General features: G+C 58.0%; 97 protein-coding genes and 14 pseudogenes (1 of these 111 running past the window's edge). 56 read left to right on the top strand and 55 right to left on the bottom strand.

What is annotated here, in order from left to right; genetic code table 11:
• The 3 genes from proX to AC13QE_RS26705 form a co-directional block, all read right to left on the bottom strand.
• Positions 1-693 carry the 5' portion of a glycine betaine/L-proline ABC transporter substrate-binding protein ProX gene (proX, locus tag AC13QE_RS26715; protein WP_488485980.1) on the bottom strand. It extends 345 nt beyond the left edge of the window, so only the first 693 of its 1,038 coding nucleotides appear in the window; it begins with the start codon at positions 691-693; the stop codon falls past the left edge of the window.
• 142 nt (positions 694-835) lie between these two features.
• Positions 836-1,759, bottom strand: a complete 924-nt coding sequence (locus AC13QE_RS26710; protein WP_488485979.1) for an ABC transporter permease — start codon at positions 1,757-1,759, stop codon at positions 836-838.
• Entirely contained in the window at positions 1,752-2,957 is a 1,206-nt protein-coding gene (locus tag AC13QE_RS26705) for a quaternary amine ABC transporter ATP-binding protein (protein ID WP_488485978.1), read from the bottom strand. The genes AC13QE_RS26710 and AC13QE_RS26705 overlap by 8 nt, the downstream gene beginning before the upstream one ends.
• A 360-nt stretch (positions 2,958-3,317) precedes the next feature.
• Between AC13QE_RS26705 and AC13QE_RS26700 the strand changes: the two are divergent.
• Positions 3,318-4,458: pseudogene (locus AC13QE_RS26700) on the top strand (IS3 family transposase).
• Positions 4,459-4,516: 58 nt separating this feature from the next.
• Positions 4,517-4,654, top strand: a pseudogene (locus AC13QE_RS26695) (IS6 family transposase); the annotation flags it as partial.
• A 101-nt stretch (positions 4,655-4,755) separates the two neighbouring features.
• Here the strand turns inward: AC13QE_RS26695 and AC13QE_RS26690 are convergent.
• Positions 4,756-5,418, bottom strand: a complete 663-nt coding sequence (locus AC13QE_RS26690) for a helix-turn-helix transcriptional regulator (protein ID WP_488485977.1) — start codon at positions 5,416-5,418, stop codon at positions 4,756-4,758.
• A gap of 310 nt (positions 5,419-5,728) precedes the next feature.
• Between AC13QE_RS26690 and AC13QE_RS26685 the strand changes: the two are divergent.
• Positions 5,729-6,497 (top strand): annotated as a pseudogene (locus AC13QE_RS26685) (IS6 family transposase).
• Between the two features lie 170 nt (positions 6,498-6,667).
• Here AC13QE_RS26685 and AC13QE_RS26680 read toward each other — a convergent pair.
• The 13 genes from AC13QE_RS26680 to tssH form a co-directional block, all read right to left on the bottom strand.
• Complete coding sequence (locus AC13QE_RS26680; protein ID WP_488485976.1) at positions 6,668-7,156, bottom strand: hypothetical protein; 489 nt, start codon at positions 7,154-7,156, stop codon at positions 6,668-6,670.
• A 14-nt stretch (positions 7,157-7,170) separates the two neighbouring features.
• Entirely contained in the window at positions 7,171-7,686 is a 516-nt protein-coding gene (locus tag AC13QE_RS26675; RefSeq protein ID WP_488485975.1) for a hypothetical protein, read from the bottom strand.
• 168 nt (positions 7,687-7,854) lie between these two features.
• Positions 7,855-8,079, bottom strand: a complete 225-nt coding sequence (locus AC13QE_RS26670; RefSeq protein WP_488486016.1) for a hypothetical protein — start codon at positions 8,077-8,079, stop codon at positions 7,855-7,857.
• Positions 8,080-8,231: 152 nt separating this feature from the next.
• Positions 8,232-9,389, bottom strand: a complete 1,158-nt coding sequence (locus AC13QE_RS26665) for a GAD-like domain-containing protein (protein WP_488485974.1) — start codon at positions 9,387-9,389, stop codon at positions 8,232-8,234.
• A gap of 204 nt (positions 9,390-9,593) precedes the next feature.
• Entirely contained in the window at positions 9,594-10,280 is a 687-nt protein-coding gene (locus AC13QE_RS26660) for a GAD-like domain-containing protein (protein ID WP_488485973.1), read from the bottom strand.
• 395 nt (positions 10,281-10,675) lie between these two features.
• Positions 10,676-11,134, bottom strand: a complete 459-nt coding sequence (locus tag AC13QE_RS26655) for a hypothetical protein (protein WP_488485972.1) — start codon at positions 11,132-11,134, stop codon at positions 10,676-10,678.
• 467 nt (positions 11,135-11,601) lie between these two features.
• On the bottom strand, positions 11,602-12,471 hold the full coding sequence (locus AC13QE_RS26650) for a pentapeptide repeat-containing protein (protein WP_488485971.1): 870 nt from the start codon (positions 12,469-12,471) through the stop codon (positions 11,602-11,604).
• A gap of 14 nt (positions 12,472-12,485) precedes the next feature.
• Positions 12,486-13,901, bottom strand: a complete 1,416-nt coding sequence (locus tag AC13QE_RS26645; protein ID WP_488485970.1) for a DUF4150 domain-containing protein — start codon at positions 13,899-13,901, stop codon at positions 12,486-12,488.
• A complete protein-coding gene (locus AC13QE_RS26640) occupies positions 13,901-14,962 on the bottom strand; it encodes a DUF2169 family type VI secretion system accessory protein (protein WP_488485969.1) in 1,062 nt (353 codons plus the stop codon). The genes AC13QE_RS26645 and AC13QE_RS26640 overlap by 1 nt, the downstream gene beginning before the upstream one ends.
• A gap of 6 nt (positions 14,963-14,968) precedes the next feature.
• A complete protein-coding gene (gene tssI / locus AC13QE_RS26635; protein WP_488485968.1) occupies positions 14,969-17,293 on the bottom strand; it encodes a type VI secretion system tip protein TssI/VgrG in 2,325 nt (774 codons plus the stop codon).
• Between the two features lie 56 nt (positions 17,294-17,349).
• Entirely contained in the window at positions 17,350-17,856 is a 507-nt protein-coding gene (locus AC13QE_RS26630) for a hypothetical protein (protein ID WP_488485967.1), read from the bottom strand.
• A gap of 244 nt (positions 17,857-18,100) precedes the next feature.
• On the bottom strand, positions 18,101-18,577 hold the full coding sequence (locus AC13QE_RS26625; protein WP_069613675.1) for an Hcp family type VI secretion system effector: 477 nt from the start codon (positions 18,575-18,577) through the stop codon (positions 18,101-18,103).
• 66 nt (positions 18,578-18,643) lie between these two features.
• On the bottom strand, positions 18,644-21,391 hold the full coding sequence (tssH, locus tag AC13QE_RS26620) for a type VI secretion system ATPase TssH (RefSeq protein ID WP_488485966.1): 2,748 nt from the start codon (positions 21,389-21,391) through the stop codon (positions 18,644-18,646).
• Between the two features lie 287 nt (positions 21,392-21,678).
• Here tssH and tssA point away from each other — a divergent pair, with 287 nt between their 5' ends.
• From tssA to AC13QE_RS26550, 14 genes are all read left to right on the top strand, one after another.
• Entirely contained in the window at positions 21,679-22,662 is a 984-nt protein-coding gene (gene tssA / locus AC13QE_RS26615; RefSeq protein WP_488486015.1) for a type VI secretion system protein TssA, read from the top strand.
• A 104-nt stretch (positions 22,663-22,766) separates the two neighbouring features.
• Positions 22,767-23,279 (top strand): type VI secretion system contractile sheath small subunit, encoded by a 513-nt coding sequence (gene tssB / locus AC13QE_RS26610; protein WP_488485965.1) that lies wholly within the window; start codon positions 22,767-22,769, stop codon positions 23,277-23,279.
• 110 nt (positions 23,280-23,389) lie between these two features.
• Positions 23,390-24,868, top strand: coding sequence for a type VI secretion system contractile sheath large subunit (tssC, locus tag AC13QE_RS26605; RefSeq protein ID WP_488485964.1), 1,479 nt, complete (start codon positions 23,390-23,392; stop codon positions 24,866-24,868).
• A 47-nt stretch (positions 24,869-24,915) separates the two neighbouring features.
• Positions 24,916-26,319 carry a type VI secretion system contractile sheath large subunit gene (gene tssC, locus AC13QE_RS26600; RefSeq protein ID WP_488485963.1) on the top strand — a complete coding sequence of 468 codons (1,404 nt, stop codon included), beginning with the start codon at positions 24,916-24,918 and terminating at the stop codon, positions 26,317-26,319.
• Positions 26,316-27,140, top strand: coding sequence for a type VI secretion system accessory protein TagJ (locus AC13QE_RS26595; RefSeq protein ID WP_488485962.1), 825 nt, complete (start codon positions 26,316-26,318; stop codon positions 27,138-27,140). The genes tssC (AC13QE_RS26600) and AC13QE_RS26595 overlap by 4 nt, the downstream gene beginning before the upstream one ends.
• Entirely contained in the window at positions 27,133-27,642 is a 510-nt protein-coding gene (gene tssE / locus AC13QE_RS26590) for a type VI secretion system baseplate subunit TssE (protein ID WP_488485961.1), read from the top strand. The genes AC13QE_RS26595 and tssE overlap by 8 nt, the downstream gene beginning before the upstream one ends.
• On the top strand, positions 27,635-29,416 hold the full coding sequence (tssF, locus tag AC13QE_RS26585; protein ID WP_488485960.1) for a type VI secretion system baseplate subunit TssF: 1,782 nt from the start codon (positions 27,635-27,637) through the stop codon (positions 29,414-29,416). Before tssE ends, tssF begins: the two co-directional genes overlap by 8 nt.
• A 20-nt stretch (positions 29,417-29,436) precedes the next feature.
• Complete coding sequence (gene tssG, locus AC13QE_RS26580) at positions 29,437-30,462, top strand: type VI secretion system baseplate subunit TssG (RefSeq protein ID WP_488485959.1); 1,026 nt, start codon at positions 29,437-29,439, stop codon at positions 30,460-30,462.
• Positions 30,452-31,645, top strand: coding sequence for an FHA domain-containing protein (locus AC13QE_RS26575; RefSeq protein WP_488485958.1), 1,194 nt, complete (start codon positions 30,452-30,454; stop codon positions 31,643-31,645). The genes tssG and AC13QE_RS26575 overlap by 11 nt, the downstream gene beginning before the upstream one ends.
• The gene (gene tssK, locus AC13QE_RS26570) at positions 31,642-32,982 is read left to right on the top strand and encodes a type VI secretion system baseplate subunit TssK (protein ID WP_488485957.1); all 1,341 of its coding nucleotides are present in this window, start codon (positions 31,642-31,644) and stop codon (positions 32,980-32,982) included. Before AC13QE_RS26575 ends, tssK begins: the two co-directional genes overlap by 4 nt.
• Complete coding sequence (tssL, locus tag AC13QE_RS26565) at positions 32,979-34,502, top strand: type VI secretion system protein TssL, long form (RefSeq protein ID WP_488485956.1); 1,524 nt, start codon at positions 32,979-32,981, stop codon at positions 34,500-34,502. Before tssK ends, tssL begins: the two co-directional genes overlap by 4 nt.
• Positions 34,499-37,981 (top strand): type VI secretion system membrane subunit TssM, encoded by a 3,483-nt coding sequence (gene tssM / locus AC13QE_RS26560; protein WP_488485955.1) that lies wholly within the window; start codon positions 34,499-34,501, stop codon positions 37,979-37,981. Before tssL ends, tssM begins: the two co-directional genes overlap by 4 nt.
• 10 nt (positions 37,982-37,991) lie before the next feature.
• Entirely contained in the window at positions 37,992-39,377 is a 1,386-nt protein-coding gene (gene tagF, locus AC13QE_RS26555; RefSeq protein ID WP_488485954.1) for a type VI secretion system-associated protein TagF, read from the top strand.
• Positions 39,374-40,285 (top strand): protein kinase domain-containing protein, encoded by a 912-nt coding sequence (locus AC13QE_RS26550; RefSeq protein WP_488485953.1) that lies wholly within the window; start codon positions 39,374-39,376, stop codon positions 40,283-40,285. Before tagF ends, AC13QE_RS26550 begins: the two co-directional genes overlap by 4 nt.
• Positions 40,286-40,296: 11 nt before the next feature.
• Here AC13QE_RS26550 and AC13QE_RS26545 read toward each other — a convergent pair whose 3' ends face one another.
• Positions 40,297-41,439 (bottom strand): polysaccharide biosynthesis/export family protein, encoded by a 1,143-nt coding sequence (locus AC13QE_RS26545; RefSeq protein ID WP_488485952.1) that lies wholly within the window; start codon positions 41,437-41,439, stop codon positions 40,297-40,299.
• 794 nt (positions 41,440-42,233) lie between these two features.
• Positions 42,234-42,716: a hypothetical protein gene (locus AC13QE_RS26540; protein ID WP_488485951.1), complete on the bottom strand. Its 483-nt coding sequence runs from the start codon at positions 42,714-42,716 to the stop codon at positions 42,234-42,236.
• A gap of 349 nt (positions 42,717-43,065) precedes the next feature.
• Between AC13QE_RS26540 and AC13QE_RS26535 the strand changes: the two genes are divergently transcribed.
• Positions 43,066-51,558, top strand: a complete 8,493-nt coding sequence (locus AC13QE_RS26535) for a glycoside hydrolase family 94 protein (RefSeq protein ID WP_488485950.1) — start codon at positions 43,066-43,068, stop codon at positions 51,556-51,558.
• Between the two features lie 43 nt (positions 51,559-51,601).
• Positions 51,602-51,817 (top strand): hypothetical protein, encoded by a 216-nt coding sequence (locus tag AC13QE_RS26530; protein WP_488485949.1) that lies wholly within the window; start codon positions 51,602-51,604, stop codon positions 51,815-51,817.
• Positions 51,818-52,332: 515 nt separating this feature from the next.
• Here the strand turns inward: AC13QE_RS26530 and AC13QE_RS26525 are convergent.
• From AC13QE_RS26525 to AC13QE_RS26515, 3 genes are all read right to left on the bottom strand, one after another.
• Positions 52,333-52,632, bottom strand: coding sequence for a hypothetical protein (locus AC13QE_RS26525; protein WP_488485948.1), 300 nt, complete (start codon positions 52,630-52,632; stop codon positions 52,333-52,335).
• A 116-nt stretch (positions 52,633-52,748) separates the two neighbouring features.
• Positions 52,749-53,306 carry an endonuclease/exonuclease/phosphatase family protein gene (locus tag AC13QE_RS26520; RefSeq protein ID WP_488485947.1) on the bottom strand — a complete coding sequence of 186 codons (558 nt, stop codon included), beginning with the start codon at positions 53,304-53,306 and terminating at the stop codon, positions 52,749-52,751.
• Positions 53,249-53,515: an endonuclease/exonuclease/phosphatase family protein gene (locus AC13QE_RS26515; RefSeq protein WP_488486014.1), complete on the bottom strand. Its 267-nt coding sequence runs from the start codon at positions 53,513-53,515 to the stop codon at positions 53,249-53,251. Before AC13QE_RS26515 ends, AC13QE_RS26520 begins: the two co-directional genes overlap by 58 nt.
• Between AC13QE_RS26515 and AC13QE_RS26510 the strand changes: the two genes are divergently transcribed.
• Both AC13QE_RS26510 and AC13QE_RS26505 read left to right on the top strand, forming a co-directional pair.
• The gene (locus AC13QE_RS26510) at positions 53,396-53,704 is read left to right on the top strand and encodes a hypothetical protein (RefSeq protein WP_488486018.1); all 309 of its coding nucleotides are present in this window, start codon (positions 53,396-53,398) and stop codon (positions 53,702-53,704) included. The genes AC13QE_RS26515 and AC13QE_RS26510 overlap by 120 nt on opposite strands.
• A gap of 276 nt (positions 53,705-53,980) precedes the next feature.
• Entirely contained in the window at positions 53,981-54,862 is an 882-nt protein-coding gene (locus AC13QE_RS26505) for an NmrA family NAD(P)-binding protein (protein WP_488485946.1), read from the top strand.
• A 54-nt stretch (positions 54,863-54,916) separates the two neighbouring features.
• On the opposite strand, the pseudogene AC13QE_RS26500 reads toward AC13QE_RS26505, so the two are convergent.
• A pseudogene (locus tag AC13QE_RS26500) lies at positions 54,917-55,044 on the bottom strand (VOC family protein); the annotation flags it as partial.
• A 496-nt stretch (positions 55,045-55,540) separates the two neighbouring features.
• On the opposite strand from AC13QE_RS26500, the gene AC13QE_RS26495 reads away from it, so the two are divergent.
• A complete protein-coding gene (locus tag AC13QE_RS26495) occupies positions 55,541-56,245 on the top strand; it encodes a DUF899 family protein (protein WP_488485945.1) in 705 nt (234 codons plus the stop codon).
• Between the two features lie 24 nt (positions 56,246-56,269).
• Here AC13QE_RS26495 and AC13QE_RS26490 read toward each other — a convergent pair whose 3' ends face one another.
• Complete coding sequence (locus AC13QE_RS26490) at positions 56,270-56,683, bottom strand: YybH family protein (RefSeq protein ID WP_488485944.1); 414 nt, start codon at positions 56,681-56,683, stop codon at positions 56,270-56,272.
• 158 nt (positions 56,684-56,841) lie between these two features.
• Between AC13QE_RS26490 and AC13QE_RS26485 the strand changes: the two are divergent.
• The 5 genes and pseudogenes from AC13QE_RS26485 to ligD (AC13QE_RS26465) form a co-directional block, all read left to right on the top strand.
• Positions 56,842-57,039: pseudogene (locus tag AC13QE_RS26485) on the top strand (exonuclease domain-containing protein); the annotation flags it as partial.
• 401 nt (positions 57,040-57,440) lie between these two features.
• Positions 57,441-57,971 (top strand): 2Fe-2S iron-sulfur cluster-binding protein, encoded by a 531-nt coding sequence (locus tag AC13QE_RS26480; protein ID WP_488485943.1) that lies wholly within the window; start codon positions 57,441-57,443, stop codon positions 57,969-57,971.
• Positions 57,968-58,957, top strand: a complete 990-nt coding sequence (locus tag AC13QE_RS26475) for an FAD binding domain-containing protein (protein ID WP_488485942.1) — start codon at positions 57,968-57,970, stop codon at positions 58,955-58,957. Before AC13QE_RS26480 ends, AC13QE_RS26475 begins: the two co-directional genes overlap by 4 nt.
• Positions 58,954-61,257, top strand: coding sequence for a xanthine dehydrogenase family protein molybdopterin-binding subunit (locus tag AC13QE_RS26470; protein WP_488485941.1), 2,304 nt, complete (start codon positions 58,954-58,956; stop codon positions 61,255-61,257). Before AC13QE_RS26475 ends, AC13QE_RS26470 begins: the two co-directional genes overlap by 4 nt.
• A 319-nt stretch (positions 61,258-61,576) precedes the next feature.
• Positions 61,577-61,684 (top strand): annotated as a pseudogene (gene ligD / locus AC13QE_RS26465) (non-homologous end-joining DNA ligase LigD); the annotation flags it as partial.
• 148 nt (positions 61,685-61,832) lie between these two features.
• On the opposite strand, the gene AC13QE_RS26460 reads toward ligD (AC13QE_RS26465), so the two are convergent.
• The 4 genes and pseudogenes from AC13QE_RS26460 to AC13QE_RS26445 form a co-directional block, all read right to left on the bottom strand.
• The gene (locus tag AC13QE_RS26460; RefSeq protein WP_488485940.1) at positions 61,833-62,108 is read right to left on the bottom strand and encodes a hypothetical protein; all 276 of its coding nucleotides are present in this window, start codon (positions 62,106-62,108) and stop codon (positions 61,833-61,835) included.
• A gap of 10 nt (positions 62,109-62,118) precedes the next feature.
• A complete protein-coding gene (locus AC13QE_RS26455) occupies positions 62,119-62,418 on the bottom strand; it encodes a DUF982 domain-containing protein (RefSeq protein ID WP_488485939.1) in 300 nt (99 codons plus the stop codon).
• Between the two features lie 68 nt (positions 62,419-62,486).
• Positions 62,487-62,960: an Hsp20 family protein gene (locus tag AC13QE_RS26450; RefSeq protein WP_488485938.1), complete on the bottom strand. Its 474-nt coding sequence runs from the start codon at positions 62,958-62,960 to the stop codon at positions 62,487-62,489.
• 290 nt (positions 62,961-63,250) lie between these two features.
• Positions 63,251-63,541: pseudogene (locus AC13QE_RS26445) on the bottom strand (DDE-type integrase/transposase/recombinase); the annotation flags it as partial.
• A gap of 229 nt (positions 63,542-63,770) precedes the next feature.
• Here AC13QE_RS26445 and AC13QE_RS26440 point away from each other — a divergent pair.
• Positions 63,771-64,271 carry a hypothetical protein gene (locus AC13QE_RS26440; protein ID WP_488485937.1) on the top strand — a complete coding sequence of 167 codons (501 nt, stop codon included), beginning with the start codon at positions 63,771-63,773 and terminating at the stop codon, positions 64,269-64,271.
• Positions 64,264-65,904 (top strand): hypothetical protein, encoded by a 1,641-nt coding sequence (locus AC13QE_RS26435; RefSeq protein ID WP_488485936.1) that lies wholly within the window; start codon positions 64,264-64,266, stop codon positions 65,902-65,904. The genes AC13QE_RS26440 and AC13QE_RS26435 overlap by 8 nt, the downstream gene beginning before the upstream one ends.
• 88 nt (positions 65,905-65,992) lie before the next feature.
• Here the strand turns inward: AC13QE_RS26435 and AC13QE_RS26430 are convergent, their stop codons facing one another.
• Entirely contained in the window at positions 65,993-66,568 is a 576-nt protein-coding gene (locus AC13QE_RS26430) for a hypothetical protein (protein ID WP_488485935.1), read from the bottom strand.
• A 123-nt stretch (positions 66,569-66,691) separates the two neighbouring features.
• On the opposite strand from AC13QE_RS26430, the gene AC13QE_RS26425 reads away from it, so the two are divergent.
• On the top strand, positions 66,692-67,159 hold the full coding sequence (locus AC13QE_RS26425; RefSeq protein ID WP_488485934.1) for a LysR substrate-binding domain-containing protein: 468 nt from the start codon (positions 66,692-66,694) through the stop codon (positions 67,157-67,159).
• A gap of 14 nt (positions 67,160-67,173) precedes the next feature.
• Here the strand turns inward: AC13QE_RS26425 and AC13QE_RS26420 are convergent, their stop codons facing one another.
• The 4 genes from AC13QE_RS26420 to AC13QE_RS26405 all read right to left on the bottom strand — a co-directional run bounded on the left by AC13QE_RS26420 (position 67,174) and on the right by AC13QE_RS26405 (position 70,560).
• Positions 67,174-68,067, bottom strand: coding sequence for a LysR family transcriptional regulator (locus AC13QE_RS26420; protein ID WP_488485933.1), 894 nt, complete (start codon positions 68,065-68,067; stop codon positions 67,174-67,176).
• 130 nt (positions 68,068-68,197) lie between these two features.
• Positions 68,198-68,992 carry a carboxymuconolactone decarboxylase family protein gene (locus tag AC13QE_RS26415; RefSeq protein WP_488486013.1) on the bottom strand — a complete coding sequence of 265 codons (795 nt, stop codon included), beginning with the start codon at positions 68,990-68,992 and terminating at the stop codon, positions 68,198-68,200.
• A gap of 146 nt (positions 68,993-69,138) precedes the next feature.
• On the bottom strand, positions 69,139-70,122 hold the full coding sequence (locus tag AC13QE_RS26410) for an aldo/keto reductase (protein WP_488485932.1): 984 nt from the start codon (positions 70,120-70,122) through the stop codon (positions 69,139-69,141).
• Positions 70,123-70,182: 60 nt separating this feature from the next.
• Positions 70,183-70,560: a DUF2255 family protein gene (locus AC13QE_RS26405; RefSeq protein WP_488485931.1), complete on the bottom strand. Its 378-nt coding sequence runs from the start codon at positions 70,558-70,560 to the stop codon at positions 70,183-70,185.
• Between the two features lie 373 nt (positions 70,561-70,933).
• On the opposite strand from AC13QE_RS26405, the pseudogene AC13QE_RS26400 reads away from it, so the two are divergent.
• A pseudogene (locus AC13QE_RS26400) lies at positions 70,934-71,152 on the top strand (SOS response-associated peptidase); the annotation flags it as partial.
• Between the two features lie 34 nt (positions 71,153-71,186).
• On the opposite strand, the gene xth reads toward AC13QE_RS26400, so the two are convergent.
• The 3 genes from xth to AC13QE_RS26385 all read right to left on the bottom strand — a co-directional run bounded on the left by xth (position 71,187) and on the right by AC13QE_RS26385 (position 73,417).
• Entirely contained in the window at positions 71,187-71,987 is an 801-nt protein-coding gene (gene xth / locus AC13QE_RS26395; protein ID WP_488485930.1) for an exodeoxyribonuclease III, read from the bottom strand.
• Positions 71,984-72,166, bottom strand: coding sequence for a DUF3606 domain-containing protein (locus tag AC13QE_RS26390; RefSeq protein WP_488485929.1), 183 nt, complete (start codon positions 72,164-72,166; stop codon positions 71,984-71,986). Before AC13QE_RS26390 ends, xth begins: the two co-directional genes overlap by 4 nt.
• A gap of 411 nt (positions 72,167-72,577) precedes the next feature.
• Positions 72,578-73,417, bottom strand: coding sequence for an SDR family NAD(P)-dependent oxidoreductase (locus AC13QE_RS26385; RefSeq protein WP_488485928.1), 840 nt, complete (start codon positions 73,415-73,417; stop codon positions 72,578-72,580).
• A 273-nt stretch (positions 73,418-73,690) separates the two neighbouring features.
• On the opposite strand from AC13QE_RS26385, the gene AC13QE_RS26380 reads away from it, so the two are divergent.
• Together AC13QE_RS26380 and AC13QE_RS26375 are read left to right on the top strand one after the other, a co-directional pair.
• Positions 73,691-74,317, top strand: a complete 627-nt coding sequence (locus tag AC13QE_RS26380; RefSeq protein ID WP_488485927.1) for a glutathione S-transferase family protein — start codon at positions 73,691-73,693, stop codon at positions 74,315-74,317.
• Positions 74,318-74,716: 399 nt separating this feature from the next.
• The gene (locus AC13QE_RS26375; protein WP_488485926.1) at positions 74,717-75,013 is read left to right on the top strand and encodes a PRC-barrel domain-containing protein; all 297 of its coding nucleotides are present in this window, start codon (positions 74,717-74,719) and stop codon (positions 75,011-75,013) included.
• 222 nt (positions 75,014-75,235) lie between these two features.
• Here AC13QE_RS26375 and AC13QE_RS26370 read toward each other — a convergent pair whose 3' ends face one another.
• The 3 genes and pseudogenes from AC13QE_RS26370 to ligD (AC13QE_RS26360) all read right to left on the bottom strand — a co-directional run.
• Positions 75,236-75,745, bottom strand: a complete 510-nt coding sequence (locus AC13QE_RS26370; RefSeq protein WP_488485925.1) for a DUF4334 domain-containing protein — start codon at positions 75,743-75,745, stop codon at positions 75,236-75,238.
• Positions 75,720-76,632 (bottom strand): annotated as a pseudogene (locus AC13QE_RS26365) (hypothetical protein). Before AC13QE_RS26365 ends, AC13QE_RS26370 begins: the two are co-directional and overlap by 26 nt.
• A 60-nt stretch (positions 76,633-76,692) precedes the next feature.
• Positions 76,693-76,983, bottom strand: a pseudogene (gene ligD, locus AC13QE_RS26360) (non-homologous end-joining DNA ligase LigD); the annotation flags it as partial.
• A 263-nt stretch (positions 76,984-77,246) separates the two neighbouring features.
• Between ligD (AC13QE_RS26360) and AC13QE_RS26355 the strand changes: the two are divergent.
• From AC13QE_RS26355 to AC13QE_RS26325, 7 genes and pseudogenes are all read left to right on the top strand, one after another.
• Positions 77,247-77,510: a hypothetical protein gene (locus AC13QE_RS26355; RefSeq protein WP_488485924.1), complete on the top strand. Its 264-nt coding sequence runs from the start codon at positions 77,247-77,249 to the stop codon at positions 77,508-77,510.
• Between the two features lie 190 nt (positions 77,511-77,700).
• Positions 77,701-78,354 (top strand): alpha/beta family hydrolase, encoded by a 654-nt coding sequence (locus AC13QE_RS26350; RefSeq protein WP_488485923.1) that lies wholly within the window; start codon positions 77,701-77,703, stop codon positions 78,352-78,354.
• Positions 78,355-78,751: 397 nt separating this feature from the next.
• Positions 78,752-79,339: a DUF6088 family protein gene (locus AC13QE_RS26345; protein ID WP_488485922.1), complete on the top strand. Its 588-nt coding sequence runs from the start codon at positions 78,752-78,754 to the stop codon at positions 79,337-79,339.
• A 173-nt stretch (positions 79,340-79,512) separates the two neighbouring features.
• Positions 79,513-79,713: a type II toxin-antitoxin system VapB family antitoxin gene (locus AC13QE_RS26340; protein ID WP_113354669.1), complete on the top strand. Its 201-nt coding sequence runs from the start codon at positions 79,513-79,515 to the stop codon at positions 79,711-79,713.
• Positions 79,710-80,090, top strand: a complete 381-nt coding sequence (locus AC13QE_RS26335) for a type II toxin-antitoxin system VapC family toxin (RefSeq protein WP_488485921.1) — start codon at positions 79,710-79,712, stop codon at positions 80,088-80,090. Before AC13QE_RS26340 ends, AC13QE_RS26335 begins: the two co-directional genes overlap by 4 nt.
• Before the next feature lie 499 nt (positions 80,091-80,589).
• On the top strand, positions 80,590-81,498 hold the full coding sequence (locus AC13QE_RS26330; RefSeq protein WP_488485920.1) for a glyoxalase: 909 nt from the start codon (positions 80,590-80,592) through the stop codon (positions 81,496-81,498).
• 305 nt (positions 81,499-81,803) lie between these two features.
• Positions 81,804-82,105 (top strand): annotated as a pseudogene (locus tag AC13QE_RS26325) (LysR family transcriptional regulator); the annotation flags it as partial.
• A gap of 250 nt (positions 82,106-82,355) precedes the next feature.
• On the opposite strand, the gene AC13QE_RS26320 reads toward AC13QE_RS26325, so the two are convergent.
• Positions 82,356-84,500, bottom strand: coding sequence for a methyl-accepting chemotaxis protein (locus AC13QE_RS26320; protein ID WP_488485919.1), 2,145 nt, complete (start codon positions 84,498-84,500; stop codon positions 82,356-82,358).
• 14 nt (positions 84,501-84,514) lie between these two features.
• Positions 84,515-85,444, bottom strand: coding sequence for a substrate-binding domain-containing protein (locus AC13QE_RS26315; protein WP_488485918.1), 930 nt, complete (start codon positions 85,442-85,444; stop codon positions 84,515-84,517).
• 853 nt (positions 85,445-86,297) lie between these two features.
• Here AC13QE_RS26315 and AC13QE_RS26310 point away from each other — a divergent pair.
• The 5 genes from AC13QE_RS26310 (at position 86,298) to AC13QE_RS26290 (ending at position 91,741) form a co-directional block, all read left to right on the top strand.
• The gene (locus AC13QE_RS26310) at positions 86,298-86,603 is read left to right on the top strand and encodes a hypothetical protein (RefSeq protein WP_488485917.1); all 306 of its coding nucleotides are present in this window, start codon (positions 86,298-86,300) and stop codon (positions 86,601-86,603) included.
• A gap of 219 nt (positions 86,604-86,822) precedes the next feature.
• Positions 86,823-87,806 (top strand): L,D-transpeptidase, encoded by a 984-nt coding sequence (locus AC13QE_RS26305; protein WP_488486012.1) that lies wholly within the window; start codon positions 86,823-86,825, stop codon positions 87,804-87,806.
• A gap of 202 nt (positions 87,807-88,008) precedes the next feature.
• On the top strand, positions 88,009-89,181 hold the full coding sequence (locus AC13QE_RS26300) for a DUF2252 family protein (protein ID WP_488485916.1): 1,173 nt from the start codon (positions 88,009-88,011) through the stop codon (positions 89,179-89,181).
• Between the two features lie 260 nt (positions 89,182-89,441).
• Positions 89,442-90,350 (top strand): hypothetical protein, encoded by a 909-nt coding sequence (locus AC13QE_RS26295; protein ID WP_488485915.1) that lies wholly within the window; start codon positions 89,442-89,444, stop codon positions 90,348-90,350.
• A gap of 215 nt (positions 90,351-90,565) precedes the next feature.
• Positions 90,566-91,741: an MFS transporter gene (locus tag AC13QE_RS26290; RefSeq protein WP_488485914.1), complete on the top strand. Its 1,176-nt coding sequence runs from the start codon at positions 90,566-90,568 to the stop codon at positions 91,739-91,741.
• Between the two features lie 235 nt (positions 91,742-91,976).
• Here the strand turns inward: AC13QE_RS26290 and AC13QE_RS26285 are convergent.
• From AC13QE_RS26285 to AC13QE_RS26270, 4 genes and pseudogenes are all read right to left on the bottom strand, one after another.
• A pseudogene (locus AC13QE_RS26285) lies at positions 91,977-92,368 on the bottom strand (ISL3 family transposase); the annotation flags it as partial.
• Between the two features lie 108 nt (positions 92,369-92,476).
• The gene (locus tag AC13QE_RS26280; RefSeq protein WP_488485913.1) at positions 92,477-93,145 is read right to left on the bottom strand and encodes a glutathione S-transferase family protein; all 669 of its coding nucleotides are present in this window, start codon (positions 93,143-93,145) and stop codon (positions 92,477-92,479) included.
• Between the two features lie 105 nt (positions 93,146-93,250).
• Positions 93,251-94,162, bottom strand: coding sequence for a LysR family transcriptional regulator (locus tag AC13QE_RS26275; protein WP_488485912.1), 912 nt, complete (start codon positions 94,160-94,162; stop codon positions 93,251-93,253).
• 291 nt (positions 94,163-94,453) lie between these two features.
• On the bottom strand, positions 94,454-95,227 hold the full coding sequence (locus AC13QE_RS26270; protein WP_488485911.1) for an SDR family NAD(P)-dependent oxidoreductase: 774 nt from the start codon (positions 95,225-95,227) through the stop codon (positions 94,454-94,456).
• Between the two features lie 88 nt (positions 95,228-95,315).
• Here AC13QE_RS26270 and AC13QE_RS26265 point away from each other — a divergent pair, with 88 nt between their 5' ends.
• The 5 genes from AC13QE_RS26265 (at position 95,316) to AC13QE_RS26245 (ending at position 98,807) form a co-directional block, all read left to right on the top strand.
• Positions 95,316-95,936 carry a TetR/AcrR family transcriptional regulator gene (locus AC13QE_RS26265; RefSeq protein WP_488485910.1) on the top strand — a complete coding sequence of 207 codons (621 nt, stop codon included), beginning with the start codon at positions 95,316-95,318 and terminating at the stop codon, positions 95,934-95,936.
• 275 nt (positions 95,937-96,211) lie between these two features.
• Positions 96,212-96,661: a MarR family winged helix-turn-helix transcriptional regulator gene (locus tag AC13QE_RS26260; RefSeq protein ID WP_488485909.1), complete on the top strand. Its 450-nt coding sequence runs from the start codon at positions 96,212-96,214 to the stop codon at positions 96,659-96,661.
• Positions 96,662-96,695: 34 nt separating this feature from the next.
• Positions 96,696-97,262: an isochorismatase family protein gene (locus tag AC13QE_RS26255; protein WP_488485908.1), complete on the top strand. Its 567-nt coding sequence runs from the start codon at positions 96,696-96,698 to the stop codon at positions 97,260-97,262.
• Between the two features lies 1 nt (position 97,263).
• The gene (locus AC13QE_RS26250) at positions 97,264-97,593 is read left to right on the top strand and encodes a hypothetical protein (protein ID WP_488485907.1); all 330 of its coding nucleotides are present in this window, start codon (positions 97,264-97,266) and stop codon (positions 97,591-97,593) included.
• Positions 97,590-98,807, top strand: a complete 1,218-nt coding sequence (locus AC13QE_RS26245) for an MFS transporter (RefSeq protein WP_488485906.1) — start codon at positions 97,590-97,592, stop codon at positions 98,805-98,807. Before AC13QE_RS26250 ends, AC13QE_RS26245 begins: the two co-directional genes overlap by 4 nt.
• A gap of 288 nt (positions 98,808-99,095) precedes the next feature.
• Here the strand turns inward: AC13QE_RS26245 and AC13QE_RS26240 are convergent, their stop codons facing one another.
• The 3 genes from AC13QE_RS26240 to AC13QE_RS26230 all read right to left on the bottom strand — a co-directional run bounded on the left by AC13QE_RS26240 (position 99,096) and on the right by AC13QE_RS26230 (position 100,663).
• Positions 99,096-99,821 (bottom strand): DUF72 domain-containing protein, encoded by a 726-nt coding sequence (locus AC13QE_RS26240; protein WP_488485905.1) that lies wholly within the window; start codon positions 99,819-99,821, stop codon positions 99,096-99,098.
• A gap of 171 nt (positions 99,822-99,992) precedes the next feature.
• Positions 99,993-100,412, bottom strand: coding sequence for a PIN domain-containing protein (locus tag AC13QE_RS26235; RefSeq protein ID WP_488485904.1), 420 nt, complete (start codon positions 100,410-100,412; stop codon positions 99,993-99,995).
• Positions 100,409-100,663, bottom strand: a complete 255-nt coding sequence (locus AC13QE_RS26230; RefSeq protein ID WP_037149590.1) for a FitA-like ribbon-helix-helix domain-containing protein — start codon at positions 100,661-100,663, stop codon at positions 100,409-100,411. Before AC13QE_RS26230 ends, AC13QE_RS26235 begins: the two co-directional genes overlap by 4 nt.
• A 430-nt stretch (positions 100,664-101,093) precedes the next feature.
• On the opposite strand from AC13QE_RS26230, the gene AC13QE_RS26225 reads away from it, so the two are divergent.
• The 4 genes from AC13QE_RS26225 to AC13QE_RS26210 all read left to right on the top strand — a co-directional run bounded on the left by AC13QE_RS26225 (position 101,094) and on the right by AC13QE_RS26210 (position 105,277).
• Positions 101,094-102,326: an ABC transporter substrate-binding protein gene (locus AC13QE_RS26225; protein ID WP_488485903.1), complete on the top strand. Its 1,233-nt coding sequence runs from the start codon at positions 101,094-101,096 to the stop codon at positions 102,324-102,326.
• An 86-nt stretch (positions 102,327-102,412) separates the two neighbouring features.
• Positions 102,413-103,279, top strand: coding sequence for a carbohydrate ABC transporter permease (locus tag AC13QE_RS26220; protein ID WP_488485902.1), 867 nt, complete (start codon positions 102,413-102,415; stop codon positions 103,277-103,279).
• Positions 103,276-104,187 (top strand): carbohydrate ABC transporter permease, encoded by a 912-nt coding sequence (locus AC13QE_RS26215; RefSeq protein WP_488485901.1) that lies wholly within the window; start codon positions 103,276-103,278, stop codon positions 104,185-104,187. The genes AC13QE_RS26220 and AC13QE_RS26215 overlap by 4 nt, the downstream gene beginning before the upstream one ends.
• Before the next feature lie 4 nt (positions 104,188-104,191).
• Positions 104,192-105,277, top strand: a complete 1,086-nt coding sequence (locus tag AC13QE_RS26210; RefSeq protein ID WP_488485900.1) for an ABC transporter ATP-binding protein — start codon at positions 104,192-104,194, stop codon at positions 105,275-105,277.
• Positions 105,278-105,320: 43 nt separating this feature from the next.
• Here AC13QE_RS26210 and argE read toward each other — a convergent pair whose 3' ends face one another.
• The 6 genes from argE to AC13QE_RS26180 all read right to left on the bottom strand — a co-directional run bounded on the left by argE (position 105,321) and on the right by AC13QE_RS26180 (position 112,470).
• A complete protein-coding gene (gene argE, locus AC13QE_RS26205; protein WP_488485899.1) occupies positions 105,321-106,430 on the bottom strand; it encodes an acetylornithine deacetylase in 1,110 nt (369 codons plus the stop codon).
• A 73-nt stretch (positions 106,431-106,503) separates the two neighbouring features.
• On the bottom strand, positions 106,504-108,861 hold the full coding sequence (locus tag AC13QE_RS26200) for a beta-glucosidase family protein (RefSeq protein ID WP_488486011.1): 2,358 nt from the start codon (positions 108,859-108,861) through the stop codon (positions 106,504-106,506).
• A gap of 191 nt (positions 108,862-109,052) precedes the next feature.
• Positions 109,053-110,003: a LysR family transcriptional regulator gene (locus AC13QE_RS26195; protein ID WP_488485898.1), complete on the bottom strand. Its 951-nt coding sequence runs from the start codon at positions 110,001-110,003 to the stop codon at positions 109,053-109,055.
• 50 nt (positions 110,004-110,053) lie between these two features.
• Positions 110,054-110,725, bottom strand: coding sequence for a DUF1028 domain-containing protein (locus AC13QE_RS26190; protein WP_488485897.1), 672 nt, complete (start codon positions 110,723-110,725; stop codon positions 110,054-110,056).
• Between the two features lie 14 nt (positions 110,726-110,739).
• Positions 110,740-111,153, bottom strand: coding sequence for a RidA family protein (locus AC13QE_RS26185; RefSeq protein ID WP_488485896.1), 414 nt, complete (start codon positions 111,151-111,153; stop codon positions 110,740-110,742).
• A gap of 51 nt (positions 111,154-111,204) precedes the next feature.
• Positions 111,205-112,470 (bottom strand): flavin-containing monooxygenase, encoded by a 1,266-nt coding sequence (locus AC13QE_RS26180; protein WP_488485895.1) that lies wholly within the window; start codon positions 112,468-112,470, stop codon positions 111,205-111,207.
• 665 nt (positions 112,471-113,135) lie between these two features.
• Between AC13QE_RS26180 and AC13QE_RS26175 the strand changes: the two are divergent.
• Positions 113,136-113,237 (top strand): annotated as a pseudogene (locus AC13QE_RS26175) (IS30 family transposase); the annotation flags it as partial.
• Between the two features lie 857 nt (positions 113,238-114,094).
• On the opposite strand, the gene AC13QE_RS26170 reads toward AC13QE_RS26175, so the two are convergent.
• Entirely contained in the window at positions 114,095-114,982 is an 888-nt protein-coding gene (locus tag AC13QE_RS26170; RefSeq protein WP_488485894.1) for a LysR family transcriptional regulator, read from the bottom strand.
• A gap of 265 nt (positions 114,983-115,247) precedes the next feature.
• Between AC13QE_RS26170 and AC13QE_RS26165 the strand changes: the two are divergent.
• Positions 115,248-115,343: pseudogene (locus tag AC13QE_RS26165) on the top strand (oxidoreductase); the annotation flags it as partial.

Here is a 115,343-nt window from a genome sequence, read left to right as displayed (position 1 = left end):
CCAGACTACTTCCTTGCCCGGCTGCAAAGCCTTGTTCATCCAGGACGGGCTCCAGGCATAGAAGAATACCGGCTCGCCACGCTTCACGCGGGCAACGGCTTCCACCATCAATGCCTCGTACTTGCCGCGAACAGACTTGACGTTGTCCTTCAGGCCGAACTTGTCCAGCTGGTATTCGACGACGTCGCCGCAGCTCCACCCCGGGTCGCAGTTGATGAGATCAGCCTTGCCGTCAGTACCAAAAAGCGCCGCGATCTTCGGATCCTTCATCTGGTCGAGCGTCTTGATGTTGTAGGCGTCGGCCGTCTTCTTGTCGATCAGATAGCCGTTGATGCCGCCGCCCTCGATCATGCCCTTGCCGATCATGTCCGCCTTGTCGGCCACCTTACGGAAGCCCGGCTCGCGCTGCGGAAAGTTGATGTCGGTCGCAAGATCAAGGTCGCCTTGGGCCGCCGCCTGGAAGAACAGCGTCGTGTTGACCGTGCTGAGCTTGACTTTGTAGCCGAGTGCTTCGAAGCCCTTCGTCATGATCTTGGCGACCACATAGTTAGCGCCGAGACTGTCGGATTGGGCATAGCGGATGGTCTTGCCGTTGCCGGGAAGTTCGTCGGCCGAAGCGGACGACAGAACCGGCACATATGCCGCCGCCAGCGTCGATGCCAGCAGAGCGATTGATCTGATGTTAAGTCTCATGGTTCCCTCTATTTGTTTTGGATTGATGTCTCGGGGGCGCTTTTCGCCTTGTCCTCCGGATTTCAGGCAGACAGTTGGGATGCGAGGTTCTCGCAGGCACCTGGATTTCATGAATGGCGCCTCCCTTTCCGTGCGGCGAGGCTCAAGCGGGCTCGCCAACAGGCTTCGACCGGGATCTTACAAGCGCCGCGCAAACGGCAGTCCAAAGCGAACGCTTAGCCTTCGACGTTGCCGGCAGTGCGAGCTTCTGGGTTATCCGGTCGAGGATCATCGCAAGAAGAATGATCGCGATACCGCCAACTGCCGCACGGCCAACATCAAGACGGCCGAGCCCCTGCAGAACTACAAGGCCTAGCCCTTCCGCACCGATCATCGCCACCACGACCGACATGACCATGGCTGTCAGAACCGTCTGGTTGAGGCCGCCGAGGATCGTCGGGATCGCGAGCGGAAACTGGATCTCCCAGAGCAGTTGACGGCGATCCGCGCCGAAGGCAAGGCCGGCCTCGACCATTTCGGTCTCGACCATGCGGATGCCAAGATTGGTGAAGCGGATAAGCGGCGGGGCCGCGGCAATCACCACCGCGACTTCGCCGGGCACCGTGCCTACGCCAAAGAGCATGACCACCGGCACGAGATAGACGAAGGTCGGCGTGGTCTGCATGATATCAAGAACCGGTCGCACCACCTGCCAGACACTGTTGTTGAGCGCGCACCAGACGCCGATCGGAAGGCCGATGACCGTCGATATCACGATTGCTGTGCTGATCAGCGACAGCGTCGTCATGGACTCGTCCCAGACGCCAAGCGAGGCGATGATGACGAAGGCGATTGCGGTGAAGAGCGCGATGCCCAAAGAAGCAAGGCGGTAGGCTGTCAGGAAGGCCAGAATTAGGAAGACCGGAAATGGGACGGCATGCAGGACATGGTCATTGAACGTCAGCAGGTTTTCGATCGGCCATTTGATGGCGAGAAACAACGGACGCAGGTTGAGTGCAAGCCACTGGACGCCATCGGCAATCCACACATCGACCGGGAATACGGCAAGATCGTTGGCATCAAACATTGGGAACACCATGCGCCGAAGCGACCGTAGAGGAAGATGAGGCGATGCAGGCGAGGATATGTCCGGTCTGAAGGAGGCCAACGAACCGGTCGTCCTCGTCCACAACGGCCATGGGCTGTTGAGGCCGGTTTATCCGTGCCGCGTCGATCAGTTTGGTATTCTCCCGGACCTTAACGAAATCGCTCGACATTAAGCCTTCGAAGGCTGAACCTGCATCGAACTTCGAAAGTGCCACCTCGTCCAGCAGGCCAACGACCCGACCGGAAGGATCGAGTGCAAAGCCGGTCCTTTTGGTTTCGCTCGTTGTCTGCCCGACAATCTGGATTTCGCCAGACCTGCCGATGGCCTCGCATCGCTGCATGACGGCGCGGACCTCGAAAACCCGCGACCGGTCGACGTCCCGGGTGAAGGCGCTCACATATTCATTGCCAGGATCAGCGACGATTGCCTGCGGCGTACCTTCGCGGACCACGGCGCCGTCCTTCATGATCGCGATTCGGGTACCGAGTTTCAGAGCCTCCTGGAAATCGTGGGTGATGAAGACGATGGTCTTGTTGAGAGTCCGCTGCAGACGCAGCAGCTCGTCCTGCATTTCGGAGCGGATCAGCGGATCGAGCGCGCTGAACGCTTCGTCCATAATCAGCAAGTCGGCATCCGTTGCCAACGCACGAGCGAGGCCGACACGCTGGCGCATGCCGCCGGAAAGCTCGTGCGGATAATGTTTTCCCCACTTGGCAAGGCCGACGATCGAAAGGATCTCTTCTGCCCGCTTGCGGCGCTGCTGCAGCGGCACGCCACGCATCTTCAGGCCGAATTCGGCATTTTCGACCACGGTCTTGTTCGGCAACAAGGCGAAATGCTGGAATACCATGGAGACGCGGCGGCGGCGAATTTCGCGCAGCTCGGCCGGCTTCAGCGGTACGATATCACGACCGTCAAGCAGGATCTTGCCCGCAGTCGGCTCGTTAAGGCGATTGATGCAGCGCGCCAGCGTGGACTTTCCGGAGCCGGACAGGCCCATGATCATGTACATCGCCCCGGCCGGCACCGTCAGGGATACGTCGTTCAGCCCAACAACGGCCATCGTCTCGGCCAGAACCTGCTCTTTTCCGGCACCGGCCTTCAGGAGATCCATGGCCTTTTCGGGCCGGTCAGAGAAAACCTTGTAGAGGTTTTCTATCCTTAATCGTTCGTTCAATGGTGGCTCCCACTTTGTTCCCGATCGTTAGGATGATCCTCACCCCCGAATTTTTGTTCATTATGGTTTAACATTAAGGCATCGCAGCAGCCGATCCGTCTTCCAACGGTCAGGAGGAAATTCCCTCCCCACCTCCCTATGAAAGATGGTATGCCACGCCACCCGAATGCCGGCTGTTTTGATGGCGTCGTGAGCTCTTCGCCTTACAGGACGCGTTCGATCGCCCCCACCTCGTGCGTACGATCTTGTCCACCCCTCCCCCGTCAGGCACAGCGGCGGTGACGTGCCACCGTTAAAATAGGCCACTTAGAACTGGAATTTTCCACTTATGATCCCCGCGGGGAAGAAGAGGAGAATTCGATGAAGGCCTCGAAGTTTTCGGAAGCACAGATCGCGTTGGTATTGAAGCAGGCAGAGGACGGTACGCCGATCGGTGAGATCTGCCGCAAGGCCGGAATTTCGGACGCGACCTTCTACAATTGGCGCAAGAGGATTGGCGCAAGAAGTATGTCGGCCTGATGCCGTCATAGATGAAGCGGCTGCGGCAGCTCGAGAAGGAGAACGCGAAGCTGAAGCGGATTGGTGCCGACTTGTCGCTGGACAAGGCGATGCTTCAGGACGTGCTGTCAAAAAAGCTCTGAAGCCTGCCCGCAAGCGCAAGCTTGTCGACACGGTCAAGGCAGACTGGAAGGTCTCGATCCGGCGTGCATGTTCGGTGTTGAAGGTCGAGCGGGCGCTTTATGTCTACAAGTCCAGGCGCGGCGAGCAGGCCGAACTGAAGTTGAAGATCAAAGACATCTGCCAGACACGGGTGGCTACGGCTATAGGCGCGTGCATGTCCTGATCAAGCGTGAGGGCTGGCTCGTCAACCCGAAGCGAATCTATCGCCTTTACAAGGAGATGGACCTGCAACTCCGCAACAAGGTTCCCAAGCGTCGGATCAAGGCGAAGCTGCGAGCCGACCGGACGGAGCCGACCCATTCCAATCACGTCTGGGCGATAGATTTCGTTCATGACCAGTTGGCCACCGGGCGAAAGATCCGGGTGCTGACGGTGGTCGATACCTTCTCGCGCTTCTCGCCAGCAGTCGATGCACGCTTCAGCCATCGAGGCGAAGACGTGGTGCAGACCCTTGAGCGGGTGTGCCGGCAAGTCGGTTATCCGGCGTCCATTCGTGTCGATAATGGCAGCGAATTCATCTCCCGAGACCTTGATCTATGGGCTTATCACAAGGGTGTCGTTTCATAAGGGTGTCGTTCTCGACTTCTCACGGCTAGGAAAGCCGACAGACAACCGCTACAATGGCAAGTTTCGCGCCGAGTGCCTGAACGCTCATTGGTTCATGTCCCCACGCTATTGCGTCGCAATGGCGGATGACGACGCGCGCTCGAAGATGGAGGATTGGCGTAGATACTACAATGAGGAAAGACCTCATGGTGTGATCGGCAACAAGGTGCCGATTTCGCTCATGAACGGCTCATCGGCACCCCCGCCGAGCTGAGCCTTAACCCCGAAAAATTCCAGCTCCCGCTGGCCCAAAATCGGGGTGCACTTCAAGTCAGGCATCCATCTTCAATCTGAGCGGCGACATCTGTGGAGAAGCTCGCATCGTTGAACGCGCTTTCGGTATCGGACCGAGCGCCTTGACGGAAGCCGTCGCCCTGCTCGCATCAAATCTCGAAGGTCAGGCCGCGTAACGGCAAAGAAAATAGGACCTCTCCGACCAACCGGAATTCTTGCAACAGAGCCGGTCGCTCGCGTTTTCATTGATGGAAGGGAGCCGCGTTCAGCCGCGCTGCTACGTCATCTGCAGATTTTTCAGGACTGCGACAAGCTGGCTCTGTTGTCTCGCGCCCGTCTTGCGGAATATCCGCTCAAGATGGGTCCGCGCCGTGCTGAATTGAATCCCCGCGTCGTTCGCTATGTCTTTGAGCGACCGGCCCGCCATGAGAGCGACGGCTATGCCCGCCTCCCTTAGGGTCAGATCGAATATCCTCTGCAGGTCGCCGACAAAGCCTTCCGGTAGGTCCGGCGTGATTTTGCGCAGGATCACCATAGCGCAGGGGGTTATAGAGAACGCCGCAAAATGTCCGATGCCGGCCGGGGCAATCGAAACCGAGAGCATAGGCGCGCCATTGACGCCCGTTGTACCGAAAATGATGTTGCCACCCACGGTCAAGCGATCCCGCGCGGCGCAAGCCGCCGCAATCAATTGCTGCAATCGTGCGTTTTTCAAAGAGTTGGACGCGACAAGGCGACCTCTTCTCAGCGCTAACCCGCTTTCTGAGCTGGTCAGGATTTGCTCGGCCGTCCCGTTCGGGCTGATGACCCGCTGTGACCTGTCGATTGCGAGGACTCCGACCGACATATATTGCAGGATCGAGGAGAGCAGGTTGGCCTGCCCGATAGATAGGCTGAGCTCTATGGCACGGCGCAGATGCGGCGTGATTACCTTGAGCATTTCCGCGTCAGAAGCTGTAAATTCCTCCTTGTTGCGACCACGCTCGACACCGAGGAACCACGACGATGTCTACCAGTCACTACCAACCTCTATTCTAATTATACTAATTTCTTAAATCTAGTATAGCAAACGCTGTCGAGATGCCTGCTCCAAAACCGGTGGGTGGCTCATTTTTCGCCATTGCTGCTTGAACGGTTCAACCATCGAAAACGGCTGGTCAGCGGCAAGTGGCATATGGATGAAACCAGCTCTGTTGCAAAAGCCTCGCTAATGGTGGATTGAGCGCAGACAATTTGCAGCGAGATTTTTGATGAGCGATTTCAAGTGGCGCCATTTTCAGGGTGAGATTATCCTTTGGGCAGTCCGCTGGTACTGCCGCTACGGTGTCAGTTACCGCGATCTTGAACAGATGATGGGCGAGCGGGGCGTGCCCCGTGGATCATTCCACGATTTACCGCTGGGTTCAGAAATATGCACCGGAGATGGAAAAGCGGCTGCGCTGGCACTGGCGTCGACCGCAGTCAACAAGCTGGCGCGTCGACGAAACCTATGTGAAGGTTCGCGGGCAATGGACGTACTTATAGCGAGCCGTCGACAAATTCGGCAACACGATCGATTTCTATCTGTCGCCAACCCCGAACGCCAAAGCAGCGAAGCGCTTTCTTGGCAAAGCCGTAAATGGTTTGAAGGATTGGGAAATGCCGGCTGTCATCAACACCGACAAGGCCCCGACCTACGGCATCGCGATTTCAGCACTGAAGGCCGAAGGCAAATGCGCGGAAGAGCTGGTGCATCGGCAGATCAAATACCTGAACAATGTCGCAGAGGCCGATCACGGCAAACTGAAACAGTTGATCAAACCGGTGAGAGGATACAAAACGCTGAAAACGGCCTATGCGACAATCAAAGGTTTTGAGGTCATGCGCGCCTTGCGCAAGGGTCAGGCATCCATCTTCAATCTGAGCGGCGACATCTGTGGAGAAGCTCGCATCGTTGAACGCGCTTTCGGTATCGGACCGAGCGCCTTGACGGAAGCCGTCGCCCTACTCGCTTCAAATCTCGAAGGTCAGGCCGCGTAACGGCAGAGAAAACAGGACCTCTCCAACCAACCGGAATTCTTGCAACAGAGCCCCCGTGGAACGCCTCAAGAAGATCGCTGACCCCGTGAGCGATGGCCTATCTTCTCGTTAAATCGCAAGCCTGCCGAATTCGTCTCAGATTTACAGTGGAAATTTATAGCTCGGCAGACCTAATATATAACAAACTTTCCCTGAGGAAAGGCGCCAGAGAAGCCACACGGAAAGTGTCCATGAAAATAATAGAACGAAACAGAGGAAAAAAATGCGGGGTCCACAAGATCGGAATATTCAGCTTCCATGCACAAGTGAAATATATCCCACCTGATACATTTCAAAAATGTCTCAGGGAGCTTATTTGATATTGAAATATTTTCCGCCTTATCCCTGACAAGAGCATCCGAAAGAGGCTTTACCACTTTTAAAATACTATTCCATTGATTTAGTCTCTCTTTACTCTTCTCTCTAATCCGTTCCCGCATTTGATTAGCGGCCTCTAAAGTAAGATTTTCCCACTCAGTTGCTGAGCAGGATTTTATAGCGTCGGCCCATGAATTCACATACTCTGCGTGATTCTGGTCTTTCTTTCCTACATTTGCAAACCAGTCGACAGAATCCAGCTTATCCAACGTCGCAATCGTACGAGAATTGGGCTCAGTCAAAGTTTTCTCCCAAATTACTTAGATTGGTTTATGCGCCCTGGTATCCTAGGCACTAGGTCATCCGCGTTCAAGCCGTAAGCTGCTCGGTTCCGCGCTGCTAAGCCAGCTAGGTTATCAACTTCGGCGGGCGAGTATCCGCCGGCTTTCAAAGCTTGGCGCAAAGCGTTATCATATTCGCCCACCGTCGGAATTGCTCCTTCCAGCGTTCCGCCTGCACGATATTGATCCCAAAAGCCTTCCAAAGATTTATGGAATTCATAATGTGGTGAGCCTATGTCTTTAAACGCATTTCCTTTCATTGCATTTGCAATGCCCTCATCGCTCGGAATCACATCGCGAAAAGCCGTGTCTTGATTCATATGATTTGCTTGCTCACCTGTCCCTTTCAATTTCTTACGCATTTCTTTATATGAGCCGGCTTGCGTGCTTCTAGCTCCCTGCTCGCCACTGACCTTAGCCGTACTCTCGGCAGCTTCCTCCGCTTCCTTAGCTATGGTTCCCGCTTCTGTCCTCGCCACATCATCGGACATGGCTCCGGCAGTTCGGACCGCGGTTTGGCTCGTCTGCTTTGTATTCTACCTGCCCTGCAACGCCCCCAAGGACCATCTGACTACCACCGGCAATCGTCTTTGCAGTCTGCACTTGTCCCGGCGTTCCCCGCCCAAAGCCGAAACGATAGCAGCGGCTGCCAACGACAATCATCCAATCGGGCGTATTGCTGTATATTGCCCCCTTTCTAGTTTCATCAAATGGAAGGTGCCCAACCGGGCGAGGATGGCGAAATGCTCAAGCGCCTTTACACGCCTCACGTTGTCGAGCCGACGCATAGGACTATCTAGACCAACTGTCGCAACCGCCGGAAAGTAACCGTAGCATTCGCCGCGTTCCAACGAGCCGTAAGATGATACACAGCGGTCGAACATGGGATTGCCCTGAGCGTCGAATTCTTCACAATCTCGTCGATCTGAGACGAGTAGTGACCGAGCTAGGATGTTTGGATCCGAACTGCGTTCCCGCTTTTCAAAGCCTGAAGGCAGAATGAATTGGGTTGGTGCAAGCTTGCTGGATGTCAATCTCATATCAATAAGATCGATCTCGAAATGGTCACGTCGCTCGGACCAACAGATGAGCCGACCAAACGCAGAATGCGCGACGACGAAGCAATCCTTATGACTAAATCCGAATCCGCACCGAAAACCAAAGCAAGGATGGGCGAGAATTCTGCTGGATCACAATATTGTACCTTTCGATCGAAATAGTCACCCAGCCCGTACGCGCGCAAAAATTCCAGAAAGGTGCTCGGCAGACATTTGGAAAGACGAGCATCCTGCTCAGCTGTCAGTGGAACGCATCTCTGTGGCGGCCCAATTTCGTCGATCGTGTTTGCAAAAAAGAATCTAGCATTTACCATCCATGCTATCGTTATTTTTCGCCACATATTTTTAGTTCGACACTCATTAGGCGTCCCGCTTCCCCCCAAATCCACAATACGCAAACCGCGGTCGCACGTCAGGTTAAGTTGCTCATCGCACCGCTCGCTTCGCGAGGACTTGCGAAAAGGCAATCGCGGCCCTATTGGGCGCACGACCACGGACTGGCCATATCCCTGAACGTCGATAAGATTGTATTCCATAGTCTGCGCGACGATAGCAAAATGCTCGGACGCCTTTAGGCGCTTGAGGTGGGCGATATCTGAAACTCTTCCGAGAGCCAAAGCAGGCACGAATCCGTAACATTCTCCAGTTTCAAGAAATCCGAGCTTCTTAGAAGCTCGCTTGAATAGTGGTTTGCCGACTCCGTCCTCAAAATCCAGCGCCTGATCCGATAACCAGAACGGGACTGAAACCGCATTGGCAGCCGTCGCTCCTGCAGGCTGCCCCTTCACAAAATTCTTCTGCGTCAAACGGCCTTCATAAACACTGATATTGCCGTATCCATAATCTTTCATCCAAAAGAAAATAACTCCAAAAGCGGAATAAGCAAAAGCATGGCAATTATCGTGTGAAAAATCCCGGTCAGCGCCGAAAATAAGTGCAAGAACTTCCCTCATATCATCAGGATGACACGATTGAATAAGCCCTTCACGCAATACCGACCGACCAATAGTGAAACAAAAATCGGCAATTTCACCTGGAATGACTTTTTGAAGCGCTAAATGCTCCTGTTCCGTAAAAGAGACGGATAAAGCCGGCTTACCATATTTGCGCGCTATCTCTTCGCAAAGTTTATTCATTTCAATAATATATTATCCGAGTGTAATCCAAAGATATAGCTTGGGCCAATCGGCCGCTCCGATCCCGCGCCAGCGGTAACTCGCGGAATCCAGTCTTCAAAGGATTGAAGGCCCGCTCAGGTTGGCCCAGTCCACATCCTTAGCCTACCACACCATGAAGCGACCTCAGGAAACGAAAGAGCGGAAATATGTCTTCGACCTTAGCTAACCGATGGGACGTACCGCCTGCAGGCCGCCTGAAACGGGCTTCATAAGATAGAATTGCCGCAACTGCGCAAGGAAAGTGAAGTGCTCGAGTGCCTTAATTCGCTTGATGTGCTTTAAGTCTTGCGCTGGGCCGAAAGCACCGGCAATCGCCAAAGCAGGGAAGAAACCATAGCACTCGTTCGCTTCATTCGCACCGTAAGCGCGTTGACATGCGGCAAACATGGGATTGCCGTTAGCGTCCAAAAAATCTGCCTCTTCTTCATCTGGAAACATGCCCGACGCAAGATGCTCTGCGCTTGCTTGGGGCGGCCAGTTTTCTGGCGTTGTAAGAGCTCGGCAGTAAATAACACTTAACGGTAATTCTATCCGAAAATTGTAGAGCTTATCCGACCAACAATAAAGAACGCCGAAGGCAGTGTAGCCGAACACATGGCAGCTCCTGTGATGGAAATCGTTGTCTGCACCGAACACTAACGCGGTGACAGCCCTCATCTCATCTGGGCTGCACATGGTAAATAGACCATTGTGAAAGGAGCAAAACCCCTTCTCCTCAATGAAATCGACAATCGTCTGCGGTAGCATTCGACGCAACTCCGAAAGCTCTGGTTTAGACGCAAATCGGATTTGCTTTACTGGGCCGTATTCTTCCAACGCGTATTGCAAATTTTCATGAATTGCTGGCATGACCCGCCTACGTCTATTCAATTCGACATGCGCATTTGCAATATCCCGATCATTGCGACCTGTGCGTTCCGCGTCCTTTCTTTAAGAGGAGACTTGCCGCGTCTTGCACTGACGGCCTCCAAGTGAGAACTCACGTTCAGTGCTCGAGTCAGCAGTTCCTTAGGGTCCGCTGACAAAGTGCGGCTGCCAGTGCGATCCCTAGCGTTATGGTGACACTCAGCATATACGATCTCAAGCAACACGGCCTCTGTCAGAATGAACGATTCCGACGAAAAATTGTGCTCCGCCGTTGAGGTGCACTAGATACCGGACAACCTCTCGCTCCTCTATCGCAAAGAAGCATATACCTTGGAAATCGACGGGGCGACATCATGGAATGCTTCCACACCACTCGATCAATTGTCTTCCATTGCGATGGAAGTCCAATTGTCAAAAAGATCCCAGAAATCCATATCTGTCATGGGTTCGTCATCGTCAACCCAGAGAAGCAATCCCTCCGGATCATCAACAACGGTGCTGTGAAGGCTGATATAGCCCTGTCCCTTTCCGCCGCTGTTGAATATGTGAAAATAATCCTTTGATTTGACGGTCTCGAATAACTTCGAAGACGGCTCCGTCCAATACTCGTTACCGTCCTTACCTATCGGACGGATTTCTCCTTCCGGCAGCAAGCCACCCATAGAAGGGAAGCCGCAGAAGCCGTCGAGCGCTTTGTAGAAAGTCCCAACGCTTCCGCCGAACATGGATTTACCCGTCGGAGCAAATCCCCTGTAGGATAAAACCTGATCGTCCGCCTGCCGGTCGGTAACGAGCGCCACATCGCCTCGTACTTTGACGAGATAGGCATCGGTCATTCTCTCCAGAAGAAGACTGCTCGTTTCTGGCATATGAATGAAGACCTGGCGCACAAGCGCCCTAAAGGCCTCCAATCTCCGGCTTTGATCCGCAGTCGCAATGTCCACCCAAAGGGGCGTCAGCGAGCGGCCGAATCTGCCGCATCGAGAATCACGTGGTAGTCACTCCCCCAAAATCGGGTGAGATAGATGCTGTTTATCTAAGAACCTATGTGTGGCCCGGCCGTTCAACAATTTTTGGCCTAGCGCAGCGATCGTTATGACGCCTTAATACAGTCTACGCGTACGACTTCGTAGGGTATAACCGGTTCCGCAAGGCTAGATTGCGCATCCCGCCCCGCATCTTATTCGCCATCATAACAGCACCAGAACCTCGCGTTTTAGTATATGATCACTTGGACGCTATATCTACATCATACAATAAAACGCTGGTAAGTTGCCCGGACCATTAATAACGCACCGAGAATTCACTCTCGCCATATGGGGTCGCTCAACATCTGGGCAAGCAGTGCCTGTCCTTTCGGCTTTAGCAATTCCCGGAAATCGTCTTCATTGAGAATTCCGAAATTGGACCCAGATGTGTACTCGGTGGTGAAAATTCCTGCCAACGGCACGTCTCCGATATTTGAATCTGCTTTGATAGCGCGATCAAGTTCAGCAACGAACTCCTTAAACCGCTTGATTACATGATTCTTAGGGTTTTCGGGTGCAAGGATGTGCGAAACCTGAGTATGGGGAAAGATGCAATAACTCAGCGTCGCTTTGCTAAAGTCGGCGCCATTTATACTGGTTGGCCTTTGGGTATAGTCTCGTCCAAACACGACGTCGTCTAGTTTCCCCGTAAACGTTGAGTTTGATATTGTAGCTTGCCGAAACTCAACACGATCTAATCGGCAATTCAAAAAAGCGCTTTTCTCGAACTTCGAATAATCGACAGCGCGGCCCTGCATATTGCATTTCTCAAATATGACGTTTTCGAAAGTATTTGCGTTCGAAGGATCATCGGCGCCGAGCGAAAAGCTCTTCATATCGCATGAAATAAACCTGCTATCCTTATAAAAACTTCCCCAATTGCGAACAGCCAGAAGACAATTTTCAAAGGTGCAATCTCGCAAACGTACATCGGAAAATGCGAGGCCGGATATAGAGCAGTTCTTAAAATTGATACCAACCCATGAAGTATTCTTAATATGAACATTGAAAGGAGCGATTACTTCCGCATATTTTTTCTTACTCCGAAGCCGTGGGTCGGAGGAAAATTCGATATCGGAAAAGGTAGCACCTTGGCCCGAAGCAACGGCTGCTTCAATTTCAGATAGAATTCTTTGCTGCGTCAACTTTCTGCTCCATGCTACGGCCAAATTAAAGGTACACCAGTGCCATAGCCTGGTGTATATTTTGATACATGAGCTCCCCATTGCGGAGCTGTTGTCACGTCGAACCAGTAGGGCTTTCCTGTAACCACTACGTCTGGTCCGAATTGGAACCTTGGCGTAGTTGTGACCAAGCCCGCGAGGCTGGGATCGTTGTCCACGAGATTCTTAAATTCTGTGTCGATTTGCGTACCCATGTGAGTATTATATTGATTTGGATTACGTGCAACCGCAGCCGCTTGTTTAGGCGTAAGACGAGCCCGTTGCTGAGCAGTGCGCAAATGTGCCTGCAATCGTTGCTCGATGGTCATTATCTCACGCGGTAATGCGGTGCTTCTTGCTCCTTGTACGCCCGCTACAACAAGAGTGCGCTCGGATGTCCGCATGCTTGCTGCGAGCGTCCCTGTTGCCCCTCCAACACCTTGAACAAGTCCCGTTATGTTCTCAACCGATTGCACCGTTTGGGGAGAGGCGCCCATAGCACCTGCGACCTGACCAGCAGCCTGTGCGATAACTGTTGTTTGTGTCTCCCCAGTCCATAGCTGCTTTAAACCGGTTGAGAAGTTATCGTAGCCATTCACTACAAGAGCGGCGCCGCCGATCATCGCAGGGACACCCGGTGCGGCCCCCACGCCGGTAGCGGATGCCGCACCACCGACGCCAGCCAAACCAGCCCCAGCGACGCTCTCGCCAGCCCCACCTATGGCTTGCAGCGCTCCCATACCTCGCGTTATGACGCGGCCATGATTGTCATCAAATTCATGAATAGCTTGCCCAGCGTCGTGGAGCTTTTCGCCGGTCCAATCCCAGGCTTTTTCATACCAAGCCTTATCGTCTTGATCGCTACCATCTGGCGCCTTTTTCTCCTCGGTCGACTGAACATAGACATATTCGCCGTCGGTATTACCGCTATTCAGCGTGCAACGATCGTTGTGGCGCTGCACCCAGACACCATTAGCCCGCACGATTCCGGAAGACGTAACCGGCTCCACAACATCGCCAACGGTGCCTGATTTGCACCCCAATCCCACGCCCGGTTCGTCGCCATAGCAACGGGAAAACATGGAGTCTTGCCGCTTGATGACCATGCCGTTTGATCGGACATCGGGAGAATAATTCTGCTCATCCGAAGCCTTACCCCAGGACATGTAGGGCACCGGTTTATCCGGGGATTTGCAGACATCCGGTGACAAGCATACGGCGAGGGCGTTACTATCTGCTGGAATAAGCTCGGGTGGTGGCGGATTAGCCGCTGCGGGCTTTACTCTAGGACCTTTTGCCGCTTGCTTGCCGTTGTCCGGCAGGTAGAAGTAACCACTAGTGCCGGGAGGAATCCGTACATATTCCAGAGGTTCTGGCTCTGGCGGCGCTTCTGTAGGCTGATTGTCGGCCATCAGCTGACACCTTCAGAAAGATTGACAATACTCATCTTGGGCAGCCCACGGCGCTCCGGCCAGGGAAAGCCAATCCGCCAGGTCAGGAAAACGCGCCCCACACCGGGCCTCATGTCGAAATGAACGCCGTCGAGCACCATTGGGCCACGCGCCGGGCCTGTACCCCGATCGATTTGAATCTGAAGACCAACGCCAGGCAGGCGACCATGGAACATCTCTAATCCCGGCAGGAGGTGATCCAGCTCGAATGGTTCGTCGCCCCGCAGCCAGGGATCTGCCACCAAGTCCGGATGCGCGGCCTGCCAGAAGGAGAAATCGAAGTCATGGGGGAGCAGAGGATGCCTTTCGTTCAGCCAGGCCTCGTCATAGGTTCCGGCTTTCCGTATCCGATCTTCCCAGAATGGCGAAAGCGGACCGAGACTTGCCGGCGCCGGCCTATCGTCGACGGAGCGGACTGGCTCGTCCGCATCCTCGATCTGCGGCGCCAGCCATTCCGATCTTTCACGATATTGGCCCTGATCGACAAGCCCGATCCCAAGGGGGTTCCGTTCGAATATCTCGCCGCTCTCGAGCCTGCCGCCGAACGCTAATCGCCAATCAATGGGCACATAAGTCACAGGCTCTCCCGTGGTCAGATCCCACCCGTCAAGCGCATCCTCTTTCTCCTTGTCGATCAGTCCACGCCACGTCTTGCGAGTCTTTGCCCGCCAGACACGAGGCCCATGAACGCGCAGCCGCTTTTGAACAGGTCCTACTTTCAGGCCGCATGTCCATGAAGAGGCTGCCACGCCATCGGGCGCAAAAGCGGCACCGATAAAAGTCACATCCGTACCTGGCTTGAAGGGTGCCAAGTCAGTGCAAGCCATCTGCGGCGTCTCGTGGGGATCGCCGTCATAGACATCCGACATGACCAGGGGCCGCTGGTTTTCATCCAAAACAAGCGGACCGCCGTTTGCAAGTTTGAACGTGCCTCTAGCGACAACGACACCCAGCAAATCGCCAGCCAAATTATATTGCCGAAAGGCGAGCGCCGGGAAAGGTGTGCGATTGTCGACAGACATAGCGCCTCAGCCCTGTGCTGTCGTGTCCGACGAGGACGGCGAGGCTTCGGCGAAGCCGCCTCCCGGCTTGTTGAGATCGACGACCTTGCCATTGATCTGCGTCGGCCCTGATGCGGTGAAGTTGAAATGCGTCCCCAGAATGATGACCGTGCCGTCCTGGCGCATGATAAATTTGGAGGCGCCGCATTCGATGACGAATTCGTCGCCGACGATCACCTTCTTGAATTTTCCCACCTTTTCGAGCGATGTCTGGCCGACATGCGTGACCTTGCTGACACCGATTTGCTCGGCTCTTGCAACGCCGATGGTATCTGATTTGAACGACCCGACGACTGTGTTCATGATGCCCGGAAGTGGAAAGAGGCTGCTTGCCGCTTCGCCCAATCCACTGCCGGAACCAGACAGATTCGTTCCTGCATCCGCCCTCGGATTTGGCCCTGAGACCACGCCTTCGCGGCTGCCAAGCCCCCCCAATCCAAGAAAGCCCAACGCCGAGGAAGCGATGGTTCCGGCAAATGCGGCAAGTCCTTCACCACCCCCGCCTGCGATCTGCCCTGCCTGTGAAAGCAATCCGGCCGTCTGCCCTGAAAGTCCCTGCACCGCGCCCATTAGCGCCATCGCCATCGGTCCCGTACCGCCCACCACCGTATTCACCGATCCACCGATCTCGTGCTTCTGGTTGCCGCTCACCTCGACAGCGCGATTGCCGCCGATGGAGGCGACCTCGTGGCGGTCCACGCGTTTGGTGCGGTCGTTGCGCACGCGCGTCGTCTGGTCCTTCTGGGCGTGGAAGAACATGTTTTCGCGACCGGCATCGTCCTCGAAGGTCATCTCATTGAAGCCGGTGCCCTTATGCGTATTGGAGCGCAGGACCATCCGGGTCTTGTTGGCGGGAAGGTCGTAAGGCACGCCATTGCTCGGGTTCGGCACCACGCCCGTCACCAGCGGCCGGTCGGGATCGCCGTCGATGAAGGCGACCATGACTTCCATGCCGATGCGGGGAATGACCTGGCCGCCCCAGGTACCACCGGCCCAGCTCTGGGCAACGCGCACCCAACAGGTGTCCGATCCATCCTTCTTCGCGCGGCGATCCCAAGGATACCAGAGCTTGACGCGGCCATATTGGTCCGGATGGATTTCCTCTCCCGGAGGACCAGCGACGATTGCGACCTGCGTGCCGCGGATGCGCGGGCGCTCGGTTGCGCGATGCGGTGTCATCGGCACGCGCGATGGCACGGCTTCGAATTCGTTGGTGTACTCCGGCTGATCCGCATTGGTTTCGTAGGAGGGATCACGTGCGACATGGGTCGCCCGCACGATCACGTGTTCCTCGTAAACATGCTCCGGATGTGCCACTTCATAGGGCGTGAAGCGGCGTCCTGCCTCCAATATGCGTGAGGTCGACCGTCCCAGGACGCGATTGTGGTCGGCCTCGCTTGCTTGCATGCGCAGCTTCTGCGCCCTTTCAGCTTCCGCAACCGATGAGATGCGAGCCGGATATTCATAGAGCTCCCGCTTCATAGCCCCCGGCATTTGCACCAAGGCGGGCGTTGTCGTGCCGGGCACCATCTGCGGCGTCTCGAAATTCCAGTCGGCCCCCGCTCGCTGGCCGGGGATAAAGGCGTAGTGCCGCATCCACTCGGTGATATGATTGCGGTCCGTCGAGCCCTGGGCAAGACGAACCATGCTCTCGCCTTGCGCGGAAGGAGATGGTCCAGCCCATGAATTGGCGCCATCAGCGACGTGCAGCCTGTGACTGCCGTTTTCATGCGAAAACCAGTAGAAGAGACCGTCTTCTTCGAAGCGGCGTGTCAGATAATCCAGATCCGTTTCGTTCCACTGCACCGAATAATGCTGTGGCGGCGGCGGTGTCACAACGCCGGAGACGTCGGGTGCCGGAATCCCATGTTCGGAAAATAACATCTCGACGACATCGATGCTGGTCTTGTCCATCCAGATGCGGCAGTCAGAACGCTGCGACAAAAGCCACATCTGCGGCTTCAAGACCATCGAATAGGAGCGCAGACCGCGCGTGACCGGCGGCCCCTCCTGCAGGCTCGTCACAAGACCGTTGAAGGGACGGCGAATGCCGTCACCGCCATCTTCAGCCTGCCGAACTTCGACGGAGACATCGACGAGACGGCCGATCAAGTCCTGCGGCTGGATGATTTCACGCTTGGCGCGCACGGAAAGCTGGATGTCGAAAAGCGACGAAACGCCTTCCGTAATCACCACTCGCTCCGGCAGGAGTTGGTCCGTTCCAAGCGGCGAGACGACCCGAAGATTTCGGGTCGCCTGGATGAAATCATTGGCCGACGGCTGATCGTTCATAAAACGCTTCTCGCTCTTTGCCTCGTGTCAAAACCAGTCTCTGCACAGGCCAGCCATTAGCCGGTTGCGGACGCTGCTTGTGAAAATCGGCGCTGAAAATTCTGCAGGAGCGTCAGCCGATCGAACTGCTGGAGGATCTCGAAGCGCTTCGACTGACTATTGTAGTAGGCCGCTGCCATCGGCCTATCGTCGCCCTTCTGAATGAAGGGCACGGCGGGATTGCCATAAAGAACTTTGTCGGGCGCCGGGTCTTTGCCGAAAATATCGAGGAAACTCAGTGGAGCTACGGCCTTGTATCGTTCCAGCGCCGTCGCCTGGATGACATTCTTCTTGCCAGTATAGGCATGAACGATGCTGATCTTGCCGTTCGGAACGCTAACGATCTGCTGTCCCGGCTTAATCCATTCGGTCAGAAGCTCGCGGAAGCCTGGCATTTCCTGGAGCTTCTTGCCTTCGAAATAGACATCTTCGACCAGGGCAATCGTATAGACGTAGCGCATAACCTGCAGATGGCTCGTACCGACGACCTTTACGCCCTTTACCTTGTAGCTGGGTGCAACCATGCCAAAGATGCTCTCGGTCGACGTATATTCAACAATCAAATGCTGTGGCGTCAAAGACACTTTATCTATCGGCAATCCACTCACGGGACGATCTCCTAGCTTCCCCGAACGGTCACGAGATGCCTCCCAGCCGCAGATGCGGTTCCGGATTCATCTGCACCAAGTGCCGTGCTTGACTTTAGACATTCGGACGATGTGGAGGCGCCGGCAAATTCGCTCGGCGCCTTTGTTTCACGGCATGGGCTTAGGCAGCCTTGGTCGTTGCCAGGTCGTAGGATGCGATCATCGGCGACTGCGGTGTCTGCGAGTCGTCGTAAGGCGTGTACTTCACTTCCATCTTGGTGAAGTTGAGCTTGATCGTCTCGACCGGGCGATCGCCGTTGGAATCGACCGAGTAGCTGGCGATCAGCGTGTTGGTGAGCGTGTATTCGATGTAGGTATCGCCCGGGTTGCCGGTGGTTACCAGGTGGATGACGGCCTGTTTGCCGGTACGGCCCGAGCACGCTTCCTGGAACAGCTTCGTCGACGAGGAATCGCTGACCTTGGTCAGGATAACTTCCGAAACGGTCGGCTCGGAAGCTTCGCGGTTCGCAGCCGAGCCGGCTGACGTCTTCATGTTGCGCGAGACATTCCAGTGGATGACTTCGATGTCCATCCACTTCTTGTGCTGCTCGTGGGTTGCATCACCCTGAATTCCGTCGATCTGCAGATAAATCGGCATGCTCTGAACTCTCCTGTTGGAATTTGAATTTCGCCTTGTCGCTGCAAAGCGGGTTTACCTTTCCGTCTAATGCCGCATCCGGGCGTTGTGTTCGTCCGGGGCTGCCTTATTCGCCGTGCCGCCTTCCTCGGGGCCAGCGAATTCATTGTCGCCCACCGGATCCTCCTCGATGAGAAAGCGGTGATCGCGAAACCTGATTGTGACGCCGCCGACCTTGCGTCCCTCTGCAACCGCCTCGAGGAAGAAGGTCGAAAGCTCGGGCAGAAGATCGCGTGCGATCATGGTTTCAATGGCGCGCGCGCCCATTTCGCTCGCTGTGGCGCGGCCGACGAGTGCCTGGCGTGCTTCCGGAGCGAGCGAAACGCTTGTGCCATAGGAGAGAGCGACGCGATCACGGATACGGCCGATCTGAATATCGACAATCCCGCTCAGCGTCTCGCCATTCAACGGCATGAAGGGCAGAACGGTCGTTCGGCCGATAAAGGCCGGCTTGAAGTGCTTCTGCAATTCGGGCAGCAGCAGTGCTTCCAGCGCCTCGCCTTCGGGCATGGTTTCCGGATCGGCCGCCAGGGCTGCCAATAGTTCAGAGCCGGTATTGGCGGTCATCACGATGGTAGTGTTCTTGAAATCGATGTCGCGACCCTCGCCATCGCGCAGCGTTCCCTTGTCGAAGACCTGGTAGAACACTTCCTGGACGCCCGGATGCGCCTTGTCGATCTCATCCAGCAGCAGCACGCCATAGGGACGACGGCGAACGGCCTCCGTCAAGACGCCACCCTCGCCATAGCCGACATAGCCGGGCGGCGATCCCAGCAAAAGCGAAACCTTGTGCTCCTCCTTGAACTCGGACATGTTGATAGTGGTCAGATACTGACTGCCGCCATAGAGAAGATCGGCCAGCGAAAGGGCCGTCTCCGTCTTCCCGGTTCCCGACATTCCGACGAGCAGGAAGACGGCAGGTGGGCGGCGCGGGTCGGAAAGGCCGGCGCGTGCGGACCGCATCGCGGCAGAAATCCGCGCAATTGCGTTATCCTGTCCGAGCACGCGCTCCTTCAGCCTTGCATCAAGCGTCTTGACGGTTTCGACCTGGTCGGACAAGAGCTTGCCAACGGGAATGCCGGTCCAGCGTGCGACGATTCCGGCAATCACTTCCTTGTCGACCACGCGGGGCACGAGCGGGGTTTCTCCGGCAACGTCGGCAAGGGTGCGCTCCGCCTGTACGAGGGCTGCACGAGCAACGTCGACGGATGAGCCATTGGGCTGGAAGAGAGCGACATTGTCGCCGCGCAGGCGAACGCCATCTTCGGCCTCTCGACCATTGGGATCGGCGAGCGCGGATTCGATACGATCGGCTTCGGCCGACAGCCTAATTTCAGCGTCGAGCTTGGCCTGCAACCGCTCGATCTCACCGACCGCTTCGTCCTTTTCGCGTTCGATAATGGCAAGACGTTCGACGATATCTGGGGTCGGCGGCTCGGCGGAAAGGGCAGCGGCTTCGACCTCCAGCATCTCCAACTCGTTGCGCAACTCCTTCAGCGCCTCTGGAACGGTCTGCCGGGCCAGTGAGACGGCTGCCGCGGCGGTATCGATGAGGCTGATCGCCTTGTCGGGCAATTGCCGCGCCGGAATATAGCGTGCCGAGAGGCGGACGGCTGCCGCCAGAGCTTCGTCGCGAATGCGCACCTTGTGGTGAGCCTTGAAGCTGGCCACGACGCCACGCAACATGCGGATTGCCGTTTCTTCGTCGGGTTCGAGCACCTGAACGACCTGGAAGCGTCGGGTCAGCGCCGCATCCTTCTCGATATAGCGCTTGTATTCGCTCCAAGTCGTGGCTGCGATTGTCCTGAGCTCGCCGCGCGCCAGCGCCGGTTTCAGAATATTGGCAGCATCCCCCTGCCCGGCCTGTCCGCCGGCGCCAATCAGGCCATGCGCTTCATCGATGAACAGAATGATCGGCTCGACCGATGCACGCACAGCCGCGACGACGCCGTGCAAGCGGCGCTCGAACTCGCCTTTGACACCGGCACCGGCCTGCAGCAGACTTAGATCGAGAAGAAGAATCCGTACCGGCTTCAGCACGTCCGGCACGTTGCCGGCGGCGATCTCCAGTGCCAGCGCCTCGGCAACGGCAGTCTTGCCGACACCAGCTTCGCCGACCAGCATGGGATTGTTCTGGCGGCGACGCATGAGGATATCGATCACCTGGCGCAATTCGCGATCACGCCCGATGACCGGATCAATACGGCCGAGTCTGGCATCTGCCGTCATATCCCGCGTGTACAGCCGCAGGAATTCGTTCTCTCCAACGGCGGCAGCACCTTCGGAAATCTGCGACGGCGAGGATACGCCGACAGGGGCGGCAACCGCGTTCAATTTTTTTTCCAGCGCAACGCGATCAAGGCCGCGCAGCGATGGCGCCATGCCCCGCGCCATGATTCGCAGCGACTGATCGTCGGTCAAAGCGGTCAGAAGATCGGCGAGTGTAATGCTGTTGCGCCCGCATTGAAGCGACGCGACGAGCCATGCTTCGCGCATCAGAGCGAGCAAATTTTGAGAGAGCACCAGTGTGGCACCATCGCCTCTCGGCAGCTCGGCGATGGCGCTATCAAGCTCAGTGCGCAGCGCCGCGGAAGAAACGCTAAGTTCTTCAAACAAAGAGCTAACTTCGGATAAATCCAGTAACGATAGTATCCAATGTGCGACATCGACATTTGCATGGCGATCACGTGCTGCGAGCGAGGCCGCAGCCTCGAGACCGACGCGCAATGCGGGCTCAAGCGTTCTGATCAGACGATTGAGATCGATGTTCGACACCTAGAAGTTTCCTCCCTCTGGTTTCATTTCAACCACACGCTCCAAATCGCGGCAACAACTAGGGCGGTTATTTCCATACGTCCAGATGGACTACAAAAATTTTTTCATGTGGTCAAAAAATTGAATCGTCATAAATCTGTTGCAGAATAGACATGGTTGACAAAGGAACATATCGGTCTAACTATCTCGCCCTCAAATGATGTAGTTCGCGATATGGAGTTAATTCCCTGCTGAACGTCCGAGATATAGAAAATCCATTTGACGAAAATGTGCCTTGCGGAGACAATATTCGCAATAATACTTCTTTGCGCGAAATATACTACAGAATAAAGGATGCGAGAAGCCAGGCTCGCGCAGCAGAACGAGGTATATCACCGGGTGAAAATATTAGCGTTTCACCTCTTTGGACAGATGTTAGCAATCTCGGATTGCAGATTATTTCTTCCAAAAGTAAGGATCTCGAAGTATTAGCATGGCTGGCTGAGGCGGAATTACGTCTTCGCGGTTTCGAAGGGTTGCGGGACGTCTACCATGCAATCGCGTCGCTTTTAGACAAGCATTGGGAGAAATTTCATTCCGTCGGCACGGACGATATCGAAGAGCGCCTTGCGCCGCTTTCGGGCCTCAACGGCATTGGCGGCGAAGGAACCATCATCCAGGCGATCAGGTTGTCGCCCCTCATTCCCGGTGCAAAATTCGGCCAGTTTTCTCTTTGGGACTTCCAGCTGTCGCAACGGCCCAACGAAGTGAAACGGCGCGACGAATTGAGCCAGGCAGTCCTCGACGCAGGTACGGCGGCGATGGGTGCGCATCTTGAAACGGTCAATGGCTGCATTGCCGCCTTCGACCGGCTCGTAGCTGTTCTGAATGAGCGCTGCGGGCAGATGGCACCGCCAAGTTCCAACACGCATAATGTTCTGCAGGAGGCAGCCTTGGCGCTTCGCTCTCTCGCCGGCATCGAGTCGTCTGACGCCGTGGCACCAATGGAATCGCAGCCAGAGGGTGGCGAGCAGACGCAAGCCCGTCCGCGCGCGTTGAGCGCGGAACAAATCGGCTCGCGCGAGGAAGCCTTCGAGCTGTTGCTTGCCGTTGCGCGCTACTTCCGCCGCACCGAACCACACTCTCCGATCTCGATGTCGATCGAGACGATGGTCAGGCGCGGCCGCATGGATTTTTCCGAACTATTGGCCGAACTGCTGCCAGAGCAGCAGGCCCGCAACGCCGTGCTGACGGCGGCGGGCATTCAGCCGAAATCGAACAAGAATGGGTGAGAAATACAACCGTCTTCTGAACTTTTTGCAACCGGCCCTTTCCAAAGTCGAGTTGCGCCACATCTGAAGAGCGAATTTGCCGCTGGCATGGAAGGAGAAACTTTATGGCGAGTGTTCACGAAAAGCTGGAGCGAGTTCGCAAACCCAGGGTCCACATCAAGTATGAGGTGGAGACCGAAGGTGCGATGGTCGTCAAGGAGTTGCCTTTCGTCGTCGGCGTTCTCGGCGACTTCACGGGCAATCCGACCCAACCGCTGAAACCCTTCGGCGAGCGCAAATTCGTTCAGATCGATCGCGATAATTTTGACGACGTCATGCGCCGCATGACGCCCGGCTTGAACATCTCTGTCGAAAACACACTGGAGGGCGACGGTTCGCAGCTCCCCGTCTCACTGAAATTCGAAAGCATGCAAGATTTCGAGCCCGGCTCCGTCGTCAGCCAGGTCCCGGCACTCAAGGCACTTCTCGATGCGCGCAATCAGCTCCGCGACCTCATGAGTAAGGCCGATCGTTCGGAAGAGCTGGAGAGACTGCTCGAAGACGTGCTTCAAAACAAGGCTGACCTGTCCAAGCTGATGTCCGAGCTTGGATTGGCCGAAAAGCCCGCCGCAACCTGATCGTCGTCGGCGATCAGCCAAAGCCGATCGCCCAGTTCCGTTTCAAGCGGCCGATAACGACGGATTTCAAGCTGTACTGATATCGCCCGCATTTCCGCAAGGATCGAAAAATGAGCGCTGAAAGCCAACTGAAGACCAAAGAGGCCGAGTTCGCGCCCGAGGAAAATCTGCTGTCGCAGATCGTGGCCGCCACCAGGCAGACCGAACCCGATCGTGCTCAGGATCTCCTGAGAACGCTGACCGATCAGGCACTCAAAGGCACCGTCACCTATGATCGCAACCTGACGGTCACGCTCAACAAGGCGATTGCCGAGCTCGACCGGAAAATTTCCCATCAGCTTGCGGCGATCATGCAATCGCCTGAATTCACCAAGCTGGAAGGCAGCTGGCGCGGCCTGCATTATCTCGTCAAAAACAGCGAGACCAGTGTCAACCTGAAGATTCGCGTGTTGAACGCTTCCAAGCGCGACGTGTCCAAGGATCTGGCAAAGGCAGTGGAGTTCGACCAGTCGCGGCTCTTCAAGTCGATCTACGAAGACGAATTCGGCACGCCAGGCGGCGAGCCCATGGGCGCTCTAATCGGCGATTACGAATTCGACAATTCCTTCGATGACGTCCAGACGCTGCAGGCGATTTCGTCGATTGCAGCCGCAGCCTTCGCGCCGTTCATTTCGGCTGCAAGCCCGCGCATGTTCGGCTTTGACGACTATCGGGAACTTGCCCGTCCGCGCGACCTGGAAAAGATCTTCGAGACGGCCGAATACGCCAAGTGGCGCAGCCTCCGCGAGAGCGAGGATTCGCGCTTCGTGACACTCGCCCTTCCCCGCGTGCTTGCCCGCATGCCCTATGGCCCGAAGACCAACCCGATCGACGACTTTGCTTTCGACGAGACCGATCATTCGAAGACCGGCGAGCTCGAGCACAATTCCTACTGCTGGATGAATGCAGCCTACGTAATGGGAACGCGGCTGACGGACGCCTTTGCCCAGAGCGGCTGGTGCACGGCAATCCGTGGCGCGGAAAACGGCGGCAAGGTTGAAAATCTGCCGATGCACATCTTCTCGAGCGACGATGGCGACCTCGACCTCAAATGCCCGACCGAAGTCGGCATCACCGACCGCCGCGACGCCGAGCTCGGCAAACTGGGCTTCCTGCCGCTCTGCCATTACAAGAACACCGATTATGCCGTGTTCTTCGGCGCGCAGACGACGCATAAGCCGAAGCTTTACGACAAACCGGAAGCAACGGCTAATGCCGCGGTTTCCGCGCGCCTGCCTTACATGATGGCTACCTCGCGCTTCGCCCACTATCTGAAGGTCATGGGCCGCGACAAGATCGGCTCCTTCATGGAAGCGCAGGATTGCGAGAACTGGCTCAATCGCTGGATCGCCAACTACGTCAACGCCAATGACGATGCCGGCGAGGAATCACGTGCCAAGTATCCGCTGCGCGATGCGAAGGTGACCGTCCAGGAAGTTCCGGGCAAGCCGGGCTCCTACAACGCCGTCGCCTGGATGCGCCCCTGGCTGCAGATGGAAGAGCTGACCACTTCGCTCCGCATGGTCGCCCGCATTCCGAGCAAGAACTAGGAGAGGTAGCGCGGCGATCGCCTCGCCGCGCACCTTCAGTCAGCGCCATGACCGCGACAACGACGGAACCGAGAGCAGCCTGGCCGCGTCAGGTGCATCGCGTGATCGCCATGATCGACGATGCGCTCAACAGGCAGGTCAATGCCATCCTGCACCACCCCGAGTTCCAGGCAATGGAAGCGCGGTGGCGCGGGCTTGCCATGCTTATGCGCCATACCGGCCGATCGGAAGAAGTGAAGGTCAAGATCCTCAGCGTCAGCTGGGCGCAATTGACGCGACATCTCGAGCGGACGACGGAATTCGACCAGAGCCATCTCTTCGAACTGATCTACAGCCGCGAGTTCGGCATGCCCGGTGGAGAGCCCTTCGGTTTGCTGATCGGCGACTACGAGCTTTCTCCACAGGGGCCGGCCGGCGGCGATACGGTCGGTGCGCTCACACAGATCGGCATGGCGGCGGCAGCTGCCTTCTGCCCGTTCGTGGCGGCCGCCGCTCCGCAGGCAATCGGCCTGCAGGACTTCGACGAGCTCAATCGCGTCCAGGATTTTTCCTGGCTCGCCTATGATCCCACCCGCATCCGCTGGAACGGGCTCCGCGCCCGAGAGGATTCCCGGTTTTTGGGCCTGGTCGCCCCGCGCATCCTGATGCGTGCGCCCTATGAGGCGTTTTCCCGCGAGCGCGACGATCGGTTCCCGTTCCGCGAAAGCATCGCCGCCGACGGCAGCACCTTGCTCTGGGGCAATGGTGCATTCGCCTTCGCGATGATCGTCATCCGCAATTTCATCGAATCCGGCTGGTTCGCCGATATTCGCGGCGTGACGCAGGACGCAATAGACGGCGGCATGCTGAGCACGGAGGAACTCGCGCCCTATGATCTCGGCATCGAAAGCAACGGGTTGTCGCAGCAGGCTCCCGTCGAGATACGCCTGACGAGCGGACAGGAGCAACAGTTGTGTGAACTCGGCATCGTGCCCGTAGCGACCACCTACCTCTCTTCTTCCGCGATCTTCAATTCCAATCAGTCGCTGCATGCTCCGCCGCATTATTCGAGCGAGCACGCCCGGCAGAATGCCCGCATCGCGGCGATGCTGCAGTATGTGCTCTGCGCCTCGCGCTTCTCGCACTACCTCAAGGTTATCATGCGCGATGACATCGGCAAATTGGCCGATAGAACATCGATCGAACGCAAATTGAATGATTGGCTGTCGACTTACACGCTTGGCAATGACGACGCCGACCTGTCGCTGCGCACGCGTTTCCCGCTGCGTTCGGCCGGCATAAGCGTCGATGAAATTCCGGGCAAGCCGGGCATGTTCGCCTGCACTGTGCGGCTGCAGCCGCATTTTCAGCTCGACGACGTCTCGACAAGTTTTCATCTCATCGCGGAGACCGCGAATGCGACTTACGCGTTCTCTCACTCCGCCATTCCGCCGCAAAGGATGTCTGCATGACGCTCTCCGCCAAGATCGCCGAAGCTCTCAGCGAAAACGCGCTCGATGATGCGATCGAGCAGGCGAAGGCACATGTCAAAGCAGCGCCGACGGATAAGGACGGCAGGCATATCCTGATCGATCTCTTGATCCTTGCCGGCGACTACGCTCGCGCCGACGCGCAGTGCAACCTTGCGACGACGTTCGCGCCGGAAGATATGATGGGCTTCGCCATGCTGCGCAATCAGCTGCGCGCGATGGCGGCGCGTTCGGCCTGGTTTGACGAGGCGGCCGCACCGGACTTCCCGAACGGACCGACGGCTCTCGACCAAGCGGCACTGAAGGTAGCGATCGCCCACCGCGACCATGTCTCGGATGCGGCCGCGGCATTGCAGTCCCTGGAGGAGATGAGAGGCGAACGGCCGATGCGCTGGAATGGCAAGCTCGTTTCGGACCTTCGCGATCTCGATGATCGCATTCCGCATGCTCTCGAGGTCATCATGACCGGCGGCTCCTATTTGTGGATCGACTTTTCCAGGATAGCAGCGCTTCGCGTCGAGCCGATCGCCCGCCCCCGCGATCTCGCCTTCCGCAGGGCCGAGCTTGAGCTCGTGGATGGGGCGAGCGCACCCATACTGCTGCCGGCGATCTATCACGGCACGACCGGCGCCAAGCTGCTGCTTGGCCGCGAAACCGAATGGGTCGACGAGCCGACGGGCCTTACGACCGGCCGCGGCCAAAAGTGCTTCCTGGTGGGCGACGATCTCGTTTCCTTCCATGACCTGAAGTCGCTGGAAGTCGCACCGAGCTCTGCCGAGACAAGGCGTGCCGCTCATGGCTGATCCGTTGGAGCGCTACAGGCCGCGGGAAAGGATCGTCGCGAGGTCGATCATCGATCGACTGATCGACGAGGACCCCGATCGTCTCCAGGATCCGCCCCTGACACAGGCCGAACAGCTGCGCGAACTGCGTGAATGCATTCGCCGCGACCTTGAGGCTCTGCTCAACACGCGCCGCCGCCCGACCGCACCGCCCTCGATCTATGAAGAACTCGTCGATGCGCTGGTGTCTTTCGGCGTCGATGGTATGGTCTCGGCAAATCTCGTCACCGATGAAGCCAAGAGCCGTCTCGCACGCCTGATCGAGCGGCGTATCGCACTGTTCGAGACGCGACTTTCCGACGTACAGGTGAATATCCTCAAGAACCGCGGCAATGGCGAACGAGCCTTGCGGCTGCGCATCCATGCGACCTTCCGCGTGCATGAGGGGATGCCGCCGATCAGTTTCGAATCGACGATTGATCCCTCGACGCAGCGCTTCCTGGTGGAGGCCAATAATGGCTGACGGCTTCCTGCAGCGCTATAATGACGAACTGGCCGCGATCCGCCGGCGTGCCGCGCGTTTTGCCGATGCCTTTCCAAAAATTGCCGGCCGTCTGCGCGTCACCGGGGAAGTTGCGGACGATCCGCATGTCGAGCGCCTCATCCAGAGCTTTGCCTATTCGGCGGCCCGCGTGCGCCAGAAGCTCGACGACGAGTTTCCGGAGCTGACGGACGGGCTGCTGGAAACGCTCTATCCGCATTATCTGGCACCGCTGCCCTCGATGAGCATTGTGCGCTTCACGCCAAGCAGCACATTGGCATCCGTTCAGACCGTGCCGCGTCACACCGAAATCTTCGCAGAACCGATCGGCGGCGAAAGCTGCCGCTTCCGCACGACACAGGATACGCAGGTCGCGCCGATCGAAATCGTCTCGGCTTCGCTGACCGGCCATCCGATCAGCGCGCCGCCGTCTCCTCATGCGGGTGCTGCCGGTTGTCTGCGCCTGTCGATCCGGGCGCGGGATGCAAACAAGCCTCTAAGCGAGATCGGCTTGGACAGGCTGCGGCTTCATATCGGTTCGTCCTGGCAGCAGGCCGTCGCCATCCACGAGCTTATCGTCAATCACACGCTCGGCGTTGCCCTTGCCCACCACGCCGACGACCGAGCCCCGATCATGCTGCCGGCCAAGGCATTGCAGGCTGTCGGTTTCGAGCCGGATGAAGCGATCCTGCCCTATCCAAGCTCGAGCTTTACCGGCTATCGTCTGCTGACGGAATTCTTTGCCTTGCCGCAGAAATTCCTGTTCATCGATATCGTTGGCCTGACGGCCTGGCCTGGCGAAACGTTGGAAATCTTCATCTATCTCGATGAAACCAGCACCAAGCTGGAGCGCGCCATTTCCGCCCGTGATTTCGTCTTGAATGCCACTCCGATCGTCAACCTGTTTCGCCAAAACTGCGAACCGATCGCGCTCGACGGCACGCGCACGGAATATCGCGTGCTGCCGGACGCCAGGCGGCAGAAGACGCGTGAGATCTATGCGATCGAGAAAGTGGTGGTATCCGCGCGCACCGGGGACGAGGAACAGTGCCAACCCTTTTTCGGCCGCAGCCTGAAGGGCGGAGCCTCCTCGCTCTTCTGGCAGAGCGCGCGCCGTTTCGATGCCGACGACCACACCTCGGATATGGAAATCACCTTCGTGGACCGCGCTCGCCGGGCAAGCGGTCCCCTCGACAAGATCGCCAGTATCGACGCGCTGTGCCTCAACCGCGAACTGCCCGAGCAACTGCCTTTCGGCGGCGGTCACCCCTATTTGCAGCTGGCCTCCGGCAGCGAAGCTGTCGGCTCGGTTGAAGCCTTGATGGCGCCTACGCCCTCGGTGCGGATGAATGAGCAGCAAGGGCGTAACTGGCGGCTCATGTCGCACCTTCAGCTCAATCATCTTTCCATCTTCGACAATGATGGTGCCGCGCTGAAGGATATTCTGGCGCTCTATGCCTTCCGGGATAGCCGCGAAACCAGGCTGCTTGCCGACGCTCTCGTTCGGGTCGAAGCCAAAGCCTCCATGACGCGACTTGGCAGCGGCGGGATGGTGACGGGCACTGATATCCGGCTGGAGTTCGATCCGGCCGCCATCGACAGGCCATCGGCTTATCTCTTCGGCAGTGTCCTCGATCGGTTCTTCGGGCTTTACACCTCGATCAACAGCTTTACCCGCCTTTCCATCTCGATGAAGGGGCAATCGAAACCAATCGCCGTCTGGCCGGCCCGCGCCGCTGAACGGCCCTTGTTGTGACGAAGAGGTGATCGGAAGCGATGGACCAGTTCCGGCCAAGTGATAGCGAAATGCTTGCTGCGCTGCTCGAACGCGACCCCGGTCGCTTCGAACCGTCGACGGCGTTTCGCGTTGCCCAGCACGCGGCTGGCGATCATTTGACCGTGTCCTCACCCGTTGGCGTTTCGCCGGCTCCGCTTGCCGTCAGCGATTTCAAGAGGAAGGGCGCGACGGGGTCGGTCAAGGCCAGCATGGCTGGCCTGCTCGGCCCGCTCGGCGCAATGCCGCCGAGTTACAATGAGCTGGTCATCCGCGAAGAGCGCAATCGCGCTCATGGCCTTTCGAGCTTCTTCGATCTCTTCACTAGCCGCCTCGCCGAGCTATTCGTCGATGCGAGCGAGAAATATCGCCTTGCCCGGCGGCTGCGATGGAGTCCGGACAGAAACGGCAATGCCTTCATCAAGACGCTATTTTCGCTGGCAGGCTTCGGTACGGCGCGGCTGAAGGAAAAGGTTCGCCCCGACGACGAACTGATCCTCAGATTTTCCGGCTTCTTTGCGGCGCGGACCCGCAATGCGGTCAACCTGCAGGCCATGCTGCAGGAGTTCAGCGGCCTGCCTGTCGCGATCGAACTGTTCAAAGGCAGATGGCTTACCATTCCCGAGAGCGAGCGCAGCCGCATGGGGCAGCCGCAGGGCGTGCAGCTCGGCATCAACTCAATGGCGGGCGCTGCAATCCATGATTTCGGCGGCAGCTTCCGTGTCGTTGTCGGGCCTGTCGACTATGAGGATTACCGATCTCTTGCCCCGGGCAGCGCCAATATCGATGCGCTGTTTGCCCTGACGCGGCTTTATGTCGATCCCTCGCTCGAGTTCGACATCCAGGTGGTTCTGAAGAAGGAACATATCCCCTTCTGCCGGCTCGGCGAAAGCGGTGATCCACCGAGGCTTGGATGGAACAGCTGGGCACGCATTGCCGCGGCGGATCGCGACAGCGGCGATGCTATCATCGCCGAGCCACATAAGGCGCAGGGACAATCCGACCAGGGAGGCCTCCATGCGGCTTGAACTGCGGCAAACATCCGGAGAAGGCTCCAGCAAGGGGTGGTGCTTCGAGCGTGGCAAGCGCACGCTCGGGCGGTCGCCGGATTGCGACTGGCAGGTTACCGATCAACAGCGTTCGATCTCGAAGGTTCACTGCGTGATCGAACGCGATCGTGCCGGCTTCCTCCTGCGCGACCAGAGCGCCAACGGGACCCGCGTGGATGGCGTTACCATTCTGGAAGGCGAGACGGCAAGGCTTGCCGATAAATCCAAGATCGCATTCGGCAATATCGCCTTCACCGTCGTCATCACCGGAGAAGCCGACCGCGATATCGAGGATCCCGCAGACGGCCTGCGTCTCAGCGATGAAACCATGACGATCTCGTCGATCCTTGCTGACATCGCGCCTGGCGGCGGCACGGCAACTGGGGTGCTTGGCCAGCGGACCGGCGACGACTGGATCACCGCGTTTCCGCAATCATCGAAAAAAGGCAAGTCGCCAAGCAGGAATGTTGATATCGGCTGGAACGGTCCACCTGATGTCAACGGCATCAAGCCGGTACTTCCGGACGATTGGAACTCGGAATTCGAGCTGGGCAGCCAGCTCGAACATGGCGCAGCGACACATGTTTCCGTGGCCGTTGCCCGCAGTTCCGGATCGGAGGTCGCCGAGACTGCCAAAGCGATCATCCCGGCCAACGATATGCGTGTCGTCGATGATGCGGATCAAGGCGCGGACGATACGAGTTTTGCGCTGCAATTCGATCCGCTGCGACAGCTTGAAGCACTGGTCTCGACGCTGGAGCAGACACTCGATGACGAAGCGTCCGTTTTTGGAATTGAAGACAACCGGACTCACGCATCCGCTTCGCTGTTCAGCCGCGAACGGACGGAGCAACTCGCTGACCGCCTTCGATCGCTCATTTCGAGGCAATCCACGCTTAACGCCGGTCTTGAAAACCTTGTTCGTGAGGCCCATCGGATGTTTGAGCCGCGCATGGTCGAGGCGCATGTCGATGCCTCCCAGCGCAAGGCGCTTTGGCGCGGCAACGGCGATTACTGGAAGGCCTACCGCGCGCAGTTCGAAAGGGACGGCAAAAGCATTTCGGTCCGCGATCTGCTGGCCGAGGCCTTCAGCGCCTCCGCCGACGGCCGCGACGAAGACGATACCACCAGTTTGGCAGAGAGGACGGGCAACACCCGATGAAGAACGAAAATCGCGTGGCTTGGAGCGAGGGCATGTTCCTTCGCGTGCAGCATTTTCAGCAGGCCGACCGCTGGACGGAGCGGCTGGTCCGAACGACTGCGCGGGGGCTTGCACCTTACCCCTGGGGCATTGCAGAGATCGGCATCGATCGCAGCGCGCTCTCGATCGGCCAGTTTGCACTGTCGAACCTGCGCGGCATCCTGCCCGACGGCACGCCTTTCGAAGCGCCTGTTGATGCGGATCTGCCGCCCCCCCTGGAGCTCGACGATTCCACGAAGAACGCTATCGTCTATCTGGCCCTGCCTAGCCGTCAGCCTGGCAGAGCCGATGTCGCCATGAATGGCAGCGCCATGCGCAACAGCGTGCGCATCACCGCCTCGCAATACGAGGCACCGGACGCCAATCTGGAGACCGACTTCATGGCGCCGATCGATGTTGGCCGACTGAGTCTGCGTTACCTGAAGACCGGTGACGAACTGGCCGGCTACGATCTGATCGGCCTTGCCCGTATCATCGAGGTTCGTTCCGACCGGTCGGTCATTCTCGATCCGGACTACATCGCTCCCTCGCTGAATTGTGCGGCCGAAGCGCGGCTGAACGAACTCATCACCGAATTGCTCGGCATCGTGCGGCATCGGGCAGAGGCGATCGCCGAGCGCATTGGCGATCCGACGGTGCGTGGGACTGCGGAAGTGGGCGATTATTTTCTGCTGCATATTCTCAATCGCGCCGACCCCATGTTACGCCACATTGCGGCAAATGCTTCGCGCATGCATCCGATCATCTTCTACGAGGAATGCATTCAGCTAGCCGGCGAACTCGCCACGTTCACAACTGATCGCAAGCGGGCCACCGATTTCCCACCCTATCGCCATGACGATCTGAAGGCGACATTTGCCGCTGTGTTCAACGATCTGCGCGCCTCGCTTTCCGCAGTGCTCGAGCAGGCCGCCGTTGCGATCGAACTCATCGAACGGCGTCACGACGTGCGCGTCGGTACCATCAACGACCGCTCGCTGCTCAAGGATGCGGGCTTTGTGCTTGCGGTTCGCGCCGAGATGTCGGCCGAAGATGTCAGGCGCAAGCTGCCCGCGCAGATCAAGATCGGACCTGTAGAGCGGATTGCCGAACTGGTCAATGTCGCGCTGCCCGGCATTCCCGCCAGGCCGCTTCCCGTGCTGCCGCGGCAGCTGCCATACCGGTCCGGCACGATCTACTTCGAACTCGATACGAAAAATCCGCTTTGGAAACAGCTTGATACCTCCGGCGCGATCGCGCTGCATCTTGCGGGCGACTTCCCTGGCCTGGAGATGGAACTGTGGGCTCTCAGAGAATGAACACACCGCGCTCAACACCCTGGCACGAGCTGCCGACGATCATCGAGCTGACCGAGGACGGCGCGCGCAAGAACGAAGCCGCCCGCAAGATGGCCGATATTCTCGATGAGGAGCTGGATAAGCAGCCAAACGGCAAATCGGGCAATGCAGCCGGCGGCTGGTCCGTCGACGCGTTGATCCGCGGCTTTCGCTTTGGCGGTGATGATGTTCCGACCATCGTGCGCTCGGCCGCACCATTGCTCAATCTCGCCCACAGCCTGCGCAACACCGAAGAACAGCCCGACATTGCCGAGCTCAGGCGCGTGACGATCGATGCAGTCGGACGTTATGAGCGCGATCTTGCGAGTGCGCGCATCAGCCCGGAGCGGGCACGCGCGGCGCACTATGTCATCTGTGCGACGATTGACGATGTCGTTTTAAGCAAGCCTTGGGGCGTGCGCGCCGGCTGGGCGCGATCCGGCCTGGTCTCGACCTTCCACATGGACGTGACCGGGGGCGATCGCGTCTTCGATCTGCTCGACCATTTCCAGCAGAGCCCGGGCACCAATAAGGACCTGCTGCTTCTCATCTATCTCTGCCTGTCGCTCGCCTTCGAAGGCCGCACGCGCGTTTCGCCGCGCGGATCGTTGGAACTTGGGCGCATCCGTGACAGCCTCTATAAGACCCTGCTCGGTCAATATGGCGTTTTCGAACGCGAGCTATCGCCGCACTGGCGCGGCGTTTCGGCGCGCCACAAGCCGTTGCGCACGGCCGTTGCGCTTTGGACGATCCTTTCCGTCCTCGCGCTTCTGTTTGCGCTCGGCTACATGTTTTTCACGCTTTCGCTTAACAACGCCTCCGACGCAACCTTTGAGCGCCTGGCCAACCTGCCGCCGCGCGATATGCCAAGCGTTCTGATCGACGCTCCCAAGCCCAAAGAAGTCGCACAGACGCCGCCGCCTGTGAGGAAGCAGCCGGAGACACCGCCACCGGTCAAGGCGCAACCAACGCCGCTCGACAATCTGCTCGCCTTCCTGCAGCCGGAAGTCGACCGCAAGCTGGTCACTCTGTCGAATTCCAATGGCAGGCTGCTGGTGCGCATCAATAATTCCGGCCTGTTCGACACGGGCAGCGCCGAAGTCAGCGATAAATTCCGGGATCTCCTGCAGCGCATCGGTGGGGCATTGGCTTCAGAAAAATTCCGCGCCGTCGTTGTCGGCTATACCGACAATGTGCCGATCCGCACGGCTCAGTTTCCGTCGAACTGGCATCTTTCAGAAGCCCGCGCCCGCGCCGTCGGCGATATCTTGGCTGCCTATACCGGCAAGGATGCCATCTTGACCGAAGGTCGCGCCGACAGCGATCCGCTGGCAGGCAACGATACGGCGGAAGGACGCGAGGCCAACCGCCGGACGGAGATCCTGGTGCTGACCGACCCAACACAACGCCTCGGCGATGCCGCCCTCAATCCGCAGGCAACGCCACAGACGCCACGCGGTAATGCGCCGGCGACATCTGCGACGACAGGAGAAGCCCGATGAATCCGCTTGGCGCGTTTTATACGCTTCGCGCCTACGTCTCGGCCTATGCCGGTCTGCTCGGTCAGCGCTTCATATCGCTGATCTGGGTCGTGGCGATCTGCGTCGTCGTCTGGTTCTACGGCTCCATGGCCGGCTACGGCAGCTTCAAGCCGCTGGCAGGCACCGGCGCACGGATGATCGCGATCGGCGTGATCATAGCGGGTTGGCTGATCTACATGTTGGTCACGACCCTGCGCGCCCGCAAACGGGACAAGGCTCTCGTAGAAGGTATTGCCGACGACGCGGCCAGCCAGCAGGCGGAAGTGGGCGAAATCCATAGCCGCCTGAAGGAAGCCCTGCTACTTCTGCGCCGCATCAGCAAGAAGCGTTTCGGCTATATCTACGAACTGCCCTGGTATGTCATCTTCGGCGCGCCGGGATCGGGTAAGACGACCGCGCTCACCAATTCGGGTCTGAAGTTCCCGCTCGGCGATGCGATGGGCAGCAATTCGGTGCAGGGCGCCGGAGGCACTCGCAACTGCAATTGGTGGTTCGCCGACGAGGCGATCCTGATCGACACCGCTGGCCGTTACACCACGCAGGACGATTTGAATGGTGCGTCCAAGGCCGGATGGGAAGGCTTTCTCGGGCTCTTGCGCAAATACCGCCGCTCGCAGCCGATCAACGGCGCCCTTGTCACCCTCTCGATCGGCGACCTTCTCAGCCGCGAGCAGGAGGTGCAGCTCGAGGAGGTGCGTTCCATTCGCAAACGCCTGTCGGAGCTCGACGAGTTCCTGCATGCGCGCGTACCCGTCTATGTCGTCCTGACGAAGGCCGATCTTCTAACCGGTTTTGTCGAGTTCTTCGACGGCCTGGCAAAGACCGATCGCGAGCAGGTCTGGGGCACGACTTTCGATCTCGACGAGAGCTACAAAGGCGAGAACCTGCCCGAGCGTTTCATGGAAGAGTTCGCGCTGTTGCAGCAGCGGGTCGATGCCATGCTGATCGAGCGCCTGCAGCAGGAGCCGAATATCGAGGTACGCGGCCGCATCTTCCGCTTCCCCGCTGAGCTTGCCTCTTTGGGCGAGCGTCTTCAGGAGCTGTTGACCGAACTCTGCGCCTCTTCCAACCTTATCGAATCCCCCCTCGTTCGCGGCGTCTATTTCGCTTCGGGCACGCAGAGCCGTGAGACGGATACGCCGCGCACCCGGCGCAGCTATTTCCTGTCGCGTCTGTTCAAGGAGGTTATCTTCGGCGAGGCGTCGCTGGTTGCCCGCGACAGACGCCTGTCGGGCCGGCAAGCCATGATCAGGCGGATCGCCTATGGCGCCGCCGCCGTCGCGCTGGCGATCGTCTTTACCGGCTGGACGGCAACCTATTTTCAGAACTCGCGCGCGATCGCCGCAGCCGAGCGGCGGATCGACAATTACGAGAAACTCGCAAGCGGCATTCAAGTCCGCGACGTGACCGATGCTGATTTCCTGCGGATCCTGCCGGCGCTCGACAATCTGCGCTCGGTCAACAGCGGTTTCGACGAGGCGCGCGTCTGGCCCACGAGTTTCGGCCTCGACCAAGGTGATAAGATCGCCAGCCGCCAGCGCGGAGCCTATCAGCGCGCCTTGAACGCGCTGCTTCTGCCTCGTATGCTCGTTGCACTTCAAAATGAGCTCAAGCAGACCTCGGATGTTCAAAAGACCTTCGACGCCTTGAAGTTGTACGGCATGCTGGGTGGATTGGGGCCGTCCGACAGGGATTTCGTCTCGCAGCAATCGGAAGACATGTTTGCAGCACTTTACCCCGGTGAAGGACGCTCGGCCACGCGCAAAGCGCTGGCTGCTCACGTAGAGGCCATGGCAGCGGGCAGCCTGCCCGCAATCGAGCTGGACAATGCCCTGATTGCCAAGGCACGGGAAACGATCCACTCGCAAAGTCTTGCAGCCCGAGCCTATGATATCCTTATCCATTCTCGGCAGGCTCGCCAGCTTGATGCTTGGCTCCCCACCGACGCATTGGGACCGCTCGGAGCCCAGATTTTCGAGCGCAAATCCAAGGCAACGCTGCGTGAGGGCATTCCAGGAATTTTCACGGGCAAGGGCTATCGTGACGTTGTGTTGCCGATGGTCGCGACCGCCGCCTCGGAAGCGCTCAACGAGCAATGGGTTCGCGGCGACAGCGGTGCACCGCCTCCGGGAATGACCGCGGACGCGATTTCCCAGGCGACGCTGCAGCTTTATTTCGACGCATTCCAGCAGCAATGGTCTTCGCTGCTTGCTGATCTGCAGGTACGCCCGTCGAGCACCCTTGCCGATGCGACCGAGACGGCGCGCATCCTGGCAGCCAATCCAAGCCCTATTGAAATGGCGCTGAAATCCATTGCCAGCGCCACCGACCTGCGTCCGGCAGCACGCGCAGAAGTTGCCTCGCTAGACGATGTTCCGGACGCAGCTCTGACCGCCGCCACTACGGGCGCTGTCAGCGCGCCCGATCCTTACGGTCCGCTGCGAGCCGCGCTCGAGGCGAATGTCGCCAATACACAACCGGCATCACAGGACGGCAAGGCCAGCGGCAGCGATAACCCGCGTTCGCAGATCCAGGGTCTCCAGCCAATCCTGCAGAACATCTACGGCCAGTTGTCGCGCGCTGCGAACTCGACGGCAGAGGTCGCACGCGTCTTCGATGCCGGCGGTCAGCTCGCCAATGCCAATCAGGATCTGGTGCAGCAGGCCCGAGGGCTGCCGACACCGGCAGACGCATGGATGGTCGCAGTCGCAACCGATATTGGTTCGCTGGCAGTCAAGGCGGCACGCAGCCGCGTCAACGATCTTTGGGCAAGCGAAGGCGCCGATCTCTGCGCCCGTATCGTCAACGGCCGTTATCCTTTCGATCGATCTTCCAGCCAGGATATCGCCATGGCGGACTTTGTGCGGCTCTTCGGGCCGCAAGGGCTGTTCCAATCTTTCTTTAAGAGCCGGTTAGAAGCCTTCGTCGACACGAGCGCGCAGCCCTGGGGCTGGCGTGGCACGTTCGGCGGCGACAGCATCCCAAGTCAGGCTATCGCCCAGTTCGAAAATGCCAGCAAGATCGAGCATGCTTTCTTCCCTGCCGGTAGCGAGAAACCGGCTATCTCGATCAACATCAAGCCCGTGTCGCTATCGGATTCGGCCAATGCCGTAATCATGGATATCGCGGGCGAGCGCGTCGTCTACAACCACGGACGTGTCGTGCCTAAATCCATTGCTTGGCCGGCGGCCGGTGCAGCGAACCAGTCTCAGATCGCATTTTTGCCGGGAGGCTGGCAGGAAGCTATGACACAGTCCGGCGACTGGTCGCCCTTCCGACTGTTCGATGCCGCCAAAGTGACGGTCCAGGCCCCCGATCTCTTCCGAGCTCGATTTGAAGACAAGGGCCAGACGGCGGAATTCGACGTGCAATTCGGTTCGGTGCTCAATCCCTTCCGGCTGCAGGCATTGTCCGATTTCAGCTGCCCGGCGCAGTTCTGACGGTCGGCCGATGAACGAACCGCTCGCCCGCACCCAATCGCCGATGCAAGCCGATGCGGTCGGCTTTTTCGGAAAGTTGCCGACCCACGGCGATTTCGTCTCCGCCGCACTTGGCTCCCGGCTGCAAGGCGAACTCGATCAATGGATTCGACGCGGCCTGATTGCCCTGGAAGCCGCATTGGGGCCGGATTGGCGCCGGCCGTTTCACGCGATGTCCCCTTGGCGCTTCGTCGTGAACAAAGGCGTCTGGGCGCCGGCTGCCATAGCGGGTGTCCTCCTGCCCAGCCGCGATCGCGTAGGCCGCAGCTTCCCATTGATTATCGCCGCTCAGCTACCGCACTTTTCGGGCCAGCTCCGCGATCTCTGCGAAGACGACAGCTGGTTCACCGCCGCCGAAGCCTTGGCGGAGACCTCCGACAAGGCCGATTTCGAGATGAAGCGTTTCCTCGAAGGCATCACGCGGCTTCGTCCACCGTTCATCGACAAGCAATCGACCGGAATGCAGTCTGCCGCAATCAGCAATTCTCCGGCACCGGCCTCGCTCTGGTGGCGTATCAATCCCGGCACGCGGCAAGGCAAGGGGTTCCGAACCGCAGCCGCTCCCGCAGCCCAGGATTTCGTCAAGCTCGTCACGGCGGATGCCCCGAAAGTTCCAGTCGCCGCCGAACCCGAGATATCTTCCGTTGCTACCGCCGCGATCGAAGTGCCGCAAACGGCGAAGGTAGGATCAGCAGATTTTGCGATAGCATACAGCCATGCCAGTCACGCCGGAACACGTCTTTCGTTGAATGCCGATGCACTTCTTCTAAGTGCCGTGCCGCATATCTTCGCGATTGCAGATGGTGTCGGCGATGGATTCGGGGCCATCGAAGCGGCGAGGATAACAACGGGAATCCTCGCCGGTATCCCGCAGCGCGATGAGCTGCACCTCTTGCTACAGGATATCAAGAGCAAGCTCGGCCACGCCCACGCGATCCTGCGCGCCAAGGGCGCAACCGCGGAGCGTGAGCCTCCCATCGCCAGTGTCGTCAGCGCCACATTGCTCAATGGCGAATTTGTCGCCATATGGGCAGGAGATGCGCGGTGCTATTTGATGCGCGATGGAATGATGCGGTTGTTGACCCGCGACCACATCGAGATCGGCCTCAGGCGTACACTCGGCCGTGCCCTAGGGCTGAAGGATCAATTTATCTCGGAAACCACTGGTGACCGGCTTCAGCGCGGCGACCGGCTTCTGCTTGCAAGCGGCCCGCTCTCCCGGACCCTTACCGATCGCGTCATTGCCGAGATCCTACTCGAAACACCGCTGGAACGAGCGGCGGAAGCACTGATCCAGGAAGCGCTTATCGCGAACTGCCGCGAGAATGTCAGCGCCATCGTCGTTGGCGTAACATGAGTGGAGATACGAGCGACGCGGATATCAGACGAATCGCGGCAAGCTTTGCGGAGCTGCTGCAGCTGCTCACCTATGACGGCGAAGCCGAACGACCAAAAGAGGTGAGCGATCTTCTGATCGATCAATTGCGCGATGCATTGGACCGACGCCTGCCTTACCTTCCCGAGGGTGAACCGGCTTTCATCGGAAATACCTTTCTTGTCGAAGCGATTGTACACCGCAACGAGCGCACGGAAATCAGTCGGTTGCGCCATCGCGATCTTGGCACCTTTCATGCCATGAAAACCATCCCACCGGATCGGGCAAATGAAGCAACCGCCAAAGCCTTACTGCTACGTGAAGCAAGCATCGGCATGACGTTTCGCAGTAGGGACCTTGCCTCCGCTCAATGCGCAATAAGACTAACCGATGGCCGGCCGGCGCTCATTATGGAATGGATCGGACCATCCTTGTCGCAACGGCTGGCGCAAGGTCCTATCTCAGCGACCGATGTCAAGGCGGCCGCAAAATGCCTTCTTGCCGGGCTGAGCGCAATCCATCGCGCCGGTTACATTCATGGCGATATTTCACCAGCTAACCTTTTGCTGGGCGAAGGAAATTTCGATCGCTTGAAGATTGCCGATTTCGGTACCGCGGTAGAGTGCGGAACCCGATACCGCCATCTCGATATTGCCAGGGCGGCGACGCCCGGCTTCACCGCGCCAGAGGTTTCAGGCGACACCGCCATGCAGATCAGCGCCGACCTCTTTTCGGCCGGACGCGTCATCAACCTGCTTCTGGACCATTGCGACGAGACCCAGGAATCGATCGTTCAGATCAGGGCTACTGCCCGACATCTAGCGGACCCGGCGCCTTCCAAAAGGCCGCCGAATGTGATGGCGGCCCTTGCCTTGATCGAGGCGGTCTAGTTCCAACCCTGTCAGTTCGAGGCGGAGCTGCCAGGAAGCGGGGCCGCGGCCGTCGGCGCGCTCTTTTGATAGACGGTCAACAGCTTGGCAAAATCGACCGTGTCTGCATTGCTGGCAAAAATTGTGTCGCCATCCTGCATCTTGAACTGCTGCATCAGCACGAAGTTCGAGACCTGCTTAAGATTGACGCTGTAGATGACCGGCTTGACCGAAACGATGGTCGGAGCGCTGGCGCTCTTGGCGAGGCTCGAAGCAACCTGCGAATAGATCTTCTGGTTCCGGAAAAGATAGAAGTTGCGGGAGTCAGCGCGGTCATCGAGCAGGCCGCCGGCGCGGGCAAGCGCCTGCGCCAAGGTAGTTTGGCCGGGCTCAAGCGGGAACTCGCCGACGCTCTTGAAGGCGCCGAGCGCAGTAAAGGTCTGCAAAGAGCCACTGACGAACAGCTGATCGCCAGGCAAGAGGCGCACGTTCTGCTTGCTATCCTGAAGGATGCGATCCAGCGGCGCGCTCGCCCTTTGCGAACCGCGCGTCAGCGTCACGGTCGTGTTGGCCGGCGCAGACGATGCACCGCCGGCGAGCGCAAGAACGTCAAGCACGCGTTCTCCGCGGGCCGTCAACGGGAAACGGCCGGCAGAGCGAACCTTGCCATCGACCGTAACGGCGCTGGAGGGCTTGTCGACGACCGTGACGACGGCCTGAGGGTTGACCGAGGAACCTTTGAGGGCGGTGACGATCTTGGACTGCAGCCCTTCCGGGGTCGAATCGATGACGCGCTGTTTGCCGACATAGGGCATGGTAACGAAACCGCGGGAATCGACGGTGAAGCGACCGAGATTGAGCGATTTGCTCTGCGTGGCAGACAACAATCCATCCTCGCCGGTATCCAGCACCGTTACGTCGAATACGTCGCCCGGACGCAGACGGGCATCCGAAAAGCCGCCAGAGCGCAAGCTCGTAAGCCCCTGATCGGTGGACGAATAGGACGGCACAACAACCTGTGCACCCATCGGAGCTTCGGAGAGCGGCACGACCGGAATCTGCCGCTGCGTGCCGGGCATCCTCGCATTGCGAATGTTGAGGGCGCTTGGCCCATCAGACGGCCCTGCACAGGCGCTGAGGACAACCAAGGGTAAAATCGCCGCCCATTTCCGCATTCCGGAATCTCCTTCGGATGTTAGAAGCAAGGCAGAAATATCAACCAGAAGGCGGGAGGCAATATCCGGACCTAACAAATAATGAATTATGACAGTTCGGTTGTTTACTATTGTGTCCAAATGGCAACCGAAGGGCGGCTCAACATCTCTCTAACCGCGCTCGGGGCGGCCAAATTCGGCGCCCGAGCGCCTAAAATGAGAGCGCCACAGCGAATCGAATTTCAAAAATCGCGAGAGCGTCGATTGAGGATACGACAGCTCAAACCACTCAACCGGTTGGATTTTTCAATTGGCCGAATATCCTTTTACCCGCATTGGTAACATTTGAAGTGCTGATCGTTTCCGTATTCCTCGCGTTACAGTCTTGGAGTGCCTGCTACCAAGGGATGTTGTTGGCCCGATCGCTGTTTGCAGTTGGTAGGATTTGAATCGGAACCCCATCTCTTTTACGGAAACTGTTGTGAATGTGTAATACACTGCCGTCCATCTCTTTGCTCCCAAGAGGGATTGGAACTCGCGGCCTCGTTTGAGGCCGAGAGACCCTCTGCCAAAAACTTAGCGATTGAGATGCGAGATGGGCTGCATTCAGCCAAAATAATTGATGAGCTCCGCCTAAGGGTTCAGCGCATTACTGAGGTCACGCAGTCCGTCCATCAGTATCATGGGATCCGAGGGAGAAAACAGGAAGGCGACGGCCTGATAGAAAGCGCGTGTGTCTCGCCGCCTCTGCGTGGTAAGCTTACGCAGTGGCACGAAGTTCGGCTGAAAACTGCAAAGTACGCTAGGATCCTGGCCTAGAGCGCGGCTCTCAGTCTGACGCGCTCCTCAGGTGATAGGCGACTTGCTACAGCAATCAAGAGATTGGTCAAAACATGATCATCTGCCGATCGATTGTTTTGGCTTTGATAGAAATCGCTGGTTACGCTGATCCGACAGGCTGTGCTCGGCGATTTGCCGTAGCCGGCAAGAAATGTCGTGAGCGCTTCCGTCAACTCTTGATTGAGATGATCGGCTTGGGGCACAGAGGTGAACCAGGATTGTAGCTGCTTCTCCGCTCGACGCCCATCCCGTCTGTCATCGTACTTCTTCGCCGTCATATCCTTATAGGCACAAAACTTCATCGGCGCGAAGAGCCACTTGCCATCTTCGGTTTGAAGTGCATACCAAGCGCGAGCATATGCCAGGCGACGCCGAAGGTCAGCGCTGCTGTCTAGCTCCGCCTTGAATCGCTCGATATTTTGAAGCACATGAGAAAGTGTCGGTGCGATCACGGACATTTAAGCTCCCCCTTCTAGTAATTCATTCCCTTGTGAATTTATTGGATCAAATACGCCGTCAGATCGTGTGTCAATAATTCAGGAATAAGATGATTTTGTTTTGCCTCAAGGAGCTTTGCAGGAAAGCTCAGCGAGAATGGCCGATTGCTTCAAGACGGCAATTCCGACGGCCGCCAAGGTCGCCCGCCGGCCAAGACAATTAATCCTGCGTTCAGGGTGGTGCGGCTAGTTAGGCGGCAATCATTGCCCCAGTTGCGGTTAGCTGGGGTGTTGCAACGAAGATCTCGGGCTCCGGGTTCTCGTTTCTGGAACTTTGCATTCGAGAAACGACGAGAAAAGCGAAAGACACATGTCGTCTAAAGATACTGTCAACGATTCTGCTCCAACTCCTCAGATGGCTCATTCGGATCGCGAATTCGGAATTCGCGCCGCTCTTTTGTCCAACCATCAACTGAGAGCGACGGCAGCAAAGTTTGCAGAAACTCGCAGGCTTGATCTCCTTAAATTCAATAGTTTCGATTTCTATCTCCGGCATAAGGAGAACGAAAACGAGATTCTGCGGGTCTATCGCGCCGCAGCTGCCGATGTCGATGCTGGCGAAAGCATCACGCCGGCTGCCGAATGGCTGCTCGACAACCACTACATCGTCGAAGAGGCAATCCAGGAAGTTCGCCGCGACTTTCCGAAGAAATTCTATCGCGAACTGCGCAAGATCAATCTCGACGGCACTGAGGTGCCGCGCACCCTCGCGCTTGCCTGGCTCTACATGGCGCATGCGCACAGCAATATCAGCAATGCCGGCATGACCGCGGTCACCGAAGGGTTCCAGGACCGCGAAACCTTGCGGATCGGCGAACTCTGGGCGTTACCTTCGCTGGTGCGCTATGTGTTGATCGACAATCTTCGCCGGGTGGCATCGCAGATCGATAAGAGCCGCGAAATGCGCGCGGCGGCCAATGCAGCGGCCACCGAGGTAGTTTCGCTCGGTGACGCCGGCGCAGCACAATATCTGGAGACGCTGGCAGCCAATCTCGACGACACGACCTTCGTCACGCAGCTGCATTATCGGCTTCGCAATGCGCTGGAACCAACCGAAGCTGCGTTGAACTGGCTGGAGGCCAAGCTTTCCGCCAAGGGCACGGATGCAGAAGCCGTCATGTCGGCCGAGCAGACCCGCCTCGGCGCGGCCAATGCGCTGATGGGCAGCATCATCAAGAGCCTGCGAGAGATCAACGACACCGACTGGTCAGAGTGGGTCGAAGAGGTCAGTACCATCGACAAGCTGCTCTGGCAGCAGACGGACTATGCCGAGCTCGATGCCGGCTCCCGCAACAGCTACCGCCGCCAGATCGAAAAGCTCGCAAAGCGCTCCGACAAGACGGAAATGGATATTGCCGAAGCTGCGGTCCGGCTGACCAACCGTGCAAAGAATGAGAGCGGGGACGGATCTGCAAGCAACGTTGGCTACTATTTCGTGGGCAACGGGCGTCCGGCGCTGGAGGCGGAGATCGGCTTCCGGCCGACGCTTGGCCTTCGATTCATGCGGGTGGTCCGCAAGCTGAACTGGCTCTCGATCGCCGTTCCCGTGCTTCTCCTGACATTGCTGGCGCTCGTCCTGGTCGAATGGGCATTCGTCGATGCGGGAATGCCGCTGTTTGCGACGATCGTTCTGCTGCTGATGTTCGCGCTTCCGGCATCCGAGGGTGCGACCGGCCTCTTCAATTTCTTTGCCACCTTCTTCATCACACCGGATCGTCTCGTCGGCTATGAATTCAAGAAGGGCTTGCCTGCGGACGCCCGCACGCTTGTCACTATTCCTTCCCTGATCGGCAGGCGTGAGCACGTCGATGAACTCGTCCGCAATCTTGAGGTGCATTACCTTGCTAATGCCCGCGGCGAGATCTACTACGCACTCCTGACCGACTGGCCGGATGCCGAGGAAGAACAGAGCGCCCGCGATCTCGACGTTCTCGATTATGCGCGCAGCAAGATCGCCGAATTGGAATCACGTTATTCGGAAGAAGGCAAGCAGCGCTTCTATCTTCTGCATCGCCGCCGGCAATATAACTCGGCCGAAGGCGTCTGGATGGGCTGGGAGCGCAAGCGCGGCAAGTTGCACGAGCTCAATATGCTGCTGCGCGGCAGCTCGGACACGAGCTTTATCGCAGGCGTCGATGTTGTGCCGGCAGACGTCAAATATGTTATGACGCTTGACAGCGATACGCGCGTTGTTCGCGATACTGTCACGAAGCTCGTCGGCAAGATGCACCATCCGATCAATCGACCGGTTTTCGACGACAAGAAGCAGCGCGTCGTTGATGGCTATGGCGTGCTGCAGCCGCGCGTGACGCCGTCGCTGACGACGGGCAAGGACGCATCGACCTTCCAGCGCGTCTTCTCGGTCAATCGTGGTCTCGACCCTTACGTCTTTGCGGTTTCCGACGTTTATCAGGACATCACCGGCGAGGGTACCTTCACCGGCAAGGGCCTTTATCATGTCGACGCCTTCGAGGCCTCGCTGAAGGGCCGGATTAGCGAGAACTCGATATTGAGCCACGATCTGCTCGAAGGCTCGATGGCACGATGCGCGCTTGTGACGGACTGCGAACTGGTGGAGGATTTCCCCATCCGCTACGAAGTGGAGGTCTCGCGTCAGCATCGCTGGGCACGCGGCGACTGGCAGCTTATTCCCTACATTTTCGACGAGCGTCGTGGCATTACTGCACTCGGCGGCTGGAAGATGCTCGACAATTTGCGCCGCTCGCTGACGCCGATCGCCTGGTTTTTCGCTTCAGTGCTCGGTTGGTACTGGATGGATCCTTTCGGCGCGCTCATCTGGCAGATCCTGCTGATCTTCAGCCTGTTCGTTGCCCCGACATTGTCGCTGATCAATGGCATCATCCCGCGAACCAGCGACATTATCCTCCCGGCGCATCTCCATACTGTCTGGAAAGATATTGAGAATGCCAATGCCCAGGTGGCGCTGCGTATCATCTTCATCGCCGACATCGCCTGCGTCATGGCTGATGCGATTGTGCGCTCGCTCTACCGCATGTTCGTCAGCCGCAAACTGATGTTGCAGTGGCGCACCGCCGCAAGTGCGCAGGCTATGGCCCAGACGACGATCCTCGGCCATTACAAGGTCATGTGGCGCGCCCCGCTGCTCGCCATTCTGGCGCTGGTCTTCGCCGTCTCTTCCGGCGACATCGCTTGGCTGGTCGGACTTCCTTTCGTGTTTCTCTGGGTGCTGTCGCCAGCCATCGCCTGGCTGGTCAGCCAGACGGCGGAAACCGAAGATCGGCTCGTCGTGCCAGACCACGTCCGCAACGAATTGCGCAAGATCGCGAGACGTACCTGGCGCTATTTCGACCACTTCGTCGTTCCCGATCAGCATTTCCTGCCGCCGGACAACGTTCAGCAAACGCCGCATGCCGTGGTTGCCATGCGTACCTCCCCGACCAATATCGGCGTCTATCTGCTGTCGGTCATTTCGGCGCGTCGTTTCGGCTGGATTTCGTTTGAGGACGCGGTCAAGCGCATCGAACAGACGATCGAGACGGTCGAAAAGCTGGAAAAGTATCGAGGTCATCTTTTCAACTGGTATCATACCGACACGTTGAAGCCGCTGGGCCGCAAATATGTATCCTCGGTCGATAGCGGAAATTTTGCCGGCCATCTGATTGCCGTTTCATCCGCATGCCGTATCTGGGCTCAGTCTCCTCTTGCCCATATCCACACCGATCTTGATGGCATCGGCGATGTCGCGGCAATTCTGCGCGAGGTGCTTTCCGATCTCGATGACGATACGCAGTCGAACCGATCCCTCCATGACCGGCTCGAGGGCCGTATCGCAGAGCTTGAAGCGGCGGTCGCGACCGGTAAACGCGAGAAGGAATTCTCCTCGGGTCTCATCGAACGATTTGCCGGACAGGCTCGGGAAATCCGCGAACTTGCCGGAAGCCTTGACAGAGAAGTCAAGACCACGCGGAGCGAGGAGGTCGTTCATTGGGCGGAGAAGCTGGTAGAAACCTGCGAACTCCATCAGGTCGACAAGGCTTTCGATCCCGCCCAGGTGCCTGATATCAGCGAAAGGCTGGTCCGAATCGGAAATCGCGCTCGTGAAATCGCCTTCGATATGGATTTCAGCTTCCTCTATCGCCCGGAGCGCCGGCTGCTGTCGATCGGCTTCCGCGTCGAGACAGAAGAAGTGGATGCCGCCTGCTACGATCTGCTTGCTTCGGAAGCTCGTCTGACAAGCCTCTTCTCCGTAGCAAAAGGTGATTTGCCGACGGAGCATTGGTACAAGCTCGGCCGCCACGTCGTGCCCGTCGGCACGCGCGGTGCGCTGGTCTCGTGGTCCGGCTCGATGTTCGAATATCTGATGCCACCTCTCGTCATGCAGGAGCGTAGCGGCGGGATTCTCAACCAGACCAACAATCTGATCGTTCTCGAGCAAATGAACTATGCGCGCAAGCTTGGCACGCCGTGGGGCATCTCGGAAGCGGCCTTCAACGCCCGCGATCATCAGATGAACTATCAGTACAGCAACTTCGGGGTGCCGACGCTCGGTCTGAAACGCGGTCTCGGACAGAACGCCGTCATCGCGCCCTATGCCTCGTTGCTCGCCAGCCAGTACAATCCGGTCGCAGCCCTCGAAAACCTCGAGCGGTTGCGGGCCGTTGGCGCGCTCGGCATGTATGGTTTCCATGATGCCGTCGATTTCACGGCAAGCCGCGTGCCCGAGGGCAAGCAATGCGCGGTGGTTTACAACTACTATGCGCACCACCACGGCATGTCGATTGCCGCGGTTGCCAATGTGGCTTTCGATGGTCTGTTGCGCGAGCTGTTCCATGCGGATCCAGTAATCGAGGCAGCCGAGCTGTTGCTGCAGGAAAAGGCTCCCCGTGACATCCCCGTCATGGCCTCGAAGCACGAAACCGATGCGCCCGCGACCATCCAGGGCGACCTGATGCGTCCGGAAGTGCGACGCCTGGAAGATCCAGCCTCACGCGAGCGCGAGTTGCTGCTGTTGTCGAACGGCCGTTACTCTACGATGCTGACGGCGACCGGCTCCGGCTACAGTCGCTGGAAAAATCTCTCCGTCAATCGTTGGCGTGCCGATCCGACCGAGGATCGCTGGGGCTCGTTCATCTTCATGCGTGACACCGCATCAAACGAATGGTGGTCTGCAACCGCGGAGCCCCGTTCGATTGCCAACGAGCATGTTCGGGTCAGCTTCAGCGACGACAAGGCGGAGTTCATCAAGACCGTCGGTGAGCTGACAAGCGAAATGGAAGTTTTCGTCGCAAGCAATTACGATGCGGAAGGCCGCCGCCTGACGATCAGCAACACCGGCACGGAAGATCGGGTCATCGAAGTGACCTCGTACATGGAGCCCGTTGCCACGCTCGACGGCGTCGATACGGGTCACCCCGTCTTTGCCCGCATGTTCCTGAAAACCGAGGTTGCCACCAAAGGTGATGCGATCTTCGTCGAGCGCCAGAAACGCGGCGTGACGGATCCCGAAGTCGCCATCGCCCATCTCATCGTCGATACGTCGGGCGAGAGCCTGCAGACACAGTATGAGACGGATCGCATGCGCTTCCTTGGGCGAGGGCGCACGCTGACGGAGGCTGCGGCCTTCGACGCCGGTGCGGAACTTTCCAATTCCAGTGGCTTCACGATGGATACCTGCCTGTCGCTGCGCCGGACGCTTCGCGTACCGGCCGGTGAGAAGGTCAGTGTTACCTTCTGGACGATTGCCTCGGCCGAACGCGCCGAACTCGAGGCGGCGGTCGAGCACTATCGCCAGCCGGAAAGCTTTGCCCAGGGTCTCGTTCAGGCCTGGACGAGAACGCAGAGCCAGCTGCGCCAGATCGGCGTCAATTCGAAGGAGGCGGCCGCCTACCAGCGCTTTGCCCGCTACATCATCTATCCGGACATGGCGCTACGTGCAGACAACGAGGCCATCCGCAAGGGGCTGAATTCGCAGTCTGTTCTCTGGGGCGCGACATTGTCCGGCGATGCGCCATTGATGACCTTGCGCATTACCGACGAGCTCGGCACGGATCTTGTCAAGGAATTGCTGCGTGCGCAGGGCCTCTTGCAGTCGCGCGGAGTCGAGGTCGATCTCGTCATCTTCAACGAGCGCACCGGTGAGACGGCTGCCGAAATGCAGCGCACCATCGACCAGCTCTGTGACGCGGCGCGGCACGCCAGCGAGGTTGCCGGCATCCAGCGCAATATCTACGTCCTGCGCAAGGATCTGACGGCTCCGGAGGCCTATGACGCCATCATCGCCGCCTCGCGCGTCGTGCTGCGCGGTCGCGACGGCAGCCTCATCGATCAGGTGCAGAAGGCTCGTTCCGTTTCCGGTTCGCCTGCGCTGCTTGGTCAGTGGGGCGATTCCACCCTGGTGCCGCGTATGGTTCGTGACACTGGCGGAATACCGCCGGTCGATGGCAGCGATCTTGCCTTCTGGAACGGCTATGGCGGATTTGCGGCCGACGGCAGCGAATATGTCGTGCGCCTATCCGGCGGCGAACAGACGCCGCATCCGTGGGTCAACGTAATCGCCAATGAGAATTTCGGCTTCCATGTCTCGGCTGAAGGCGCTGCTTTCACCTGGAGCCAGAACTCCCGCGACCATCAGCTGACGCCTTGGACCAACGACATGGTCACAAACCGCCCGGGCGAGGCCTTCTACCTGAAGGATCTTGATCGTGGCTCCGTCATCGTGCCGTACGCCTCGCTGGCCCAGCGCGCAGACACGCGTTTCGAAGCCCGTCATGGGCTTGGCTATTCGATCTTTTCGACGGTTCAGGACGAGATTTCTCTGGAGGTCACCCAGACCCTCGACATGGAAAAGCCCGTCAAGCTGACACAGCTGCGCATCCGCAATGATGCGGGTGAAGCACGCAAGCTGCGTCTTTACGGCTACGCTGAATGGATTCTCGGCAACAACCCGACCAAGAGCAAGCCCTTCGTCATATCGAGCTTCGACAGCGTGAGCGGAGCGGTCTTTGCGAAAAATCCGTTCAGCGTAAACTTCGGCACGCGTGTCGCAGCTTTTGCGGCAAGTGAAACACCGTCGAGCGTCTCCACCAGCCGCCGCGAATTCATCGGCCGGCACGGAACGATCCAGCAGCCGCGCACGGTTTCGGCCGGCTCGCGGCTCTCCAATGCCGTCGACCTCGATGGAGATCCGGCGGCTGCCATGGCATTCGATCTGACGATCGAGCCCGGCGAAGTGCGCAACATCTGCTTCTATATGGGTGACGCCGCCTCGCAGGAAGAAGCCGCCACTCTCATCGCCGAGATACGCTCCGTCGGCTTTGGCGACGTTCTTGAGAAGACGCGTGGGTTCTGGAAGACCTTCACCGGTAAGACACGTGTCTCGACGCCGGACCAGCGGCTTGACTTCATGGTCAACAATTGGCTGCCTTATCAGACCTATAGCTGCCGCATCATGGCTCGCACCGCCTTCTACCAGTCGAGCGGCGCGTGGAACCTGCGCGACCAGCTGCAGGATTCGCTGGCCTTTCTGCTGCATTCGCCTGAAATCGCACGCAATCAGATCCTCAATACCGGCCGCCGTCAGTTCCCGGAAGGCGACTTCCAGCACTGGTGGTTGGCAGACAGCGGCGCGGGCGTTCGTACGAACATCTCCGACGATCCGGTCTGGCTCGCCTATGCCGTCGACCAGTATTGCACGGTGACCGGCGATAGTTCGATCATGGACGAGATGCTGCCCTTCGTCGAAGGTGCACAGCTCAGCCCCGGCCAGTACGACGCCTTCCTGCAGCCGCGTGTTTCCGACGAGACCGCTTCGCTCTACGAACATGCTGCTCTCGGCCTCGATCTCGCGATCAAACGCACGGGCGTCAACGGCCTGCCGTTGATGATGAGTGGTGACTGGTGCGACAAGATGGATCGTGTCGGCATCGCCGGCCGCGGCGAGAGCGTTTGGTTGGGCTGGTTCCTTGCAGGAGCCTTGCGCCGCTTCATCGCTTATGCCGAAACGCGCGGTGACACGCAACGCATCAGCCGTTGGTCGGATCATCTTGAAAAGCTCAAAGCCGCGATCGAAACGGCCGGCTGGGATGGCGAATATTATCGCCGAGGCTACTACGACAACGGCGCGCCTCTCGGCTCCAGCCAATCGGCGGAGGACAAGATCGACTCGATTGCCCAATCCTGGAGCGTGCTCTCGGGCGAGGGAGATGCCGATCGCAGCAACATGGCCATGAATGCAGTCCTCGATAAACTGGTTGATAACGAAGGTAGGCTTATCCGCCTGCTGACGCCGCCTTTCGTCAAGCCGGTCAATGATCCGGGCGTGATCAAGGCCTACCCCCCGGGCGTCCGTGAAAATGGCGGCCAATACACACATGCCGCCACGTGGACGGCTCTTGCCCTTGCCCGGATGGGCCGCGGCGAAGACGCCTGGCGCGCTGTCGAGATGCTGAATCCGATCAACCACGCACTCGACAAATCGTCTGCGGATACCTATCGCGTCGAACCCTATGTGATCGCCGGCGACGTTTATGGAGAAGGCGACCTCAGGGGCCGCGGTGGCTGGAGCTGGTATACCGGTTCGGCCGGGTGGTTCTATCGTGTTGCAATCGAAGGCATTCTCGGTATTTGCACCGAAAGCGGGCGGTTGTACGTCAAGCCTGTATTGCCTGCCGGATGGGACGGCTACTCGGTTGCGCTGGAGCTGCCCAGCGGCAGATACGAGATTTCGGTTTCGAGAGTTGACGCGACAAGCGGATATTCGGTCGCGATCAATGGGACCGCAATCGATGATCTGCAGGAGGGATATATGCTCGCGGCATCGTAGGCGAAATCTCGCTGTAAACCAGCCAGTCACCGAATTGTCGAGCATGGACGGATTGGAAGTTGGCGGCGGAGCCAATCAGGCCACCTCCAATTCACCAACTCCGCGCTTTGAAATAGTGATTGAAAAAATCTTAGAAGGCATCGGGTTGGACACAGTGCCTGAGGATCTTGATAACCGCTGGAAAGGAGCCCCGCAGGCGCGGGCCTCAATTCGTCCTCTGTTCACCGGCCTCAGCCCGGAGCTGATCGATGGCATTTAGCACCTCGTCCGCTGGCCACCCCGCACGCAGCGCTGCGGCGACAAGGCGAACCTCCACCTCCTGCTCGAGCTTAAGAAAGGAAACCTCCAGCGCTTCTTTTGCCGTCACGACGTGATCGTCATGTGGCGCAACGTCAAGAATTCTTGCAGTCTTTGGCAAAGTACTCTCCCGTCAAGTTGAGGGACTGCTTCAATGATTTGATTGCCCCGTCTGGATCGCGGCGTTGGGATTTTCGCCAGCCCATGCGAAAGTCCGAGGTTCAGTTCCCTCGCCGCTGGTATCCTGCTTACTTTTGGTTTTCTCGGAGACGACCTTCCCCCTTTGTCATGATAGGCGGAATAGGCAGCCCTTCCGTGGCACCGGGTGCCCCGTTTCCTCATATTTCCCCGGCCGCCCAAAAGGGAGATCTTTTGTCTCTTGATGCTTCTGCTCCTTCATGCCAGCCCCCTTGCGGCGCGATCACTGGACCGGTTCGCAGAACCGGAACAAATGGTCGATACGTGTTCCAAGCGGTATCAATTCGCGTTCGTCGTTGGAAGCGTGTCAAGCACCGGCACTATGCTTTCCTTCAACTTTTCAAGGTACTCGAGGGTTTTTTCATGGCGCAGTCTTTGCTGGTCGTCCTCAGCTTGGAACAATGCCCGTGACAGGCCGAGTTCTACATTTTCGAATACGTTAAGAGCAAATTCCATTGCATGAGGCTCATGCATGAGAGCAAGTCTCAGAAGGAGCTGCCCAGAAACATATTCCTGCAGTTGAAGTCTTGCTTCAAGGCCCTGAACGGTCTGCTCCAAAGTCTCAGGATTCGCAGACATTCTTTCCTCCTTATCCTGTGATTGGGGGATGGTGACACGTCATCGACGCAGTGGCGCTTTGAATATCAAACGTGGCGTCTGGTTGACGACGCTTGCGGGCAAGTTCTTGCAGTCCGCTATATTCTTTGGAATTCGATATCGACCATGACACCGTAGTGATCGCTCGGCCATAATCCGTCCACCGGACGATTGAAGACGCATTCTGCCGAGAGAACTTCCGCACGCCCTTTCGGATGCGCTTCCCATGATCCGACCAGCACATAGTCGAACCGCCGGTGATATCTCGATTGGCCGATGATGTGTTCCGCGCCGGCCTTCGCATTTGGATTGGTTGTCGTCCAGGTGTCGCCTTTTCCATTTCCAGCAATTTCCCAAGCATCGTAATAGCATATGCTTCTGCCATTGAGCGATTGTCGGCCGGTGAGATAGCGGATGGAAGCCGCATCCGGGCCGGCATTGAGGTCACCCGCGATGATCGTCGGCAAGTCTTGCCTGTGCCTGCTATCGAGATCACTGATGGCAACGGCATGGCGCTCGCGCGCTGCCTCGGCGGCCGGGCGCCAGGCAGCGGTAGTACCGAGGAAAAGAACGCTGCCCACATCTCCGAGATCCACGATTACCGCCAGCGTGGCCCACGGAACATCCGGCGCCTGCGGCATTCTAGGATCAAGCACTTCCACCACCTTATCGGCCAGCGGGTAGCAACGGCCGCTCCGCCGTATCGGTCTGCATAAGGCGGCGCGACGAATTGAATATCTTGCTGATGAGTGACGTGCAGACCGAGGTCTTCCATGATCGCGTCGAGGGTGTTTGCCTGCGGTGTCTGAATGACCTCCTGCAGAGCCAAAAAATCCGGTTTCAGGCGACGAAGCTCCTGATTGATTATCTTGTGTCTGCGGCTTTCGCCTTCGGTATTCCAGACATTGAGCGTGACGACTCGAACACGCATGGCTACTCCTTGCGGCTGGTGTTAACTCGAATGCATGCCAGCGGGATAAGTTCCTTCGACGCGGCTGTTGATTACGCCTTGCTCTTCGTGTTTCGACGTTCGGAAGAAGTTTCCGAACTTTGACGGTCGTCGGGCGTTACGCTCAAGGAATCAGCAGTGCGGGAGTTGTGCATGGGCTGGTGGTTCGATCATCGACATCCCCCGGTTCGCCTGTCCAAGTCCGAAACCGCAACAACTCCAAGCGGGAGACTTCCAACGGTTCCTGACGGCCACGTCGCCGCTCGCGGGTTACGCCCTTATCGAAGCGGAAAGCTTAAAAGGAGTGATTGAGATGGTTTCAAAGACGTTACACGTGGTGACACACGGTCTCGTCGAAGTCTGGCCACGGGAGCAGGTCAAATGACAAACCTGGGTGCTTTCGTTGTCCTCGGCGCGACTGGTCATATCGGATCGGTCGTTGCTCGAACGCTTCTTCTAGATGGTCATCAGGTCATTGCGGTCGTGCATGACGAAGCCAAGGCCGGCGACCTCAAGTCCAAAGGAGCGCAGATCGCTGTCGTCGACGTCGGCGACCCGCAAGCTCTGCGCGCGACGCTGCGTCGCGGTCGACGGGCGTTCTTGCTTAATCCTCCGGCTCCTGTCACCAGCGACACGGACGCCGAGGAAAATCGGACAGCCACGAGCATTACCGAGGCCGTCGGCGGCGCCGGCCTCGAAAAGGTCGTGGTGGAGTCCACCTATGGTGCGCAGGCAGGCGACGCGATCGGCGATCTCTCGGTCCTGTGGAATTTCGAACGAGGCGTCGGCTCCGCCGCGGTTCCGATGGCAATCAACCGCGGCGCATATTACTTTACCAACCTCGACATGCTTGTCGGCCAGGCTCGGCAGGGCTCGATCGCGACGATGTTCCCCGTGCATATGAAGATACCGATGGTGGCTCCGGCCGACTTGGGCCTTGCCGCCGCCAGCCGGCTCACCGGTTCGCTCGATGACATCGGCGTCAGGTATATTGAAGGTCCGGAAGCATATTCGTTTGACGACGTCGCGGCTGCTTTCGCCAAAACGCTCGGTCACGCGGTCGCCGTCCGAACAATGGAGCGGAGCGAATGGGAAGCAAGCTTCATGCAGGCAGGTTTTTCAGAACGTGCGGCCCGAGCCTATGCGCGGATGACGGAAGTGTCGCGAGCTGGCTTTGACAGGCCCGATGACCCAATGCGTGGAACCACAACCCTGCAGAGCCACATCTCACGACTCGTGAATGCAAAGACTTCGGCCAAATAGCTGAAGCCCCACACAGCCTAGCACCCATTACCTGCTCTTGATAGCAGTCGTCCCTCAGCCGCGCCGGGCGGCTTCGATTGCGGCAACATCAATCTGCCTCTTGATCATCATCGCGCCAAATATGGACTTCGCCTCCCCGCCGCGGCCCGCATGGCTTCCATCAGAACGCGAGGTGTGATCTGCAGCATCTCGACGTCGGGATGAGAACGCCGCGGGGAAGGCAAAGCATCTCGCGCGACGCTCCGAGATGACGTGCTAATCGTCATGTCACGTGAGCCCTATGGGTCAACTAGGTGATAAAGGACGGCGAATTGGTCGATCGCCCGGAATTGCGTTAGTCGGGCATCGCGATAGTCCGTCGCTATGCGCTGCTTATCTCGCGCTCGGCTCTCGACAGGATCCGGACGGTAAAAAGTTGGCCAGAGCGGGTCGGCCGTTGCACCCGGCATCACCTTCATGGACCTCTTACCACTTTGTTCGCTTGGGAGGAACGCCCTCCAGTCTGGTGCGATGAGGAGCTCGAGAGAAAAGCCGTTATGCCGATCGTCGTGCCGACCTCATCGCTAAAGAACACGTTTATCGGTGGAACACATCTTGCCCGGGAGGGAGGCTCTCGGATCCATCAACGCCGTTGTGCGTTTCTGCGGGATGACAGCGATTATTCAAGGGAGCGAACACATGAACATTAGTGAGTTAAAATCCGCTGTGGAGCTGGCCGCCAAACGAGTGTCTCGGTTCAAGAATGAAAGCCCGCAGTATTCCAAGGCCAGAACGGCCCTGCTCGCAGAAGAAATCGAAGTCCGACGCCATCTCACCCGGCTTGCGGAGCATCGCCGAGATTTGCCACCTGGCCCGGTCGTCGAAAAACACTACCGTTTCAAGGATGAGAATGGCAACGAGATCGGGCTTGCAGAGCTCTTCGGAGATCACGACACGCTTGTGACGTATTTCTGGATGTTCGGGCCGCAGCGCGAGCGGCCTTGCCCGATGTGCACCAACTTCCTTGGCGGCGCGAACGGCAACGGAGCCGACATCAAACAACGGGTTGCGTTCAAGATCATTGGGCGAAGCCCCATAGAGCGGCAACGGGCATTTGCCATGGAACGAGGGTGGCGTAACTTGGATTTTATTCAGACGGTCGGTGACGACTATGCCCAAGATTTAGGCCTGCTCGATGACGATGGTTACGAATATCCGGGCTTTACAGTTTACCAAAAGGACGGATCTGAAGTTCGTGTCTTTTACAATGCCGAAATGCCGCGCGAAGCGGCCGATCCGGGACAAGATCCGAGAGGCGCTGTCGATATTGCACCGTTGTGGAATATTCTCGATATGACACCGGCCGGGCGCGGCGCAGATTGGTATCCGAAGCTAAAATACTGACGCTACGCTTCCAGCAGTCCTTGGCTATGAAGAGCTCTTCAGCATATCCGCGTGTCGATGGACGAGCTTCCACTCCCCCTCCTCGCGCCGGAAGACCTCTGTCACGCGCAACGACATCGGAACCTCTCCGTCTTTGCCAACCGTCCTGACTTTAGCGTGCTGGAGTCCCGTCCAGAAGCCAAGGTTTCCATCCCACGAAGACTGAAGAACTTCGAAACTGCCGGTACCTCCCTCCTTGAATGAGGCGGCCCCCTTCTCGTTCGAAGCGTTGACAGCTGCCGGGCCTTCGATCCGATCCCAGGACGGAGGAAAGAAGGTCGCGGGGTCGTGGTCCGTCGAGATGTTGATCAGGGTGGCGGAATTGCCGTTGATATAATCAAGGGAAACGCTTTCACGGCGCTTCATGAACTCGTCGAACGTTTCATCCAGGGCTGGCATGGTTATCTCCTCTTCGCTGGGAACAGAACGCCTATGGTAAGGATTTTGTTCGGAACCGGGATCGACGGCTCCTTGGTGTTCATTTGCGTCAAGATTTCAACCATACTTTGCGCAGATCCTCCTAAACCAACGAAATAAGCTGCATATAAACCGGTTTTCTGAATCGAACCGGGGTCAATCTCGCCCGACAATCAACAGACGAGCGTTCCGGGCGCTACCAGATCCTGAGAAAACTCGAAGCTCGCCCGGTCGCCGCCATTTCAAGACTTGGTTATCCCCTTCGAGGCGTCATCCTCGATACGGAGACGACCGGTCTCGACGCAAGAAAGGACGAGATCATCGAAATCGGCCTGATCGGAAATCGGTGTTGGAAATTCATGGCTGCGGCCTTCGACGTGCGGGGCGTCACCGCCCAGGGCACCAACCAAGGCGGCGCTGTAATGTTCCATTCACCGGAACCAAGTGCCGGTCTGCGTGTTGCCTTGTCGAACCCAGAGTATCGTCATGCCGCACCTCGACATTCGCGACCTGCAGATTGCGTTCGACGAATCCGGAGCACGCGGCGGCCATCCAGTTCTCCTGCTGCATGGATGGCCCGACGACGCCTCCACTTGGAAGGCTGTTTGTTAACCCCGGAATGGCTCTGGCCGTCGCATTCATTTGTTCGACGGACAAGCGCATGCAAAGCATCACCAGAATTTTAACGGGTGCCGCAGGGAAGCTTCCAACGCGCACTTCCAGATAAGGGAGATGTCCAATGCAATTTACCATCAACGGAGCAGCGGTGGAGGTCGAGGCGGATATCCGCGCCTCGCTGCTCGATCTTATGCGCAACTATCTGGGATTTATCGGCACGAAGAAGGGGTGTGATCAAGGGGCATGTGGCGCGTGTACCGTGTTGGTGGATGGCGAGCGTATCAATTCCTGTCTTGCGCTTGCCGTTCAATATCAGGGCCGCAGCATTACGACTGTCGAAGGCCTTGCAGCAAACGGTAACCTTCATCCTCTGCAAAAAGCCTTTATCGAGCATGACGGTTTTCAATGCGGCTATTGCACACCCGGGCAACTCTGTTCCGCCATTGGTATGGCAGGCGAAATCGAACGCAACATTCCAAGCGTCGTCACCGCCGACCTTTCGAGGGATAGCGTCACGGTCGATGATATCGAAATTCGCGAGCGGATGAGCGGCAATCTCTGTCGCTGCGGGGCCTATAACGGCATCGTTGAGGCCATTTCCGAAACATTGGTCCAGACGGGGGCGCCAACCGAAGAGAGGGCACGAGCATGAATATTTTTTCCTATCATCGGGCCTCGGATGCTGCCTCCGCCCTCGCGCTCAAACAGGCAGGGCCTACCGCAAAATATCTGGCTGGCGGTACCAATCTCGTCGATCTCATGCGCGAGACCGTCGAGCGGCCGGAAACATTGGTCGATGTCACACATCTATCGAGCACCATTGAACAACGCGCAGACGGCAGTCTGCTGATCGGTGCAGCTGTGAAGAACACCGCGCTTGCGGGGCATGGGGCGGTGCGGTCTCAATTTCCGCTTCTGTCCCGCGCCATTCTGGCGGGAGCAAGCGCGCAAATTCGAAATGTTGCGACAGTCGGTGGCAATATCCTGCAGCGCACCCGGTGCCGGTACTTCTATGATAATGCCGCTCGCTGCAACAAGCGTCGGCCCAGGTCCGGCTGCGATGCTTTGGAAGGTTTCAACCGCCATCACGCTATCCTCGGGGCATCTGAAAGCTGCGTTGCGACACATCCTTCCGACATGTGCGTTGCACTTGTCGCACTGGATGCGGTGGTACACCTCCAAGGACCTGCGGGCACTCGCAGCCTGCCGCTGCGCGATCTTCATCGTCTGCCGGGCGACACGCCCGAAATAGAAACCGAACTCCATCCGGACGAGCTCATCACGAGCATTGAAGTTCCGTCTCTACCTTTTGCACATCGGTCCACGTATCGAAAAATCAGGGATCGCGCGAGTTATGCTTTCGCTCTCGTTTCCGTTGCTGCTGCGCTTGATGTCGATGACGCTGGCAACGTGAAAGATGTGAGGCTGGCGCTTGGTGGCGTTGCACACAAGCCTTGGCGAGCGCTGAAGGTCGAATCATGTCTTAGAGGCCAAAAGGCCAATGCGGAGAGTTTCCGGGCCGCCGCCGAGGCAGAGCTCGCAGACGCTGTCGGCTTGCAAGACAACACTTTCAAGATCGAGCTGGCGAAACGAACCATTGTCGCGGTTCTTGAGGAATTAAAGGGAGAAAATGCATGAGCGCCGATACCCAGACACTGCCCGAGGTAGGCAAACAAGGTCGCTGGCAACCTGCCGTTACGTCCGATCCATTGCTACGCAAGCATGGCGCGCTCGGACAGTCGATCTCTCGCATCGAAGGGCCGATGAAGGTTCAGGGCAAGGTCCGTTTTGCGGCGGAGTTTCCTTATGATGATATCAGCTATACGGCGCTTTCTTTCAGCACCATCGCGCGCGGGCGCATCATCGAATTGGATGTGAGCGCTGCGGAGGCCGCGCCCGGCGTCATCCTCGTCATGACCTATAAGAACGCGCCGCGGATGAAGGCGCCGTCACTGATGATGTCCTCCCCGACAGCAGCCGGGGCCAGCAATCTTCCGGTCATGCAGAACGACGAAATCCATTGGAATGGTCAGCCTATCGCCCTGGTGCTGGCAGAGACGCAGGAACAGGCGGATTACGCAGCATCGCTGGTAACGGCGAAGTATGAACTGTTACCGGCCGTCACATCTTTCGATGAAGCGAAGAAATCGCGCCGTCAGCTTGACAATCTGCTGGGCCAGCCACCCTTCATCGAGATCGGAGCTGCCGAGACCGCGCTCGCCAGTGCGGAGGTTAAGGTAGATGTTATCTACCGGACCCCGCGCCACAGCCACAATGCAATTGAGCTTCATGCGGCAACCGTTGCGTGGAATGGCGATGAATTGCGAGTCCATGATGCCAGCCAGTTGCTCGACCTCACCACGGGTCAGCTTGCCGATATATTCGATCTCGATATCAGCAAGGTCCATGTGACCTCGCCCTATGTCGGCGGTGGCTTCGGCGGAAAATGTCTCTGGGACCATCAGATCCTGGCCTGCGCGGCCGCCAAACTGGCGAGCCGCCCTGTTCGGATCATGCTGTCTCGCGAAGGTGTATTCAGAATTGTCGGTGGCCGCACGGTAACGGAGCAGCGTGTCGCGCTTGGAGCCAAAGCCGATGGTACACTCGATGCACTGATCCACACGGGAACGGCGGCGATGACAGTGCATAATGCCTGCCCAGAACAGTTCACGTTTCCCGCTCGCCATCTCTATGCCGCCAGAACATTCCGCATCGGTCAGGATGTTGCCGATATGGATATGCTGGCAAATACATTCATGCGCGCTCCGGGCGAATCAGTCGGCACCTTCGCACTTGAATGCGCCTTGGATGAACTGGCCGAAAAATTGGGATTGGATCCCATTGAGCTGCGCCGGCGGATCGAACCGAAAAAGGATCCCACAACCGGAAAGCCGTTCTCATCGCGATATCTGATCGAGGCCTATGACAAGGGCGCAGAGCAGTTCGGTTGGAGCAAACGGAGCCAGACACCACGCCAAAGACGAGAAGGCGAATGGCTCATCGGCATGGGATGCGCCACCGCGACTTATCCCTACCACCGGTTTCCTGGAGCCGCGGCAAGGATCAAATTGACGGCAGACGGCCATGTGACAGTCTCAACTGCCGTTCATGACATGGGCATGGGAACCGCCACGGCTCAGGTGCAGCATCTCGCTGCCCGGTTGGGCTTGCCTCTCGATCATGTGACGTTCGAATATGGCGACAGCAAGCTTCCACGAGGTGTGATCGCCGGAGGCTCGACCCAAACCGCCACCATTGGCGGCGCGATCATCGCCGCAACTGAGGTGTTCGTGGAGGAGTTGATCAAGCTCGCTGGCAATGACTCTCCTTTGGCTGGCCTGTCTCCCTCCGAAATCGAGCTGCGCGATGGCCGCCTTTCGCATGTCAGCGACACCAACCGTTTCGAAAGCTACCAGTCCATCCTTCGCCGGGCCGGCCGCGAGGACTTGGTCTGCGAGGCGGAAGCGCCCCCACCGGCCGAAATGGAAGCCTTCTCCATGCATTCCTATGGCGCTCAGTTCTGCGAAGTGCGCGTCAGCGCACTGACCGGTGAAACCCGCGTCTCACGCTTCCTCGGCTCTTTCGATGCGGGGCAGATTTTGAACAGCAAGATGGCAACCAGCCAGTTCAAGGGCGGGATCATCATGGGCCTGGGTCTCGCTCTCACGGAAGAGACCAGCTTCGACGAACGCACCGGGCGTATCGTCAACGCATCACTTGCAGACTACCACGTGCCGGTGCAAATGGACGTCCCGCCAATCGAAATCCTCTATACGAACAAGCCCGATCCCCAAGCTCCGATGGGCGCGCGCGGCATCGGAGAAATCGGTATTACCGGCGTTGCTGCCGCAGTGGCCAACGCGGTCTATAACGCCACAGGCGTTCGTGTTCGCGACCTGCCCATCACATTGGACAAACTGATGGTTGATCGGGATTGACACCCTTGCCGGCGAGCCGACTTTTGTTCGGCTCGCCAAGTGAGATGTCTGTACAGGCTTCAAAGAGGCCGAGATGATAAGGCTTCAGTGGAAGCGAAAGCAGCCGCCTATACCCTATTCCGGAACGGATGATACTGTCTGGGTTGAGCCGACCCGATCGCAGAGATCGAGTTTTGGGTCTAGACAACGGACGGCAAATTACGTCATCCATCCTCCAGGGATTTGCGAGAACGCCAGGACCACGCCAAAAAGGGAAATCTGCTGCCTCTTGGAGCGCGTGATACTATTCATGTTTAGCACCAGGTATGGAGGCAATGCATTGGCCGTTATTGCCCAGATCGGCGGCGTCGAGTTGCATCCCTGGAACTTCGAAACGGGCCAACCGAAAGTGCCAGGTCGTCTTGTCTTCGACCTCGATCCAAGCCCGCACTCCGTCGGAGACCTGTTCGACGTCTACTTCAAATCCCCGCCGTAACCTCGACCTCGCTCTGAAACACTTCGGTCTCTACCATTCCGATCTCGATCTCAAACGGCCGCCACGTGAATGAACCAGCCCGTTCGGCCGGTACGCTCAATCAATATCCGTAGCGCCGCTCAAGTTCTTTAAGAGCAGCCTGAACCTCATCGATGGAAACCGGCGCCGGTGTTCCAGTCATATGACGGAACGCCGGCTTTGAGTCGATCGCGTAAAAATCCGAAGCCCATGAGGCCAGGATGGTCCGTTTGTCATCTGCGGAGAGTGCGGTCGCTTTCACCACGTCGAGCGGCCGCTCAATCCGCATGCCGTGAAGCAGGATCGTCGGACCCCTCGCAGCGGCACTGCTTGCGGCCTGCTGCAAAATCTCGTGCATGTCGGCCTCCTTAGCAAACGTGCGGATCTTTGTCGTGCCGCCGACGGGAGGCGGCGATCACGTTGGTTTCCGGCGCCAGCAGATCGTGTTTCTCAGCAAAGGCAGCGAAGAGACCGCGCGCGGTCTCGGCCTCGATATCACCGCGCAGCGCGGCACCGCATGCCCTGAGCGCCACCGAATGTGCAGCGTCTCTCAATGAGGCCGGCCATTCCGCCAGATGCCGGTAGGCGTCCATGACGCTGTTGACCTCAGCCGGAAAGCCAAGGCCGACGAGGATGGTAACAGGTTGTCTGAACAAATCGGGTTTCATCGCTCTCTCCTTCCCAACCCGGAATGAGGGCGCCAGGGGCGGCGCCCCTGTTCTGCGGACAATGCGGGTTACGCTGCCTTCTGCGCTTCAATTTGCGCGGGAGCGGCGGAGGCCATTGCGGCGGCGCTCTGGATGGAGATCTTGCGCGGTTTCAACGCCTCCGGGATCTCACGCACGAGATCGATCGACAGGAGACCGTTTTGCAGATCGGCGCCGTTCACCCGGACATGATCGGCAAGCTCGAAGCGGTGCTCGAACGGCCGACCAGCAATGCCACGATGCAGGTAGCTGTCATTGGCGCTCTCCTGCTTCTTGCCGGTGACGGTTAGAAGGTTGGACTGGAAGGTGATGTCGAGATCGTCCTGGGCAAAGCCGGCCACCGCAATCGAGATCCGATAGCTGTCATCGCCGGTCTTGACGATGTCATAAGGCGGCCAGTCGCTGATCGAACGGGCACGCTGGGCGCTTTCGAGAAGATTGAAGACCCGGTCGAACCCGACGGTCGAGCGGAACAAGGGTGCGTAGTCGTAAGATGTTGCCATAGCCATATCCTCCTTGAAGCAACATGGGTACGGAAGCGCCGAAAGGCGGCGCTCCCAGCAAGGCCAGCTCTGTCTTCAGCCGCTGGCGGCAATCGATTTGGTTTTCGAGAATTTCGGATTCAAGAGCCCCGACCGGAAAAATTTTACGCAGCGCCGACGGACTGAAACCCCTCCTCAGTCGAGTTCATAGACAGCGGCATTGTCCTGGATCTCGCGCAAGCCTCTGTAGGAGGCGTGGTTCTGTCGCAACACGGTATCGAGGTCACGGATGTTGAGCCATGCACTGGGGCTCAGGCGGCAATAAGTTCGAATTGCTCTGCGATTGACGGGCGTGGATTGTCGGCGAACCTTAGCCGCCGTTTGCGCATCATGTGGACCATCTCGATACCGGAGAGAATGACTTCAGCGCTTGCCGTCAATTTGAAGCCGAGCACGGACGGGATGCGGCGCTTGATACGCCGATGGTCCTGCTCGATCCGGTTGTTGAGATATTTGCTCTTGCGGATGCGGACCGGGTTCAGTGAACGCCGCGATCGGTTGCGCAGGCGGTCTTCGGCATTGCAGGAAATGACCGCCTCCCGATAATCCAGAAGAATGACATTTCTGATATTTGCTTTCGAAAGGACGGCACGTTCTGCGGGAAACAAATATCTTTTTGCTCTTTGAGCGCTTGCAATTCAGGGCCGGAAAAATATTGTGCGGCATTGCAAAGTGGATGCCGATCGGTGGTGAGGCGGGACCGTCAAGCGATCCCAAGACGAGCGATCTCGTTCCGTATCTGCGTCAGATGGCCTGGAGAAAGTCGCTAGCATGATCAAGCGTTTGCCGTTGCCCAGGGCGCTATTCTTCGCCGCATTGGGAATTCTCGCAGCGAGTAGATTTTCTTACGCCGGATCGGAGCAAACATGGCAGGAGGACCCCGTCAGCCACTGCAAATTCGTCGCGCCTGCTTCGCTGACGGCCGGACCCACGTTTTGGACAGGCGCCTGCACGGATGGCAAAGCCTCCGGCAATGGTATGCTGCGACGCCGCGACGGCAACCGCGCCGGCACTGCCTTCTTTGGACAAATGAAGGACGGAATTCCGCAGATAGGCGTCGTCGACCTCGATGAGGGATACCGGGTCGGGACCTTTGATCGCAACGACATCGGCGGCCAGGCTGAACTGGAACCTCAGATTCGGATCGATGCTTTCCGCGCCGCTATCGAAGCCGCACGACTTGTGAGTTCCAAATATAAGGCGGAGAACAAGGATGCATCGGCACAGCTCTACGAAACGCTTGCAAAAACGTTCGAAGCGCAGCTTGATTGACCAGAATCCTTTCCGTCTGATCCTGCTCTGTGCAGCTCTTTTTGCGCCCGCATCCCTATCGGCACAGGAAGCGGACGAGGCCGTCAAAGGCCTTCTCAAGGTGCTGGATCTTGATCAGGCTGGGGAGGCGATGATCAGCTACTGCGAGACCGCCGCGCCCGCCATCGCACCTCGGCTGAAGGCGGACTGGCGGCGCTGGCGAGAACGTGCCGAGGTCGCAAAAGCGATGGCGGCGATCGGCGACGCGCAGGTGACGCGGATCCGAGACATGACGCGCCCGACTGCCACGCGCCTCGTCGAAGAGATCAAGCAGCGCGGCGCCGCCGCCGAACACTGCCCCGACCTTTCGAGCTGGCTGAACCAAGGGCCGTTCGATACGCAGAAAGCCTTTCCCGCCTATCATGCCCGGCTGAGGGAAGGTGGACAATTCGCCTTTGCGCCCGCTTCCGCAGCATCGCCCTCAAGCCCGAGCACCGCGGCTGGTACTGCCGATGCAGCCATGGTTCGTGGCAATGTCCGGGTTCCCGGCGCGACCTTCTATACGCCCACCCAATTGCAGGCACTGTTCGAAAGCTGGTGGGGACCGTCCAGGGACTTCGATCGCGCCCGGCGTAGCATGGCAGCGGCCATGCCGCTCATCATTCAGGGCAAGCTTGTCCGCTATGGCGATGCTTTCTTCCTCGAGGACAATGACGGGATATTCCGCTCGAAGCAGCGGGTGAGCCTCAGCCTTGCCGATAGCGTGCTGGCACCTTATGAGGGCAAGATCATCACCGTGCGGGGCCATCTGAACGAATTGCCGGGCGCATTGGTGTTTCTCTACGGGGTGGAAGCTCTTGATCCGGCAGGTTTGGTTCCGTCCGATCTCCCCGTCGACGGGGGCCGCGTACGGCTCAATGTGCGTGCCGATCAGGTCATGACTACCGCCGGCAGCGGCATAGCTTCGGCGCAGATTCATGGCATCCTATACAACGACTATCGCGAAGGCGGCGGTCAATATGTGGAGGATGTGCTGCTGCTCCTGACGGACGGCAGCTATTACCGTGGCCGTGTGGCGTCGTCCCGGCTCGATCTTGCCAAATCGCGCCGCTTGCAGCCCCAGCTCTGGGGCAAATGGCGCATGCAGGGGACCGGCTTTCAGATCCAGCCCAGCGATGATGAGGGCCGCCCAAAGGCCTGGACCGACCAATCCGGCGCCCTCCTGCCTAATTGGAAGCAAGGATCATCGCTTGCGGGAACATTCACCAACAAGAGCTTCAACGGCAGCATAGCCCTGGGCGGCGTATATCGCGAGACGTCGTATCGATTCACCCCCGATGGCCGGTTCGAGATCGTTGACTTCGCACGCGGCGGATCGGGATCCATGGCGGCAACCGGCGGCTTTGGCGGCAGTGCCACGCAGTATTCAGATGGAAAAGGTAGCCGCGGCTCGGCCGGCGGAGGCAATGGCGGTATATTCGCCGGCAGCCGATCGGCCAGCGATGACGGCAAAGCCAATCGAGGCACCTTTACGCTTGAAGGCTACACGATCACCCTCAGCTTCGATGACGGCCATGTCGAAACCCTCCTCTCCGCGCCGTGGGATGGTGCGCGGAAGATACTCATCGACGGAAGCGCTTATTCGCGCGAGTGAGATACCGCCCGAACGGCGACGAGGACGGCTCGTCGGAATGGGTTTGGCGGATTTGGAGCTGCGCCTCCGAAAGCCTGTCGGATGTTCGTCACTTTGAACGAAACAAACTCGTCAAATGGTGAAATCGCTGCGCCCACAATAAGGGATCGGCCATTTCGGACGAGGAAGGCGCGACCAGGCGGTCAAGGCGCGGCAAGAGAAACGCAGCCCAGTCGTCAAGATCGCTCGTGCCGAAATATGGCAGCCAGACGTCGGCGGGAGCATCCCATTGCGTCGCATTTGCCCGAACCAGATCGCCCAGCTTTACCAAAACGGTTGCATTGTTCTCTCCGACAACTTCAATCTCCGGATCGGGATCGGGCCTGGGAAGACGCGCGATGATGCGTTCTTCCAAAGCCTTGCCAACCATTCGATCCGCCTCGTTCAGGCGACGAAGTATTCTCGTGTCGCCGGCACGGTCAGAGCCTTCTGTCATGTTGAGCGTAAATTTGCCGCCCGTGACGCCGTTGGAATATTGGGATACCTGCAGCCAAAAGACCCTTCTGCCGCGGGTAAAGCTTGATTTGCCGGTACCTTGCGATTTCCAGCCCAGCTCCTGAAATCTCGAAGCCAGCAGCGAATGCATATACCGATGAAAGTCTCGACTTTTCACATAGTCGCGCATGCTTTGCTGCCTATCTTTTGCGAGCCATCCCCAGCCATGGACCATCTCATAGCATTCTCGAAGGCACAATGTGCGGCGACATGCAAATCCACGCTCTCTACTGGCAAGCCAATGCCTCCCGGATTGGCAAGAAGATTTTTGACGGTCGGCGGCTGGTCGGCCAACGCAAGGCGCTATGTGCGTCTCCGGCATATCTTGCGGAACGCGGACAACCGCATTCCCTCGTCGATTTGCGGGATCACGACACGCTCGTCTATTTGGCGCAACGATTACGCGTTACCCTGGCGGCTTCCGGACGCATCGGGGGATCTCGTCGATGTGCCCGTCAGTTCCAGGCTCCGTTTCGATGACCTTGAAGCCATTACGGATGCCGCGGTTGAAGGCATGGGGCTTGCCTGGCAGCCCCATTGGCTCATCAGCGATCACATACGTGCTGGCAGACTGGTTGAGCTTTGGGCGGACAGGCCAAGTGCGACGATCGAAGCCTATGCCGTCTGGCCGGCTGCACAGCATCTGCCTTTACGGTCCAGGCTGGCGATCGACGCTCTTGCGAGCGAATTGCCGAAGCGGTTCGGTCAGGAGGCCGTTTAGTTCCTCCAGCCGCATCAGCCAGAATGGCGTAACGCGTTCACGAGAAGGGAGAAGGCCGGCGAGGACTGACGGCGGCTGGGATAGTAGACGTGAAACCCCTCCCAATAGGGCGAATAGTCTTCGAGAAACCGATGCAGGCGCCCGGTCTCGAGATACGGCTTGGCGATATCCTCCGGAACATAGGCAAAACCGAAACCATCAAGCGCCGCCTCGAGAACATTATAGATCGTGTTGAAGACGAGTTGCCCGTCTACCCTAACCTTGATCTCGCGTCCATTCTCCTCAAACTCCCAGGCGTAAAGGCCCCCATAAGTTGGAAGTCGAAGATTGATGCAGCGGTGTAGAGTAAGCTCCTTGGGGTGAGCCGGAATATCCCGAGACGCAAAATAGGATTCTGCGGCGACGACCGCAAAGCGCACATCCGGGCCGATCCGGACGGATATCATATCCTTGGCGATCTGTTCGCCAAACCGCACGCCGGCGTCGTATCGATCGCTGACAATGTCCTGCAGACCGTAATTCACATCGAGCTCTAGCCTGATGTCCGGATATTCATGGAGAAAGCCGCGAAGCTTTGGCCAGATGTAATGCTGGATCTGATAGTCGCCGGCTGTCAGCCGGATGGTTCCGGCAGGCCTTTCACGCAACGCGTTGAGCCCATCGATCGCCATTCCGATTTCGTCAAAAAGCGGACCGATGCTGATCAGCATCCGCTCGCCGGCCTCGGTCGGCGAGACACTGCGCGTTGTCCTCGTCAGCAGCCGCACGCCGAGTCGCTCCTCAAGCTGGCGGATCGTGTGGCTAAGCGCCGACTGCGAAACGCCGAGTTTAGCGGCCGCTTTCGTGAAACTGCGTTCTCTTGCAACCAGCAGGAACACCATCAGGTCATTGATGTTCTGACGTTCCACTCATGATTCCTTGTCATGACCGCATGCTCATTTATAAAACACATGGCCATAAAATAGTAGCAGCCCCGATTGGAACCGCGACGCCGCCGATCACCTTCGCCGTGCTTGCCGGCGGCCACCACTTCGGAATTTATTTCATCCGGTTGCGCAGGACCTCGCCGACAACGGTCGAAGCGGAAAATGCGTTCGGCCATCCGGCATAGAAGGCCGTTTGAGCCACGATTTCTCCGGCTTCTTCGGCAGTGAGGCCGTTATCCATAGCGCGGTTGAGGTGGTAGATAATTTGGGCACTCTGCCCAGAGGCGATCAGCGAACTCACAGTCACAAGGCTCCGGTCTCGTGGTGCAAGACCCGGCCGCTGCCAAAGATCACGAAACAGCGGGTCGGCGGTAAAGAGCACCAGTCCTGGCGAGATCTGTCCAACATTTTTCTCGACCGCCTCGGCGCGCCGCTGCTCCATCTCTTTATTCAAAGGCAGCAAGTGTGGCGAGGCGGCAGGGAGTTGATCGGCCGCGATGTTTCGTGTGGCAAACACCTCCTTCGTCACGGCGATCGCCGACATGGCGTTCGACCAACCTGAGTAGAAGGCAAGATGAGTTATGATCTCAGAGACTTCACCTGGGGTGACGCCGTTATCGAGAGCGACATTTGCATAGTGCTTGAGGTCGATGGTCTGGTTTCGCGCGATCAGCACGGAGAGCGTGACGATGCTGCGGTCGCGCCGCGAGAGCTGTGGCCGCCGCCATAAGTGTCCGATCACGTCTTCTTCCGCATAGCGGGCAAGAACCGGCGATACGGAGCGGATGTCGCTGACCGACAGCGACGAAGCCCTTTCCGGCATACCTCCACCTCCCGCACCTTCCTGAGCGAAGACGGGCTCACCCATGGTGAGCGAGATCGCCGTGACCGCCAAGATCCGTTTCATGGATATTCCTTTCAATTCGATTGTTGTCGAGCCTCGCATCGGACGCGCCTCCATCCGCGTGAACACGGCTTTGGCGGCGCGTTGCGATACTCGTAGTGAACGCCATATGTTTGACTGAGGCGGCTCGACATTCAGACCAAGGATGCCTAGAGCCCCGAACGGCGCAGCATGGCTTCGGGATAGCGGGCGCCCTGGATCACGATATTGGCCTTTTCGATCTCGTCGAGATCGGACTTATCCAGAGCGATGTTCAACGCGCCGATGTTCTCCTCAAACCGCTCCAGCTTACGCGTCCCGAACAGAGGAACAATCCAGGGTTTCCGCGCCAAAAGCCAGGCAAGCGCAACCTGCGCCGGTGTCGCAGCATGCTTCTCGCCGATCTTGCGGATCAGGTCGATCAGCTTCTGGTTGGCAATGCGCGCCTCCTCGGAGAAGCGCGGTATGTCGCCGCGGATATCGGAGCTATCGAATGTGGTGCTGACGTCGATTTTTCCGGTTAGAAATCCCTTGCCCAGCGGGCTGAACGGAACGAGCCCGATACCGAGTTCCTCGATCGTCGGAATGATTTCCTCTTCCGGTTCGCGGGTCCAGAGCGAATATTCGCTCTGCAGTGCGGCAACCGGCTGCACTGCATGTGCCCGGCGAATGGACTGTGCGCCGGCTTCCGACAGGCCAAACCACAGCACCTTGCCCTCGGCGATCAGGTCCTTCACCGTACCGGCGACATCTTCCATCGGCACGTCCGGGTCGACCCGATGCTGGTAATAAAGATCGATATGGTCGGTGCGTAGCCGTTTCAGGCTTCCTTCGACGGAGCTGCGTATCTGCGCCGGCCTGCTGTTGACTCCACCGCGATGCCGGCCGGTTTCCTGGTCGATATCCCAGCCGAATTTCGTTGCGATCTTGACCTTGTCGCGGACGGGGGCAAGCGCCTCGCCTACCATCTCCTCATTGGTCCAAGGGCCGTAGACCTCGGCGGTGTCGAAAAAATCCATACCGCGTTCGACCGCGGTTCGGATAAGCGCGATTATTTCCGCTCGATCGGGCAGCTCGCGCGCTTTGCCGTAACCCATGGCGCCCAGCGACAGAGCGGAAACCTCGAGACCTTGCCCCAGTTTGCGCTTAATCATGTTGTGTCTCCCTCTATGGAGTGGTGTTGGACGGCCGACATCATCAACCCGACCTCGCCCTCAGCGTTTCTCCTGGGGGTCGATCCTCATGGTCGCCGCGCGTGCCCGGGCGCTAGTCATGGGCGCCAGATACGGGCTGTTGCCGTATTTTGCGCGATAGGCATCGTCGATGCCGTCGTTGATCGGCCCGTCGACCGGCTCGAAGGCGACTTCCCGCGTCATGCCGGCGGCAATAATCCGGCCGGCTTTCTGATGAAGCGCGGCCTGGTACCAGCGCGACTTCTGGCCATGGTAGCCACGCACATAGAGACTGCCATCAACCACGACCTCCCAGATCCATGTCGGAGTGCCGTAGGTGGCGCCATCCTCGCGAAATGGTGCGATCTTCAGATCGTCCGCCTGGTCGATTTTCGCAAGCTCATCCTGTGACCAGTTCATGGCCATTCCTCATTAATTATTCGCCAGTCAACAACCGTATTCGCTGGACGGAAGCCTATGGAAGTCGCCGATACTCCTGCAGACGGCCGAGGCGGACTTGTTTTCGTCGGAGCCTCAAACTGCAATGATCTCGGCGTTCCACTTTCGCAGTCACGAGCCCCGTTGAATATAGCGCGATTACCATCGTTCGATTAGGCGCGGCAATTCGCATGGGCTTATGACCGTGGCTAATTAATCAAGGCTTTTGATACGAGACGGTCCCAATTACCCGACGTTTTATCAACCAAGGCGGAAGGGGACTCGAACTACCCGATGCTTGCCGTGCAGTAATGTGATTCAGCGGCAGCATTCTTACAATTAGATACAAAACGACACCATCGACCCGAACGATCTCGTCAAGCCGGTCCATGAGAAGGCCAAGCCGGTCCTGCTGCAGACAAAGGAAGAAACTGAAATCTGGATGCGGGCGCCATGGGAAGAGGCAAGGCATCTTGCTCGACCACTGCCGGGCGATGCATTGATCATTCTGGCGCGTGAACCCTATGGATCATCGATCGTATCGAAGTCTGGCGAACCGGTGGAAAGGCAGTCTGCTGTATCCCGTTGGTCCTTCAACCGGGCACCTATCACTTCGTCTTCCGTTTCTTCAGCGGCTCTTGCTGCAGCTCTATCCAGACCGGGGCATGGTCGCTCGTGTGCTCCCACCCGCGCACGTGCTTGTCGACCTCCGCCTTCGACAGCCTTACCGCGGCTTCGGAACTCAGCAAGAAATGGTCGATCCGCAACCCGGCGTCGCGCGCGTAGGCATTGCGAAAATAGTCCCAGAACGTGTAGATTTGTTCGTCCGGATGCAGGTGGCGCAGAGCATCCGTCCAGCCCTGATCGACGAGTTTCCTAAAGGCCTCCCGGACTTCTACGCGGAACAGTGCGTCGTTCATCCAGCGTTCCGGCTTGTAGACGTCGAGTTCGGTCGGCATGACATTGTAGTCGCCCGCGAGTATAACCGGGACTTCAAGCTCGAGCAGCTCCGCCGCATAGTCATGCAGCCTCTTGAACCAGCGGAGTTTGTAATCGAATTTCGGGCCGGGATATGGATTGCCGTTGGGGAGATAGAGCCCGCCGATGACGATCCCGTCGACGATCGCCTCGATGTAGCGGCTGTGTTCGTCTTCCGGTTCGCCGGGCAGAGCTTTTCTCGTGAGGTGAGGCTCCTGACCTCTGACAAGGATCGCGACGCCGTTCCAGGACTTCTGACCCTGCCAGACGGCACCATAACCGGCTGCTTCGATCGCCTTGATTGGAAACTTTTCCTGCGGCGCTTTCAGCTCCTGCAGGCAGACGACGTCCGGCACGGCCTCATCCAACCATCTGAGGAGGACTTCCAACCGGCCGTTGACACCGTTGACGTTATAGGTGGCGAGCTTCACGATCTAGTTTCGGGCGATTCCGCTTCAACCTTCTTGCGAGAATTACCGGCGCTCTTCACGGCCTTCTTCACCGTGTCCTTCGAAACACCTTCCTTCGTCGCCTCGTAGCGAACTTCATGATCCTGTCCGGCCGCGACTTTGGCGCGATCCTGCGCTCTGCCTCGGGATGTGGTTGCCATTTGGAGTCCTTCTAGTAATTCGGTCACCGGAAAACGAACGCCGATTCAAGAAGTTCCGGCCGACCGCGGTGACCAAGTCAACCACCAGGACTATATGCTTTGCGCAGCAACGATCGATCCCGCGAAATCGGCGAACGCGCGTGCCTTTGCACTTGCCAGCCTGCCGGTGGCGAACACCGCCCAAAGATCAATCGTCGGAAGTTCCAGTCTTCTAGGACGCGCTGCACCGCGCCATCAGCCAGTTCCGGCGCAAACATCCAGTCGGAGGCGATCGCGAGGCTCATATGCGAGAGCACGGCGGTGCGAACCCGCGGACATGAATTTACGGACGGATAGTGTAGCGGTTCCATCGGCGGCGCCTGTTCATTCAGGCACTCTACAAACGGGGCTCTCCAGCCTCCAAGAATATCTTCAGAGCTTAGCTTGTTCGACGGAGCTAAAACGCAATGCTCTGCCGTCTGCCGCGACTATCGCATCCATCTCCTCTGCTAGCGCATCGCGATCATCGACACCGCGCAAGAGACGGCCAGCTAGAGTATCGAAACGTCCGGCAGCGATGTCGGCAATCAAGAGTGCAGCCCGTGACGGTTCGATGTTGACACCATCCTCAAAAAGCTTCTGGATCCCGGGCAAGTAGGTTTTCCCGGCCTCCGACGATAGCTGCAACTCGGTCATCGCAGTGCGAACAAGACCGGGATCGACGGCGAAGGCGCGCACGTCGTTGCCAATGGTTGTGTCGTTCAGACACTCGGTGAAACGCATGATGGCGGCCTTGCTGGACGCGTAGCCAGAGCCGTGAGGAAAGCTGTTGCCCGTTCCGCCACCAACGAGGTTTACGATCCGGCCGCTGCCCTGCGCCAACATCATAGGGGCGGCCGTGCGGCAAGTGTTGAATGTGCCACGAAGATTGATCTCGACATCCCGCCACCAAACAAGGGGATCACAGTCCCAAATAGGACCAAAGCCCTGAAATGAGCCGTGGTTGTTGATGAGAATGTCGATCGGGCCAAACTCGCTCGCAACGCGAGCAAAGGCACTTTCAACGGCGGCAAGGTCAATCAAGTCCGTCGAGACAGCGATCGCTTCACCGCCCGCTTCGTCAATGAGAGAGACTGTTTCCTCAATCTCGGTGGCCGTTCGCGCCAGCACGGCGACCTTCGCCCCTTCCCTAGCCTGCTGTAGAGCGATCTCTCGACCTATTCCTCTGCCGCCGCCAGTTACGACGGCGACCATGTTTGAAAGGCGGCCCATGTTTACTCCTATGGCGTTTTAACAATCGATCTGGATACACAAAAATATGTGTGCCTCGGCGGCTGATGGCAATGACGGCGGCTCGACTTCGATCTCGGGGTGACGGCAATTTCAAGGCATCGTGCCAGGAGCCGACGGTGCTACTCAGATGAGATTCCACCAGGCATTCTTCGAGAGCGTCGCCTCTCGAGACGGTCACGAAGGTGGTTGGACCGAGAGCTTTGAGCGGTTGGCACAGTTCCTGGACACCGATTTCAATGGAGCGAGCAAACCATGACGGCGCTGACGAAACTCTTTTACTGCGAAACACTCAATCCGAGAAAGGCCTGTGCGGCCGCCCGGTTTCTGAATGCAGACGTCGAGTTCGTCCGGGTCGATCTTGGGCGGGGAGAACAGAAGACAGCGGAATTTCTGGCCCTCAACCCGAATGGCAAGGTTCCGGTTTTGCAGGACGGAGAGAAAATCCTTTGGGAAGCAAACGCGATCATGTGTCGCCTTTCCGACATCGTCGGGTCGGACTTCTGGCCTCATGACGACCGCCAGATCGATGTGATGCGCTGGTTGAGCTGGGACGCCAATCATTTCACGCGGTACGGCGCAGCACTCTGGTTCGAAAAGGAGATCAAGCCGCTCTTCGGGCAGGTGCCCGATCGGAAAGCCGTGGAAGATGCCGAAAACAATCTTAGGCTTTATGCTCGTGTGCTGAATGAACATCTGGCCGACCGCCGCTATGTCGTCGCAGAGAAGGTGAGCGTTGCCGATTTCGCACTGGCGGCGGCGCTGCCCTATGCTGCTTCGTCGCAACTACCGCTCGATGAATTTGGCCACATCATACAGTGGCACGATCGATTGAACGAGCTTGAAGCGTGGCGCGAGCCCTTCCCGGTAAACGATCGGTGAGGGATAAATACCAACCGGGCAGCGCGATATCCGAGCTGTGGATCGCGCCCGCCTGTTGCAACTCGTCAAGCCAGGCGGGCAAAGCTTCGACCTGATTTTGACGTGTACGAACGAGCTGGCTCGGGGTCACTGGCTCAATGACGGCGGCGTCGGCTTCATGATCCGCCAATTTCTCTTGCTGTTTCATTCCGGCCGACACGCTGGAAGACGCCCGGCCATAAGGATCGATCTCTAAAGTTGTGACCCCGGAACAAAGCATTCGCATCGCCGTTCGTTCTTTTGATGAACGGAAAAGAAAGATCAAGCCACGTGATCAATCCAGATACACGGGACACAGGAACGCAAGGCCGACTACTTCGCTAATCGACATTACATCCGAAACTAAAGGAGGAATAACTCATGGATCACAGCAACCATATACGACTGACCGAAGAAGAACTCACTCAAGCCAATCTGGAAGGCGCGTCGATCTATGATGCCGATGACTCCAAGGTTGGCACGGTTGATCACGTGCATGGAGCCAGCACCGGCGGCAGCGTCGTGATCGATGTTGGCGGATTCCTTGGTATCGGTGCAAAGCCGGTATCCGTTCGAGTGACCGATCTCGATTTCATGCGCGACGAAAGCGGCGAGATCCATGGTGTGACTTGGTGGACAAAGGACCAGCTGAAGGCAATGCCCGAGCATCGCGATTAAACACTACAGGGGGAGCTTTCGTGCGCAGCGGCTCCCTTCGTTACCGGAGGTGCAGGACAATGCCGCAGTGTTCGACATGAGTTACAGACCAACCGACTAGATTGACAGGGCGCTCAACCATGTGTGGAGCGCCTTGTTCCACTGAGACGACCGCGCGCGGCAAGCAGGCTGCGCGCGAAGGGGATCATCAAGACGAGTGGTGGACGACAGGTGATGCGGTTTTCAAGGCTCGTCAACGCGCTGAAGCTCGAAGAAATAGATCCGCTGGTCGCCCCTGATCGTCATCGCGCCCACGAGCCTCAGCTCATCGAGCCGGCGAAAATAATCGACGATCGGTTGACGGTCATAGACCATAGCGGCGCTTTCGACACCGTCAAACGCCAGGGTTTTCAGGGTTGCGACCGGCCCGTTCGCGCGAAGCCGGCGCAGAAGATAAGAAAACAGGTTTGCCGCCATACGAGTCCGGCCGAATTGATGGAAACGCAGCGCCCAGTGAAGCGGTATATATTTCGGGTCAATGGCCATGAGCCGGTGTTCGTCGCAGCGAAACAGCAGGGCATCAGCGCGCATATCGGCTCTGAAGCGCTTGCCGTACCAGTCGAGATTTTCGAGCACGCCGTCGAATGGATGGTTCGCCGGTATGCCGCGCCCTTCCCACAAGCCGAGGAGTTCGCGGGGCGCGATCGGCGGCAAGTGGCGGAATTCCTCAAACGCTGTCCGCTGGTCTTTCACTGGAAGGCTTGTCCTGTTCCTTGCGCTCTTTGGCCCGCCGCCTGGATCTCGCCTCGCGCCGGGCGATGCGCAGCTCTTCCAGCGTCGGTATCCACCAGCCGCGATCGCGCTCGCTTTGCTCCGGAGGCGCACGCGCCGGCCACGTCGTCACTAGTTTTTCCAGCGTGCCGCGCCACCACGATGCCCAGACATAATCCTCGCCATCCGCCGCAGCAAAGTAGAAGGCGGTGACTGCCGCGGGATCCGCGAGTTCACCCTCTGTCCTGATAAAGAAAACGACCCCGATATGCGTGCTGATCGCGCGATCGAAGGGCGGCGGATCGTCGGCGGGAACCGGATATCGCGTGCGCCGGCGCTCCCGCATCCTGCCTTTGGACGCCTCTTCTTCCTCCGTCCCTTTGATCGCCTCACGCCTTGCGCGCCGTGCGGCCGGCTCGCTGCGCTGGGCGGCTGCCTCTATGACCGGCCAACGCTGTCGCAGGTCTGCAAACGAGCGGTATGGCACCGTCCAGAGGCGGCGGTCGGCATCCCAGCGGGCATGCGGAATCTCGCGGATTTCGTCAATAACGGCCCGTGAGTAAGGTGTCGTAATCTGGAAAGCCGCGGACGCCGCCTCCAGATACGGGCTTTCAATTGGCTCAAAGGTATAAGCATCCCTGCCCTTCTCGTCGGCGAACCTGTCTGCCTCGGCCTCGATCTCTGCGAACCAGCGGCCGATACGCTTTTGGGCGGTGCGGCCGGGCACGAACCAGGCATTGAGCCTGTCGCTCCACCGCGCGCGGGAACGCCTGGCGAAAGCGTTCCACCGTTATCCGATCATGCGGCAAGTCGGTGGTTGACCCTTCGCGCGGGCGTGGTTCGGCCCTGTCTTTTGTTGCTTCGTCCATATGACATCGCCTGAAGATGGCTTTGCGAGGTCACGCCGCACGCTTTAATTTCCTGAGGCGCTAAATCGCCTGCTCAAGCGGCCGCTCGCCGTCACAATAATCCTGCCAGGACGAGCTCTTGGCAAGCAGTGCCGGCACCGTCCGGATCGTAAACCGCTTCGGGTCGAGATCGGCCTTTACCTGCGTCCAGGTGATAGGCATCGAGACGGTGGCGCCAGGACGAGCCCTCGGTGAAAGCGGTGCGACGGCGATCGCCATGCGATCGTTGCGGAGATAATCGAGGAAGATCCGGCCACCCCGAAGGCTCTTGGTCATCTTGATGAGGTAGTGATCGGGATTGTCGCGCGCCATAGGTAACCACTGATTGCACCTGTCAAAGCTAGTAGAGACGCGGCGCCGCTAGCGGCGGGCGTCCGGGCTTTGAGAACGTTCAGGCCCGCTGGGCAGGTGACGCAAAACCAACACCTGCCCAATTGCCGAGTATCCAACTGCGTGGCGTCGTAAAACTCGCAAGTCATGGTAAATATTTGATTACAGCCATTTGACCGTTGTTATCCCTTTGACATTGACCACGACGGCTCCCATTTCTCTGCCGCTTGTTTTTGGGAGAGACAATGAGAGACTTTGTGAATGCGACGTTCGGGTCCGTTGAACTCGACATCATCAGCCAGGCACTCGAAGAGTGGCGAACTTCAACTGGTATCGACCGTGCTGCCCCGGAGTACGAAATCGCGGCCGCCACTGTTGTCACCTTGTTCAGGGAAGGCAACCGCACGCTTCCGGAGCTTCAGGCTGCAATTTCTGCCCACCAGTGGCTCTCTCGGGATGCCCTGGAAATGGCAAAGGCCTCGATGGATTCCGCAAGTAAGGCCTCATAGGTAGACCAGCCACCACCTAAAATGTGCAGGACCGTTCGAGGGAAGGTGCGACGGATACTGGAGATGGCTGTTACATCAGGCGCGGGGCACAAGACGGTACCTGCTATTGTTGTGTGGATTGCGACCGGGTCTTTTACAGCGGCTCCCGCATCGGTATGACAGTAGTGTCACGAACGAAGAGAAAATCTGAATGCCCCATGACTTTCTCGTTACCGGCCCTGGAGACGCCAAGATCACGATCGTTCTTGCCCACGGAGCCGGCGGTGCAATGGATACGACATGGATGGAAAGCATGTCGTCCGCATTTGTCGATAAGGGCCTGCGGATCGTCCGGTTCGAGTTCGACTACATGGCAGGACGACGTTCCACCGGAAAACGGTCGCCGCCCCCACGCGCCGAACTTCTGAAGCAGGAATATGAAACTGTGATCGATGAACTCGGTGCGCGAGGGACCCTCGTCATCGCGGGGAAATCCATGGGCGGTCGCGTGGCCAGCATGATCGCGGATGACCTCTACGATACTGGAAAGATCTCCGGACTGCTCTGCCTGGGTTACCCGTTCCATCCCATCGGAAAACCTGACAGCTTGCGGACAGACCATCTCACGGAAATGAAAACCCCGGCCCTCATCTGCCAGGGCACACGTGATCTATTCGGATCGCAAGAGGAGGTTTCGGTCTACACGCTTTCCAAAATGATCGAAATTCTATGGCTTGAAGATGGGGATCATGGCTTCCGGCCGAGAAAAGCCGTCTCCGGTCTCACGGCCGCCGAACATGTTACCACCGTCGCCGATCACGTCACAACATGGGCGGCGGCATTGGGAAAGCGGGAGCCGCAGTGAAGCGTGCACTGTTAATCCTCGAGGCCGGCGGGCTGAAGTCTTTTCGTTAAGCTGTGGGCTCAGCCAAAAGTGCTTGATGTGAAGGGATACGAACCAAAACCACCCCAGGAAAACTGGCAAATCAGAGTTTGCCTTCGAGTTTCTTTTACTCCATGCGAGCCAATACATAGAGCTTGACACGGCACGGCATGGAGTCGGCGTCGTCCATGACCTTGCAGAAGGTGAGGCTGTCTCCGAATTTACATCGTTCCAACAGGGAGATCTTCAGAAAGAATCTGCTATATAGCTTCATTATATCAGCTCTTTGGGTCTCTTGGACACGCATAATTTTGCATGAAATTTGGAAAAAATTGCATTCACCTCCATATTTTGCTACGTTGGGTGCAGGAGCTATCCCATGACGAAGTTACAGGAACTGAAAAAGCATCTGCGGTCCGGCAAGGTCTACCGTCGGGAGGACCTCGCCCAATGGTCGTCGTCTGTCGATCGGCACCTGCAGCAGCTGCTGGCGGAGGGGTACCTGACCAAACTATCGACCGGCGTCTATCATCGGCCGAAGCAGACCGCGTTCGGCAAGGCGCCGGCGGAAGATGCTGCTCTCGTCGAAGCCTTTCTGAAGGATGACCGTTATCTCGTCACCTCGCCTAACGCCTATAACAGCCTGGGTGTCGGAGCGACACAACTTTATAACAAGACCGTCGTCTACAACCATAAGCGCCATGGCAACTTCACGCTGGGCGGTCGGGAATTCGAGTTTCGTAAGAAACCGGCCTTCCCCAAAACTCTGACCAAAGAGTTCCTGCTGGTCGACCTGGTCAACAATCTCGATCATCTGGCCGAAGATCGTGAACAGGTACTGGCCCGCGTGAAAGAACGTGCCCTACAAGGCGATCGCCGTGCCCTCACCCGTGCCGCCAGGGAATACGGCATGGTGCGCACTCGCAAATTTTTCAACGGCCTCGTAGCGGACGCGCATGCCAGCTGATTTCCTGCATAACCATAAGGATTTTGGGGCACTGCTGCGCATCGTCGCCGAGGAGATGAGCATCGCGTTACCTTGCATTCACAGACCACGCTCCGTGCATGAAAGCGAAAGCAGGCATAGATTTTATCACCAAATGGTGCTATTTCTGACGTCATTAACACGGAGGCCAGCTGATGCGCTCAACCATCAATCTCGACGACGCCCTCATGGACAGGGCGAGATCATTGACCGGCACCAAGGAAACCGCTGCACTCGTCCGCCAGGCGTTGGAGACGCTGGTTCGAGTGGAGTCAGGAAAACGCCTCATCGCTCTAGGGGGAACCATGCCGGAGGCCGAGGCAGCCCCGCGTCGTCGGAGCACGGCAGTTAAGTGATATTGGTAGACACCTCGATCTGGATTGATCATTTCCGATATGGCGATGGCGAGCTACGAAGGATAGTCGAGGACGATCGACTACTTTGCCATCCGAGCGTGATTGGCGAGTTGGCCCTTGGCAGCCTTCGAGATCGCGGCAGTGTCATTGCTTTTTTGGCAGCTCAGCGCGGAGCTGTTGTCGCCACGCAGGACGAAGTCATGACGATGATCGATCGATACGGCATTTTCAGCATGGGTATTGGCTACACGGATGCCCATCTGCTGGCATCCGTTCTCCTGGAGAAAGCAACCTTGTGGACCAGAGACAAGCGACTGCGAGCAGCAGCCGAAAAAGCGGGCGTGTCACTACATATTCCGGCCGATGAGCCTCACTAGAGGCTAGATCTTTAAATTTAGAAGGCCTAGGTTTTGCGAAACTTTACTGCTTTTGATAGAGATATGAACGCGCAGTTCCTATACAAGAAGCTCGATAGATCAGATAGTTATGCTTCTAAAGCGGCTTCACAAAAGTATCGAATACCTCTCTCCCATGCACCCGTATCTCAAATCCACCATCGCCTGAGATCTGTCCAATTCGCAGTCTGCGGCAGCGCAGGCCCTTTTGCCCGTCACTATCTTTTCAGGCTTTAAAACTATGACCGCTCGGCACGGTGAATTTATCTGAAAAGCACAATCTCAAGTTAAGCCATCCGCGGGCCAATCGTGGAAGGGCGGCGCGCTTCTTTGGCAGCCACCAATTATTGCAGTTTCGACAAGGCATTCGAGATAATTGTTGCAATTGCCGGCGGTTGGAGCCCGGCATCATTATCGCTTCACAAACGCTATCTGGAACGAGCCCTATCAAACTGCCCTTATAAATCGTCAGGATATATCAATGACCTTCCCATCAATTGGATCGAAATTCTTTTTCACTGCCGCCACTGCAACGCTGCTGGCTGCCTCTATTGCACAAGTCCATGCGACCGACCGTAGCGTAGCGGTTGGAGCCCAGTACGACACCACCCACGTCTATGTCCCAGTGGTTGATGTGGATGCCTTTGCAAGTAGTTTCGTCGCCACCTTCGGCGGCGCCTCGACCAAACAGGTCGTCACCACGGTCACTCCAACCCCGAGCAGCACAACCTCGCAGCTTGTCCGAACTCCCGTTGGAGCGGTGTCACTTTTTGGGTTCAAGACACCGATCCCCTACCCCTTCGGACTTGAGCGCACCGGCTATCTCGTGACGGATATGGACGAAGCGATCCGCCAAGCAAGGAATGCTGGGGCCTCGGTCATTGTTGACACCTTCCCCGATCCGATCGGCCGCGATGCCATCATCCAATGGCCGGGCGGCATCAACATGCAGCTTTATTGGCACACCGAGGCCCCGCACTATGCGAGCCTCGACACGGTTCCGGAAAACAGGGTCTATATATCGAAGGACTCCGTCGACGCCTTCGTTCATGACTTCCTCGCCTTTTCCCATGGAGAGGTTGTTTCGGACATCAGCCAAGCGCCTGGCATAGAGATCGGCCGCCCGAATGATACCTACCGCCGCGTCCGCGTCGTATCGGACTTCGGCAACATGACGGTCCTTGTGACCGATGGGCATCTTCCCTACCCCTATGGCTATGAGACAACCGGCTACGAGGTGAAGGATCTGAGCGCGACCATCGCGAAGGCAACCGCCTCTGGCGCGACCGTGCTGGTTCAGCCTTACCTATCGGACAAGCGGCAGGCTGCGATCCTCCGGTTTCCCGGCGGATATATTGCCGAAGTCCATGCACCGCTCGCGTCGCAATAATCAATCGCCCGAACCCACTTGAACGGCACACAAGAGACCAATCGGTCTTGATTGCAAGTGGTTTCCATGCTCGCAATGGCCCCTCTTGGGATCATCTGTGTCGGTCGCATAGGCAGCATCTAGAAGGTCAACGGCACTTGGCAAGTACGTTACCTCACCGCCAACCATCGGCAACAACCGGCATGGCAGTTCTTGCCAGGCCGGTTTAAGCCGTTCCGCGGATCGACACATTCCCGAGCGCCGTTGATTACAAATCTCGTTAGCAATACTCGATGATGATGAATTGCAATTCGTGAAATAATGAGATGAATGACTATAAGGTCCTGAAAACGTTTCTGCTGGCTGCGGAAAAGCGCAATTTTGCGCAGGTTGCCCGCGAGCTTGACCTGACCCCGGCGGCTGTCACAAGAGCAATCGCAGCGCTTGAAGACGATCTTGGTGTGCAGCTTTTTGTAGCACCACTCGTCAGGTATTGCTGACGACCGATGGGGCGGTGTTCGCCGCACAGATCAAGCCGGCTGTCGAGGCACTCGAAAATGCCCGCAAAGACGTTCGCAATGCTCATAAGGCCGACCAGGGATGCTTGCGGATCCCCGCAAAGTCTTTTCGTGCGGTATCTACTGCCAAAAACAATGTGATACTTGCAGTCCGACGTCGCATGCAAGAGCGTTTGCGCTTCCATAAAACCTCCTTGTTCGAAGTCTGGGCCACGCCAGCGGTTCAAGCAGGAGGTCTCTCAACTACCGTGTAGAACTCACCCAGTCCTCCACCGTAGGTGGAGGTTTATTCATCGATTTTAAGAGCTGGGCCTCCTGGCGAAGGCCCAGCCTATCGTCACGAACTCCACCTCTGCTCGCTCACGATGCCATGGCGTAAAGGCGGTTCTCTGGAACCTTAGTGTTACGCGTCTTGAACCTATGCACCAAGTCCGCGAGATTTTCGGTTTCCCGCGTCAAGCTTTGCGCAGCTGCCGTCGTCTGCTCCACCATGGCTGCGTTCTGTTGAGTGACCTTATCCATCTGGTCACCCGCAGCGGAAACTTCTCTCAGGCTTGCTGCCTGTTCACGTGCTGCGACGGCGATCTCTGCAATCGTCGAGCTCATGGCGCCGACCTGCTCGACAATCTGGGAAAGCGACGTACCGGATTCACCGACGAGCTGCACCCCTGTCTTGACCTGATCCGTGGACATCGAGATCAGGGACTTGATCTCCCTAGCCGCACTTGCTGATCTTTGAGCCAATTCGCGCACTTCCTGAGCAACGACGGCAAAGCCTTTGCCTGCGTCCCCGGCACGAGCTGCCTCCACGCCGGCATTCAGAGCCAGCAGGTTGGTCTGAAATGCGATCTCGTCGATTACGCCGATAATATTGCCGATCTTGGATGACGAGCTTTGGATTTCCGTCATTGCGGCGATCGCGCGGGCGACAATCGCACCCCCGCTTTCTGCGTTGGCACGCGCCGTGACCATTGCGTTTTGAGCATGACCTGCTCCCTCCGCAGTTCCGTTGACACCGCGCGTTACATCACCCAAGGCTGCAACAGTCTCTTCGAGAGAGGCGGCTTGTTGTTCCGTGCGACGTGCAAGATCATGGGAGGCCGTCGATATCTCGGCCAGGCCGGACTTGATGGTGGCAACAGCGCCGATAACGGAATCGACGGCTTCCTCCAAACTGGACACTGAGTTGTTGAAGTGATCCCGGATGCGGACATAGTGCACATCAACCTCGCCAACCCTGGCGGTCAGGTCACCCTTCGACAGAGCATCCAGGCCGAGCGAAATCTGCTGGAACGCGTGCTCCATCACCTGTGCATCGGCAAGCCGCTCGGCCTCTTGGCGAAGCCGCTCTTCTTCGGCTGCGATGCGCGCCCGTTCGGCCGTGGCTTCGGCAATGAGCTTGGCTCGCCCAGTCTCTTGGAAGACTTTTAGCGAGCGTGCCATCGCCCCGAGCTCGTGACGTTGTTCGGTACCGCTTATGGTCATCGTGTCATCGCCGCGAGCTAAGCGTTCCATCAGGCGTGCCATGCTGCGCACGTTGGAAGAAATCAGCTGCCCGATAAAATAGGCAAGAACTAGACCGATGACGATCAGAACTCCGCTAATCGCAAGCGTAGAGCGACTCGCGGCAGCGACGGTCGCATCGACCGATCCATCGAGCGTCTTTTGCGTGTCCATGACGGACGCTTGCAAATCCTCGAAGCCCTTGGCGATCTTCGGCGCGAGAACATTGAGTTCGTTGTCGCGGATCTTGTTGGTCGCCAACAGGACATCCCGAACATCGCCAAGGCGGCTTGTATAGTTCTGCATGAGCTGTCCCGCGCCCATGACACGCTTGTGCTGCAGTTCATTCTTTGCCGCCTTCGCGGCCACGTCGTTTAACGCCATCGCTTCATTCAAGGCCGACTGCGCCGTATCGTAGGCGGCAAGGTCGCCCGAGTGGATGAATCGCTCAGAGAAATAGAGGCTGCGGTTTAAGGCTTCGAGCGTTGCAGCCGTCGCATGCAGCAATGCCACGTCGTTCTGACGCCAGGCGCTGCGCATCACGTCATTGAGCGCGATGCTCGTCCAAGGTCCAAACTCCGTGACCTTGGAAATCAGGGAATCTCGCTTCGTCTGCAGCGTCACGATCCGCTCAAAAGCTCCGCTGTAGGCGCCGACATCCTGACGAATTGCGGTCATTCCCGCCTGAAGCGTGGCATTGCCGGCAAAGCGCGGATCGTCCTCTGCAAACGACTTAACGCCCGCATGAAAGCGATCGATCACGTCCTGCGTCGGGCTCGAGCGAAAGGCCTCCACTGCCTTTTGAATGTCACTAAGTTCATCGCTGTAGCGGGAAATGGCAAGGCTTTGTCCCGCAGTCCCGCGATAGGACGTGAAGATCGAGGAAAGTCCATCCATACCGGAAAGGGCGTTGATCGAAAGAAAGCTCATAAGCAAGATTAGCGGCAGGAACCCCGCGGTAATCTGGCCTCGGATGCCAAGTCTATTCCAAAAACGTAACATCGTATTTCCCTCGATCACTGGGTCTTCGGCAGATAGTTGGCGATATTTCGTGGTGTCACCAGTTCGAAAGGCACGTTGTTCTCCCGTGGCACCTTCTGTCCGCTGGCAAGTTTGATGGCAGCATCGACCGCCGCGGCTCCCTGTCCCGAGGCACTTTGAAGAACAGTGACTGCCAGATCGCCGGCCTGCATTGCCGCCAAAGCATCGTCGGTTGCGTCGATGCCGGCAACAACGACATTTTTCATCGACATGCCATTGCGCTTCATCGCACGGATTGCGCCAAGCGCCATTTCGTCGTTGTTGGCGATCACGGCATCAAACTTCACACCCGCTGTCAGCCATTCCTGCATTTGCTGATCGGCATAGTCACGTGACCAATAGGCCGCCTGCCGTTCGACGATCTGCAGATCCTTACAGGCGGATGTAGCGAGGACGTTATCAATATCCTGTGTGCGGGCACGCGCCGCCGCATGGAAGGATTCACCCATCAGAACCACCAGGCGCCCCTTTCCCTTCAGGAGAGAGCAGACTTCTTTCGTCTGTAGCGTTCCAGATTCCTTTTCGTCGGACGCGACAACGGTCTGGGTTTCAGGCAGGTCCGACAGATTGGAAGGCACATTGTTGATATAGACGAGGGGAATGTGGGCGTCGTCGGCAAGTTTTGTCATTTGCGGACCGAGGTCGCCGTCCGAAACGGCAACGATAATCGCGTCGACCTTGTCGGCGATGAACTGCTGAATTTGCTTCTTTTGCAGCTCATTGTCGCCCTTGGCGGTTTGGGTGACCAGCTTCAATCCGGAAATCGTCTTTCCATGGAAGACAATACCGTCGAGCAGCGCGGTTCGGAATTTATCGAGATCGGACATGGAGACGCCAATCGTCTGGGCGTTTGCAGTCGAGGCTGCTATCGACATGATTACTGCAGCAAGTGTGGCCCTATTCATCGTCCCCTCTCAAAAGATACTCGGCGAGAGTGAGATTCGTATATGAATATGGTTAAAGAACTTTTTTGTTTTGGTTTTCGATCTTTAATATTCAATATTTATAAAATAAATGTCAAAGCAACACCGTAATTAATAGAGCTGGATAATATATGTATTCACGGGAATATATTACATTCCATGTATTTTCACTGTCGAGCACTACCAGCGGGTGCATCTAAATCCCGATATTGATTTTTCGCTTCGAACTGAACCACTCTCATGCCCAGCTCGGCATTTTCTAACGAAGTGTGATATCGTAGATCGTCGACTGGATCAGAGACCCACGCTCTCGTCAGAAGAGGTTTCCCTCTCCGGCGGACGATCCATAGCTGTCCAAGATGGCCTTGCGGGGATCATGTCTGCCGACCAGATCGTAACGGGTCCGCTGACGCACGAGGATGACGGGGGTCCGGCTTCGCATGCTTCCATGGACGGCTGGTAGTTGCGAGTGAAGTGGAAGTCGGGCAGCTGGGATTCCGTGCGATGAGGATTTGTATTTATAAGTCGGAAAGAGAACCTGAGCTTACACTCCTGCTGCGAGAAGGATTGCCTCTCCCGCTCGATACCCAGATAGACAAATGGACCAAAATCAAGGTCGTCACCGATGGGGAAATGAGAGCAGACCTGCTGATTGAGATTGGCGGCGCCGGATATGCGCTAGTTTGTCTTGGCGCGACCAGACAGCATTAGGCAGTAGCACTCGCCTTGCTAGCGCGTTTTCACTAAACGACAGTCGCACCGCTGGGCTTTGGCTGTTGCCAATCATGGAAAAGCTCCGTGCTTAACGGCTTCAAGCAATTCCTCGCGCCTAGCGATGGCACAAGGATGGACATATGATGCCAAGGCGCAATCTTTTTCTCATCGCCAGCAGATGAATCCGCAGGCGCTGGCGGCTGAGGGCTCCCGCCTGCATGTGCAGGACTCGCTCATGGCCGATGATTCCGCCGAAAAATCTCCGAAGATCATCAGCGGAAACGGGCCCGGAGGGACCTCGGACCATTCAAAGATGTTTGCCGGCTTTCACGAACATCGCGCTGTCAACGCCGGTCACAACGTTCCGCAAGAACTGCCCCGCACTTTCGCTGACACTGTCATTACGGTCCGCGAGCAAATGAGTTAATTCGATGGGATACGAGCTGACAAGAGCGCTAGCCGATTTGTACCACGAATACACCGGGAGCGGGAATTTCATCTGGCCCCTCAGTTGAAGCGCTTCAATATCTAGTTGAAAGAAGCCTCAGATGATTTCTTTGCGCTCCTATGAGCGGTGAAGAGGAATGTATTCGTTTAATCGTCCGGTCATATGGAACAATTTGCACGGATGGCTATTTCCCGGTTTATGGCCAATGCGCACTACCGTTACCTTGCGATCTCGATCATTTTGACATCATGGCACCCGGCTGTCGCCTCAGCGATAACAGCACAAGATGTGAATACCGCTTCCATTTCGCCCATACAGATCGAAGCGCCGAGCGTCAGGCCGAAGAATCCTGACGCAGCGCTCGTAAAGCTCCAGATTCTGCTTGATCGAGCCGGCGCTTCACCGGGTGCGATCGACGGGTTTCCCGGCGAGAACCTCAATAAGGCGATTTCGGGGTTTGAAGCTCTCCAAGGATTTCCTGCTGATGAAAAACCCGATGCCGCCGTGATTGGGCGGCTCGATGACCAAATTCCAGTTGTTCAGAGTTATTCAATAACAGCAGACGACGGGAAGGGCCTCGTTCCGAATATCCCCAAGGACTATGCCTTACAGGCAAAGATGCAGCATCTCGGTTATACCAGCATTGCCGAGAAATTAGCCGAACGTTTCCATATGAGCATCACCCTGCTCAAGACACTCAATCCGACCGCTTCCTTTAATCCCGGGGAAACAATCTCGGTTGCAATCCCTGGCGCCGCAAAGAGCGGCACGGTGAAACGGATCGAAGTGCATAGAAAGTTGGGCCAGGTATCCGCATTTGCAAAAGACGGATCTTTGCTGGCAGTCTACCCGGCCACGATCGGCAGCGAGGAATCACCTTCTCCATCCGGAACGCACAAGGTCAAAGGTGTCGCGCGTTTGCCGACATACATCTATAATCCGAAGATCAACTTTCAGCAGGGTCACAACGAGAGGATATTAAAGCTGCCGAGCGGGCCGAACAATCCCGTCGGTACAGTCTGGATTGATTTGACAGAACCGACTTACGGAATCCACGGAACGCCGGATCCAGAACTCATCGGCAAGGTCGGCTCTCATGGATGCGTCCGCCTGACAAATTGGGATGTAGAAGAGCTCGCAGGGATGGTTAAGCCAGGCGTAGTCGTTGAATTTCTCGACTGAACGTCAGCCGGCATTCTCGTTGCCAACGAGCCGTTCGCGATAACGGCGATGCGTGAGGACGTGACGTGAGCGCCGAACCTTGCCTTTGAATCGAGCGAGGCAGCACTCACATCGGGGGGCGAATGGCGCCAGTGATCTATCTGATATGAAGGTTTCTGATAGATTTCGTTGTTTTGGGGCTGTGCAACAGGGATATGAGCCGATGAATGGCAAGGATCGCGATTCTTTTCTAAGCGCCCGGCGAAACCTCAAGATGGCGCACTCGCCCGAAGCCTATATTCGTGGCACGACCAAGCTATTTTACGAGTGGCTAGGCCGATGTGCAGAATCTATCCCAAACGGACCGCCCATATGGATTTGCGGCGATTGCCATCTGGGCAACCTCGGTGCCTTGGCAGACGGGGATGGTGAAGTTGCTGTTCAGATCCGCGATTTTGACCAGACAGTCATCGGCAATCCTGCGCATGATCTTATTCGCTTGGGCCTTTCGCTTGCCTCGGCCGCGCGAGGTTCAGACCTGCCCGGCGTCACAACGGCGAGAATGCTGGACGCTCTCGTTGCCGGATATGAAACCGCGGGTGTGGAAGATACCGCAAGCACTCCGCGCCTCCGGCCGCCCAAGGACATTAAAAAACTCGTGAAGCGCTCCCTTCAACGGCGCTGGAAAAACCTCGCAAGGGAGAACTTTCAAACGAAACGTCCTCTCCTTCCTCGCAACAAGCGGCTCTGGCCGTTGCACAGGGATGAGCGGAGCGCGGTTATCGCACTTTGCAAGGACGAGGAATTAGAGAGGGTGGTAGCTTCATCTCAGCGGTCGGCGACTCGCGATCGAAAGGTTCTCGACGCTGCCTACTGGATCAAAGGCTGCAGCTCCCTTGGCCACCTGCGATGCGCGGTTTTGGTTCGAGACGAGAAGCATGGACCGGTTTTGTTGCTGGACATCAAGGAGGCGGTGGCCGCTGCCGCTCCGTCGGTTGCCGACGCAAGAATGCCGCGGGACCATGCCGAGCGAGTCCTGACAGGAGCCAAAGCACTGTCGCCTAATCTTGGGGACCGGATGCTAGCGTCCAAGGTAATGGAAACGACCGTGTTCGTTCGCGAAATTACCCCACAGGATATGAAAATCGAGGTCAACCGTCTTGCCGGAGATGAGATCCAGGCGTTAGCGCATTATCTTGGGGGCGTCGTGGGACACGCGCATGGTCGACAGATGGATAGGCAGATCTGGCGGTCGTGGGCGACCGAGCTGACCCAGGCGCGGAAAAAACACGCAGACGCGCCATCATGGCTTTGGTCGAGTGTGATCGATCTCCTGTCTATCCACGAACGCGCTTATCTCGAGCATTGCCGGCAATTTGCCTTAACATATCGCTGACGGCGATGACGATGCCATCTAAGGCTTTTTCGTGATCTACGATCTGCTGTATTGGCCATGGTCTTGATGTCCCGTGAAGTCAGCGACAAATGCCTGGCCCATCGACCAATCCTGGAACAAAATCTCTTAAGCGCGGTTGCAATCCTGTAAGTTCATCCTTGGAGGATTTCAAAATGGGTCGAGGTATTCTGCTCTGGCTTCTCGGCATTCCGCTGCCGATCGTAATTCTTCTCGTTCTCTTCACGCGGTAGGAGGGTTCCATGTCCTCTATCGAAGACGCTCCCGCTGGAGCCGCTCCTATCGAATCCTCTAAACCCGCGATCGTCTGGGGGCCAATCATAGGCGGCGCCCTTGCGGCGACCGGCACCGCCCTTATTCTTCTGCTGCTCGGGTCCGGTGTCGGCCTGACGATGGTATCGCCCTGGTCCGGCCAAAGCAGCTCGGCGGCCACCATTGGCGTCACTGCCGCTATCTGGCTGGTCGTCGTTCAATGGCTGTCGTCAGCCATCGGCGGCTATCTGACCGGCCGGCTGCGCACCAAATGGGTTGAAGTCCACTCCGACGAGGTCTTTTTTCGCGACACGACGCATGGCTTTCTGAGTTGGGCGCTGGCGACCGTATTCGTGGCGGGATTTCTCGCCTCTTCCTTGACCGCTCTGACGGGGACAACGATCAATGCTACAGCGCAGGTGGCGCAGGCAGCTACGAGTACCGCCGCCTCTGCAGGCTCGGCAGGCAATCAGGACTCCATGGCCTATTTCACCGATGCGCTGCTCAGGCCCGCAAGGACGGCGGACCGCGTGCAATCTGACGATCGAGCGGCGGCGGCAAGGGAGATCACCGCCATTCTTCTGCAAGGCGCGGCTACGGGACAGATTTCGGACGCAGACAAGTCGTATGTTGCGACCGTCGTTTCCACGCGTACCGGTCTTTCCGAACCGGATGCCCGCAACCGCGTCGATTTGGTTCTTAAGCAGATCGACGATGCAAAGACAGCAGCGAAAGAGGCGGCCGACAAAGCCAGAAAGACTGCGGCAACAACCGCTCTTATAGGCTCGCTGTCGCTGCTGGTCGGCGCATTTATCGCTTCCGCAGCCGCAGCCCTCGGTGGTCGTCAGCGGGATGACGAGGAAGACTTTGTGGTTGGAGCAACTCGGACGCATCGATGATCGATGCGTCCGGCGACTGTCGAGACGAGGAGCTCGCTTTTCATCCACCAGAGCCCTTTCACGCATGAAAGACATATCAAGGCGTGAGCGTCCGAGGCGGCGGCGCTCATGTGCCCAATCCCCTGTCGAAGCGCCATCTGGCAGCAGTTGTGCATTTACATCCGAAAGGGTTCGAGGCCAGGCGTGATATCCGCTTTCACGTGGGAGAATAGGAGATGCGAGCAACCCTTCCGAGCCTGTGCGCCGCTTTCATGGCAAGCATGTATTTTCGCAGTTATTTCGGAATCGTCGGCCCCCAGCTTTCTCAAGAGCTCAAGCTTGATCCGGCAGAGTTCGGCTACCTCGCCTCGGCCTTTTTTGCGTCCTTCTCTCTCCTGCAGATCCCCGTCGGGCTGACATTCGACCGTTGGGGTGTTCGCTGGCCAATGTGCTTGATGATGACCGCGGGAGCGGCCGGCTCAGCGATGGTTGCAAGTTCAATGACCTTCTGGTGGTCGGTACTCGGTCAGGTTCTGATCGGTGTCGGGTGCGCGCCGATCTTTATGGGTGTGCTCTATTTCCTCGGCGTGTCGGAGCCTTCGGAACGCGCTGGGCGCCTTGCCACGATCGTGAGTTCCATAGGGTCGGTAGGAGCGCTTCTCTCAGCGTCGCCTTTGTCGTGGTTCACTGAACGGTTCGGATGGAGGTCGGCATGCTGGTCGGCGGCTCTATTGATGTTCGTTAGCGCGCTGGCGATCGGTTTCGTTCTGCGTGCCAAGGCACGGGCTGAACTGGCAAACGAAAAAGACGGTAGGCGATGGAAGCTGGCGTCTCTGCTCTACCTTCTGCCGATTTGTTTTTCCCTTTCGCTGGGCGGTACATTTCGCAACGCTTGGGCCAGCCCCTATCTCACCGAACTATTCGGAACTGGCACAAACGTAGGGGCGGCGCTCACCGCAATCAGCGTGTTCGGGATAACGACGTCTTTCGTACTGCCCGCTATCCTTACGAGATTTACCGGCCGTACGGTCGTGATGGCAGCTCTAATTGCCGGAGTTACATGCGGGCTCGTTCTGAGCGCCTCTCCAGGCTACGGGCTCGCAACCGCCTGCGCGGGATTGGCGGTCCTCTACGCCATCGGAAACATTCATCCGATCGTGATGACAGAGGCTCAGGCATTTTTGCCTTTAGGTTTGCGCGGCGTCGGTCTGGGCGCACTCAACACTCTCGTCTTTCTCGGAGTGTCAGCGTCCTCCTCTGTCTTCGGGGCCATTGCGAATGCCGGGCTGCCGCCGGAGAGTATCTACCGGTTGATATTCGCCTTTACAGCTTTGATGCTTGGGGTCGCATTAGCAGTTTATGTTATATTCGGCCAGGCGCCTTACTCCCGCTCCAAGAGCCTCAAAACCTAGCGAGTAGCATCATGGAAAATGCGGGCTGTCCGAGGATAGGGGAGCTCAGCCAATTTCATGGGCAACATCCGCGCTCTGAGAAGCTCCGGGCCTGCTCTGCCCTACAATGCGCGCTTTATCGTCTTCAAACGGTTGATCTGGCCTTCTGCCTGACCGTTGCTCTAGGACAGGTCGCTTGCGTTACAGACGGCGTCGATATCACAGCGAAGTACAAGGGCAAAATCGGCCAAGATGACATCCCCAGCCGCTCCATCAACCGCTCTCCGGGCCACCCGCCAGTACTATTGCCAAGCAGGCCGACAATCTCGGCGACCCTCGTTGTCCTGCGGGCGTAAGGGGTTGCAATCGCCGGGACCCGGTCCGTGAAGGTTTGACGCCGGCATTGCCAATATGTGCAACGCCGGCGCCCCAATTGAAGCCTTGCCGTTACCTCATTGCCTTGGATCGGCAAGTCCTGAAGACTTCGCTACGACCAGCCGGGCTGACTTCTGCTCTGATGTCGGCAATCCGGATATATGCCTGATAATAGTACGCACGCAGATACAACCCAATCGCCTTTGTCGCTGGATACGACGCTCTGCACTTTAATGCCCGGGGGCCGGTCGACCATTTCGATTTCGTTTGCATGCAAGCTCATACTAACGTCATCGCCAACGATTTGTTGACCACACAAAGTGAGGAAGACCCCGATTAACTATCAAGCGACACATTAAGCGCCGCGCCCCCACTTCTGATTCAGAACTTGATGCCAATGCTGGTCAGAAACTCATCCATGCGGTCATCGAGATTGCGCTTGGTTTCCGCCCATGCGGGAACTGTATCCAGAAGGCGCTGTTGCCAAGCCCGGAGGTTCGGGAACTCAGCAAAGGGGGCCTTGGTCCGGTGTACCTGCGAGAATGGCGCAGCAATATCGATATCAGCCAGTGTGAGTCCGTCGCCGACGATAAACTGCCGGCCTGCGAGGTGAGCGTCGAGAACCTGCGCCGCAGCGCGGATGTTCTTGAGTGTCAGATTGACGATCGATACGTCCTCGGGTTTTCCCATCGCGCGGCCGGCTACACGCTGATCGAACAGCAGCGTCGAAAAAATGCGCCACTGCTCGCCCGACCAGAACATCCATTGCAGGACTTGATAGCGCTCCGCCGACGTCTTTCCCAGAAGTGGAGAACTGGCCTTGTCGGCCAGGTAGATGTTGATCGCTGACGCTTCCCAGATGATGGTCTCGCCTTCCTGCAGAACCGGCGTTAGCCCGTGTGGGTTGAGCTTCAGGAATTCGGGCGTATGGCTTTCACCCTTGAAGAGGTCGACATTAACGCGATCGATATCGACGCCCATGATCTTTGCTGCAGCGAGGACACGGCGCAGGCTGCCGGAACCCAGGTCACCATAGATTTTGACTGCCAATGGTTTTACTCCCTATACGTTAGCCGTTTCAATCACGGCGTACGTATGAGGTATGCTATTCCCGATCCGACTATTAGGCGGACAAGGCGAATAGAAATTATTCCACTATGGAATTCGGGCGATGCCGAATTGTGTCGCATTGATCTGCGTTTCAATGAACTCAACCAGCGCTCGGACCTTCGCGCTTGAGCGTCGTCCGGCAGGAATGACCGCCCATAAATCAAGATCCGGCAGGGTCCACTTGTTGAGGACCTCCTCCACGGCGCCGCTTGCCAACTCCAATTCGAACATCCACTCGGTGGCTACGGAAAGCCCTATACCCGCCAGAACGGCAGACCGAACCCCTTCCGTGGCATTAACGCGCAACCTGGGCCTCACGGTTACCGTTTTGCTCCCGTGTGGTCCCTTGAATGTAAAGCGGTCGCCTCCTTCGCCCTGCGCGAAGACGATGGTCGAGTGATCTACTAGGTCTTCAGGCGTTTTCGGTTCCGGATGATCGGCAAGATAGGACGCACTACCGACTACGATGCGCCTGCAGCGACCGATCCGTTTGGCGACGAGACCAGAGTCGTCGAGGTGCCCCATCCGAAGTGCAACATCAATGCCCTGTTGGATCAGGCCGATATTTCGATCATCAAGATGAAGCGAAATCTCGACACCCGGGTGCGCGTCGAGAAACAGCGGCAGCTTCGGGATGATATATTGACACATGAAGGTGTGTGTGCCGCTGATGCGGATTGGACCTGAGAAATTTTGCGATTTGGTTCCGACGGATGATACCGCCGCGTCGGCATCCTCAACGACTTTGACGGCATGCTCGTAGAAAATCCGGCCTGGCTCCGTCGGCGTGAGTTGCCTGGTCGAACGGAGGAACAGTGATACGCCAAGGTCCTTCTCGAGATGGGCGATCGCCTTGGATACTGTCGATTGGCCAATCCCGAATGTTTTTGCCGCAGCGCTGAACGAGCGCGTGTCGTAGACGCGAACGAAATAGCGCATCGACGTGAAAAGATCCAATTTCGCCTCCTGCAAGCGATCCGCTAATTGTCGCATTCTGATATCGCCGAGATCTCCAGAGAATCTCAGTAAAATACGAGCTGATCTCGCTCATCGTTAGCTGATGTGGAAAACAACGGAATAATCAAGCCACTTGGCGCATAGGCTACTGGTGGATGAAACCGGGACCGCGCTCAATGAGCGCGGTCCCATCTGCTGCCCGAAATGCAACTTCGACCGGCACCTGCCCAGGAGATATGCCCTGTGCTTCGAGATTAGACGGCTGCGAACATAGCGGAGCCTCTGGCTCGATCAGATCCGGGCACCACCCGTCGCATCGATCATCTGCCCCGTCGTCCAACGCGCATCGTTCGATGCGAGGAAGGCGATGACGTCGGCGACGTCATCGGCCCGGCCGACACGTGAGAAGACTGAGAGGGCTTCGGCGCCGGCGCGCGCATCCGGCGACGACAGCCACTCAGCATTCATATCCGTCTCCGTCACACCCGGCAGCACGGCATTGACTGTAATCCCGCGAGCCGCAAATTCAGGCGCCAGCGCAAGTGTCAATGTCTCCAGCGCGCCCTTGGAGGCTGCGTAGGCCGGATGCGTCGGTGCCGCGATCCGTGTAAACCCGGTCGAAATATTGATGATCCGGCCGTTCTCGCGAATGTGGTCGGCCACGGCCTGGATCAGGAAGAACGGCGCCTTGTAGTTAATCGTCATCACCTCGTCGAAAGCGGCCTCGCTCGTCTGCTTCAACGGCAGTGCGGGCGCGATACCGGCATTGTTCACCAGAATGTCGAGAGCGGACGACCCCGTCTCAGCACGTGCAGCGTCGCTGAACTGCGCCCACAGGCTGTCGGCCGCGTCCTTGCCCTGTCTGAGATCGGCCTTCACGCCGACGGCCCTGACGCCGAGCGCTTCAATGTCGCGCACCGTGGCATTGGCCGCATCCGCATTGGCGGTGTAGTGCACGCCAATCAGCGCGGCACCCTCCCTCGCAAAAGCAAGGGCAGCCGCCCGGCCGATACCGCGCGAGCTTCCGGTGATGAGAGCTATTTTGTCAGTGAGACGTTTGGACATTGATCACTCCGTTGCCAAAATAAATAGTGATCCCTACAATAAGAGACGAAATGCATCTGTCAAGAATTTAATAGGAATCGCTATTTTAATGGAGAAACCAGTCGGCAAACGAGGCAGACCCCGCGTGCTCGATCGCGACTTCGGGCTCGACATCGCGGCACGGCTGTTCTGGGAACGTGGCTACGAGGGAACATCGACCGCCGATCTCACGAAGGCGATGGGGATCAATCCGCCGACGCTCTATTCGATGTTCGGCTCAAAGGAAGAATTGTACCGTCAGGCGCTCGACTTCAGCATTGCCCGCGAAAACAGCCGTCGATCAGACATGCTTCAATCCGATCTTCCGATCTTCGAAGCACTCCGCCTCTACCTCTACGATATCGCCGACGGCGACACCCAGCCCGACAAACCGCCAGGCTGCATCGTTTCGACGGCCGTTCTGCAGCATGCCGAAGAAAATGCGTCCGTCGCCCGGATGACGGCAGCGTTGCGTGAGGCGTCGATGCAGACCCTCAAGGCCCGTTTCAATCGAGCCGTCGAGGAAGGCGAACTGCCGACGGGAACGGATACCGATACGCTCGCGCGCTTCTATGGTGCGATCATCCAGGGTATGTCCGCACAAGCTTGCGACGGCGCCTGCAACGCCCTCTTGAAACGGCTGATAGACCTTGCGCTTATGGCTTGGCCCGGGAAGCATCGCACCTCGTAGTGGGCACAAAGCAACGGCAATGCTCTTGCTTAACCCAAGCTTTGCCGAGCGTCTGGTGGCGGCCTAAAGCTCTTGACCGAAATCGAAACCGGCGACACGTACTTTGGTTGCTCTGTGTAATTCAGAACGTCGTGTCCTTAAGCAAGGTGCGGCGATATCACGACCCCGAGATTCAGGACGGTGCCAGCTTTATCGGGCGGGCGGCTGCAAGCCGCCGATCACAATATCTGAAGCTAATCTTTACAGTTTAACTTCGTTTATGGTAGCGATACTGCATGATCGAAAACGCCACCAAATCACCCCTCGCCTCCACCGTCGCCGAAGAGCTCAGAGGCTTCGCAAGCAAGCTGAAGCGCAAGCTGCGCGAGCAGGGTCACGCCGAAGACCTGACGCAAAGCCAGGCGTCGGCGCTCGTCCGGCTTGAGAAGGAAGGCCCGATGACCACCTCGGCGCTGGCGCGCGCCGAGGGCATGCGGCCACAATCGATGGGCACGCTGCTCTCGGCGCTGGATGCGATGGGGCTCGTCTCGGGAATGCCCGATCCCTCGGATGGCCGGCAAACCATCCTCTCGCTGACGGACCGATGCCGCCGCCTGATCCAGGAAGGCCGCGCCGCCCGCCAGGACTGGCTCAGCCGCACCATCGAAGCCAGGCTTTCGCCTGAAGAGCAAGGCCAGGTGCTGGCCGCCATTGGCCTGCTGCAGCGGCTGGTCGAGCAGGATTAGACCGGCTTTCCCTCCCCGCACCCCAGGATGCCCCATGGCCCTAACCGCACTGGATCCACAAACCGCGCTGATCGTCGTCGACCTCCAGAAAGGGGTCATGAGTGCAGCCCTGATAGAGCCGATCGCCCCCGTCATCGACCGTGCCGCAGCGCTTATCCGCGCTTTTCGGCAGCACGATCTGCCCGTCATCCTCGTCAATGCCGCGGGCACCGCGCCGGGGCGCACGGAGCAGCCCAGGCGCCACAGCGGACCGCTGCCGGACGGCTTTACGGATTTCATCCCCGAACTCGACCAGCAGCCGGGCGATATCGTCGTGACGAAATACAGCTGGGGTGCCTTTGCGACGACCGACCTCGAGGTCCGTCTCAAGTCCCTCGGCGTCACGCAGGTGGTGGTCGTCGGTGTCGCGACCGGAACCGGGGTCGAGGCAACCGCGCGGCAAGCCTTTGAGGCCGGGTACAATGTCGCACTCGCGATCGACGCGATGACCGACACACGGCCCGAGGCCCATGCCTACAGCATCAAGAACGTCTTTCCCCGGCTCGGCGAAACCGCCACCGCGGAAGAGATCATAAGCGAACTCGCAAAGCGGAACGCCTAGGATGAACCTCCTCCATACTCTCTCGCTGCTTGCCGGCGGTGCCTTTCTGATGAATGCAATTCCGCATCTCGTCAGCGGCGTTCTCGGCCAACCCTTCCAATCGCCCTTCGCCAAGCCGCCCGGCGAAGGCTTGTCATCATCGACCGTCAATGTGCTCTGGGGTTTCGCCAATCTCGTGCTCACCTATCTGCTTCTCATTCGCTTCGGCAGCGTGAATTGGCATGGTGCCACGGATGTCGTATCCGCAGGCCTCGGGGCTTTCGCCATGGCCCTGTTTTGCGCGCGTCACTTCGGTCGGTTCCATAGCGGCAACGCGCCGGAACGGCAATGACGCGACAGGCGCTGCGGATCTTCCGATCGCTCCGCCACTACAATTACCGGCTCTGGGCGGCGGGGGCGCTCGTGTCGAATATCGGCACCTGGGTCCAGCGAACCGCACAGGACTGGCTCGTTTTTGCTGAATTGACGCGACATAACGGCTCGGCTGTCGGCATCGTCATGGCTCTGCAGTTTGCGCCGCAGTTCCTGCTGCTTCCCTGGTCCGGTCTCGCCGCCGACAGTCTGAACCAGCGCAAGCTCCTGATGGCGACGCAGGCGACGATGGGCGCGCTTGCGCTTGCGCTCGGCATTCTCACCGTCACGGGCCTCGTGCAGCTCTGGCACGTCTATGTCTTCGCCTTCGTGTTTGGCAGCGCCGCGGCGCTCGACGCACCGGTCCGCCAGACCTTCGTTGCGGAGCTGGTCGGCGACGACGATCTGCCGAATGCGGTTGCGCTGAACTCCATGTCGTTCAATCTCGCGCGGATGATCGGCCCGGCCGTGTCGGGCGTCGCGATCGCCACTGTCGGAACCGGATGGGGCTTTCTCGCCAATGGCGCATCCTTCCTGGCCGTCCTGATTTCTCTGACACTGTTGCGGCAGTCAGAGTTGCGGCCGAACAGCCGGGCGCCGCGCGGCAAGGGTCGCTTTATAGAGGGCTTGCGCTATGTCCGCGGGCGCCCCGATCTCGTCGCCATCCTGTTCATGCTGTTCTTCATCGGCACTTTCGGCCTGAACTTTCCGATCTTCGTCTCGACGATGGGCGTGCGCATCTTCCATGCCGATGCTGCCGGCTACGGGCTGCTGTCGTCTATCATGGCGGTCGGGACGATCACGGGCGCATTCCTGAATGCCGGCCGCGAGCGCATCGAATTCCGCAATCTGATCGTCAGCGCCACGGTGTTCGGCCTCGGCTGCGCGCTGGCGGCGCTCGCGCCCGGCTACTGGTTGTTCGCGGCAGCGCTTGTCGTCATCGGCGTTGCGGCACTCTCCTTCACCAACGCCACCAACAGCCTGATGCAGCTTTCGACCGAGGCTACGATGCGCGGGCGGGTAATGGCGCTGCGCGTCGGCATCGCGCTCGGTGGCACGCCGATCGGAGCACCCATCGTTGGCTGGGTGGCCGACCACGAAAGCCCGCGCTGGGCGATGGCAATCGCGGCGGCATCGGGGGTGATTGCAGCGGCGATCGGCGTCTTTGCCAAACAAGAGAGGGGCGGGAACTAGGTCGTGATCGAAACCCCCGTCCCTCGTTTCGGCGGGATTGCGGCAAGTGTCAAGAGCGACGATATCGCGAAGGCGCGTGGCGTTTCGGCGACACAAGGTCGCGCTTGCCTGGCTTCAGGCTCAAGGTCAGAAGCTCAGGGTCAAGAAGATGCCGATCCCCGGAACGCCTTGAGACGAGAGCTGACGTTGTGAATTACAAGCTCTTGAACGGATAGGAACCGTCGATCCGGCCGCCCAATTTGCAATTGTGATGCGCAAAGGTTTGAACACTTTAGCTTCGACCGCAGGTCATAGCATCTGAATATTCTGCGGCGGCAGCGCAGATTGCAAAACTTGCATCGCCAGCGCGTTTTCGATTGCGGCTCCGGAAGCGGTATTGTCGAACACGCACCAGCCGTCCGGCGCCAAAAGTTTCGAGGACGATCCGATCTCCTCATCTGTGTAGCTCGAGTAGTAGATTTTTGGTTTGCCGTGCAGACGAACGTATCGCGGCGCCGTGTCGAAATTCTCCGCCGGCCACACCGGCGCAGGATCGGCGAGCACCCGGTCTATCGCAAAACTTTGGATCAGATCCAATGCCTCGGCCGATACCCAGCTCTTATGCCTTACCTCAAGGACAATCGGTCCCTCATCGGCGTTCCGTATCGCCTTAAACGTCGTCTTGAACACATCGGCATCGAACGCGAGCGACGGTGGTAGCTGGCAGAGCAGCGGACCGCGCTTTTTCCCAAGGGGCGCGATTTCCTCGATAAATGTTTGGAACGGCTGGGCGATGCCTTTCATCGCTCGAGTGTGGGTAATCTCTTTGGGGATCTTTACCGCAAACTGGAAGTTCTCGGGAACGGTTTCGGCCCAGCGCGCGAAAGTTGATGTTTTATGATGACGGTAAAAGGTGGAATTGATCTCGACGCCATCGAAAACCGAAGCGTATCGACTCAACCCACTTCCCTCCTGTGCAAACCGGCCGGCCACCTTTTTTGGAATGGACCAGGCCGCAGTGGCAATGATCGGCAATCGACTTCCTCCGAGCTTTTCGGCGCTCGAACGAAACGAAGAAGCCAATGGCAGAGTTCCGGCCGCCATTGGGCGACGTCAGGGTGCAATGCAACGGTACTCGGTTTAAGGCCGCCAATGGTAATGCTCTTGAAGGGTATCGAACCTAGGACACCTAGATCTACACCGCCATTATCGGGACCAGGGATTAATCACTTGCAACCCAGCCGCCTCGAACGGGCTTGTGTCGCGGGTTGCGATTGCCAGACGATTTGCTGCTGCTGTGGCGGCAATATAGCCATCAGTCGTGCCGATCGCTTTTCCAGATACTCGAGCGCGTGCCATCAGTTCCGAGTAAAACTGCGAAGTCGCAAGATTGAAGGGCAGGATGCGCTCGGAAAAGTGAGGCAGTACTTCGCCCTCAAGGCGGTCGCGGAGGATAGTTTGCCGTTTCCCCGAGGGCACAGCTGCGATCCCGAAGCGAAGCTCGGCAATCGTTATTGCGGAAATGAACAGCGTTTCGATTGCTTGGGCGTCCAACCAAGTGACCACTGCCTCATCGGGAACCGGTTTCCACGGCTCGGATATAACGTTGGTGTCCAGCAAGATCATTCGAAGGTCATCGGTTCAGCAGGCGTCTTATCGCGACTTTTCTGCAGGGCTTCAACGTCGCTGTCGGAAAGCTCAGCGTCGCGACCGATAGCCGCTAGTAAAGAGCCGAGCTTAACACGTTCAGGGGGACGAACAGCGGCCTCAATAATGTCGCGGATCTCGGCCTCGGTGCTTCGGCCATGATGAGCCGCTCGCAGGCGCAGAGCACGATGTGTTTCGTCAGAAAGATTTCGAATGGTGACCGCCGGCATTGATATCACCTCAATAGAAATGATGGCTTTGCTATCAAAATATACAGAATGATGCGAACTTTCAAGAGTTTCAAAATAATGAGGACGATACCGTGCCCGTTCAGCCACCTCGCCTTGAGTGGAATCGAACCGTAAATCCATGCCTTAGTTGCTCTAAGAGATTGATAGCCTGAGGACTTCCTATGTGAAGGACCGGCTGCGGCGTAACTCCCCTGCTATGGAGTTGGCTCCAATAGGCAATTTCTTCAAGATATTAGCCGTCACGAGCGCGTATCGGCGTGACTCGATTTGTCTTTGCTGAACTTTGTGAACGCCCGCTGCCTCAAGAAGATCGGTTTTAGCGACGCAATGGCACATAAAATCGAAATTGCTATTCGACTGGTGGCGAAATTAACTCGACCCCGGAAATCAAGCCAATAAGGGGATCAAAATGGGAATGAAACTGTCACTGGCCGGCGCAAGCACAGCAATTGCGCTCCTGCTTTCGAACCAGGCCTTCGCGCAGACTGCTGAAGTCATGCACTATTGGACAAGCGGAAGCGAAGCCGCAGCCATCAAAGTCATCGCCGATGATGTCGCCAAGAAGGGCGGCACCTGGAAGGACAGCCCGGTTACCGGCTATGAAGCCGCCCGGGCCGCTGTTCTCAGCCGTCTCGCTGGTGGTGACGCACCGACTTCGATGGTCGTCGATCTCGGCGAAATCAAGCCGCTGGTCGAACAAGGCGTCCTCGCTCCGATCGACAATATAGCCTCCACCAAGGGCTGGCAGACATTCCTTCCGAGGCTGGTCGTCGATAAGGCGAGCGTTGACGGCCACCTCTACGCCGTTCCGATCGATATCGGTACCGCAAACTGGATGTGGTACTCAACGAAGGTATTTGACGACGTCGGCGTTAAGCCGCCGGCAACCTGGGATGAGTTCTTCGCCGCGGCGGACAAGATCAAGGCCAAGGGGTATATCCCGCTCGCCTTTGGGGGTCAGGCATGGCAGGAAGCCCTCGTCTTCCGGTCCATCATGATCGCGACCGGCGGCAACAAGTTCTACACGGACGTCTACACGAAGCATGACGTCGATGCCGCCGGCGGCTCGCTGATGGTAAAATCCTTCGAGACTTTCGCCAAGTTGCGCGGCTATGTCGATGACGGCAACACGAACCGCAACTGGAACGACGCCACCAACATGGTCATCACCGGTAAAGCCGCGATGCAGATCATGGGCGACTGGGCAAAAGGCGAGTTCCAGGCCGCCAAGATGACGCCCGGCAAGGAATATGGCTGCGAACTGGCGCCCGGCACCAATGGCGTTCTGAACATCGTTTCCGACACCTTTGTCTTCCCGGTCGGCGACAAGCCGGAACAGGTCGCGGCCCGCAAGCTGCTGGTCGACGTGATGATCGATCCGGAAACCCAGGTGGCCTTCAACTCCATCAAGGGCGCCCTGCCCCCGCGCCTGGACGTAAACCTCAAGGATGCGGACATCTGCACCCAGAAGGCAGTCGGTCTGCTCAAGGACCCGAACGCGCTTGCCCCGAACGCTGAGCTTTCCTTTAGCAGCGAAACTGTTGGGGCCATCAAGGATCTGGTAACCCAGTTCTGGAGCAATCCGTCCATGACGCCTGCTGAGGCGGCAAAGCAGTATGCTGATATTGTTGCGCGGAACTAAGACCTTTCGTTAGTCTCTGCTGCCCCGGCATCATTGCCGGGGCAGTCTCGTAAATGAGTTGCGACGTCGACCAACGGGGGCAAGCAATGTTTAAGAAGAACCTGGCGGCCAAGCTTACGCTTGTGCCGAGTGCCGTGGTCATCGCCGTCTGTTTCTACGGCACAATTCTCTGGACACTTTATATATCGCTGACGCATTCGACGATGTTGCCGAACTACAAGTTATACGGCTTCAGCCAGTATGCCACCCTGCTGTCCATGCCGCGCTGGCATACCGCTTTTGCCAACATGCTGATCTTTGGCAGCCTTTTCATAGCCGGTTCACTCGTCATCGGCACGACGCTCGCTGCATTGCTCGACCGGAACGTCAAGGCTGAGGGTCTCTTCCGCGTCTTCTTTCTCTATCCGCTTTCCATGTCCTTTGTCGTTACCGGCCTTGCATGGCAATGGTTGCTCAACCCGACGACCGGCGTCGAGGCGCTGGTACGCAGCTTTGGCTGGCAGGATTTCAGCTTTAACTGGCTTGCGAGCCCGGAAAAGGCAATCTACGCCGTCTCCATCGCTGCCATCTGGCAATCCTCAGGTCTTGTCATGGCCATCATGTTGGCCGGCCTGCGTGGCATCGACGGCGATATCTGGAAAGCAGCGAAGATCGACGGCATCCCCGTCTGGCGCTCCTATATCAGCATCGTGCTTCCCATGCTGCGGCCTCTAATTCTGACCTGCGTCATCCTTCTGGCAACGGCTGTGGTCAAAAGCTATGATCTCGTCGTCGCGATGACGGGCGGTGGCCCGGGTATCAGCACGGATGTCCCCGGAAAGTTTGTCGTGGACCTCCTTTTCCAGCGCGCCAATATCAGCACCGCGGCTGCCGCCGCCATCCTGATGCTGGTAACAGTCATCTGCGCGCTTTCCCCCTATGTTTATATCGAGCTCAAGAGGCAGAAGCGATGACTGCGACCCCTCTCGCCCAGTCCGGCGCACCGGTGATCTATAGCGTTCCCCGCGCGAAAAGCGCGAAACCTGGCCGCGCCCTACTTTACGTCATCTTGTCCGTGGCGCTGGTCTACTACGCGATCCCGCTGCTGCTGGTGATCTCGACGTCGCTGAAGACCACCGACGAACTGCGCACGGGCAACATCTTCACCCTGCCCCAGAGCCTCAATTTCGATGCCTGGTCGAAGGCATGGATGACGGCCTGCACCGGTATCGAGTGCAACGGCATCCACGGAAATTTCTGGAATTCCGTCGAGATCGTCGTTCCGGGCGTGATCTTCTCGATCCTGTTCGGCGCTCTGACCGGCTTTGCCCTTTCGCAGTGGCAATCGAAGGTCAGCCGCGTCATCCTGCTGTCGCTGATGCTCGGCGCCTTCATACCCTATCAGGTCATACTTTATCCGATGGTGCGCATCTTTAGCAGCATCGGCCTCTACGGAACACTGCCGGGGATCATCCTGATCCACATCATATTCGGCCTGCCCTACATGGCGCTGCTGTTCTTCAACTTCTACCAGGGCGTTCCGCCGGAGCTTTCGAAGGCAGCCAAGATGGATGGAGCCGGCTTCTTCACGATCTTCTTCGAGATCATGCTGCCGATGTCGGTCAACGTGCTTGTCGTCGCCCTCATCATGCAGGCGACCGGTATCTGGAACGACTTCCTGTTGGGCCTGATCTTTGCCGGGCGAGACCACCTGCCGATCACGGTGCAGCTGAACAACATCGTCAATACAACGACCGGCGTCAAAGAATACAATGTTAACATGGCCGCGACCTTCCTGACCGCGCTGCCGCCACTTCTCATTTACATTCTTTCCGGACGCTATTTTGCGCGCGGTCTCGCCGCCGGCGCAGTAAAGGGCTAATGCAATGACACAGATCTCCGTTATTAACGCCAACAAGTCCTTCGGACCACAGCATATCCTGCGCGATATCAACCTCCAGGTCGCCAGCGGCGAGTTCATTGTGCTCTTGGGCTCCTCCGGATGCGGCAAATCCACCTTGCTCAATGTCATTGCCGGCCTTGAGGACCTCGATACCGGCAGGATTGTCGCCGGCGACCAGGATGTCACCAACGTTGATTCAAGTCGTCGCAACATGTCGATGGTCTTCCAGTCCTACGCGCTCTATCCCACGATGACGGTGCGCAAGAACCTTGGCTTCGGCCTGCGGGTCAACAAAGTCGCCAAGGCCGAGATCGCCAAGCGCGTCGAATGGGCCGCGAACCTCCTGCAATTGACGCCTCTTCTCGACCGCCGCCCCTCGCAGCTCTCAGGCGGGCAGCGTCAGCGCGTGGCGATCGGGCGGGCGCTTGTACGCCGAAGCCCTATCTGCCTGTTCGACGAGCCTCTCTCGAACCTCGATGCAAAGCTGCGCACGGAGATGCGCCTGGAAATCAAGAGGCTGCACCAGGAATTGCGCAGCACGATCGTCTATGTCACACACGATCAGATCGAAGCCATGACGCTGGCAACGCGCGTCGCAGTCATGAAGGCTGGCAAGATCGAGCAATATGCCACACCGGATGAACTCTACGAGAAGCCGGAAACGCTGTTTGTCGCCGGCTTCGTGGGCTCGCCGAGCATGAACCTTCTCTCGGCCCGCATCAGGATCGAAGATGGCGAGCCAATGGCAGTCTTCGGCGACTATCAGCTGCCGATTGATGCCTATCCGTTCCGTCAACCTGCCGTCAGCGGCCAGGGGATAGTCATCGGCTTTCGGCCGGAAGACATCCAGCTTGCCGACGATCGCACGACGCTGCCAACGCTCTTCGCGCCGATTACCTTTATCGAGCCCATGGGCGCCGATACGCTCGTCTGGTTCGCACTGGGAGAACAGAAGTTGTCGGTCCGACTTCCTGCGGCCAAGGCCCGCGGCCTGTCAGGAGAAGTCCGCTTGGCCTTCAATCCCTCCATCGCCTCCATCTTCTCGAAGGAAAGCGAGCAGCGCCTGTAGGGCGCAGTCGCAGCCGCCGGATGCGGCGACTGCCCCTCGACATCTAGCAGAGTTCGCCGATCAGACGATCCATCATGGCGTCGCAGAGGTGCAGCTCGGCTTCCTCGATATATTCGTCGGGTTGATGACCCTGATCCATGTTGCCGGGGCCGATAACGACCGTTTCAAGTCCCAGTCTCGTTGCGAATAGTCCAGCCTCGGTGCCGAAGGATACTTTCGTCGTAGGCGCCTGGCCGAGAAGATGCGCTGCAAAGCTAGCGGCATTGCTTTCTGCCGCGGTGGACAGCCCTGGATAGGCATTGCGGACTTCGATTTCCGCTGCAGGGTCCGCTAAGGCGCGGATGCGGGTCAGGATCTCCTCGACATTATCCTCAGCGAGATGACGTATCTCGAAGTCGACGGCCGCACGTTCGGCCACGATATTCAGGACCTCGCCGCCGGCGATCTTGCCAACATGAACAGTGGTGTAGGCGATGTCGTAGTCCGCATCGCGGCATCCGCTTTCCGCGATTTCCTGCTGCACGCCGCGTAGATTGCCGACGAAATCGCAAGCCAGATGAATGGCGTTGATGAAACGCGGTGCCAGCGAGGAATGGCCTGCCTCGCCTCTGAAACGAGCCTGCGCGGCCACCTTCCCTTTGTGACCAAGCGCGATCGCCATCGATGTCGGCTCTCCGACGATGCAAAGCGAAGCCCTGAACTGTTCCTTCGCCAGGACATCGAGCAGGGAGCGCACGCCGACGCAGCCGATCTCCTCATCGTGCGAGAAGGCGAGATGCAATGGCCGCTTCAATAGTTTGCCATCGATGCGGTCGGCAGCGGATAGCGCGCTTGCAAGAAACCCCTTCATGTCCGTCGAGCCACGGCCATGGAGCCGAGAGCCGCGGCGCGTCAGCCGGAAAGGGTCGGAGGTCCATGCTTGCGTTGCGACCGGCACCACATCGGTGTGGCCGGAAAGAACAATGCCGTCATCCTGGCGGGGACCGATGCTGGCAAACAGGTTCGCCTTTTTGCCAATCTGGTCAGCAACAAATCGGCACTCGAAACCGCGGTCGTGGAGATAGGTTTGGACAAAATCGATCAGCGGCAGGTTGCTATTAGCGCTAACGGTGGGGAAGGCGACAAGACGATCAAGCAGGTCAAGCGTATTCAAGAAATGACACTCCCAAAACGGACGAAGGCCCGCATCGCAGCGAGCCTCCATTATTCTCTGTCTTTGACGGCCCTCAGCGGGCCATCGTCTCTTCATCAGCCATTGTCTGGTTGATATCGGCGAGCAGTGCCGCGATATCACCCTTCGGGAAGGCCTGGCGGAAGCGCCGGTCGAAAGTCGTAAACATGCCGAAGAACGAGTTGGCGCAATGTTCGAGCATCCGGTCCGCCTCACCTTCGTCGATCGACAGGTGCTTCTGGAGGAACTGATTGAACTTGGCCCGTGCGATCGGATTGGCGAGGATAAAGACGGGCTGCGTATCCCACTTCACTTCACGATGGCGCGAGGCGCGCGAACGGATTTGCAGTGGCGCTGCCAGATGAATGTCGCGCGAGGACGAACCGATTTCGATCTGCACGGCATCGTCATCGAGGATCCAGCGCCCCTTGCCGGAATCATAGAGCGCGAAATCCGCAGCAGGGATCGTGAGCGACACCCGCTTCGATTCGCCCGGCGCCAGATGCACCTTGGCAAAGGACTTCAGTTCGCGCTTCGGACGCTGTAGCCGCGGCTTGCCGTAGCTCACATAGAGCTGGGCCGCTTCCTTGCCGGCGACGGCGCCGGTGTTGGTCACAGTGAAGCTCGCGACCACCTCTTCGCCGACATTCAGCGCCGACCGATCCAATTTTAGATCGGAATAAGCGAAGGTCGTATAGCTTAGGCCGAAGCCGAAGGGGTATTGCGGTTCGATCTCGCGCGCATCATACCAGCGATATCCGACATGGATGCCTTCGCTGTAGTAGTGGCGACCGTTCTCGCCGGGGTAGCTGAGATAGGAAGGCATGTCCTGCATGCGCTTCGGGAAGGTTGTTGTCAGCTTGCCCGAGGGATTTACGACCCCAAAGAGAATGTCGGCGATACCGCCGCCGGTCGCCTGACCGGAAAAGAACATTTCGACGATCGCCTTCACTGCCGGAACCCACGGCATGACGACTGCGTCAGGGCTGGCGATGGCAACGACGACATTCGGGTTGACGACAGTAACGGCGCTGACGAGCGCATCGTGACCCGGCGCGAGGTCGAGCGTCGTGCGGTCAGAGCCCTCGCCGTCGTACCCATTCTCCGTACAAACAAAGATGACAACCACGTCGGCGCCGCGTGCGCCCTCGACAGCCTCCGCAATGAGTGCCGCGCGCTCACTCTCGACTTCGCTCGTGCCGCGATACTGCTCGACCTTGATGGCATCGCCGGCCAACTTGACGATCTCGTCGATCGGCACATCGACAAGTGTCGGCGTGGTGGTCGCGCAGCCCGAGCCCTGAATGACCGGAACGCCGGCACCTTCGCCGATGACGACCATCCGCTTGACCTTGGCGGGCGTGATCGGCAGCAGCTGATCGTCATTCTTCAGGAGAACCATGGATTCGCCTGCCATGCGACGGGCGAGCTTGTGGTGGGCATCGCGGTCGAACACCGTGTTGCGCCGCTCGCCGAGCTTGCTGGCGCGCACTAGCGCCAGAACGCGGGCGCAGGCTTCGTCCACCACGGCCATGTCGACCTTTCCAGCCCCGATGGCCTCAAGAAGGTCGCTCTTGCGGGTTTCGCTTTCCGGCATGTCGAGATCGTTGCCCGCCGCCAGGGAAGCCGGACGATCCTTGATGCCGTGCCAGTCGGAGACGACGAGACCTTCATAGCCCCACTCCTCGCGCAGTACCTTTGTCAGAAGCCAGTGATCCTCAGCCGCCTGAACACCGTTCAGGCGATTGTAAGAGCTCATGACCGTCCACGGATTACTCTTCTCGATCGCGCGCTGGAAGCCTTTGAGATAGATTTCCCGCAAGGCGCGCTCATCGACGACAGAATCCATCGAGGTACGCTCGACTTCGGAATTGTTGCAAGCAAAGTGCTTCAGCGATGCACCGACACCGTTTTCCTGTAAGCCGTTGATGACGCCGGCTGCGAAATCACCGCTGATGACCGGATCCTCACCGTAATATTCGTAAGAACGGCCGCCGAGCGGTGTGCGGCGGATGTTGATGCCGGGGCCGAGCAATAGATGCACGCCAAACTCCTGGCATTCCATGGCGAGCGCAGTGCCAAGCTCATGGGCAAGATCGACGTCCCAAGAGCAGCCGAGGCTGGATCCGTTCGGGAAGCAGGTGGCTTGCTTCATGGCGCCCCATGCCACTTCGACATGGCTGGCTCGCTGGCCGACGACATTCAGGAAGGCCGAGAAATCGACGCCACCGGCTTCTTCATTGTCGATTTGGTGGATGGAGTAGCGGACACCATAAGTGCCATCGGTCATGACGATGTTTGGGATGCCGAGGCGTTCGATTGCCTTCGTCTTCCACATCCTATGCCCGGCCAGAAGGGCGACTTTCTCCTCGTTGGTCATTTCGGCGATCAGTGCCGCGAAGTCGCCGTTCATAAGCTTGTCTGAATTCACGTCATGTCTCCAAAGTGACTATGTGCTGGCACTCTACGAAGGACGCGCCCGGTTAGCGCGCGATCGTAGGTGCTGTGCAGAAATCGTTGCGCTAAGCGATCATGGCACTCGCCTGGCCTCAGAGAAATAATGCATTTCCGAGGCGACGCTTCATCAAAAGCTTGGCAGCCCTATCACGTTGACACCTTGCGGCGTTCCATGACCGGGGCGACCATCCCAGGTATGTAGGAGTCGGACACACACGACTTGCAATGCTGCTCGAACATCTCGATCAATCGAGGCTTGCGATTTTGCTTTAGGGTAAGGACTCCGATGACCATCGGTTTTTGGTTGCCGGAGATCGGCACACGCACGACCGTCCGGCCGTCCATTGCCAATTGCGACCGAGGCCGAACATTTGCGATCGTATAACCATAACCATTCGCCACCATTGTGCGAATGACGTCCTGGTAAGCAGAGCGCATGGCAATGAACGGTTCGACGCCCGATTTTGCGAAGAGCCCTAGGAAATATTCGCGGCTGATGGGCAGATCCAACAAAATGAGCGGGTAATCGGCCAATTCGTCCAAGCTGACAGATGGGTAGCGCGCGAACGGATGCGATTCTCCAACGAGAATATGTGGAGGCAGCGTTGCAAGCGGCGTGAACTCGAAATCATCCGTGATGAGCAGGTCATAGCTGATCGCAACATCGATTTCCGCACGCTGGAGCTTTCCCAGCAGCTCTTCGTGATCGCTGACCGTCTGAATAATTCGCGTTTCCGGGAAAGCTGAGGTGAAGGAGTGCGAAAGCTCCGGCATGATCATCGAGGCAAGCGTCACCATACATCCGAGGGAAAGCTGGCCGCGGACCTTTTCATTAACTTCGGAGGCGACCGTGTAGATATTCTCGGCCTGCTCGACGAGTTGCTTGGCTTCCGCCAGCATAAGGCGGCCAGCCGGCGTCAGCGAAAGGCCTTTCGCATGGTGGCGCACGAAGAGCTGCGTCTGCAGTTCCGTTTCCAAATGGGTGATGGCAGTGGAAATCGATGGTTGGGAAATATTCAGTCGCTCGGATGCGAGGGTAATACTTCCTGTCTCCGCAGTCGCAATGAAATATTCGATCTGGCGGAGCGTGTATCTCATAGCCTCATCATATCTCTGCTAGCTGGAAGAACAAGCAGCGGGCGATCGCATTATTCATCGCCCGGCACCCCAAAGGATGGGGCGGCGTTGGGGTCAAGCGCCCGCTTAACGTAGTCTTCCATTTGCGGCTCATAAATCGCCCAAAGATCCTGGAGGGCCTCGATCGGCTGATCATGCCAGTCTACGCGGAGATCGACGATTGGCCAGGCAACGTTGCGGACAACCTTCAGTCCCGCCGAGCGTACGGGGCCCGCCTCGCCGCCTGCTTCAAGCCCAGCGGCAAGTGCCTTCAGCAGCCTGGAAGGAAGATCGCCAGGGGATATCTCGAATGCGGCGACCATGCGCTGCGCGACATCGGTATTCGCCAGAAGATTGCCGGCGGCGATGCAGCCCTCGCCCTTTGCCATCGCATGGACGCCGAGCGTACGCTCGCCGGAGTGACCGGCGACGTGTCCACGTGCATCGACGATTGCCAACTGCCGATAGTCGGCAAAGGGGTTCGATGCCAGCAGCCGGCCAAGCGCTTCTTCCGCCGTCGCCCCCATTCCCAGCATCTCCAGGCCGGATATGCCGAGGCTGGGATCGGTGATGTTCTGACTGGCCACCACCCCGGCGCCAGCTCGGGCATGCGAGCAGCGCGCGGCGACTGCCGGAGAGGAGGAGGAGATGGCGATACCGAACATGCCGGTCTTGGCGCAGCGGGCGGCGATGGAAAAGGTCATGGGCTCACAAAACCTTATTCAGGAATGACGGCAATGGCGTCGACTTCGACAAGCCATTCGGGACGGGCAAGCGCGGAGACGACAATTCCCGTCGAGACGGGGAAGACGCCCTTCAGCCACTTGCCGACGACGCGATAGACGGCCTCGCGATAACGCGGATCGACGATGTAGATGGTAATCTTGCAGACGTGATCGAGCGACGAGCCGGCTTCCTGAAGAAGCATCTTGATGTTGGCCATGGCCTGTTCGGTCTGGCCGGTGACGTCGCCGATCGCAACGCTGCCTGAGGTGTCGAGGTCCTGGCCGATCTGGCCGCGCACGAACACCATCGTGCCCTTAGCGACAACCGTCTGGCAAAGGTCGTTGTCCAGCTTCTGCTCCGGATAGGTATCCTTGGTATTGAACTTGCGGATGCGTGTATGGGTCATGTTGAATTCCTTGAATCGGGAGAACTTTATCGCTGGATCCTGGGGGGTGCCTTAATCAGCTTTCTGGTTCGAAGGCCGGTATTCGTTGTACTTGCGCTGTGTCGAGATACGGTCGGCGATATGCTTCGCGTCATGCCACACGCCCCAGATGAAGCTCGATCCGCGGCGTGACTGCCACGGAAGGCCGAGGAAGTATATACCGCGCTCAGCCGAAACACCGCGCTGGTGTTTCGGACGGCCGCGCTCGTCGAAGACATCCAGTTTTAGCCAGCTGTAGTCTGAAGAGAAGCCGGTCGCCCAGATGATCGTGGTAATCCCGGCCTGCGCCAGATCGAGATTGAGGATAGGGTAAGAGACGCAATCCGGCTGCGGTTCGAAACGGCGCGCTTCGGGATCTTCCGGCAGGTCGATGCCGTTCTTCGCAGCATAGGCATCCGCCTCGTCCAGCAGCGCCATGTAGTTGGCATCGCCGCGATCCAGGTTGGTGGCAAGATCGTCGGAAAAGCTAAGGTTTGTTCCGTCAAAGCCGATTGTGCGGCCGAGCAGGATCATGCCCTTTCCGGCGAGACGGCGGAAATCGATCGTGTAACCGCCCCGCGCACCGCTGACGGCGATCGTCACATGTTCGGTGCCCGGACCGGGTGTTTCCATATCCCACTTCCCCAGAACGCCCAGCCACCAACAGAAATCGCGGCCACGATAGGCGCGCGGCGGGCGATCATGCGGGCCGACGGAAAGATAGACTTTGCGGCCGGAAAGCATAAGCTCCTCGGCAATCTGGGTTCCGGAAGAACCGGCGCCGATGACGAGAACAGCTCCTTCGGCGAGCTGGCCTGGATTGCGGTACTTGGTCGAATGCATCTGCGCAATACCGGGTGCATTCGCGATCAGGTCGGGAACGACAGGCACTTGGAAAGCACCGGTTGCCGCAACAATGTTCTGTGCATCGATCACGCCTTGCGAGGTTTCGACCCGGAAGCCGGGGCGTCCGACATGCCTTTCGACGCTCCTGACTTCTACGCCGCAGCGGATAGGAGCATCGATCTGCCTGGCATAGGCCTCGAAATAGTCGGCAACGGCATCCTTTGCCGGGAAGCCATCCGGATCGAGATCGGGAAATTCCATTCCGGGGAAGCGATCATGCCAGGCGGGGCCGTTGGCAACTAGCGAGTCCCAACGCTCCGAGCGCCAGCGCTCGGCTATACGGCTACGCTCGAGGACTAGGTGGGACACACCGGCCTTGCCCAGGTGTTCACTCATTGCAATGCCGGCTTGCCCAGCACCAACAACGAGAGTGTCCACGGTTTCAACTGCCATTGCTTGCGTCCTTTTCCCTTAAGGGCTGTATGCGGATTGTGACGTCCGGTGTAGTTCACAGCCTTGCCGGGGAAAATTACGTTTTTAGTTTGCAGTGATTAGGCTGTCGCTAAGCTGATGAATGTTGGTGGTCCGCTGCCATCAGTTGAGTGTGCTGTGTTTCCACGCAATGGGGCATGATCCCTCGATGAGCTATGGGCTGCTCTTGATGGGATATGAACGCGCAGCTCCTATACAAGAAGCTCGATAGATCAGATAGTTATGCTTCTAAAGCGGCTTCACAAAAGTATCGAATGCCCCCTCCCATGCACCCGTATCTCAAATCCACCATCTCCTGAGATCCGTCCAATTCGCAGTCTGCGGCACCCCAGGTCCTTTGCCCGTCAATATCTTTTCAGGCTTTAAAACCATGCCTGCTCGGCATGATGGATGCATCTGGAAACACGCAATCTTAAGCCATCCCATCCACGGGCCAATCTTTGAAGGGCGGCGCGCTTCTTTGGCAGCCACCAATTATTGCAGTTTCGACAACGCATTCGAGATAATTGTTGCAATTGCCGGCGGTTGGAGCCGCTTATCTGATTTTTAGCCGGCTAAATATCTCCGACCTATTCTTCAGTGAGATATTCAAATAATTTCAATGGCTTCACTTTGGACATCTTGGCATGCCTCGATGCTATACGCAACTGACCCTCGCCGATCGACGACGTCTCCATCACCTGGTCGAGCGCAAGGTGCCGATAAACGAGATGGCCCGCCAACCTGGGTGCGAAGGTGGCCTGTTTCCGCTCCTAAGTACCTCTCAGTTGCCGCCACCAAGGGAGTGGTCAACGGAAACATGTTGTTGACCCGCGATATAAAGGAGGTTTTTCAATGTATGGCGGAGACTTTGGAGCTGCTGAATAGCGATGGCGTCTGCAGCAATGGGTGTATAGTCTAGTCGCGACAATTCTGGTCGGCGTCTCTCGATATCTGCAAGAAGAGCCTTGCAGATCAGGATCTGTTCAAGAATAAAATCGTCCGACGCCTGTCCCATCGGGAAATATTACTAGTAATTCTAAGATTATAGGTTGACGGAGATCAATAAGCTTCCCGGCACTCCTGCAAATCATGATCGTTGTCTTCAGACGGGGAAGAACGGGAACGGTCATCTCTATTGGGACCATCAATTTCTTCAATAATGGAAAGGGATTCGGCCTCATCGCACCGAACGATGCAGGCAAGGATAATCTTCGTTCACGTCTTCGCGCCCCGGAAGCGACAGCTCCCCGCCAAGGGCACAAAAGTCTCCTACGATCTCGGTCAGGATCGCAGGAGATTGGGGTCGGGACAAGATTACTGCGAAATCGTACGTTTAGGCGGGAAAGCGATGCTGAAGATCGACATTCGTTCCCTAAACTGCAAGCAAAGTAGGATTCCAACCTATCCGTCTGAAATTCCTCGGTAGCGGTCATCTGCTTTGTCGGTCTGGAATGAGCGATTTGGGGCCGGGAGAGGACCGTCCACTATGCATTTCGATTTCACGGAGAGCAGTCACTCGGCGCCTGTCAGCCTTGGGAGTGCCAATCTCTGGCAGCAATTTCACTAACCCATCTGTGGCGTTGGGCACGGGACGTCAGCCGCGTTATATGGACCGCCCGGCAAGGAGCGGAGTGTATCCGGCGAGTCGGTGGGATATGAACTCTGTGAAAATCCGGACGCGCTTCGTCTTGCGTGTCTCCCCCTGCGTAAGAAGCCAGACCGTCGCACGTGATTTCAGATCGATGCCCGGAACTCTCGCCAGCAGGTGATCGGCATCTCCGACGAAACAGGGCAGTCTGGTGATGCCGATCCCCTGCCTTACCGCAGCGATCTGCGCGTCGGCGTCCGGCGTCCTGAATGGAACCCCTGTGGCGCGAAACTCCCCTTCGTCGACCCAGTCCGGAAGAGCCTGACCGCCGACGACGATGGGCCGGATTGGATGTGGCGCACCCGCACGCCACGCTGCCAGTCTATCGCGGGACATATAAACGCCCGCGAGCAGATCCGGACCTTTTAGGCCATAAAGATTGAGCGGCAGGGTTTTGCGATCGGAGACCATCCGGATCGCCACATCCGCCTCCCGGTTGGTCAGATTCACGACCTCGCCGGTCGATACGACCTCCATCTCGATGTCCGGATGCAGACGCGCAAAATCTGCGATATCCGGCATGAGCAGGTGTGTCGCAAGGAACGGGGGCAACGTCACCCGCAGAAGCCCGCGTACGCTCTGATCGCGCCCGAAGACGCGCGTCTCCAGTTGGTGCGACGAGGCTTCCATCTGGTTCGCGAACTCGAGAACCTCCTCGCCCGCAGCCGTTAGGCGGTAGCCCGAAGGCAGCTTTTCGAACATCTGCGCGCCGAGGCGCTCCTCGAGTTGAGCAATACGTCGAAGCACCGTCGCGTGGTTGACTCCGAGGCTCTTGGCGGCAGCCCGCACTGAGCCGCCACGTGCAGCGGCAAGAAAATATCGAACGTCATCCCAGTCGATCATGGTCCATTCCCGCGCCGCATGAGGCGGCTTCTGAGGACCATTCTACCCTACTTGGCCGGATTTCACATGATCGTCGCTGCGCTCGGTCACGTAAGTGGATCGTTTTCGCACCACGGATGCGCGCGATTGCGCACTCACCGCTTATCGCCGGCGGACCCATATCGAGGATGTCGGAGGATGTCTCCGCAAAGCGATGACCCGAGACGCGACACAAGGAATGCATGACATGACTAGATCGAATGGAAAGACCGCCGTGATCACGCGCACCGGCATCCGGGTCAACGTGCTGTCGCCCGGGGCGACGGCGACCGAACTTGCGAAGGAAGCGCTCGGAGAGGAGGGCCAGAAGGCGTTCGCCGCG

The organism is Martinezella sp. CNPSo 3957, assembly GCF_057784395.1.
The sequence above is the reverse complement of the archived record's forward strand: the minus strand, read 5'-3'. Positions and strand labels throughout refer to the sequence as shown.

Excerpts from the sequence above, each read along its gene's own strand:
- AC13QE_RS26710 (WP_488485979.1), bottom strand. The coding sequence starts at position 1,759 with ATGTTTGATGCCAACGATCTTGCCGTATTCCCGGTCGATGTGTGGATT.
- AC13QE_RS26690 (WP_488485977.1), bottom strand. The coding sequence starts at position 5,418 with ATGCTCAAGGTAATCACGCCGCATCTGCGCCGTGCCATAGAGCTCAGC.
- AC13QE_RS26675 (WP_488485975.1), bottom strand. The coding sequence starts at position 7,686 with ATGTCCGATGATGTGGCGAGGACAGAAGCGGGAACCATAGCTAAGGAA.
- AC13QE_RS26670 (WP_488486016.1), bottom strand. The coding sequence starts at position 8,079 with ATGTTCGACCGCTGTGTATCATCTTACGGCTCGTTGGAACGCGGCGAA.
- AC13QE_RS26665 (WP_488485974.1), bottom strand. The coding sequence starts at position 9,389 with ATGAATAAACTTTGCGAAGAGATAGCGCGCAAATATGGTAAGCCGGCT.
- AC13QE_RS26660 (WP_488485973.1), bottom strand. The coding sequence starts at position 10,280 with ATGCCAGCAATTCATGAAAATTTGCAATACGCGTTGGAAGAATACGGC.
- AC13QE_RS26655 (WP_488485972.1), bottom strand. The coding sequence starts at position 11,134 with ATGACCGATGCCTATCTCGTCAAAGTACGAGGCGATGTGGCGCTCGTT.
- AC13QE_RS26645 (WP_488485970.1), bottom strand. The coding sequence starts at position 13,901 with ATGGCCGACAATCAGCCTACAGAAGCGCCGCCAGAGCCAGAACCTCTG.
- AC13QE_RS26640 (WP_488485969.1), bottom strand. The coding sequence starts at position 14,962 with ATGTCTGTCGACAATCGCACACCTTTCCCGGCGCTCGCCTTTCGGCAA.
- tssI (WP_488485968.1), bottom strand. The coding sequence starts at position 17,293 with ATGAACGATCAGCCGTCGGCCAATGATTTCATCCAGGCGACCCGAAAT.
- AC13QE_RS26630 (WP_488485967.1), bottom strand. The coding sequence starts at position 17,856 with ATGGTTGCACCCAGCTACAAGGTAAAGGGCGTAAAGGTCGTCGGTACG.
- AC13QE_RS26625 (WP_069613675.1), bottom strand. The coding sequence starts at position 18,577 with ATGCCGATTTATCTGCAGATCGACGGAATTCAGGGTGATGCAACCCAC.
- tssB (WP_488485965.1), top strand. The coding sequence starts at position 22,767 with ATGGCGAGTGTTCACGAAAAGCTGGAGCGAGTTCGCAAACCCAGGGTC.
- tssC (WP_488485964.1), top strand. The coding sequence starts at position 23,390 with ATGAGCGCTGAAAGCCAACTGAAGACCAAAGAGGCCGAGTTCGCGCCC.
- tssC (WP_488485963.1), top strand. The coding sequence starts at position 24,916 with ATGACCGCGACAACGACGGAACCGAGAGCAGCCTGGCCGCGTCAGGTG.
- AC13QE_RS26595 (WP_488485962.1), top strand. The coding sequence starts at position 26,316 with ATGACGCTCTCCGCCAAGATCGCCGAAGCTCTCAGCGAAAACGCGCTC.
- tssE (WP_488485961.1), top strand. The coding sequence starts at position 27,133 with ATGGCTGATCCGTTGGAGCGCTACAGGCCGCGGGAAAGGATCGTCGCG.
- tssF (WP_488485960.1), top strand. The coding sequence starts at position 27,635 with ATGGCTGACGGCTTCCTGCAGCGCTATAATGACGAACTGGCCGCGATC.
- tssG (WP_488485959.1), top strand. The coding sequence starts at position 29,437 with ATGGACCAGTTCCGGCCAAGTGATAGCGAAATGCTTGCTGCGCTGCTC.
- AC13QE_RS26575 (WP_488485958.1), top strand. The coding sequence starts at position 30,452 with ATGCGGCTTGAACTGCGGCAAACATCCGGAGAAGGCTCCAGCAAGGGG.
- tssK (WP_488485957.1), top strand. The coding sequence starts at position 31,642 with ATGAAGAACGAAAATCGCGTGGCTTGGAGCGAGGGCATGTTCCTTCGC.
- tssL (WP_488485956.1), top strand. The coding sequence starts at position 32,979 with ATGAACACACCGCGCTCAACACCCTGGCACGAGCTGCCGACGATCATC.
- tssM (WP_488485955.1), top strand. The coding sequence starts at position 34,499 with ATGAATCCGCTTGGCGCGTTTTATACGCTTCGCGCCTACGTCTCGGCC.
- tagF (WP_488485954.1), top strand. The coding sequence starts at position 37,992 with ATGAACGAACCGCTCGCCCGCACCCAATCGCCGATGCAAGCCGATGCG.
- AC13QE_RS26550 (WP_488485953.1), top strand. The coding sequence starts at position 39,374 with ATGAGTGGAGATACGAGCGACGCGGATATCAGACGAATCGCGGCAAGC.
- AC13QE_RS26545 (WP_488485952.1), bottom strand. The coding sequence starts at position 41,439 with ATGCGGAAATGGGCGGCGATTTTACCCTTGGTTGTCCTCAGCGCCTGT.
- AC13QE_RS26540 (WP_488485951.1), bottom strand. The coding sequence starts at position 42,716 with ATGTCCGTGATCGCACCGACACTTTCTCATGTGCTTCAAAATATCGAG.
- AC13QE_RS26535 (WP_488485950.1), top strand. The coding sequence starts at position 43,066 with ATGTCGTCTAAAGATACTGTCAACGATTCTGCTCCAACTCCTCAGATG.
- AC13QE_RS26530 (WP_488485949.1), top strand. The coding sequence starts at position 51,602 with ATGGACGGATTGGAAGTTGGCGGCGGAGCCAATCAGGCCACCTCCAAT.
- AC13QE_RS26525 (WP_488485948.1), bottom strand. The coding sequence starts at position 52,632 with ATGTCTGCGAATCCTGAGACTTTGGAGCAGACCGTTCAGGGCCTTGAA.
- AC13QE_RS26510 (WP_488486018.1), top strand. The coding sequence starts at position 53,396 with ATGAGTGACGTGCAGACCGAGGTCTTCCATGATCGCGTCGAGGGTGTT.
- AC13QE_RS26505 (WP_488485946.1), top strand. The coding sequence starts at position 53,981 with ATGACAAACCTGGGTGCTTTCGTTGTCCTCGGCGCGACTGGTCATATC.
- AC13QE_RS26495 (WP_488485945.1), top strand. The coding sequence starts at position 55,541 with ATGAACATTAGTGAGTTAAAATCCGCTGTGGAGCTGGCCGCCAAACGA.
- AC13QE_RS26490 (WP_488485944.1), bottom strand. The coding sequence starts at position 56,683 with ATGCCAGCCCTGGATGAAACGTTCGACGAGTTCATGAAGCGCCGTGAA.
- AC13QE_RS26480 (WP_488485943.1), top strand. The coding sequence starts at position 57,441 with ATGCAATTTACCATCAACGGAGCAGCGGTGGAGGTCGAGGCGGATATC.
- AC13QE_RS26475 (WP_488485942.1), top strand. The coding sequence starts at position 57,968 with ATGAATATTTTTTCCTATCATCGGGCCTCGGATGCTGCCTCCGCCCTC.
- AC13QE_RS26470 (WP_488485941.1), top strand. The coding sequence starts at position 58,954 with ATGAGCGCCGATACCCAGACACTGCCCGAGGTAGGCAAACAAGGTCGC.
- AC13QE_RS26460 (WP_488485940.1), bottom strand. The coding sequence starts at position 62,108 with ATGCACGAGATTTTGCAGCAGGCCGCAAGCAGTGCCGCTGCGAGGGGT.
- AC13QE_RS26455 (WP_488485939.1), bottom strand. The coding sequence starts at position 62,418 with ATGAAACCCGATTTGTTCAGACAACCTGTTACCATCCTCGTCGGCCTT.
- AC13QE_RS26450 (WP_488485938.1), bottom strand. The coding sequence starts at position 62,960 with ATGGCAACATCTTACGACTACGCACCCTTGTTCCGCTCGACCGTCGGG.
- AC13QE_RS26440 (WP_488485937.1), top strand. The coding sequence starts at position 63,771 with ATGATCAAGCGTTTGCCGTTGCCCAGGGCGCTATTCTTCGCCGCATTG.
- AC13QE_RS26430 (WP_488485935.1), bottom strand. The coding sequence starts at position 66,568 with ATGCGCGACTATGTGAAAAGTCGAGACTTTCATCGGTATATGCATTCG.
- AC13QE_RS26415 (WP_488486013.1), bottom strand. The coding sequence starts at position 68,992 with ATGAAACGGATCTTGGCGGTCACGGCGATCTCGCTCACCATGGGTGAG.
- AC13QE_RS26410 (WP_488485932.1), bottom strand. The coding sequence starts at position 70,122 with ATGATTAAGCGCAAACTGGGGCAAGGTCTCGAGGTTTCCGCTCTGTCG.
- AC13QE_RS26405 (WP_488485931.1), bottom strand. The coding sequence starts at position 70,560 with ATGAACTGGTCACAGGATGAGCTTGCGAAAATCGACCAGGCGGACGAT.
- AC13QE_RS26390 (WP_488485929.1), bottom strand. The coding sequence starts at position 72,166 with ATGGCAACCACATCCCGAGGCAGAGCGCAGGATCGCGCCAAAGTCGCG.
- AC13QE_RS26385 (WP_488485928.1), bottom strand. The coding sequence starts at position 73,417 with ATGGGCCGCCTTTCAAACATGGTCGCCGTCGTAACTGGCGGCGGCAGA.
- AC13QE_RS26380 (WP_488485927.1), top strand. The coding sequence starts at position 73,691 with ATGACGGCGCTGACGAAACTCTTTTACTGCGAAACACTCAATCCGAGA.
- AC13QE_RS26375 (WP_488485926.1), top strand. The coding sequence starts at position 74,717 with ATGGATCACAGCAACCATATACGACTGACCGAAGAAGAACTCACTCAA.
- AC13QE_RS26355 (WP_488485924.1), top strand. The coding sequence starts at position 77,247 with ATGAGAGACTTTGTGAATGCGACGTTCGGGTCCGTTGAACTCGACATC.
- AC13QE_RS26350 (WP_488485923.1), top strand. The coding sequence starts at position 77,701 with ATGCCCCATGACTTTCTCGTTACCGGCCCTGGAGACGCCAAGATCACG.
- AC13QE_RS26345 (WP_488485922.1), top strand. The coding sequence starts at position 78,752 with ATGACGAAGTTACAGGAACTGAAAAAGCATCTGCGGTCCGGCAAGGTC.
- AC13QE_RS26340 (WP_113354669.1), top strand. The coding sequence starts at position 79,513 with ATGCGCTCAACCATCAATCTCGACGACGCCCTCATGGACAGGGCGAGA.
- AC13QE_RS26330 (WP_488485920.1), top strand. The coding sequence starts at position 80,590 with ATGACCTTCCCATCAATTGGATCGAAATTCTTTTTCACTGCCGCCACT.
- AC13QE_RS26320 (WP_488485919.1), bottom strand. The coding sequence starts at position 84,500 with ATGTTACGTTTTTGGAATAGACTTGGCATCCGAGGCCAGATTACCGCG.
- AC13QE_RS26315 (WP_488485918.1), bottom strand. The coding sequence starts at position 85,444 with ATGAATAGGGCCACACTTGCTGCAGTAATCATGTCGATAGCAGCCTCG.
- AC13QE_RS26310 (WP_488485917.1), top strand. The coding sequence starts at position 86,298 with ATGGCACAAGGATGGACATATGATGCCAAGGCGCAATCTTTTTCTCAT.
- AC13QE_RS26305 (WP_488486012.1), top strand. The coding sequence starts at position 86,823 with ATGGCCAATGCGCACTACCGTTACCTTGCGATCTCGATCATTTTGACA.
- AC13QE_RS26300 (WP_488485916.1), top strand. The coding sequence starts at position 88,009 with ATGAATGGCAAGGATCGCGATTCTTTTCTAAGCGCCCGGCGAAACCTC.
- AC13QE_RS26295 (WP_488485915.1), top strand. The coding sequence starts at position 89,442 with ATGTCCTCTATCGAAGACGCTCCCGCTGGAGCCGCTCCTATCGAATCC.
- AC13QE_RS26290 (WP_488485914.1), top strand. The coding sequence starts at position 90,566 with ATGCGAGCAACCCTTCCGAGCCTGTGCGCCGCTTTCATGGCAAGCATG.
- AC13QE_RS26270 (WP_488485911.1), bottom strand. The coding sequence starts at position 95,227 with ATGTCCAAACGTCTCACTGACAAAATAGCTCTCATCACCGGAAGCTCG.
- AC13QE_RS26265 (WP_488485910.1), top strand. The coding sequence starts at position 95,316 with ATGGAGAAACCAGTCGGCAAACGAGGCAGACCCCGCGTGCTCGATCGC.
- AC13QE_RS26260 (WP_488485909.1), top strand. The coding sequence starts at position 96,212 with ATGATCGAAAACGCCACCAAATCACCCCTCGCCTCCACCGTCGCCGAA.
- AC13QE_RS26255 (WP_488485908.1), top strand. The coding sequence starts at position 96,696 with ATGGCCCTAACCGCACTGGATCCACAAACCGCGCTGATCGTCGTCGAC.
- AC13QE_RS26250 (WP_488485907.1), top strand. The coding sequence starts at position 97,264 with ATGAACCTCCTCCATACTCTCTCGCTGCTTGCCGGCGGTGCCTTTCTG.
- AC13QE_RS26245 (WP_488485906.1), top strand. The coding sequence starts at position 97,590 with ATGACGCGACAGGCGCTGCGGATCTTCCGATCGCTCCGCCACTACAAT.
- AC13QE_RS26235 (WP_488485904.1), bottom strand. The coding sequence starts at position 100,412 with ATGATCTTGCTGGACACCAACGTTATATCCGAGCCGTGGAAACCGGTT.
- AC13QE_RS26230 (WP_037149590.1), bottom strand. The coding sequence starts at position 100,663 with ATGCCGGCGGTCACCATTCGAAATCTTTCTGACGAAACACATCGTGCT.
- AC13QE_RS26225 (WP_488485903.1), top strand. The coding sequence starts at position 101,094 with ATGGGAATGAAACTGTCACTGGCCGGCGCAAGCACAGCAATTGCGCTC.
- AC13QE_RS26220 (WP_488485902.1), top strand. The coding sequence starts at position 102,413 with ATGTTTAAGAAGAACCTGGCGGCCAAGCTTACGCTTGTGCCGAGTGCC.
- AC13QE_RS26215 (WP_488485901.1), top strand. The coding sequence starts at position 103,276 with ATGACTGCGACCCCTCTCGCCCAGTCCGGCGCACCGGTGATCTATAGC.
- AC13QE_RS26210 (WP_488485900.1), top strand. The coding sequence starts at position 104,192 with ATGACACAGATCTCCGTTATTAACGCCAACAAGTCCTTCGGACCACAG.
- AC13QE_RS26200 (WP_488486011.1), bottom strand. The coding sequence starts at position 108,861 with ATGAACGGCGACTTCGCGGCACTGATCGCCGAAATGACCAACGAGGAG.
- AC13QE_RS26195 (WP_488485898.1), bottom strand. The coding sequence starts at position 110,003 with ATGAGATACACGCTCCGCCAGATCGAATATTTCATTGCGACTGCGGAG.
- AC13QE_RS26190 (WP_488485897.1), bottom strand. The coding sequence starts at position 110,725 with ATGACCTTTTCCATCGCCGCCCGCTGCGCCAAGACCGGCATGTTCGGT.
- AC13QE_RS26185 (WP_488485896.1), bottom strand. The coding sequence starts at position 111,153 with ATGACCCATACACGCATCCGCAAGTTCAATACCAAGGATACCTATCCG.
- AC13QE_RS26180 (WP_488485895.1), bottom strand. The coding sequence starts at position 112,470 with ATGGCAGTTGAAACCGTGGACACTCTCGTTGTTGGTGCTGGGCAAGCC.
- AC13QE_RS26170 (WP_488485894.1), bottom strand. The coding sequence starts at position 114,982 with ATGATCGACTGGGATGACGTTCGATATTTTCTTGCCGCTGCACGTGGC.